Source organism: Janthinobacterium lividum, from assembly GCF_011601275.1.
Classification (GTDB): domain Bacteria; phylum Pseudomonadota; class Gammaproteobacteria; order Burkholderiales; family Burkholderiaceae_D; genus Janthinobacterium; species Janthinobacterium lividum_E.
Map to the genome: position 1 here is coordinate 1 of NZ_JAAOLY010000020.1, position 100,025 is coordinate 100,025.

At 62.2% G+C, this 100,025-nt stretch carries 84 protein-coding genes, 1 tRNA gene and 1 pseudogene; 56 read left to right on the top strand and 30 right to left on the bottom strand.

Going from position 1 to position 100,025, the window contains the following annotated elements; all coding sequences use genetic code 11:
• Positions 1–249: 249 nt before the first annotated feature.
• Positions 250–603, bottom strand: coding sequence for a hydroxyisourate hydrolase (uraH, locus tag GYK42_RS24340; RefSeq protein WP_086140153.1), 354 nt, complete (start codon positions 601–603; stop codon positions 250–252).
• Between the two features lie 121 nt (positions 604–724).
• Here uraH and puuE point away from each other — a divergent pair, with 121 nt between their 5' ends.
• From puuE to GYK42_RS24390, 10 genes are all read left to right on the top strand, one after another.
• On the top strand, positions 725–1,678 hold the full coding sequence (gene puuE, locus GYK42_RS24345) for an allantoinase PuuE (RefSeq protein WP_166449584.1): 954 nt from the start codon (positions 725–727) through the stop codon (positions 1,676–1,678).
• Positions 1,679–1,777: 99 nt separating this feature from the next.
• On the top strand, positions 1,778–3,244 hold the full coding sequence (xdhA, locus tag GYK42_RS24350; protein WP_166449585.1) for a xanthine dehydrogenase small subunit: 1,467 nt from the start codon (positions 1,778–1,780) through the stop codon (positions 3,242–3,244).
• Between the two features lie 10 nt (positions 3,245–3,254).
• Entirely contained in the window at positions 3,255–5,600 is a 2,346-nt protein-coding gene (xdhB, locus tag GYK42_RS24355) for a xanthine dehydrogenase molybdopterin binding subunit (protein ID WP_166449586.1), read from the top strand.
• Between the two features lie 9 nt (positions 5,601–5,609).
• Positions 5,610–6,677 carry a xanthine dehydrogenase accessory protein XdhC gene (gene xdhC, locus GYK42_RS24360; protein WP_166449587.1) on the top strand — a complete coding sequence of 356 codons (1,068 nt, stop codon included), beginning with the start codon at positions 5,610–5,612 and terminating at the stop codon, positions 6,675–6,677.
• 9 nt (positions 6,678–6,686) lie between these two features.
• Positions 6,687–8,003 (top strand): guanine deaminase, encoded by a 1,317-nt coding sequence (guaD, locus tag GYK42_RS24365; RefSeq protein ID WP_166449588.1) that lies wholly within the window; start codon positions 6,687–6,689, stop codon positions 8,001–8,003.
• 43 nt (positions 8,004–8,046) lie between these two features.
• A complete protein-coding gene (locus tag GYK42_RS24370) occupies positions 8,047–9,558 on the top strand; it encodes an adenosine deaminase family protein (protein ID WP_166449589.1) in 1,512 nt (503 codons plus the stop codon).
• A gap of 791 nt (positions 9,559–10,349) precedes the next feature.
• Positions 10,350–13,766, top strand: a complete 3,417-nt coding sequence (locus tag GYK42_RS24375; protein WP_166449590.1) for a TonB-dependent receptor — start codon at positions 10,350–10,352, stop codon at positions 13,764–13,766.
• A 114-nt stretch (positions 13,767–13,880) separates the two neighbouring features.
• Complete coding sequence (locus GYK42_RS24380) at positions 13,881–15,590, top strand: bifunctional metallophosphatase/5'-nucleotidase (protein ID WP_166449591.1); 1,710 nt, start codon at positions 13,881–13,883, stop codon at positions 15,588–15,590.
• A gap of 18 nt (positions 15,591–15,608) precedes the next feature.
• On the top strand, positions 15,609–16,838 hold the full coding sequence (locus GYK42_RS24385; RefSeq protein WP_166449592.1) for a phospholipase D-like domain-containing protein: 1,230 nt from the start codon (positions 15,609–15,611) through the stop codon (positions 16,836–16,838).
• A gap of 2 nt (positions 16,839–16,840) precedes the next feature.
• Entirely contained in the window at positions 16,841–17,911 is a 1,071-nt protein-coding gene (locus tag GYK42_RS24390) for a S1/P1 nuclease (protein WP_166449593.1), read from the top strand.
• Positions 17,912–17,947: 36 nt separating this feature from the next.
• Here the strand turns inward: GYK42_RS24390 and GYK42_RS24395 are convergent, their stop codons facing one another.
• Positions 17,948–18,712, bottom strand: coding sequence for a DeoR family transcriptional regulator (locus tag GYK42_RS24395; protein ID WP_166449594.1), 765 nt, complete (start codon positions 18,710–18,712; stop codon positions 17,948–17,950).
• Positions 18,713–18,787: 75 nt separating this feature from the next.
• Between GYK42_RS24395 and GYK42_RS29400 the strand changes: the two are divergent.
• A pseudogene (locus GYK42_RS29400) lies at positions 18,788–19,372 on the top strand (NUDIX domain-containing protein); the annotation flags it as partial.
• Positions 19,373–19,793: 421 nt separating this feature from the next.
• On the opposite strand, the gene GYK42_RS24405 reads toward GYK42_RS29400, so the two are convergent.
• From GYK42_RS24405 to GYK42_RS24435, 7 genes are all read right to left on the bottom strand, one after another.
• Positions 19,794–20,765 carry an ABC transporter permease gene (locus GYK42_RS24405; protein WP_166449596.1) on the bottom strand — a complete coding sequence of 324 codons (972 nt, stop codon included), beginning with the start codon at positions 20,763–20,765 and terminating at the stop codon, positions 19,794–19,796.
• A gap of 4 nt (positions 20,766–20,769) precedes the next feature.
• Positions 20,770–21,849 carry an ABC transporter permease gene (locus GYK42_RS24410; RefSeq protein WP_166449597.1) on the bottom strand — a complete coding sequence of 360 codons (1,080 nt, stop codon included), beginning with the start codon at positions 21,847–21,849 and terminating at the stop codon, positions 20,770–20,772.
• Complete coding sequence (locus tag GYK42_RS24415) at positions 21,846–23,375, bottom strand: ABC transporter ATP-binding protein (protein ID WP_166449598.1); 1,530 nt, start codon at positions 23,373–23,375, stop codon at positions 21,846–21,848. Before GYK42_RS24415 ends, GYK42_RS24410 begins: the two co-directional genes overlap by 4 nt.
• Positions 23,376–23,456: 81 nt before the next feature.
• Positions 23,457–24,452 (bottom strand): BMP family lipoprotein, encoded by a 996-nt coding sequence (locus GYK42_RS24420; protein ID WP_046685486.1) that lies wholly within the window; start codon positions 24,450–24,452, stop codon positions 23,457–23,459.
• Between the two features lie 396 nt (positions 24,453–24,848).
• Positions 24,849–25,751 (bottom strand): LysR family transcriptional regulator, encoded by a 903-nt coding sequence (locus tag GYK42_RS24425; protein ID WP_166449599.1) that lies wholly within the window; start codon positions 25,749–25,751, stop codon positions 24,849–24,851.
• Positions 25,752–25,836: 85 nt separating this feature from the next.
• The gene (locus tag GYK42_RS24430) at positions 25,837–26,766 is read right to left on the bottom strand and encodes a pseudouridine-5'-phosphate glycosidase (RefSeq protein ID WP_166449600.1); all 930 of its coding nucleotides are present in this window, start codon (positions 26,764–26,766) and stop codon (positions 25,837–25,839) included.
• Between the two features lie 3 nt (positions 26,767–26,769).
• Positions 26,770–27,927, bottom strand: a complete 1,158-nt coding sequence (locus GYK42_RS24435; protein ID WP_166449601.1) for a PfkB family carbohydrate kinase — start codon at positions 27,925–27,927, stop codon at positions 26,770–26,772.
• 365 nt (positions 27,928–28,292) lie between these two features.
• On the opposite strand from GYK42_RS24435, the gene xapA reads away from it, so the two are divergent.
• The 7 genes from xapA to GYK42_RS24470 all read left to right on the top strand — a co-directional run bounded on the left by xapA (position 28,293) and on the right by GYK42_RS24470 (position 37,035).
• Positions 28,293–29,132 (top strand): xanthosine phosphorylase, encoded by an 840-nt coding sequence (gene xapA, locus GYK42_RS24440; RefSeq protein ID WP_128140502.1) that lies wholly within the window; start codon positions 28,293–28,295, stop codon positions 29,130–29,132.
• 120 nt (positions 29,133–29,252) lie between these two features.
• The gene (locus tag GYK42_RS24445) at positions 29,253–30,446 is read left to right on the top strand and encodes a phosphopentomutase (protein ID WP_166449602.1); all 1,194 of its coding nucleotides are present in this window, start codon (positions 29,253–29,255) and stop codon (positions 30,444–30,446) included.
• Positions 30,443–31,402 (top strand): deoxyribose-phosphate aldolase, encoded by a 960-nt coding sequence (gene deoC, locus GYK42_RS24450; protein WP_166449603.1) that lies wholly within the window; start codon positions 30,443–30,445, stop codon positions 31,400–31,402. Before GYK42_RS24445 ends, deoC begins: the two co-directional genes overlap by 4 nt.
• Positions 31,403–31,414: 12 nt before the next feature.
• Positions 31,415–33,796 (top strand): aldehyde dehydrogenase family protein, encoded by a 2,382-nt coding sequence (locus GYK42_RS24455; RefSeq protein WP_431190185.1) that lies wholly within the window; start codon positions 31,415–31,417, stop codon positions 33,794–33,796.
• A gap of 170 nt (positions 33,797–33,966) precedes the next feature.
• Positions 33,967–35,289, top strand: coding sequence for a thymidine phosphorylase (gene deoA / locus GYK42_RS24460; RefSeq protein ID WP_166449604.1), 1,323 nt, complete (start codon positions 33,967–33,969; stop codon positions 35,287–35,289).
• 106 nt (positions 35,290–35,395) lie between these two features.
• Positions 35,396–35,803 (top strand): cytidine deaminase, encoded by a 408-nt coding sequence (locus GYK42_RS24465; protein ID WP_166449605.1) that lies wholly within the window; start codon positions 35,396–35,398, stop codon positions 35,801–35,803.
• A 14-nt stretch (positions 35,804–35,817) separates the two neighbouring features.
• Positions 35,818–37,035 (top strand): nucleoside deaminase, encoded by a 1,218-nt coding sequence (locus GYK42_RS24470; protein ID WP_166449647.1) that lies wholly within the window; start codon positions 35,818–35,820, stop codon positions 37,033–37,035.
• Here the strand turns inward: GYK42_RS24470 and GYK42_RS24475 are convergent.
• From GYK42_RS24475 to GYK42_RS24490, 4 genes are all read right to left on the bottom strand, one after another.
• On the bottom strand, positions 37,032–38,195 hold the full coding sequence (locus GYK42_RS24475; protein ID WP_166449606.1) for a dipeptidase: 1,164 nt from the start codon (positions 38,193–38,195) through the stop codon (positions 37,032–37,034). The two genes, GYK42_RS24470 and GYK42_RS24475, sit on opposite strands and share 4 nt — an antisense overlap.
• 11 nt (positions 38,196–38,206) lie before the next feature.
• A complete protein-coding gene (locus GYK42_RS24480) occupies positions 38,207–38,629 on the bottom strand; it encodes a VOC family protein (RefSeq protein ID WP_070260147.1) in 423 nt (140 codons plus the stop codon).
• Positions 38,630–38,789: 160 nt separating this feature from the next.
• A complete protein-coding gene (locus tag GYK42_RS24485) occupies positions 38,790–39,059 on the bottom strand; it encodes a hypothetical protein (RefSeq protein ID WP_166449607.1) in 270 nt (89 codons plus the stop codon).
• A gap of 142 nt (positions 39,060–39,201) precedes the next feature.
• Positions 39,202–39,684 carry a hypothetical protein gene (locus tag GYK42_RS24490; protein ID WP_046685476.1) on the bottom strand — a complete coding sequence of 161 codons (483 nt, stop codon included), beginning with the start codon at positions 39,682–39,684 and terminating at the stop codon, positions 39,202–39,204.
• Between the two features lie 310 nt (positions 39,685–39,994).
• Here GYK42_RS24490 and GYK42_RS24495 point away from each other — a divergent pair, with 310 nt between their 5' ends.
• Positions 39,995–40,930: a choice-of-anchor A family protein gene (locus GYK42_RS24495; RefSeq protein ID WP_166449608.1), complete on the top strand. Its 936-nt coding sequence runs from the start codon at positions 39,995–39,997 to the stop codon at positions 40,928–40,930.
• Positions 40,931–40,957: 27 nt separating this feature from the next.
• Here GYK42_RS24495 and GYK42_RS24500 read toward each other — a convergent pair whose 3' ends face one another.
• A complete protein-coding gene (locus GYK42_RS24500) occupies positions 40,958–41,641 on the bottom strand; it encodes a TetR/AcrR family transcriptional regulator (RefSeq protein WP_166449609.1) in 684 nt (227 codons plus the stop codon).
• 10 nt (positions 41,642–41,651) lie between these two features.
• Positions 41,652–43,109, bottom strand: a complete 1,458-nt coding sequence (locus GYK42_RS24505) for an aminotransferase class I/II-fold pyridoxal phosphate-dependent enzyme (RefSeq protein ID WP_166449610.1) — start codon at positions 43,107–43,109, stop codon at positions 41,652–41,654.
• Positions 43,110–43,308: 199 nt separating this feature from the next.
• Between GYK42_RS24505 and GYK42_RS24510 the strand changes: the two genes are divergently transcribed.
• The 7 genes from GYK42_RS24510 (at position 43,309) to GYK42_RS24540 (ending at position 53,092) form a co-directional block, all read left to right on the top strand.
• The gene (locus tag GYK42_RS24510) at positions 43,309–44,625 is read left to right on the top strand and encodes an aspartate aminotransferase family protein (RefSeq protein WP_166449611.1); all 1,317 of its coding nucleotides are present in this window, start codon (positions 43,309–43,311) and stop codon (positions 44,623–44,625) included.
• Positions 44,626–44,633: 8 nt separating this feature from the next.
• Positions 44,634–46,136 (top strand): CoA-acylating methylmalonate-semialdehyde dehydrogenase, encoded by a 1,503-nt coding sequence (locus GYK42_RS24515; protein WP_166449612.1) that lies wholly within the window; start codon positions 44,634–44,636, stop codon positions 46,134–46,136.
• Between the two features lie 46 nt (positions 46,137–46,182).
• The gene (locus GYK42_RS24520) at positions 46,183–47,550 is read left to right on the top strand and encodes an NAD(P)-dependent oxidoreductase (protein ID WP_166449613.1); all 1,368 of its coding nucleotides are present in this window, start codon (positions 46,183–46,185) and stop codon (positions 47,548–47,550) included.
• Positions 47,550–48,830: an NAD-dependent dihydropyrimidine dehydrogenase subunit PreA gene (gene preA, locus GYK42_RS24525; RefSeq protein WP_070303410.1), complete on the top strand. Its 1,281-nt coding sequence runs from the start codon at positions 47,550–47,552 to the stop codon at positions 48,828–48,830. The genes GYK42_RS24520 and preA overlap by 1 nt, the downstream gene beginning before the upstream one ends.
• A gap of 122 nt (positions 48,831–48,952) precedes the next feature.
• Entirely contained in the window at positions 48,953–50,437 is a 1,485-nt protein-coding gene (locus GYK42_RS24530) for an NCS1 family nucleobase:cation symporter-1 (protein ID WP_046685469.1), read from the top strand.
• Between the two features lie 17 nt (positions 50,438–50,454).
• Positions 50,455–51,846 carry a dihydropyrimidinase gene (gene hydA / locus GYK42_RS24535; RefSeq protein WP_166449614.1) on the top strand — a complete coding sequence of 464 codons (1,392 nt, stop codon included), beginning with the start codon at positions 50,455–50,457 and terminating at the stop codon, positions 51,844–51,846.
• Positions 51,847–51,856: 10 nt separating this feature from the next.
• Positions 51,857–53,092 carry a Zn-dependent hydrolase gene (locus GYK42_RS24540; RefSeq protein WP_166449615.1) on the top strand — a complete coding sequence of 412 codons (1,236 nt, stop codon included), beginning with the start codon at positions 51,857–51,859 and terminating at the stop codon, positions 53,090–53,092.
• Positions 53,093–53,094: 2 nt separating this feature from the next.
• Here GYK42_RS24540 and GYK42_RS24545 read toward each other — a convergent pair whose 3' ends face one another.
• On the bottom strand, positions 53,095–54,849 hold the full coding sequence (locus tag GYK42_RS24545) for an allantoate amidohydrolase (protein ID WP_166449616.1): 1,755 nt from the start codon (positions 54,847–54,849) through the stop codon (positions 53,095–53,097).
• 72 nt (positions 54,850–54,921) lie between these two features.
• Entirely contained in the window at positions 54,922–55,860 is a 939-nt protein-coding gene (locus tag GYK42_RS24550) for a LysR family transcriptional regulator (protein WP_166449617.1), read from the bottom strand.
• A gap of 131 nt (positions 55,861–55,991) precedes the next feature.
• On the opposite strand from GYK42_RS24550, the gene GYK42_RS24555 reads away from it, so the two are divergent.
• The 13 genes from GYK42_RS24555 to GYK42_RS24615 all read left to right on the top strand — a co-directional run bounded on the left by GYK42_RS24555 (position 55,992) and on the right by GYK42_RS24615 (position 71,419).
• The gene (locus GYK42_RS24555; RefSeq protein WP_166449618.1) at positions 55,992–57,224 is read left to right on the top strand and encodes a urate hydroxylase PuuD; all 1,233 of its coding nucleotides are present in this window, start codon (positions 55,992–55,994) and stop codon (positions 57,222–57,224) included.
• Positions 57,221–58,456: a M20/M25/M40 family metallo-hydrolase gene (locus GYK42_RS24560; protein ID WP_166449619.1), complete on the top strand. Its 1,236-nt coding sequence runs from the start codon at positions 57,221–57,223 to the stop codon at positions 58,454–58,456. Before GYK42_RS24555 ends, GYK42_RS24560 begins: the two co-directional genes overlap by 4 nt.
• Positions 58,457–58,530: 74 nt before the next feature.
• A complete protein-coding gene (locus GYK42_RS24565) occupies positions 58,531–59,448 on the top strand; it encodes a LysR family transcriptional regulator (RefSeq protein ID WP_166449620.1) in 918 nt (305 codons plus the stop codon).
• 190 nt (positions 59,449–59,638) lie between these two features.
• Positions 59,639–60,310, top strand: a complete 672-nt coding sequence (locus tag GYK42_RS24570) for a DUF4286 family protein (protein ID WP_166449621.1) — start codon at positions 59,639–59,641, stop codon at positions 60,308–60,310.
• 108 nt (positions 60,311–60,418) lie between these two features.
• Positions 60,419–61,747, top strand: a complete 1,329-nt coding sequence (locus GYK42_RS24575) for an MFS transporter (RefSeq protein WP_166449622.1) — start codon at positions 60,419–60,421, stop codon at positions 61,745–61,747.
• A 4-nt stretch (positions 61,748–61,751) separates the two neighbouring features.
• Positions 61,752–62,429, top strand: coding sequence for a DUF2848 domain-containing protein (locus tag GYK42_RS24580; RefSeq protein ID WP_166449623.1), 678 nt, complete (start codon positions 61,752–61,754; stop codon positions 62,427–62,429).
• A 3-nt stretch (positions 62,430–62,432) separates the two neighbouring features.
• On the top strand, positions 62,433–63,782 hold the full coding sequence (locus tag GYK42_RS24585) for an amidase (protein ID WP_166449624.1): 1,350 nt from the start codon (positions 62,433–62,435) through the stop codon (positions 63,780–63,782).
• Positions 63,783–63,910: 128 nt separating this feature from the next.
• Positions 63,911–65,203 carry a paraquat-inducible protein A gene (locus GYK42_RS24590; RefSeq protein ID WP_431190186.1) on the top strand — a complete coding sequence of 431 codons (1,293 nt, stop codon included), beginning with the start codon at positions 63,911–63,913 and terminating at the stop codon, positions 65,201–65,203.
• Positions 65,196–66,827, top strand: a complete 1,632-nt coding sequence (locus GYK42_RS24595; RefSeq protein ID WP_166449626.1) for an intermembrane transport protein PqiB — start codon at positions 65,196–65,198, stop codon at positions 66,825–66,827. Before GYK42_RS24590 ends, GYK42_RS24595 begins: the two co-directional genes overlap by 8 nt.
• Positions 66,824–67,420: a PqiC family protein gene (locus GYK42_RS24600; protein ID WP_240943794.1), complete on the top strand. Its 597-nt coding sequence runs from the start codon at positions 66,824–66,826 to the stop codon at positions 67,418–67,420. Before GYK42_RS24595 ends, GYK42_RS24600 begins: the two co-directional genes overlap by 4 nt.
• A 47-nt stretch (positions 67,421–67,467) precedes the next feature.
• Positions 67,468–67,875: a DUF2946 domain-containing protein gene (locus GYK42_RS24605; protein ID WP_240943796.1), complete on the top strand. Its 408-nt coding sequence runs from the start codon at positions 67,468–67,470 to the stop codon at positions 67,873–67,875.
• 77 nt (positions 67,876–67,952) lie between these two features.
• Positions 67,953–70,076 (top strand): TonB-dependent receptor family protein, encoded by a 2,124-nt coding sequence (locus GYK42_RS24610; RefSeq protein ID WP_240943798.1) that lies wholly within the window; start codon positions 67,953–67,955, stop codon positions 70,074–70,076.
• 8 nt (positions 70,077–70,084) lie between these two features.
• Complete coding sequence (locus GYK42_RS24615; RefSeq protein ID WP_166449627.1) at positions 70,085–71,419, top strand: PepSY-associated TM helix domain-containing protein; 1,335 nt, start codon at positions 70,085–70,087, stop codon at positions 71,417–71,419.
• Here the strand turns inward: GYK42_RS24615 and GYK42_RS24620 are convergent.
• Complete coding sequence (locus GYK42_RS24620) at positions 71,391–72,791, bottom strand: hypothetical protein (RefSeq protein WP_166449628.1); 1,401 nt, start codon at positions 72,789–72,791, stop codon at positions 71,391–71,393. The two genes, GYK42_RS24615 and GYK42_RS24620, sit on opposite strands and share 29 nt — an antisense overlap.
• On the bottom strand, positions 72,788–73,216 hold the full coding sequence (locus GYK42_RS24625) for a hypothetical protein (RefSeq protein WP_166449629.1): 429 nt from the start codon (positions 73,214–73,216) through the stop codon (positions 72,788–72,790). Before GYK42_RS24625 ends, GYK42_RS24620 begins: the two co-directional genes overlap by 4 nt.
• A 118-nt stretch (positions 73,217–73,334) precedes the next feature.
• Between GYK42_RS24625 and GYK42_RS24630 the strand changes: the two genes are divergently transcribed.
• On the top strand, positions 73,335–74,516 hold the full coding sequence (locus tag GYK42_RS24630) for a YncE family protein (RefSeq protein WP_166449630.1): 1,182 nt from the start codon (positions 73,335–73,337) through the stop codon (positions 74,514–74,516).
• Positions 74,517–74,590: 74 nt separating this feature from the next.
• A complete protein-coding gene (locus tag GYK42_RS24635) occupies positions 74,591–74,983 on the top strand; it encodes a hypothetical protein (protein ID WP_166449631.1) in 393 nt (130 codons plus the stop codon).
• A 3-nt stretch (positions 74,984–74,986) separates the two neighbouring features.
• Here the strand turns inward: GYK42_RS24635 and GYK42_RS24640 are convergent, their stop codons facing one another.
• The gene (locus GYK42_RS24640; protein ID WP_046685653.1) at positions 74,987–75,901 is read right to left on the bottom strand and encodes a LysR family transcriptional regulator; all 915 of its coding nucleotides are present in this window, start codon (positions 75,899–75,901) and stop codon (positions 74,987–74,989) included.
• A 102-nt stretch (positions 75,902–76,003) separates the two neighbouring features.
• On the opposite strand from GYK42_RS24640, the gene GYK42_RS24645 reads away from it, so the two are divergent.
• The 4 genes from GYK42_RS24645 to GYK42_RS24660 all read left to right on the top strand — a co-directional run bounded on the left by GYK42_RS24645 (position 76,004) and on the right by GYK42_RS24660 (position 79,773).
• Positions 76,004–77,113 (top strand): muconate/chloromuconate family cycloisomerase, encoded by a 1,110-nt coding sequence (locus GYK42_RS24645; RefSeq protein WP_166449632.1) that lies wholly within the window; start codon positions 76,004–76,006, stop codon positions 77,111–77,113.
• 19 nt (positions 77,114–77,132) lie between these two features.
• On the top strand, positions 77,133–77,423 hold the full coding sequence (gene catC, locus GYK42_RS24650) for a muconolactone Delta-isomerase (RefSeq protein WP_166449633.1): 291 nt from the start codon (positions 77,133–77,135) through the stop codon (positions 77,421–77,423).
• 11 nt (positions 77,424–77,434) lie between these two features.
• A complete protein-coding gene (pcaD, locus tag GYK42_RS24655) occupies positions 77,435–78,238 on the top strand; it encodes a 3-oxoadipate enol-lactonase (protein ID WP_166449634.1) in 804 nt (267 codons plus the stop codon).
• A gap of 131 nt (positions 78,239–78,369) precedes the next feature.
• Complete coding sequence (locus GYK42_RS24660) at positions 78,370–79,773, top strand: sodium:solute symporter family protein (RefSeq protein WP_166449635.1); 1,404 nt, start codon at positions 78,370–78,372, stop codon at positions 79,771–79,773.
• 1 nt (position 79,774) lies between these two features.
• On the opposite strand, the gene GYK42_RS24665 is transcribed toward GYK42_RS24660, so the two are convergent.
• From GYK42_RS24665 to GYK42_RS24675, 3 genes are all read right to left on the bottom strand, one after another.
• Positions 79,775–81,169: a GntP family permease gene (locus GYK42_RS24665; RefSeq protein ID WP_166449636.1), complete on the bottom strand. Its 1,395-nt coding sequence runs from the start codon at positions 81,167–81,169 to the stop codon at positions 79,775–79,777.
• Positions 81,170–81,296: 127 nt separating this feature from the next.
• Positions 81,297–81,373 (bottom strand) — tRNA-Pro (locus GYK42_RS24670).
• A gap of 54 nt (positions 81,374–81,427) precedes the next feature.
• Entirely contained in the window at positions 81,428–83,521 is a 2,094-nt protein-coding gene (locus GYK42_RS24675) for an AsmA family protein (RefSeq protein WP_166449637.1), read from the bottom strand.
• A 120-nt stretch (positions 83,522–83,641) separates the two neighbouring features.
• Here GYK42_RS24675 and GYK42_RS24680 point away from each other — a divergent pair, with 120 nt between their 5' ends.
• From GYK42_RS24680 to arsH, 3 genes are read left to right on the top strand one after another with little or no spacing between them, the layout of a single operon-like run.
• The gene (locus tag GYK42_RS24680; protein ID WP_205711537.1) at positions 83,642–83,992 is read left to right on the top strand and encodes an ArsR/SmtB family transcription factor; all 351 of its coding nucleotides are present in this window, start codon (positions 83,642–83,644) and stop codon (positions 83,990–83,992) included.
• 12 nt (positions 83,993–84,004) lie between these two features.
• Positions 84,005–84,427 carry an arsenate reductase (glutaredoxin) gene (gene arsC / locus GYK42_RS24685; RefSeq protein ID WP_166449638.1) on the top strand — a complete coding sequence of 141 codons (423 nt, stop codon included), beginning with the start codon at positions 84,005–84,007 and terminating at the stop codon, positions 84,425–84,427.
• 10 nt (positions 84,428–84,437) lie between these two features.
• Positions 84,438–85,169, top strand: a complete 732-nt coding sequence (arsH, locus tag GYK42_RS24690) for an arsenical resistance protein ArsH (protein WP_166449652.1) — start codon at positions 84,438–84,440, stop codon at positions 85,167–85,169.
• Between the two features lie 61 nt (positions 85,170–85,230).
• Here arsH and ispB read toward each other — a convergent pair whose 3' ends face one another.
• Positions 85,231–86,220, bottom strand: coding sequence for an octaprenyl diphosphate synthase (gene ispB, locus GYK42_RS24695; protein ID WP_034754644.1), 990 nt, complete (start codon positions 86,218–86,220; stop codon positions 85,231–85,233).
• A 304-nt stretch (positions 86,221–86,524) separates the two neighbouring features.
• Between ispB and rplU the strand changes: the two genes are divergently transcribed.
• The 5 genes from rplU (at position 86,525) to proB (ending at position 89,941) form a co-directional block, all read left to right on the top strand.
• Positions 86,525–86,836 carry a 50S ribosomal protein L21 gene (gene rplU, locus GYK42_RS24700; protein ID WP_034754730.1) on the top strand — a complete coding sequence of 104 codons (312 nt, stop codon included), beginning with the start codon at positions 86,525–86,527 and terminating at the stop codon, positions 86,834–86,836.
• 40 nt (positions 86,837–86,876) lie between these two features.
• Complete coding sequence (rpmA, locus tag GYK42_RS24705; protein ID WP_010395157.1) at positions 86,877–87,149, top strand: 50S ribosomal protein L27; 273 nt, start codon at positions 86,877–86,879, stop codon at positions 87,147–87,149.
• A 113-nt stretch (positions 87,150–87,262) separates the two neighbouring features.
• Entirely contained in the window at positions 87,263–88,372 is a 1,110-nt protein-coding gene (gene obgE / locus GYK42_RS24710) for a GTPase ObgE (RefSeq protein ID WP_034754647.1), read from the top strand.
• 12 nt (positions 88,373–88,384) lie between these two features.
• The gene (locus GYK42_RS24715; protein ID WP_046685446.1) at positions 88,385–88,795 is read left to right on the top strand and encodes a hypothetical protein; all 411 of its coding nucleotides are present in this window, start codon (positions 88,385–88,387) and stop codon (positions 88,793–88,795) included.
• A gap of 27 nt (positions 88,796–88,822) precedes the next feature.
• Positions 88,823–89,941, top strand: coding sequence for a glutamate 5-kinase (gene proB, locus GYK42_RS24720; RefSeq protein WP_166449639.1), 1,119 nt, complete (start codon positions 88,823–88,825; stop codon positions 89,939–89,941).
• Positions 89,942–90,059: 118 nt separating this feature from the next.
• On the opposite strand, the gene nth is transcribed toward proB, so the two are convergent.
• Both nth and rsxB read right to left on the bottom strand, forming a co-directional pair.
• Positions 90,060–90,707: an endonuclease III gene (nth, locus tag GYK42_RS24725; protein WP_035825095.1), complete on the bottom strand. Its 648-nt coding sequence runs from the start codon at positions 90,705–90,707 to the stop codon at positions 90,060–90,062.
• Entirely contained in the window at positions 90,704–91,435 is a 732-nt protein-coding gene (rsxB, locus tag GYK42_RS24730) for an electron transport complex subunit RsxB (protein ID WP_166449640.1), read from the bottom strand. Before rsxB ends, nth begins: the two co-directional genes overlap by 4 nt.
• 360 nt (positions 91,436–91,795) lie before the next feature.
• On the opposite strand from rsxB, the gene GYK42_RS24735 reads away from it, so the two are divergent.
• The 3 genes from GYK42_RS24735 to GYK42_RS24745 all read left to right on the top strand — a co-directional run bounded on the left by GYK42_RS24735 (position 91,796) and on the right by GYK42_RS24745 (position 95,934).
• On the top strand, positions 91,796–92,536 hold the full coding sequence (locus GYK42_RS24735) for a substrate-binding periplasmic protein (protein ID WP_166449641.1): 741 nt from the start codon (positions 91,796–91,798) through the stop codon (positions 92,534–92,536).
• A 126-nt stretch (positions 92,537–92,662) separates the two neighbouring features.
• On the top strand, positions 92,663–95,194 hold the full coding sequence (locus tag GYK42_RS24740; protein WP_166449642.1) for a TonB-dependent receptor plug domain-containing protein: 2,532 nt from the start codon (positions 92,663–92,665) through the stop codon (positions 95,192–95,194).
• 44 nt (positions 95,195–95,238) lie between these two features.
• Positions 95,239–95,934: a DOPA 4,5-dioxygenase family protein gene (locus GYK42_RS24745; RefSeq protein WP_166449643.1), complete on the top strand. Its 696-nt coding sequence runs from the start codon at positions 95,239–95,241 to the stop codon at positions 95,932–95,934.
• A gap of 65 nt (positions 95,935–95,999) precedes the next feature.
• On the opposite strand, the gene GYK42_RS24750 is transcribed toward GYK42_RS24745, so the two are convergent.
• The 4 genes from GYK42_RS24750 to GYK42_RS24765 all read right to left on the bottom strand — a co-directional run.
• Positions 96,000–97,220: a polyhydroxyalkanoate depolymerase gene (locus GYK42_RS24750; protein ID WP_046685439.1), complete on the bottom strand. Its 1,221-nt coding sequence runs from the start codon at positions 97,218–97,220 to the stop codon at positions 96,000–96,002.
• Positions 97,221–97,492: 272 nt separating this feature from the next.
• Entirely contained in the window at positions 97,493–97,816 is a 324-nt protein-coding gene (gene fdxA, locus GYK42_RS24755) for a ferredoxin FdxA (RefSeq protein WP_010395176.1), read from the bottom strand.
• A 340-nt stretch (positions 97,817–98,156) separates the two neighbouring features.
• The gene (locus GYK42_RS24760) at positions 98,157–98,444 is read right to left on the bottom strand and encodes a protealysin inhibitor emfourin (protein ID WP_166449644.1); all 288 of its coding nucleotides are present in this window, start codon (positions 98,442–98,444) and stop codon (positions 98,157–98,159) included.
• A 91-nt stretch (positions 98,445–98,535) separates the two neighbouring features.
• The coding region (locus GYK42_RS24765; RefSeq protein WP_346768161.1) for a hypothetical protein at positions 98,536–100,025 on the bottom strand (1,490 nt) is incomplete at its 5' end.

Genomic DNA, 100,025 nt, shown 5'->3' on the forward strand with positions numbered 1-100,025 from the left:
CGTGAAACAACTTTGCGCCGATGATAGTGCTGCAACCAGTGTGAAAGTAGGTTATCGTCAGGCTTGTTATTCGCAGTAGAGAAAAACCCCGCCAGCAATGGTGGGGTTTTTTTTCGTCTGGTGGTTTTGTCTGGCGCCGGTGGTGGCGTCGGCTTACGCGCGCAGCGCTAAGCCGACCTACGTTTATTGGATGGCGGTAGGTCGGATTAGCGTAGCGCGTAATCCGAGAACACTGTTGGCATCGCGGGATCAGCTACCGCGGTAAGTGGAATACGACCACGGCGATACCACTAGCGGCACGTGATAATTTTCATCCGTATGCGCGATGCCGAAGGACAGAGTGACCAGGTCGATGAAGCGGGGCGAGGGCAATTCCACCCCTTGGGCGGCGAAATAGTCGCCTGCGTTGAACACCAGTTCATATTGGCCCGCCTTCATGCTGTCGCCCTCAAGCAATGGCGTGCTGCAGCGGCCGTCGCTATTGGTCATATCCATCTTCAATAACACTTTGCCTTCCGGCGCGACTGAAAACAGGGCCACCTTGACGCCGGCTCCCGGCTTGCCGTGGGCGATATCGAGTACATGCGTGCTGAGTTTTCCCATTTGCTATCCTGTATATAGGGTGAGTGAATGTGCTTATCGTGCAAATCATATACCGGCGACTGCGCCTAGCTATATGATTGGGCATATAGCCAACATTGTCCTCCTATAGGCGCGCCTCCGCATGAACAATTACGAACATTATCCACGCGACTTGATCGGCTATGGCCGTACGCCCCCCCATCCGCAATGGCCGGGAAAGGCCCGCATCGCCCTGCAATTTGTCCTCAATTACGAGGAAGGGGCGGAAAACAGCGTATTGCATGGCGATCCCGCATCGGAAACGTTTTTATCGGAGATGATCGGCGCGGCCGCTTTTCCCGCGCGCCACCTGAGCATGGAGTCGATTTACGAATATGGTTCACGCGCCGGCTTATGGCGCTTGCTGCGCATGTTCGAGGAGCGGCTCCTGCCGTTGACGGTGTTTGGCGTATCGATGGCATTGAAACGCAATCCGGAAGCGGTGGCTGCATTCCAGCAACTGGGGCATGAAATCGCCTGCCATGGCTTGCGCTGGATTTCCTATCAAAACATGGATGAAGCAACGGAACGCGAACACATGCGCGAAGCCGTGCAGATCATCCGCGAATTGACGGGGTCCGCCCCGCAAGGCTGGTACACGGGGCGCGATTCGCCGAATACGCGCAAACTGGTGGTCGAACATGGCGGTTTCCGCTATGACGCCGATTATTATGGCGACGACCTGCCATTCTGGGACAAGGTCGCGTACACGGATGCCGCCGGCATGCCGGCGGTGCAGCCGCAACTGATCGTGCCTTACACCCTGGATACGAACGACATGCGCTTTGCCGCGATGCAGGGCTTTAATTCTGGCACGCAGTTTTTCGATTACCTGAAGGATGCCTTCGACGTGCTGTACGCGGAAGGCGATCCGGACGGCTTGAATCAGCCGAAGATGTTGTCCGTAGGCCTGCATTGCCGCCTGGTTGGACGGCCTGGCCGTGCGGCCGCACTGGCGCGCTTCCTCGACTATGTGCAGGGTCATGAGCAAGTGTGGATCACGCGCCGCATCGATATTGCCGAACATTGGCATGCGACGCATCCGTTCCAGGAGTGAGTTCTATTGAGATGGGATGATAAGTAAAATCAGTCTTTGCATATAGTTGTCCCGTATGCCGGTGTTAATCTCCTATACTGGGACTATACCGAGGCCAGCATGTCAGAACCGATCCGCTTTTACTACCGTGGTGCCGTACAGGAAGTACGCGACTCCGCCCCTACGCAGACTGTGTTGCAGCACCTGCGCGAGGATTTGCATTGCACGGGTACCAAGGAAGGTTGCGCCGAGGGCGATTGCGGCGCCTGCACGGTGGTCATCGGCAGCCTGGTCGACGGCCAGGTCGAGATGAAGGCCGTCAACGCTTGCATCCAGCTCACGCCCACCCTCGATGGCAAGGCCCTGTTTTCCGTGGAAGACTTACAGCAGCCCGATGGCGCCCTGCACCCGGTGCAGCAGGCGATGGTTGAATGCCACGGTTCCCAATGCGGTTTTTGCACGCCCGGATTTGTCATGTCCTTGTGGGGTATGTATCTGGAGAAAAACGGCGAGATGCCCACGCGCTGTGAAATCGACGACACGCTGTCGGGCAATCTGTGCCGCTGCACGGGCTACCGGCCCATCATCGATGCGGCCAGACGCATGGGCGAACTGCCACATGTGGCATTTGACCGCGATGCGTTGCGAGTGCAATTGCAGGCGCTGCAGCGCGGCAGCGTGACCACGTATGAACATGGCGGCCAGCACTTCCACGCGCCCCGCACTATTGAGGAACTGGTGGCGCTGCGCGCGAAAAAGCCGCAAGCGTGCATGCTGGCCGGCTCTACCGACGTGGGTTTGTGGGTGACCAAGCAACTGCGCGACCTGGGCGACATCATTTATCTGGGCAACGTGGCCGCACTGAAAAGCATCGCCGTGAACGATGGCAAGCTGCAGATTGGCGCCGGTGCCAGCCTCAACGATGCTTATGCTGCACTGTGCCAGCATTATCCCGATGAGCTGTCGGAACTGTGGCAGCGCTTTGCTTCCTTGCCAATCCGCAACGCGGGTACTTTGGGCGGCAATGTGGCCAATGGCTCACCGATCGGCGACTCGATGCCGTGGCTGATTGCGCTGGGCAGCGAGATCGTGCTGCGTGGACCTGCTGGCCAGCGCATTATGCCGCTGGAAAACTTCTATCTGGGTTACCAAAAGAAAGACCTGCAGCCCGGTGAATTCGTCGAAGCCTTACGCGTGCCCTTGCCGCGTGCCGACGTTCATTTCCGCACGTATAAACTGGCCAAGCGCTTCGACCAGGACATCTCGGCCGTGTGCGCCGCGTTTGCCTTTGAACTCGAGGGCGAGCGCATCATCGATGCGCGCATCGCCTTTGGCGGCATGGCAGCCACGCCGCAGCGCGCCGCGCAAACGGAAGCATTCTTGCGGGGACAGGCGTGGAATGAGGATAACCTCGTCATTGCCATGCGTTTGCTGGCCGACGATTACGCGCCCTTGTCTGATGTGCGCGCGTCGAACACGTATCGAATGACGACGGCACAGAACCTGCTGCACCGCTTCTGGCTGGAAACACGCCCTGGTGCGCCGCTGTTGCGCACTGCCGTCAACGCTTACGCTTGCCGCGCCTGAAAGGACCAGCATGAACCATCCTGCCACGCCCGAATTGCAAGAAGCCACCTGGGCCGCCGTGGGCAAGCCCAGCCCCCATGAATCGGCGCAATTGCATGTGCTGGGGCAAGCCACGTACACGGACGATATCGCAGAGCTGCAAGGCACCTTGCACGCGGCGCTGGGCTTGTCGCAAAAGCCCCACGCACGCATCACGGCCATGGACCTGTCCGCCGTGCGCGCTGCTGCCGGTGTTGTCGCCGTCTATACGGCACATGACATTCCCGGCACCAATGATTGCGGCCCCATCATCCATGACGACCCCATCTTGGCTGCGGAACTGGTGCAATACGTGGGCCAGCCTATCTTCATCGTGGTGGCTGATACGCATGACCATGCGCGCCGCGCCGCTCGCCTGGCGCAGGTGTCGTATGAGGAATTACCCGCGATCATGACGCCGCAAGCGGCCAAGGCCGCTCAATCGTACGTGCTGCCGCCGATGCAGCTGACACGTGGCAACTACCAGGCCGCGTTCGAGGGCGCGCCGCACGTGGTCAAGGGCCAGCTGTATGTGGGCGGGCAGGAACAGTTTTATCTGGAAGGACAGATTTCCTACGCCATCCCGAAAGAAGCGCAGGGTATGCTGGTGCTGTGTTCGACCCAGCATCCGAGCGAGATGCAGCACGTGGTGGCGCATGCGCTGGGCGTGCATTCGCACAACATTACCGTCGAATGCCGGCGCATGGGCGGCGGTTTTGGCGGCAAGGAATCGCAGTCGGCCCTGTGGGCGGCGGCCGCATCGATTGCGGCGGCGAAACTGAAGCGCCCCGTGAAACTTCGCGCCGACCGCGACGACGACATGCTGGTGACGGGCAAGCGCCACTGTTTTTATTATGAATACGAAGTGGGCTACGACGATGAAGGCCGTATCCTTGCCGCCAAGGTCGACATGACCACGCGCGCCGGATACTCGGCCGACTTGTCCGGCCCCGTCGCCACGCGCGCCGTCTGCCATTTCGACAACACCTATTACCTGCCCGACGTGGATATCCGCGCCGCCTGCGGCAAGACGAATACGCAGTCGAACACGGCTTTCCGCGGCTTCGGCGGGCCGCAGGGCGCCATTGCCATCGAGTACGTGATTGATGAAATCGCCCGCCATTTGCAACGCGATGCGCTCGATATTCGCCTGCTCAATTTCTACGGGCGCAACGATGTAGAAGGACGCAACGTCACGCCGTATGGCCAGAAAATCGTCGACAACGTCATTCATGAACTCGTCGCCGAACTGGAAGCGAGCAGCGACTACCGCGCGCGCCGCCGCGCCATCGATGCGTTCAACGAAGCCAGCCCCATCTTGAAGAAGGGCCTGGCGTTCACGCCGCTGAAATTCGGCATCGCCTTCAACGTCACGCATTTGAACCAGGCTGGTGCGCTAGTCCACGTGTACGTGGATGGCTCCGTGCTGGTCAACCATGGCGGCACGGAAATGGGGCAGGGCATCAATACCAAGGTCATGCAAGTGGTGGCGCACGAACTGGGCCTGGACCTGGACAAGGTGCGCGCCACGGCCACCGATACGAGCAAGGTGGCGAACACGTCGGCCACGGCGGCCTCCACAGGCGCCGACCTGAACGGCAAGGCGGCGCAGGATGCGGCGCGCCAGATCCGTGAACGCCTGGCCGAGTACGCGGTCAAACTGTACGGCAGCGAAATGGATGCTGTGCGCTTCTTCGACAACCATATCCACGTGAATGGTCACGCCGTGCCATTCCCCGAGCTGGTGCAGAAGGCGTATCTGGCCCGTGTGCAATTGTGGTCGGATGGTTTTTATGCCACGCCCGGTTTATCGTGGGATGCGAAGACGATGACAGGCCATCCGTTTTCCTACTATGCGTATGGCGCGGCCGTGGCCGAAGTGGTGGTCGATACCCTGACGGGCGAATGGAAATTGCTGCGCGCGGACGCCTTGTACGACGCTGGCCAATCGCTCAATCCCGCGATTGATCTGGGCCAGGTGGAAGGCGCATTTATCCAGGGCATGGGCTGGCTGACGACGGAGCAGCTGTGGTGGAATGCGGCGGGCAAGCTGATGACGCATGCTCCATCGACCTATAAAATTCCCGGCATTTCCGATTGCCCGGAAGACTTCCGTGTGAACCTGTTCCAGAACCGCAACGTGGAAGACAGCATCCACCGTTCCAAAGCCGTGGGCGAGCCGCCGCTGCTGTTGCCGTTTTCCGTCTTTTTTGCCATCCGCGACGCCATTTCCAGCGTGGGCCATCACACCGTGCAGCCACCGCTCAATGCGCCCGCCACCAGCGAGGAAATCCTCAAGGCGATCATGGCCGTGCAAGCGGCGCATGCCGGCGCATAGGAGCAGAAGATGAGCGAATGGCTGACAGCGATGGACGACGACACGCAGGCATCCGTGCTGGTGACGGTCGCCCTGGTCGAAGGTTCCGGTCCGCGCGAGGCGGGCGCGAAGATGCGCGTCAGTCTCGATGGCCAAGTCGATACCATCGGTGGTGGCCACCTGGAATTGCGCGCCGTGGAAATTGCCAAGACCATGCTGGCCACGAGCGATACCCATGCGCGGCTCGAGCGTTTCGCGCTGGGGCCCAGTCTCGGGCAATGCTGTGGTGGTGTCGTCCACCTGGCGTTCGAGTATATCGATGCCAGCCTGAATGCGTTACTGGCCGCCTTGCGCAAACGCCGCCAGCAAGACAGCTGGCGGTTGACGGCGCTCGACGGCGAACCTGCCTCGGCCCTGTTCGACGCTGCCGGTAGCTTGATCGCCGGCACTGGCGAACAGGCGCCTGACACGTTTTTGCGCGAGCGCGCAACCCATGTCGCTCAGGATAGCCAAGGGCGGCGCTGGCTGGTCGACCCTTGCCTGGCGCCGCGCGCGCACCTGACCTTGTTCGGCGCCGGCCACGTGGGCGCCGCCATCGTGCGTGCGCTGGCCCACTTGCCCTGCAATATCACCTGGGTCGATGAGCGCGAAGACATGTTTCCCGCGCAACTACCTGATAATGTACGCATCGCCGCCACCGATACGCCCGAGGAATTTGTCGCCATGGCGCCACCCAGTGGCAGTTTTCTCGTCATGACGCACAGCCATGCGCTCGATCAACGCTTGACGCAAGCCATCATGGAGCGCGAGGATGCGGGCTGGTTCGGGCTGATCGGTTCGCACACGAAACGCAAGCAGTTCGAGCACCGCCTGCAGGCGCGCGGCGTGCCGGACGAGCGCATTGCCGCCATGGTGTGCCCGATCGGCATGCCTGGTATCCGCAACAAGGCGCCGGCCGTGATCGCCGCGTCCGTTGCCTGTCAATTACTGATGGTGTGGGAAGAGGCGGCCGCTGCCGCCCTGGCCGCACCTCTGCGGCTGGCCTCTGCCAGCGCGCCACCGCGACGCCCAACACGCGCCGCCATTCACCCGTTATAGAAAGAAGTCATGCCGATTGTTCCTGCCACATTGCAAGCTTACCGAGCCAGCTTGCTGCACTTCCACGCCGATCCCGCCTTCAGCGAGGAGGCGCATGCCTGGCATGCGGATGGCTTGCTGATCGTGGCCGATGGCAAGGTCGTGGCAGCCGGCGATTACGCGCAACTGCAGGCGACCTTGCCGCCTGACACGCAGATTGTCGATTACCGCGGCAAGCTGATCGTGCCCGGTTTCATCGATACGCACTTGCACTTCCCGCAGACGGAAATGATCGCCTCGCCCGCGCCGGGTTTGCTGCCATGGCTGGAAACGTACACTTTTCCCGCCGAGCGCGCGTTTGAGAATCCCGAGCATGCGCGCAACGTGGCCGAGTTTTTCCTCGACGAACTGCTGCGCTGCGGCACCACTACGGCGATGGTGTATGGCAGCGTGCATCCGCAATCGGTCGATGCCTTCTTTGGTGCCAGCGAGGCGCGCGGCTTGCGCATGGTGGCGGGCAAGGTCATGATGGACCGCAATTGCCCTGAGTTCCTGCGCGATACGGCCGAGTCAGGCGCGCGCGAAAGCGAAGAGCTGATCCAGCGCTGGCACAAGCACGGCCGCTCGCTGTACGCGATCACACCGCGTTTCGTGCCGACGTCGACGAATGAACAGATGCATCTGGCGGGCGAGCTGGCGCGCGCCTACCCGGATACGTATCTGCAAACCCACGTGTCGGAAAACGAGGATGAATGCCGCTGGGTACGCGAACTGCATCCGCAGGCGCGCAGCTACCTCGATGTGTATGACCACTACGGCATGCTGCGCCCGCGCGCCATGTTCGGCCATTGCATCTGGCTCGATGAGCGCGACCGCGCGCGCATGGCGGAAACGTCGTCGGCGGCCGCCATTTGTCCTACGTCCAACCTGTTCCTCGGTAGCGGCTTGTTCGATTTCGAGCGGGCCGACGCGGCGAAAGTGCTGCTGTCGCTGGCCACCGATGTGGGCGGCGGCACCTCGTTCTCAATGTTGCAAACAATGAACGAAGCCTATAAAGTAGCACGCTTGAAAGGCAGCTATCTGCCCGCCTTGCGCATGTTTTACCTGGCGACTCTGGGCGCGGCGCGCGCCATGCAGCTGGAAGGCACTCTGGGCAATTTCACGGCAGGCACAGAAGCGGACTTCATCGTGCTCGACAAGCAATCGACGCCGCTCCTCGAGCGCCGCACGGCTGGCTGTCAAAGCCTGGAGGAATTGCTGTTTGCCTTTGCGCTGTTGGGCGACGACCGCGCCGTGGCCGCCACCTATTCGGGCGGGCAATGCGTGCATGTGCGGGGGCAGGGCTGACCTACCCGTTGTTCAACACGAATTATCCTGAGCGAGAACGCGAATGCACAAGAAACTCACTGGCCTGGCGCTTGGCGCCGCGCTGGCATTGACCGGAACGGCGCAGGCCGCCAAGGCCGTGCCCACCCCGTCTTCCAACGAAGCGGCTACCGCGCGCCATTTCGCCGCCCTGCTTGCTGGTGCGCAGCCGAAGACAGCCGAGTTGAGCCTGTTCTTTTCCATGATGCCCAAGGGCGGCGACTTGCATCATCATTACTCGGGCGCCATCTACGCCGAGCAATTCCTCGACTGGGTCGACAAGGAAAACTATTGCGTCAACAAGACAACCTACCGCATCGAAAGCAACAAGGACGTCGTGGCGGCTGAGCGCGCCAAACCGGCCGCGCAGCGTGGCTGCCTGTCGTCCACGGAAGTGTTTGCCGACGCGGGCCTGTATGCGGAATTGCTGCAGCGCTGGTCGACCAAGGATTTCTATAACCACAGCGCCATCCAGACGCCGCCGGACCGCACTTTTTTTGACACCTTCGGCTACTTCGGTCCCGTCGCGTCGAGCAACACGGCCGACGGCTTGAAAACCCTGAAGCAGCGCGCCATCGCGGAAAACCTCAGCTACATCGAGACGATCTTCGAACTGTCGCCATTCGTGCAAAACGCGCAGTTCGACCAGCAGGTGCTGGCGCCGGGCTTGCAGCCGGCAGCGTTGCAAGCCGTGCTGGTCAACTGGACGCAGAATCTGGAGCAGGATGCCAGCTTCCAGAAAAGCATCACCGCCTACAACGACAACGTCAACGCCAGCAGCGCCGGCATCGACGATGCGAACTTCACCATGCGTTACCAGGCGTATGTGCTGCGCTTCCTGTCGCCATCGCAAGTGTTCTCGTCCATGGTGGCCGCGTTCAAGGCCGCCAGCCTGAATCCGCTGCTGGTGGGCGTGAACATCGTGGGCCAGGAAAGCGTGAATGTGTCCATGCGCGACTACAGCCTGCACATGGAAATGTTCAAGTTCCTCAAGGCCAAATATCCGAACGTCAAGATCGCCCTGCACGCCGGCGAGCTGGCGCTGGGCATGGTACCGCCGGAAGGTATGGCATTCCATATCGCCGAAGCCGTCGATGTGGCGGGCGCCGACCGTATCGGTCACGGCATGGACATCGCGTACGAAAACAATGCGCTGTCGACCATGCAGAAGATGCGCGAACGGGACATCCCCGTGGAAGTGAATCTGACCAGCAATGATTACATACTCGGTATCAAGGGGCAGGCGCATCCGATTACCCTGTACCGCAAGTATGGCGTACCGTTCGTCATTTCCACCGATGACGCGGGCGTCTCGCGCAATACCTTGTCGAATGAATACGTGCTGTTTGCCAGCCAGTACAAGACCGATTATGCGGAAATCAAAAAGCTGTCGTATAACAGCCTGCGCTATTCCTTCCTGGCGGAAGCAGACAAGCAGCGTTTGCTGAAAGCGCTCGATGCCCGTTTTATCCGTTTTGAAGCGCAAATTGCCGCGGCTGACAAGGCAGGCAAGGGTGACAAGGGTGGCAAACCGTAAGTTGCGTGACGTTCGCAACTGATACTTTTAAATGGCCGGATTTTCCGGCCATTTTTTATTCTTCATCTTAAATACCATGCTGTTATTTTGTTAATTTTGTGGCGGCCATGCGACACAATTAACGGCAGATACACGACTTTATCCGATTTCATGGATGAATCAATTTCAAGTACATATTGCTCATTTATAATCACGCGCCATAAGCCCGGACGCTGTCATCACGATATCAATCCAGCTAGTTACCCTATGCTATTTATATTTTAAATATATAAATATGTAAAAAAAATCGTATTTGTCATCCATTTTTTGATGATGCATAGTGAGATGAAGATGATATTAAAAAGTCACAATTCATCTGGGCGATATCGTATGAAGATGGGTATTTGCAGTAAATAAAGGTGAGATGCAGAGTGAAACAAACAGTCGCGCAGCTAAATGACGACATTCTTCTGTATTTTGCCGCCGTGTCACAGTCTTGAAATATTTAACAATTACACTCGCGGCTTGCCATGTTAGCCGGGTAAGCATGTGGGATGAATGACACAGGTGCTAGCGCCCTGGGTCGTACGGATCGGTCGCAGTTTTCTTCCGCCGTAATTGTCTGGATAGGAATAGTTGTGATGTGTGGAGCGGCGTTTTGCGATGGTCTTGTCAGGACCGCAGCCAGTCCAGCCGGCGTAACAGTTGCAGCATCGTAAAGAGGAGATCTTGTGTTTGTGTTGCTGTGCGGCGCAGCCGGACGGTGGGCAATCCAGGATTTTCAAAAATAATAGTCTTTTCTGGGGTTAAAGATGATCAATCACAAACGACTTCGGCTGACGCAAATCGCGTTAAGCCTGTCTATTGCACTGGCGGCGGCACCATCGTTCGCACAGAACACTACCTCGGCCATCAGCGGACGTATCTCGTCCAATGACGGCAAGCCTGCAGCTGGCGCCCAGGTCAATATCGTTCACGTTGAATCTGGCTCCGCCAGCAACGTGACCACCGATGCAGAAGGCCGTTATGTTGCACGTGGCTTGCGCGCAGGCGGTCCTTACACGATCACCATCACCAAGAATGGCGAAGTGGAAAAACGCGAAGGCGTCTTCATCCAGTTGGCTGAAACGGCCAGCGTCGATGCGACCTTGGGCTCGCAGATGCAAGTGGTGAATGTGAGCACGAACGCCATCCGCAACCAAGTGTTTAACCGCAACAACATGGGTGCTGGCACCAATATCAGCCCGACCGAACTGGCAACCCAGGCGTCCATCTCGCGCAGCCTGCAAGATTACGCCCGCGCCGATCCGCGCCTCTCGCAAACCGACAAGGAACGCGGCGAAATTTCCGTGGCTGGCCAGAACTCGCGTTACAACTCGATGACGATTGACGGCGTTGCCGTGAATGACACCTTCGGCCTGGAAGCTTCCGGTACGGCTACTGGCAAACAACCGATCTCGATCGAAGCGATCCAGTCGGTGCAAGTGAACGTCGCCAACTATGACGTGACGCAAAAAGGTTACACGGGCGCCAACATCAACGCCGTGACCAAGTCTGGTACCAACAAGGTTAAGGGCAGTGTTTACTACGTGTTCCGCAATGACAGCACCGCTGGCGACCGTTACAACGACACCACCGGCGCTTACTACGCACCGCCAAAATCCAAAGATACCACCAAGGGCATCACCCTGGGCGGCCCGCTGATTGAAGACAAACTTTTCCTGTTTGCTAACTACGAAGAAACCAAGAGCTCGCGCGGCGCTCCAGCTTTCGGTCCGGTCGGCAGTGCGCAAACCAATGTGGCAGTTACCCAATCGGCCATTGACGGTGCCATCGCCATCGCCAAGGACAAGTATGGCATCCCTATCGGCAGTCTGGCGATCCCTGACGGTTCAGCATTTACGGCCAAGGAAAAGCTGCTGAAGCTGGACTGGAACTTAACCGATAGCCAGCGCATCATGTTGCGTTACGCTAAGACTGAGCAGGCTGAGCCTATTTACACGGGTTTCTCGCCGACGGGCCTGTCGTTGAGCTCTTACTGGTACAACCAGGAAAAGAACCTGGAAACCCTGGTTGGCCAATGGACAGCTGAATGGACCCCGACGTTCTCGACCGAAGTCAAAGTTTCGTCGCGCAAGTATGATAGCGTGCCGAAAAACAATGCTTACTTGCCAGCCATGGGCTTGCAGTTCTCGGGTGCGTTGCCGGATGGCGCGCCAGCCAGCTTGGCTACCGGTAACCGCTTCCTGAACTTTGGTACGGAACAAAGCCGCCAGATGAACGTGCTGGGTACCAAGACCAAAGATTTCTATGCGGCCGGTACCTGGGCGCTGGGCGATCACGAAGTCAAGTTCGGCACCGACTACAGCAAGAACGATGTCTACAATGCATTCTTGCAAAACGTTAACGGTAACTACACCTTTGGCTGTATCAACAGCAGCACCAAGGTCACGTATTCGTTCGGTGCTATCGATTGCGGCAACAAGGCCACGACTGCAGCACAGATTCAAGCTGCCGTACTGGAAAACTTCAGGCTGGGTCGACCAAGCTCGTACAGCTATCAGGTACCGCAGCCGGGTCGCACCTTGGCTGACGCCACTGCAACGTTCTCGTTGAAAAACCTCGGTTTGTTCGTGCAAGATACCTGGGACGTCAGCAAGCAACTGACCATCAGCGCCGGCTTGCGCGTCGATGGTACCCGCATCGGCGAAAAGCCCATCTACAATCCGACTGCGGCGCTGCCAACGGTCGCACGTACCAGCCAGTATGGCCGTCAAACGGGTGGTTTCGGTGTGGATAATACGCGTACCATCGACGGTGAAAACCTGTACCAGCCACGCGTCGGTTTCAACTACAAGTTTGACTCGGCACGTCCGACGCAGCTGCGCGGTGGCTTCGGCCTGTTCCAGGGCGCGGCAGCTAGTGTCTGGCTGGGCAATCCATACCAGAACACCGGCATGGCTACGCAAAACTACACATGCTCGTCTTCGGCCGGTACCTGCCTGGACACGCCTGGCTTCTTCAACCCAGATCCAACCAAGCAGCCTACCAATCTTGGTCCTGTGATCCCGGCGATGAAGGTGGACTTGCTGAGCACTGATTTGGCGCAACCTTCGGTGTGGAAAGCCAACTTGGCATTCGAACATGAATTGCCATGGATGGGTCTGATCGTAGGTGCAGAGTATCTGCGTCTGCAAACCAAGAACTCGATCTACTACCAAGAGCTGAATCTGGGGGCGCCAACGGCAACCGGTAGCGATGGCCGTCCTCTGTACTATGGCAAGAACGCGTATGACGCCACGTGCTGGAATGCTTCGGGCAGCTTGAAAGGTGGTGCATCTTGCAGCGCCTTGACCAAGGCGGGCTCCAATGAGAAATTCGGCCAAGTGCTGATGGCTACGAATACTGACAAGGGTGCATCGAACGTGTTGACGCTGTCGCTGCGTAGCCCGCTGCGCGAAGGCCTGTCGTGGGGTTCGTCGTACACATATAGCGATGCCACGGAAGTGTCGCCGCTGACGTCGTCGACGTCGAGCTCGAACTGGGGCGGCCGTGCCGTCTTCAATCCGAACGAGAATGTCGCGTCGAACTCGAACTACATGGTCAAGGATCGTTTCACTGCCAACGTCAACTGGCAAAAACGCTTCTTCGGTGAATACAAGACCACGTTCGGTCTGTTCTATGAAGGCCGTAGCGGCAAGCCATACAGCTGGACCATCAACAATGACTTGAACGGTGACGGTCTGGCCGGCAACGACCTGATGTACATTCCTAAAGCGCCAGGTTCGGGTGACGTCGTGTTTGCCGGCGCCACGCCAGCGGCACGTGCTGCCAACGAAGCAGCGTTCTGGAGCGTCGTCAATGCGAATGGCGACCTGCGTAAAGCCAAGGGCGGCGTGATTGGCCGTAACGAAAGCTTTGCACCATGGACTAACAGCTTCGACGTGCGTCTGAGCCAGGAAGTGCCAGGCCTCTTCAAGGGTCACAAAGGTATCTTTACTTTCGATATCTTGAACGTTGGTAACATGCTCAACCGTAAATGGGGCCGCATCAATGAGGTGGCCTTCCAGTCGGCCGGTGGTCAAGTACGCAGCTTCGTTGACTACGTGGGTATGGAAAACGGTAAGTACGTCTACAACACCCGCGCTGTGGTGGAGGACCTGGAAACGCGTCAAGCCAAAGGCGAATCGCAATGGGCACTGCAAGCAACGATCAAGTACGAGTTCTAATCTCGTCCTTGCCTCGTAGCTTGGCAAACTAAAAAACGGCTGGTGGCGACACCAGCCGTTTTTTTTATAGACAAGATGGTTTACTCTTTCCTTTTTTCAAGAAATATCGATTCCATGGCTCACTTCCTACGCACTCCGGTCGCTGCTGCGACCCTGATCCTCATCCTGTCCGGCTGCAGCAATTTCGCTTCCGCGCCACAGGCTGCGCCGAGCGGGCCGATTGAAGTGAACCTGGTCGCCCTGAACGACTTCCACGGCAACCTCGAGCGCAGCAAATTTACCTACACGAGCGCCGCCGATGCCGAGCGCAAGACGGTGCAGGCCGGCGGTATCGATACCTTGTCCGGTGCATTGACGGCGTGGCGCCGTGAAGACGCGCAGCTGATCTTTGTCGGCAATGGCGACCTGGTCGGCGCCAGCCCCGCCATGTCGGCGCTGTGGGCGGACGAACCGAGCATCGTGGCCATGAACATGCTGGGCATGAAGGCCAGTTCCGTCGGCAACCATGAATTTGACCAGGGCAAGGCGGAATTGCTGCGCCAGCAGCGCGGCGGCTGCGAGTCCTCGCGCGCCGACAAGGCGTGCAAGTTCACGCCTGACTTCAAGGGCGCCAGCTATACCTATATGGCGGCCAACGTGATCGACACGCAGACGGGCAAGTCCCTGCTGCCGGCCTACCGCATCGAAGAAGCGCATGGCGTCAAGGTGGGCCTGATCGGCGCCGTGCTGAAAGATACGCCGTCCGTGGTGACGGCCGCCGGCATTGCCGGCCTGCAGTTTGGCGATGAAGCCGACGCTATCAATGCGACCTTGCCGCAATTGCGCGCACAAGGCGTGGGCGTGTTCGTCGTGCTGCTGCACCAGGGCGGCGAGACGAAGGAAGCCGTCGACCAGCCCGATTGCAGCCACTTGAAGGGTGAAGTGGTCGACGTGGTGAAACGCCTCGACCCGGCCATTCAGCTCGTCATCAGCGGTCATTCGCACCAGGGCTATCTGTGCCGCGTCGATGGCCGGCTGGTGACCCAGGCGCAGATGGGCGGACACATGTTGACGCGCATCAAGCTCAAGGTCGATCCCGTCAAGAATGCGCTGATCGATGCCAGCGCGCAAAACGTCGTCATGCTGCCAGGCATGTATGAGCCGGACCCGGCAGTGGCAGCCTACCTGGAATCGGTCAAGCAGCGCAGTGCGGCGGAACTGTCGCGTCCCGTGGCCGTCATTGCCGTGCCGAACGTGAGCCGCAGCACCAAGGGCAGTGGCGCTTCTCCACTGGGCGACCTGGTGGCCGACAGCACCCTGTTCGGCACGCGCGCCGCCGGTGCACAAATCGGCCTGATGAATAATGGCGGCATCCGCAAGGACCTGGAAGCGGGCTCCGACCTGATGACGAACGTGGGCCAGAACCAGGCCGTGGTCCCGTTCGGCAATACCTTGATCGTCGTGAGTCTTTCCGGCGCTCAAATCCGTACCTTGCTCGAGCAGCAATGGCCGGGCGCCGAAGCGGAAGACAGCAACCTGCTGCAAGTGTCCGAAGGTTTTAGCTACCGCTGGGACAGCACGCAGCCGCAAGGCCAGCGCGTGCTGCCGGGCAGCATCATGCTCAATGGCATTCCTCTTGAAGACAATCAACAATACCGTGTCGCCGCCAACAGTTTCCTGGCCGGCGGCGGCGACCGATTTACCGTGCTGGCGGCCGGCACGCGCCGCCTGGACACGGGCGTGCGCGACATCGACGCCTTCAGCGACTATCTGATCTCCCGCGCGCGCGCCGGCAAGCCGGCAGGCAGCGCCACGGCGGCGGGCCGCATCGTGCGCGTCAAATAACATTTACCAGGAAAAACCATGCGTCGCTTATTTGTTTCTATAGTTCTGTCCAGCCTGTTCGCGGGTACGGCCCACGCCGATTTCACCATTCCCGGCTTTGAGCTGGTGCACACGTCGCCCGTGGAAACGAGCTTGACCAATCCCGACCTGCGCGAGCCTGTTGCCGTATGGAGCGAGCTGTTCGATGGTGCAAAGAAAGAGATCGTCATCGCCCAGTTCTACGCCGTCAGCAAACCGGGCACGGCTTTTGAAAAAGTGCTGGCCAGCCTGACGGCGGCCGGCCAGCGCGGCGTAAAAATCCGCTTCCTGCTGGACCAGAAGGGCGTGGGCCTGTCGGAAGCGGCCACCATCGCGCAGCTCAAGGCGATTCCCAACCTGGACTTGCGCCTGATCGATTTCAACAAGGTGACGGGCAACGGCATCGTGCACGCGAAATACCTGGCCGTCGATGGCCAGGTGGCGTACATCGGCAGCCAGAATTTCGACTGGCGCTCGTTCGAGCACATCCATGAGACGGGCTTGAAAATCACGGAAGCCGCCATGGTTGGCCAGGTGCAGGCGATTTTCGAACAGGATTGGCAAGCCCAGGCATTGACGTCGCAGGGCAGCCGCGCCACGGTTCTCAACGGCAAGGTGGTGCCCGCCAACTACGCGCAGAACGCTTTCTTGCTGGCCAGCCCGAATGCCTACAACCCGGCCGGCGTGGGCGACTCGGAAACGGGCTTGCCCGCCTTGCTGGCGCAAGCGCAAAACGAAGTGCGCATCCAGTTGCTCGACTACGCGCCGCTGTCGTACGGCCCGAACCGCACGCGGCCGTATTATGCCGTGATCGACAACGCCGTGCGCGCGGCTGCCCAGCGCGGCGTGAAGATCAAGCTGATGGTATCAAGCTGGAATACGGAAGCGCCGGCCATTGCCTACCTGAAAAGCCTGGCCCTGGTGCCGAACGTGGAAATTCGCATCGTCACCTTGCCGACGGCATCGACGGGCTTCATTCCGTTTGCGCGCGTGATCCACAGCAAGACCATGACCATCGACGGCAAGCTGGCCTGGGTCGGCACGAGCAACTGGGCGGGCGGCTATTTCGACTTGTCGCGCAACCTGGAAGTGGTGCTGCGCAATGAACAGATGGCGCAGCGTATTGCCGCGCTGCATGAGCAGACGTGGAGCTCGGCGTATGCGCAGCCGATCGATATCAACAAGCAGTATCCGAAGCCGGCCAAGGCTGCGCCACAAGCAAAGGAGTAAGCGTGAAAAAATTGATGACCGTGCTGGCGCTGGGTGCCGCTTTTGCTTCCGGCAATGTGCTGGCCTGGGGCAATGATGGCCACCGGGCCGTGGGCGCCATCGCCGATCAATTGCTCAAGGGTAGCGCGGCGCAGGCGCAAGTGGCGAAATTGCTGCTGCCGGGCGAAAGCCTGGAAAAGATCGCCAACTGGCCTGATTGCGTGAAGGGCACGTATTGCGGCCCGCAAACACCGGAAATGCTGAGCTATGTGGCGGCCAATCCCAAGCATGGCGAATACCATTACACGAACGTGCCGTTCCAGAACGCGCACTATCACGACCATGGCGTGGGCACGGCCGACGACGATATCGTGCAGACGCTCAAGCAGGCGATCCTGGTGTTGCAAGGCAAGGCTGATGCGGCCAGCAATCCGCACGGCTTCAGCCAGCGCGAAGCATTGATCCTGATCACGCACCTGGTGGGCGATATCCACCAGCCGCTGCATGTGGGTAATGCATTTGTTGGCAAGGATGGCCAGTTTTTCGCGCCCGTTACGCAGGCGCAGATCGACGACGTCACCATTTTCAATGCGCGCGGCGGCAACGACTTGCTGCTCGACGATGCGAAGATGACGGCGCTATCCGATGCCGTGATCCCTGCGCCGCTGCCGGCCGACGATGGCGCGGCCAAGCCGGTAAGTAGCTATCCGAAGTCTCCCACCAAGCCCCTGCATTCGTATTGGGATACGACCGTGGTCGATTACGCCATGCGCCGCCTGAGCACGCGCACGCCGCAGCAGTTCGCGCGCACCGTGATCGCCAGCCAGCCACAAGTGAGCAGCAACACCGGCGACCCTGCCACCTGGCCGTATCAGTGGGCCGATGCCTCGTTGGCGGCCTCAAAAATTGCTTTCACGGACGTGGTGGCCGGCCCGGCCACGCAGCATACGAGCCGCAAGGGCGAGGTCTACAACGTCTGGAGTTTGACTGTGCCAGATAATTATCCCGTGCCCAGCTCGGCGCTGGCCAAGCAGCAGCTGATCGAGTGCGGCTATCACCTGGCGGCCGTGTTGCAGGCGATCTGGCCGCAGTAACGATGTCATTCGAAAGCGGCCTGCGGGCCGCTTTTTTCATGCCAGGGTGACGGCAATTCCCATTTCGCGGTAGGGCGCCACCAGGGCGTCGTCCACGTCGCGGTGCACGATGATGTCGTTGACCTGGCTCAAGGGCGCGATCTGGAACGGCGAAGCTGTGTTGAATTTTTCCGGCGACGCCAGCACGACGGTACGGGCCGACGCGTCGCTGAGCGCGCGTTTTACGCACGCTTCTTCGTAATCCCCGGTGGTGATGCCAGCTTGCGGATGCAGGCTGGACACGCCCATGAAATACAGGTCGGCGCGGATGCGGCCGATGGCTTCCACGGTGGCCGCGCCGACGCCCACGATCGAGTGCTTGTACAGGCGCCCGCCCAGCATCAGCACCTCGATGCCTGGGTGATTCACCAGTTCAACGGCAATCGATGGACTGTGCGTGACGATGGTGGCGCGCAAGTCGCGCGGCAGCTGGCGCGCCAGTTGCACGGCGGTCGTGCCGCCATCGAGAAATGCCACTTGCCCCGTTTGTATCATGCCGCCTGCTGCGCGGCCGATGGCAGGCTTGGCTTCCGGCGAAAGCTGTTCGCGGGCCGCAAACGCTGCCAGCGCGGGCGAACGCGGCAGTAAGGGCAGGGCGCCGCCGTGCACGCGTTGCAATAGCCCTTCTTTCGCCAGCTCGCGCAGGTCGCGCCGTATCGTGTCTTCCGACAAGCCCAGACTATCGCTGACGGCCTTGGCGACGATCTGTCCTTCGCGCTGGAGCAAGTCCAGCAGGTATTGTTTGCGTTGATGTGTTAGCACGATTTTTCTTGGATTTTCTTGATATTGCACGAGTTTGCATGATAAAGTCTGAAAAGACAAGCACAAGGAGGCGACATGCACAAAGAAAATAGCAAACAGGAACGGGTGCGCATCCAGCAGGTGCAGACCCTGTCGCATGACTGGTATCTGCTGCAAAAGACCACGTTCGACTATCTGCGCCGCGATGGCCAGTGGCAGACGCAGACGCGGGAAACCTACGACCGCGGTGATGGGGCCACCATCCTGCTCTACAACAAAGTCAAACGCACGGTGATCCTGATCCGCCAGTTTCGCTTTCCCACCTATCGCGCAGGCCACGATGGTTTCCTCATCGAATCAGCGGCCGGCTTGCTGGAAGAGGCTAGCGCGGAGCAGCGCATCCGCGCCGAGGTGGAAGAGGAAACCGGTTACCGGGTGGGGCAGGTGCACAAGATATTCCAGGCCTTCATGAGTCCCGGCTCCGTGACGGAGCGCCTGCATTTCTTTGTTGCCGAATACGATCCCGCCAGCCGCATCGGCGATGGCGGCGGCCTGGCGCATGAAGGCGAAGATATCGAAGTGCTGGAATTGCCGCTGGCGCAGGCAATGCGGATGGTCGCCGATGGCCGCATCTGCGATGGCAAGACCATCATGCTGTTACAGCATGCGCAGCTGCAACTGATGCCGTTGAAGCGGGGCATGCAGATACTCGTTGCCGGCCCGTATCGCTCCGGCACGGGCGACGATCCCGCCCTGATGGCGGCGAATGTGGCGGCCATGGAAGCCGTCTGCATGCCGCTGTACGCCAAGGGGCACATGCCCGTGCTCGGTGAATGGCTGGCCTTGCCCATGCTGGCGCTGGCCGGTTCCACCCGGGTGGGCGATGCCGTGTATGAGGAATTGTTTCACGCGCATGCGACGAGATTGCTCAGTCATTGCGATGCCGTGCTGCGTCTCGGCGGCGCGTCCCAGGGGGCCGACCAGATGGTGGAAGTGGCGCGCAGCCTGGGTCTGGCCGTGTTTTTCTCGCTGGACGAGATTGCTCAGGCATAAAAAAAGCGAAGCCCGGGGGCTTCGCTTTTTTGTCAGCGCTCGCTGAAACTTAGCGCGATTTGACGAATGGAACGCCGATCGCCTTCGGCGCGATGGATTTCGCCATCAAGCCTGCCAGCACGATCACGGTGACCACGTACGGCACCATCTGGATCAGCGAGCCGGGGATACGGCCCACGACGGGCAAGTCCACGCCTTCGATCTGGATCTGGATGGCGGCGAAGAAGCCGAACATCAGACAGCCGAGGAATGTGTAGACGGGACGCCAGTTGCCGAACACCATGGCCGTCAGGGCCAGGTAGCCGGCGCCGGCCGACATGTCGCGCAGGAAGAAGCCGCTTTGCACGATGGCAAGATACGCGCCCGAGAACGAACACAGGATGCCGGCCACCAGCATGGCCAGGTAGCGCGTCGCTTCCACGCTCACGCCGGCGGAGTCGGCCGCATGCGGGTTTTCGCCGCAGGCGCGAAGGCGCAAGCCGAAGCGCGTGTGGTACAACAGCCAGTGCACGAGCGGGATCAACAGGAACGCCACGTAGACGAGGATGGAATGGCCGCCGATCAGGTGAGCGTAGACCCAGCCGATGAACGGGATGTGCTCCACGTACTGCGTGCCCGGCAAGACGACATCGAACAGACGCGCCGAACCGAGGTCGGGCGTGCGGCCGCCTTGCTGGAAGAAGAATTGCGCCAGCACGAACGTCAGTCCGCTCATGGCGATATTGATCGCCATGCCGGCCACCAGCTGGTTGCCCTTTTGCGTGATGCTGACGTAGGCCTGCAGCAAGGCCAGGGCCACGCACACGAGCATGCCGGCAGCCATGCCGTAGTACGGGTTTTGCGTCGTGTAGGCCACGGCGGCGGAAGCAAACGCGCTGGCCAGGATCTTGCCTTCCAGGCCGATGTCGATCATGCCGCTGCGTTCGGCAAACAGGCCGGCCATGGCGGCAAAGATCAGGACGGGCGCATTGCGCACGGTCGATACCAGGATGCTGGCGAATTGAAAGTCGTCGAGTGTCATGGTGTTAGCCTTTGGTGCGCTTGAGCAGGGCGGAAATGGCCGGTGCGTAGAAGTTTTCCATGGCGCCGCAGAACAGGATGATCAAGCCCTGGATGAAAATGAACGTTTCGGTCGGGATATTCGGTTTTTCCAGCGACAAGTCGAAGCCACCCTGGATCAGCGCGCCGAACAGCACGGCCGACAGGAAGATGCCGACCGGATGCTGGCGGCCCATCAGGGCGATGGCGATGCCGATGAAACCGGCGCCGCCAACGAAGTTCAGCGACAAATAATGCGTCGAACCCATGATGGAATTGACGGAACCCAAGCCCGCCAGCGCGCCCGAGATCAGCATGACGATGATGATCATCTTGCTGATCGACACGCCCGCATAGTGGGCCGCATGCTTGTTGAGACCCGTGGCGCGCAGCTTGAAGCCCCACGACGAGCGCCAGACCATCACGCCATAGATGACCAGCGCGGCGATCGCCAGGATAAAGCTGATGTTCAGCGGCGTGTCGCCCAGCGACGGGAACCAGGTGGACAGGCGCGGCATTTCGCCGCTTTCCGCAAACACGCGGCTGGCCGTGTTCTGCTCGCCCGGCGGAATCAGATACTTCACGATAATGAAGTTCATCAGGCTGGCGGCGATGAAGTTGAACATGATGGTGGTGACGACGATGTGGCTGCCGCGCTTGGCTTGCAGGTAGCCAGGCAGGAAGCCCCACAGCGCGCCGAACAGGGCCGCGCCGATCATGGCTGCCGGTATCAAAGCCCAAGCGGGCAGGGTCTGATCGAAGGCCAGCATGGCCACCGTCAAGCCCAGGCCGCCGATATACATCTGGCCTTCGGAACCGATATTGAACAGGCCGGCCTGCATCGCCACGGAGACCGACAGGCCCGTGAAAATGAAGGTGCTGGCGTAGAACAGGGTGTAGCTCAAGCCTTCCGGATTGAGGATGGCGCTGTGGACCAGGATGGACAGCGATTCGGCCGGGTCTTCACCGAGCATATAAATGACCAGGGCCGCGACCAGCAAGGCCGACAGCAGGTTTAACATGGGCATGACAAAGGCTGTCGCCCAGCGTGGCAAGTCGTTATTCATGATTTATGCATTCCCCCCATCAACAGACCGATGCGGGTGGTATCGAATTCTTCAATTTTCAGTTCGCCGGTGATGCGTCCGCCGCACATGACCAGAATGCGGTCGGCCAGCGCCCGCACTTCTTCCAGTTCGACGGACACCAGCAGGATCGCCACGCCTGCGTCGCGCAGGGCCAGCAATTGCGTATGGATGCTTTCGATGGTGCCGATGTCGACGCCGCGCGTGGGCTGGCCCACCAGCATCAGTTTCGGCTTGGCCAGCACTTCGCGCGCGATCACCACCTTTTGCTGGTTGCCGCCCGACAGCAAGCCGATGCGCAGGTCCGGATTGGCCGGACGCACGTCGAAGGTCTTCAGCAGTTCCGCGCAGCGGGCGCCGATGGCCTTGAAGTTGAACAGGCCCCAGCGGTTTTTCAGGTGGTCCTGGTAACCGAGGATGGTGTTTTGCATGACGGAAAAATTTTTCACCACGCCATCGCGCAAGCGGTCTTCCGGAATGTGGGCGATGCCCAGCTCGCGGAAGGCCAGCGGCAAGCCGTCGGCATCGTGGCGCTTGGCAAACGGCAAGTCTTTGTCGAGAAAACGCAGCTTGCCCGAGGTGGGCAGGCGCATGCCCGACAGAATTTCCAGCAGCTCGCTCTGGCCATTGCCGGATACCCCCGCGATGGCGACGATTTCGCCGGCGCGCAAGTTGAAACCTATGTCGGCCAGCAATTTGACTTGCTGATCGTCGGCCAGTTGCAAGCCGTCCACTTCCAGCACCATGGCGCCCGGATTGTACGGTGCACGCGGCAAATGGCTCTGGATGGGGCGGCCCACCATCATGTTGGCCAGTTCCTCTTTCGAGGTGCCGGCGGTCGCCACGGCGCCGACCACCGTGCCGCCGCGCATGACGGTGACGTTATCGGTGATTTCCAAGATCTCTTGCAGCTTGTGCGTGATCAGGATGATGGTCTTGCCTTGTTCCTTGAACAGGCGCAGGATTTCAAACAGCGAGGCTGTTTCCTGGGCCGTCAGCACGGCCGTCGGCTCGTCGAGGATCAGGATATTGGCGCTGCGGTAAATCTGCTTGAGGATTTCCACGCGCTGCTGCGCGCCGACGGACAGGTCTTCAATCTTCGCCAGCGGGTCGACGTCGAGGCGGTAGCGCGCGCAAATTTCGCGCAATTTCGCTTCCGCTTCCGTACGGTGGCTGGCCAGGCGAAAACCGCCTTCCGTGCCCAGCATGATATTGTCGAGGACGGTGAAGTTCTCGACCAGCATGAAATGCTGGTGCACCATGCCAATGCCGAGGTTGATCGCTTCCTGGCTGTTGCGGATAGGCTGTACTTTTCCGTCGAGCAGGATTTCTCCGCCGTCGGCACGGTAATACCCGTACAGGATGCTCATCAAGGTCGATTTGCCGGCGCCATTTTCCCCCACCAGGCCATGGATACTGCCCTTGGCGATGGAGAAGCTGACGTCGGCGTTCGCCTTCACATGTCCAAAATGCTTGGAAATGCTGCGAAATTCTACTGCTGGCTGCATAGGTTCATAACTGGATAGTTTCATGGAAACGCGCCGCGCGGAGACTGGCCCCGGCGGCGCGCTAAAAGATACGGAGAAAAATTAAACCGGGCAGCTGCTGCCTACGCGGTAATCGATCACTTTGATCTTGCCATCGATAATGTCCTTACGCGCACCCAACACGCGCTTTTCGATTTCCGGCGTAATCAGCTTGCGGTTGTTCTCATCGAGAGCCCAATCCACGCCGCCTTCTTTCAAGCCTTTATAGCTGACGCCGCCCTTCCAGGTGCCGTTCTTGACTTGCATGAAGCTGTCATAGACCGTGTTGTCGACGCGCTTGACCATCGAGGTCAGGATGCTGCCTGGATACAGATGATTCTGGTTCGAATCGACGCCGATGGCCAGCTTGCCTTTTTCCTTGGCCATTTGCAGGGTACCCATGCCGCTGCCGCCGGCGACGGCGAAGACGACATCGACGCCGCGCTCGAATTGCGAGCGGGCCAATTCGCCACCCTTGGCCGGGTCATTCCAGGCGCCGGACGTGGTGCCGACCATGTTTTGCGTGATTTCCGTCTTCGGATTGACGGCCTTCGCGCCTTGCGCGTAGCCGCAGGCGAAGTTGCGGATCAGGGGAATATCGATGCCGCCGATGAAGCCGACTTTCTTGCTCTTGCTGGCCATGGCCGCAGCCACGCCCACCAGGTAGGAGCCTTCTTCTTCCTTGAAGACGACGGAATTGACGTTGCTGCCGGCGGCCTGGCCATCGATCAGCACGAATTTCACGTTCGGGAATTCCTTGGCGACTTTTTGCACGGCTTGCGTTTGCGCAAAGCCGATGGCGGCGATCATGTCGAGTTTCTTGCGGGCCAGGCCGCGCATGACTTGCTCGGCTTGCGTATCGCTCGATGCCTGTACTTCGATGAAGGAAATGCCCGTGTCTTTTTTGAAGCGCGATGCGCCTTCGAAAGCGGATTGGTTGAACGACTTGTCGAACTTGCCGCCCGCGTCATACACGACACCCAGTTTTGGGGTAGCCGCGGACGCTTGAGCAGTCAGAAATACGGCTGCGATCGTCAAACTAAATTGTGTAAGTTTCATGAATTGGCTCCTGGAAGATCGATATTGTATATTTTTTATAGGTGAAACATATAATTTGGGGCCGATTTAGCCTGTTTTTGATGCACGAGGTGATAATTCCTTATCAACATTGCACTGTATTGCACAAGATCATTGCTGACCTCGTCTGCTTTCATATCGTCAGTGTGATGCTCATGCAACAGTCGCACCCCGTCTCTTTTATAGGTACAACATCGAATAGGGCTGCCGGAGCGGGCTGGGATGCGCCGTCAGTGGACGGGCAGGGCAAGCACGGGACCGGCGCCGCGATGGGCGTCCGAATCACTATGCATCATGCCAGATATGTATGACAAATACGTTTTTGTTTAACTATTTATATGAAAGCCATATAAATTGGCCACGTCAGGCCGGGTCGCGTCAGGCCGATGGGGGATTGAGAATGTTCAGGAAGGCCCGCACGACGGGTGCGTCGTCCAGCGTGGTGTAGCTGATGTACAGATTCGCCGACGGCGGATTGGTCTTGATGGGTAGAAAGACGACGCCGGGCCAGCCGATGCGGCTTGTCGTTTCCGGCACCAGGGTCACGCCCAGGCCCGCGCCCACCATGGCCAGCAGGGTTTGCGGCTCGCTCGCTTCCTGGAAAATCACGGGTTCGAAACCGGCGTTGATGCAGCATTGCACCAGGTAGCGGGGAAACGCGGATTTGTCGAGATTCAGGGTCAGCATCGGCTCTTCGGCGATGTCGATCAGTTCGATGGACGTGTTTTTCGCCAGCGGATGGTGTTCATTGACGGCCACGCAGACGTTTTCGCGGAAGCACAGTTCCTGACGTAGATTGTCGTGACGCAAGTCGTCGTCGTTGAGTTTGGGTTCGCGCCAGAAGCCCACGTCGATCTGCTTGGCGCGCAAGGCTTCGTATTGCACCGTGGGACCGAATTCATGGATGGTCCAGGTGACGCGGGGGAATTTGGTCTGGAATTCTTCCAGCAGGCTGGGGATAGGGCCCCACATGGCCGAGCCGACGATGCCCACGCGCAAGCGGCCCACTTCGCCGCGGTCGATCTGGCGGATGGTGTCGATGGTCATGCGCATCTTGGCCAGCAGGTCGGCTGCTTCGTTCATCAGCGCTTTGCCCGCCACGGTCAGCTCGAAGGTGCGCGTGGTGCGCGCAAACAGGCGCACGCCCAGTTCGCTTTCCAGTTTCATGATCTGCTGGCTCAGGGGCGGCTGCGAGATATGCAGGCGCTCGGCGGCGCGGCTGAAGCTTTTCTCCTCAGCAACGGCAAGAAAATACTTTAACTGTTTCAGATCGATGGACATGCTTTCCTTGGCGTTGCGTGTTGCTAGGCTATGGAACGGCGCGCAGACCCGTGAAGGTACGCGCGCTTTCTTTACAGCAGTCCTATTATCGTGCCACGACTGCCTGCATGGCAATGGCCAGCGCTGTGCCAACTTTGGCATTGTGCTTGACGAGGGCGATATTCGTCGCCAGGCTGCGGCCATCCGTCAGTTGCTTGATGCGCGACAGCAGGAAAGGCGTGACCTGCTTGCCTTTCACGCCGCCTGCATCCGCTTCCTGCAGCGCTTGCGCAGTGATGGCATCGATCTCTTCCTTCGGCATCGCTTGCGCGGCCGGCACGGGATTGCTGACGACCACGCCGCCTGTCAAGCCCAGCTGCCATTTGGTGCCGATGAAAGCGGCCTGTTCGGCAGCCGTATCGAGGCGGAAATCAGCCTTGAAGCCGCTTTCGCGCGTAAAGAAGGCGGGAAAACCTTCCTGGCCCACGCTGATGACGGGCACGCCATGCGTTTCCAGGTATTCCAGGGTGAGGCCGATGTCGAGGATGGATTTCACGCCCGCGCAGACGACGGCGACTGAGGTTTGCGCCAGTTCCTGCAAGTCGGCGGAAATGTCGAAGCTCGTTTCCGCGCCGCGGTGCACGCCGCCGATGCCGCCCGTGACGAACACGGCAATACCGGCCAGTTCCGCGCAGATCATGGTGGCGGCCACGGTGGTGGCGCCCAGCTTGCCTTGCGACAGGACGAACGGCAAGTCGCGGCGGCTGACCTTCATGGCGTCGGGCGAGGTGCCCAGCAGTTCCAGCTGCTCGGGCGACAGACCCACGCAGATTTTTCCATCGATGATGGCGATGGTGGCCGGTACGGCGCCGCCGTCACGGATGATCTGTTCCACTTCGCGCGCCATTTCCACGTTTTGCGGATACGGCATGCCGTGCGAAATGATGGTCGATTCCAGTGCCACGATGGCCTTGCCGGCGGCGCGCGCGGCTAGCACTTCTTGCGAGAACAAGAGGAAATTCTGTAATTGGGTCATGGTTCAGTCCTGTTGAAAGAGGGTAGGGGGAGGCGGCGCCAGGTCGGCGTCGTCGATATCGTCGAGCGCGCCGGCGGAAATCTGGGGGGAAACGGTGGCCGCCGATTCCAGGGTCATGGCGGCCAGCTTCAGGCCGCGCCGGCAGGCCAGTTTTAAATCGCTGCTGTCGTGGTACAGCGACCAGCAGACGGCGGCGGAAAAAGCGTCGCCGGCGCCCGTCACGTCGACGGCGTCCACTTCGCGCGCGGCCAGGTGGACGATAGGCGCATCAAGATTGTCACCCTCCGTGAAGTACACGCCTTCGCTACCGCAGGTGACGATCACCTGGCGCGCGCCCTGGCGTTGCACTTCGCGGCAGGCGGCGCGCAGGTCGGCTGCCGTGGGCAGGGCCCGCGCCACGCGCGTTTCCAGTTCGCCTCGGTTCAGTATCAGCAAATGCAAGCCCGTCAGGTCTTGCGGCAGGTGCGCCATCTTCGGCTGCGAGACGGCGACGATGACGAGCGGCGTCGCGTGGGCCGCGTCCTGGCGCGCATCGGCCAGCAGTGCCTGCACGCTGTCGTGGCCCAGGTTCAGGTCGCAGACGGTGAGGGCGGCGGCGGCGCGCTGCGGCTGGCGGCTGTGCAAAAAGGCCGGAGTCAACTGTTCGTACAGTTGCATGTTGGCCATCGCCAGCAGCATTTCGCCATGTTCGTCGAGCACGGCCGTGTAGGTGCCGCTGCTGGTGTTGCTCAGATGCAGGCTGCCGCGCATATCGATGCCCGCGTCTTCCGCGTGCGTCTGCAGGGCGTGGCCGGCCGCATCGTCGCCCAGCGCCGTCAGCAGGGCCACGGGGATCGACAGGCGGGCCAGGTTTTCCGCGATGTTGCGGCCCACGCCGCCAAATACTTCTTCCGAACGCACGGGATTCGAGGTGCCCATCTGCAAGGTGGCCAGGGTGCGCATCTTGCGGTCGAGGTTGGCTGCGCCTATGCACAGCACGGGGCGGCTGTCGGGCAGCACGTAGGCGCGTCCCAGCAGGCGGCGTTCGCGTATCAATCCGGCGATGTGGCCGGCGACGGCCGAGCGCGACAAGCCCAGCTCGCTCGCCAGGTCTTGCTGCGAGATGAAGGGGTTGTTGCGGATCAGCGTGTACAGCTGGTCTTTTTTATTGGTGTCGGTCACTAGGTTTTCGCTGAGGTTTAAACATTTGTCTGGAACTGTAAACATTTGTCTTGTTAGTGTCAAGCTCGTGTCAAGTGCCTGCGAAAAACCTTCGTATGGAGCTTGTATGCATGCATTTTCCGGGGATAGCGGGCCTGGGCTTGCCTCGACTATAATATCGGCCATTTATATTTGAATTGTATAAATGGGCAAGAAAAATGGTATTTGCCATACATATTCCGTTTGATGCATAGTGGCGGCAAATAGAGACAATACGCATTTCGATATACCTGTAACACCATACATACCCGATACCTGGGCCGCAGTTCTTCGCCGGACACGGCCGCGCAGGCAGCAACCAATCATCAATCAATCAGAGGATAACCATGTCGAACAACACCCCTTTCCACGCCGCCGAAATCATCCGTGCCCGCGCTCCTGAAAATTTCAAGCCGCGCGTGGCGATGATCCTCGGCTCCGGCCTGGGTGTGTTGGCCGAGCAGATGACGGACGCCGTCAGCATCAGCTTTGACGAATTGCCGGGCTTCCCGATCAGCACCGTGCATGGCCATGCGGGCGAACTGGTGATCGGCACCCTGTCGGGCGTCGCCGTCGTTTGCATGAAGGGCCGTGGCCACTTCTACGAAGGTTATGGCATGGGCGTGATGACGAGCGCCATCCGCACCTTGAAACTGCTGGGCTGCGAAATGCTGTTCGTCACCAACGCAGCCGGTTCCCTGCGCCCTGAAGTGGACGCCGGCAGCCTGGTGGCCATCAGCGACCATATCAACCTGCTGCCAGGCACGCCGATGGTCGGCCCGAACGACGACCGCTTCGGCCCGCGCTTCTTCAGCATGGCCAACGCCTATGATGCGGACCTGCGCAATCTGGTCAAGGACACGGCAGCTTCGAACGGCATCACGCTGCACGAAGGCGTGTTCGTCGCCTACCCTGGCCCGAACTTCGAGACGGCCGCCGAAATCCGCATGATGGCCCGCCTGGGCGCCGACACGGTCGGCATGTCCGTGGTGCCGGAAGTGGTGTCGGCCCGTCATTGCGACCTGAAAGTGGTGGGCGTATCCGTCATCACCAACCTGGCCGAAGGCATGTCGCCATTCGCCTTGTCGCACGAACAAACCCTGAAATACGCGGCCATCGGCGCGAAAGACCTGGTCAAGCTGATCCTGGCTTTCCTGGCCACCGTCGCCACCAAACCGCAAGCCTAAGCACTTTTCTTGACGCAGTAGCGGCGCGCCACTTAGCGGCGCTGCCGCGCGGCAGGCCGGGAAAATCCGGCCTACACTGTTTGCATCATCTTCGCATCACTCCATAAAGCGAGCCTTATCATGTCACGCGCATTTATCCTCCTGCTTGATTCCTTCGGCCTTGGCGCGACGCCAGACGCCGCCAAGTATGGCGACGCAGGTGCCAATACCTTTGGCCACATTGCCAGCACTGTCGCCAAAAGCGGCAAGACCTTGAAACTCCCGAACATGGAACGCCTGGGCCTGGGCGCCGCGGCGCACCTGGCCAGCGGCGAATGGGCCACGGGCTTCGACCAGCGCGACGGTTTCACCGGTGCCTACGGCGCGGCGCGCGAGCGCTCCACCGGCAAGGACACGCAGAGCGGCCACTGGGAAATCGCCGGCGTGCCCGTCGAATTCGACTGGGGATATTTTCCCCGCACCACGCCATCGTTCCCGGCCGACCTGACCGACAAGCTCAAGGCCATGTCGGGCGTGCCGGGTTTCCTTGGCGACTGCCATGCCTCGGGCACGGACATCATCAACAAGCATGGCGACGAGCACGTCGCCACCGGCAAGCTGATTATCTATACGTCGGGCGACTCGGTGATGCAGATCGCCGCGCACGAAGAATCGTTCGGCCTCGAACGCCTGTACGAAGTGTGCGAGATGGCCTTCAAGCTGGTCGAGCCGTACAATATCGGCCGCGTCATCGCCCGCCCGTTCACGGGCAGCAATGGCAACTACACGCGCACGTCCAACCGCCACGATTACGCCGTCGCGCCACCCGCGCCGACCCTGCTCGACCACGTCAAGAATGCGGGCGGCGAAGTCGTCGGCCTGGGCAAGATCAGCGACATTTTCGCCACCCAGGGCATCTCGCGCGTCGTCAAGGGCGTCGACAACATGGCGCTGTTCGAAGCGCTGTTGAAGACGGCCGATGAAGTGCAGGACAAGTCGCTCACCTTCGTGAACTTCGTCGATTTCGACCAGGCCTTCGGCCACCGCCGCAACGTTGAAGGCTATGCCGACGCGCTGCGCGAAATGGATGCGCGCCTGCCGGAATTCATGGCCAAGCTCAAGGAGGGCGACCTGGTCGTGATCACCGCCGACCATGGCTGCGACCCCACCTGGCACGGCTCCGACCACACCCGCGAACACATACCGATGATCTTCTTCGGCCCCGGCGTCGCTCCGCGCGCGCTGGGCATTTCCGAGACCTTCTCCGATATTGGCCAAACCCTCGCCACGCACCTTGGCGTACCACCACTTGCTAATGGAACCAGCTTGTTATGACACTCATGCACCCCGAATTCAAGCGTAACGAGGCCGTTGGCCTCGACCTGGGCTGGATCAACCAGATCCGCGTCAACCGCGCCGCGACAGACCGCCGCGCGGCCAGCCTGGCGAACCGCCGCACCGTGAAAAAGGAATACCAGGCCGCCTGGCTGGTGAAAGCCATCCAGATGATCGACTTGACCACCCTGGGCGGCGACGATACGCCGGGCAGAGTCGAACGCCTGTGCATGAAGGCCATGCGCCCGCTGCGCGCCGACCTGATGGACGCCCTGAGCCTGAAGGACCTGAGCACCGGCGCCGTGTGCGTGTACCACGAGATGATCCAGCCGGCCGTGAAAGTCATCCAGGGCCGTTTGCCCATCGCCGCCGTGTCGACGGGTTTCCCGGCCGGCCTGACGAGCATGGAAACGAAGCTGCGCGAGATCGAACTGTCGGTCGCCGCAGGTGCTTCCGAGATCGATATCGTCATCACGCGCCAGCACGTTTTGAACGGCAACTGGCAAGTGCTGTACGACGAAATGCTCGCTTACCGCAAGGCTTGCGGCGACGCGCACGTGAAGGCGATTCTTGCCACGGGCGACTTGCTGACCATGGAAAACGTGGCCAAGGCGTCGTGGGTCTGCATGATGGCCGGCGCCGATTTCATCAAGACCTCCACCGGTAAAGAGGGCGTGAACGCCACCATTCCCGTGGCCCTGACGATGGTGCGCACGATCCGCGAATACCACGAGCAGACGGGCTTCCAGGTGGGCTTCAAGCCGGCCGGCGGCGTCAGCTCGGCCAAGAGCGCGCTGCAATACCTGACCCTGATGAAGGAAGAACTGGGCAACGAATGGCTGCAGCCGCACCTGTTCCGCATCGGCGCTTCCAGCCTGCTGACCGACATCGAGCGCCAGCTCGAGCACTACGTCACCGGCAGCTACTCGGCCAATCATCGTCACGCACAACCTTAAAGAACAATCGTCATGCCAACAATTAACGAGATTCTCAATACTATGGACTACGGCCCTGCTCCCGAAAGTCAAAAAGAAGCGCAGGCGTGGCTCGATGGCCACCAGCGCACATTCGGTTTGTTCATCGATAATGCCTGGAGCGCGCCGGCGGAACTGTTCGCCTCGACCAATCCTGCCGACGGCACGCAATTGGCCGAGCTGACGCAAGCGACCGACGCCGACGTGGAACGCGCCGTCGAAGCGGCGCGCCGCGCGCTGCCCGTATGGCAGGGCATGGGCGGCCATGGCCGCGCGAAAGTCATGTACGCGCTGGCCCGTCTGCTGCAAAAGCACTCGCGCCTGTTCGCCGTGCTGGAAACCCTGGACAACGGCAAGACCATCCGCGAAACGCGCGATATCGACCTGCCGCTGGCCGCGCGCCATTTCTACCATCACGCCGGCTGGGCGCAGCTGCAGTCGGAAGAATTCGCCGACTACCGCGCCGTAGGCGTGGTGGGCCAGATCGTGCCCTGGAATTTCCCCCTGCTGATGCTGTCGTGGAAAATCGCCCCGGCCCTGGCCGCCGGTAACACGGTGGTCTTCAAGCCGGCCGAATTCACGTCGTTGACGGCCATGTTGTTCGCCGAACTGTGCCTGCAGGCGGGCGTGCCGGCCGGCGTGGTCAATATCGTCACCGGCGACGGCAAGGTCGGCTCGGCCATCGTCAACCACCCCGGCGTCGACAAGATCGCCTTTACGGGTTCGACCGAAGTGGGCCGCTTGATCCGCGAAGCGACGGCCGGCAGCGGCAAGAAGCTCTCCTTGGAGCTGGGCGGCAAGTCGCCATTCATCGTCTTCGAAGACGCGGACCTCGATGGCGCCGTGGAAGGCCTGGTCGATTCGATCTGGTTCAACCAGGGGCAAGTGTGCTGCGCCGGCTCGCGCCTGCTGGTGCAGGAATCGATCCAGGAGCGCTTCCTGAACAAGGTGCGCGCACGCATGGAAAACCTGCGTCTCGGTTCGCCTCTGGACAAATCGATGGACGTGGGCGCGCTGGTCGATCCGGTGCAGCGCCAGCGCATCGCCGCGCTGGTCGATTCGGCCCGTGCCGAAGGCTGCGACGTGTGGCAGCCGGCGTGCGAACTGCCGCTTGATGGCTCCTGGTTCCCGCCGACCCTGATCACGGGCGCGTCGACTTCGGCTGCCGTGGCACAGGCTGAAATCTTTGGCCCCGTGCTGGTGGCCATGAGCTTCCGCACGCCGCCCGAAGCGGTGCAGCTGGCGAACAACACGGTGTACGGCCTGGCCGCCAGCGTGTGGACAGAGTCGATCAGCCTGGCCCTCGATATCGCTCCCGCCATCAAGGCTGGCGTGGTATGGATCAACAGCGCCAACCAGTTCGATGCGGCGTGCGGCTTCGGCGGCTACCGCGAATCGGGCTTCGGCCGTGAAGGCGGCCGCGAAGGCATGCTGGAATACATGACGGCCCTGGCCGAAGATGCGCGTCCGGCCCTGCCGGTGGTGGAAGCGAAAGCCAAGGCCAATGTGAAGCCGGCGCCAGCCGATCCGTTCGCCATCGACCGCACGGCCAAGATGTACATCGGCGGCAAGCAGGCGCGCCCTGACAGCGCCTACAGCGCGCCCGTGTTCGGCGCGAACGGCGCCCTGCTGGCCGAAGTGGGCGTGGGCAGCCGCAAGGACATCCGCAACGCCGTCGAAGCGGCCCATAAAGCGTCCGGTTGGACCAGCGCCACGGCGCACAACCGCGCGCAAGTGCTGTACTACATCGCCGAAAATCTGGCAGCGCGCGCCGACGAATTCGCCGCCCGCATCGCCGCCATGACGGGCAGTAAAAACCCCGAGAAGGAAGTGCAGGCATCGATCGAACGCCTGTTCTACTACGCCGCCTGGGCCGACAAATACGACGGCCTGGCGCACCAGCCGCCAACCAAGGGCATCACCGTGGCGCTGAACGAAGCGGTCGGCGTGATCGGCATCGTCTGCCCGAATGAAGCGCCATTGCTCGGCTTCATTTCGCTCGTGGCGCCGGCCATCGCACTGGGCAACCGCGTGGTGGTGGTGCCTTCGGAAGCGCATCCGCTTTCCGCGCTGGATCTGTACCAGGTGTTCGATACGTCCGACTTGCCGGGCGGCGTCGTCAACATTATCAGCGGCAACGCCGATGAACTGGCCCGTACCCTGGCCACGCACGCCGACATCGACGCCGTCTGGCGCCATGACGGCTCCGCCGACGGTTGCGCGGAAGTCGAGCGCCTGTCGGCCGGCACCCTGAAGCGCACCTGGGTCGGCGGCGCGAAGGGCCGCGACTGGTACAGCGCCGCGCAAAGCGGTGGCCGTGCCGTGCTGGCGCATGCATCGCAAGTGAAAAACGTGTGGATTCCTTACGGCGTTTAAGGTTGTAGAGCAGGATAGTGGGGCCGGGTCTCCCGCGCAGCGATGCGTCGGGACTCCGGCCCCAAGTTGCTTTCACCAGCAAGCTGCGTAGGTCGGATTAGCCCGCAGGGCGTAATCCGACAAGGCCGCTGGATCGACATCAGAATTTGAATAGTACATCGGGAGCTATCATGTTTTTAACCCAGGAAATCATTCGCAAGAAGCGCGACAAGGGCGTATTGAGCGCCGAGGAAATCCAGTTTTTCGTGCGTGGCATCACTGACGGCAGCGTCAGTGAAGGCCAGATCGCGGCGCTGGGCATGGCCGTCTATTTCAACGACATGAATATGGACGAGCGCGTGGCGTTCACCCTGGCCATGCGCGATTCCGGCCACGTGCTGGACTGGCGTTCGCTGAACCTGCCGGGACCCATCGTCGACAAGCATTCGACGGGCGGCGTGGGCGACGTGGTCTCCCTGCTGCTGGGCCCCATGGTCGCCGCGTGCGGCGGCTACGTGCCGATGATCTCTGGCCGCGGCCTGGGCCACACGGGCGGCACCCTGGACAAGTTCGACGCCATTCCAGGCTATTGCACGGTGCCGGACAATGAACTGTTCCGCAAGGTGGTGCAGGATATCGGCGTGGCCATCATCGGCCAGACGGCGCAGCTGGCGCCGGCCGACAAGCGCTTCTACAGCATCCGCGACGTCACCGCCACGGTGGAATCGGTGGCCATGATCACCGGCTCCATCCTGTCGAAGAAACTGTCGGCCGGGCTGGACGCGCTGGTGATGGACGTGAAAGTGGGCACGGGCGCCTTCATGCCGACCTATGACAAATCGGTGGAGCTGGCCGAGAGCATCGTCGCCGTCGGCAATGGCGCGGGCATGCAGACGTCGGCCATTCTGACGGATATGAACGAGTCGCTGGCGCCGTACGCGGGCAATGCGCTGGAAGTGCGCGGCGCCATGGATTACCTGACGGGCCGTTCGCGTCCCGCGCGCCTGCACGAAGTTACTTTGGCGCTGTGCGCCGAGATGCTGGTGCTGGGCGGCCTGGCCGCCACCGAAGAGGCGGCGCGCGTGAAATTGATGGCGGCCCTCGATTCGGGCGAAGCTGCCGAGCGATTCTCGCGCATGGTGTCGGCCTTGGGCGGCCCGGCCGACCTGGTCGAACATCCGGACAAGCACCTGGAAACAGCGCCATTCATCGTGCCTGCGCCAGCGCTGTCGGCCGGTTTTGCCAACGTGCGCGATTGCCGCGCCATCGGCCTGGCCGTGGTGGCCCTGGGCGGTGGCCGCCGCCGTCCGACGGACAGCATCGATTTCGCCGTCGGCCTGACGGACCTGGTGGGCCTGGGCGAGCAAGTGGCCGTGGGCCAGCCGCTGGCCATGGTGCACGCGCGCACGGAAGCGGCGGCGCAGCAAGCCGTCAGGGAAATCCAGGAAGCGTATGACATCAGCGCGGTGGCGTTGACGGCCAATCCCGTGATTTACCGTACCATTCGTCCGTAGTTTACAACTGGGGTCAGACCCCCGTCTGCGATGGCGCTGAGCTATGCGTTGGCGGTGTTGAGGGTCTGACCCCGGCCTTAATGATTTCAAAGGTATGACAGAAAAAATGAACAACCAAGAACTGATCGCCGAAGCCAATGCCGGCCGTGAACTGGCCTACGCGCCATACTCGCGTTTCAAGGTAGGCGCGGCGCTGCTGTGCAAGGACGGCCGCGTCTTCCGTGGCTGTAACGTGGAAAACGCCGCATATGGCCTGTGCAACTGCGCCGAGCGCACGGCGTTTTTCAGCGCCATCGCGCATGGCTGCAAGCCGGGCGACTTCGCCAAGCTTGCCGTCACGGGCGACACGGCTGAACCGATCTCTCCATGCGGCGCTTGCCGCCAGGTGATCTTCGAGATGGGCGGCGCCGATTTGCCGGTGATCCTGGCGAACCTGAAAAACGATGTCATGGAAGTGACGGCGGGCTGGCTGCTGCCGCACGGCTTCGGCAATTCCGACCTGGACATGAAGTAACTTTAGGCAACGGCATCCGCTTGAACAAGACGATAGACATCCAGGCCGCCGTGGCGATTGCCGCGGCCGAAGCCATGGCGGCCAAGACGCAGGGCACGTTCGGCGTGGGCGGCGTGCTGCTCGACGGCGCCGGCAACGTGCTGCAATCGATGCACAACAACGTCGTGCGCCAGGGCCTGGTGTTCGACCCCACGGCGCATGGCGAGCGCCAGCTGGTGGACTGGTACTTCGCCGAGCGGGCCAAGGGCGTGCCCTTGCCGCCGCCGGGGGAACTGACCATCGTCACCTCGCTCGACCCCTGCTGCATGTGCACGGGGGCGATTCTGGCGGCCGGTTTCAACGTGGTGGTGGCCGCGGCCGATGTCAAGGCAGGCATCAATTACGATGGCAGCGCCACGTTCACGGCTTTACCGGCGCCGCTGCGGGCGCAGGCCGGCCGCAGCTTTTGCTACCCGGCCGTGCGCGGCGCAACCGAATATGCGCGCCTGCCTTCCGGCGCCGCACCCAAATCCTTTTTCATCGGCAAGAGCATACACGAGGCGACGCAGGCACTGTGTTCGCTCGTGTTCGAGTCGACATCGGCGCAGGTGATGCAGTTGCTGAACGCGGGCGACGACGTGCCCCTGCGCGATCCGGCCACCTTGCCGTCCGAGCATGCCGTGGTGCGCGCCCTGCGCCGCCGCTATCCGGACGCCCTGACTTACCGCTGCGCCCCGCATGCGCCCGATGCGGGTCTGGCGCCATTCCTGCAGGCGGCCATGGAGCAGGACGTGCGCGATGGCGGACAGGGCGACGCTGCCGCCTTGCTCGACTCCTTCGGCAACCTGCTGCTGTGCATGCCCGGAAAATTGTCGCAATCGGTCATCCGCACGCCGTTCATGGAATGCACGCGCCAGTACGCGCAATTGCGCTATGAATTGATGGCTGGTGCCCAGCCTGCGCTGCAGGAAGACATCAAGAGCTATCTGGGCCACCCCAAGCACGGCACCTTCGTGCTGGCCATCGGCCCGGATGACGGCGCCGCCAGTTTCATGACCCTGGGCGCCTACGGCTCCACGATGGAGGGAGCGCTGCCGGAGAATAATCCCGCGCAGTTCCAGTACGTGCGTCCGGCCATGGAGGAAGACGCGCTGCTGGCGCTGTGCGAGTCGATGCCGCCCCTGTACCGCAAGCTGATACGCATCCGGCCGTGCCAGGTGGCGAGCCAGGACTTGATCAGCGCCTTGGCTTAGGCGTCATCGTCCGGCAGGTTTTTCAGCAAGAAGTCGCGCACGTTTTCACCGGCCACGCGGCGGACCTGTGCTTCCGACAGGCCCGCGTCGAGCAGCGCTTGCGTCAAGCGCGGCAAGCCCGTCGCATCGATGGCCGTGGTGACGGCGCCGTCGAAGTCTGAACCATAGGCCACGTGTTCGGCGCCGATCAGTTTTACCGTGTAGTTGATGGCGCGCGCGATGGACGCCACGTCCTTGCCACAGACGGCCGTATTCCAGAAACCGATGCCCACCAGGCCACCCTGGGCCGCGATGCGTTTCAGTTGTCCGTCGCTGAGGTTGCGGCCGTTGGCGCACGTGCCGCGCACGCCTGTGTGCGACACCATCACGGGGCGTTTCGCCATCGTCAGCACGTCGTCGATGGTGGCCGGCGACGCGTGCGCCAGGTCGACGATCATCTTGCGCTGCTCCATGGCGCGCAGCCATTGCTTGCCCAGCGGCGTCAGGCCGCCTTTCTTCAAGCCGTGCTGGGAGCCGGAGATTTCCGTGTCGAAGAAATGCGTGGGCGCGGCCATGCGATAGCCGGCCCGGTACAAGGTATCGAGATTATCCAGCTTGCCTTCCAGCGCATGCGCGCCTTCCAGAGTCAGCCAGCCGGCCAGCAAGGCGGGGTCTTTTTCGCGCGCGGCGATGAAGCTGCGCAGCTGGGCGCGGCTGCCGATGACGCGGACCTTGCCATCGCTCTTGGCCGCTTGCTGGCGCAGTTCGTCGGCCTGGTAGGTGGCGCGCGCCAGCAGGCTGTTCCAGGTGGCGGGCGGCAAGCCTTGCGCCACCACGAGCGCCGTGATGTTGTCCGTGTCGCTGCCATTGCGTTCGATATTCATCTTGCGCGGCGTCTTGGTGACGACGGAAAACGCTTGCAGCGCCACGTTGGCCCGCTGCAGGCGGGAGAAGTCGACATGCCCGCGCTGGCTGTCGCGGTTCAGGTTGCGTTGCCACAGCAGGCTGTCCGCGTGCAGGTCGGCGATCCACAGGCTTTGATGCAGGGCCACAGTGGCTGCCGATGGCGCCTTGCCGGACGGGGGATGGATGCGGTTGAGGTGTTCGTCGACGAGGACGGGAGCGGACAGGAAACCGCCGATCAGCGCAAGGCTGGCGGCGGTGAGGGTGCTGATAATCATTGTTCTCCGTTTTACCATGGATCGTAGGTGCCCAGGCTCCAGATATGGCCTTCCGGGTCGCGGCAGGTAAAGCCCCGTCCGCCGTAATCTTCATCCTTGATGTCGAGCACGATCTCGGCGCCTGCTTCGCGCGCGCTGCGGTAGACGGCGTCGGCATCGCTGACGACCAGGTAGCAGCTTTGCGTGTTGGCGCCGCCGATGTCGCCAGGCAGTTTCATCAGGCGGCCATAGTCGCTGTCGAGGGCCGGTGCCACCATGACCATGCCATTGCCAAAGCTCAGTTGCGCATGGGCGACGCCACCGTTACCGTCAGGCACAATCAATTGTTTTTCAAAACCGAGCGCCTTGCATAGCCATTCGATAGCGGCGGGCGCGTCGCGGTAGCGCAGGCAGGGAATGGTCGTCGCTGCTGTCGCTTTTGCTGTCGTGGTCATCAGAAAACTCCTATGGCTGTGGGGGAGTAGCTTCGATCATGGATACTGCGTGGCGTTCCGTATTAAGACCATCCATTGGGATGGGTTTGATGCCCGTCAGTGCTGCTCCCGTCCATAGTGCCATAGAACAATCCTTGCACTCTTGCCACGATGCAAATTTTTATTGCGGCGACTGCTGCGAGCCCGGCGATTTTTCGTCTGCGCCGGCATCGTCGCTGTTGCTTGCCCATTTCAGCAGCATGACGAGGGCAAACAGCATGATGGCCAGCGGCAAGATAGTGATGACGAACGCCAGGCCCAGGCAGCATGCCAGCAGCATGGGCCAGGGCATAGCGCGCAAGGCAGCCATGCCCTGGCGCGTGTAAGCGCACAGCTCGTTCCAGAAAGCGCTGAAGGAAGTGCTGCCCGGTGCCGAATTGATGTCTTTCATGCCGTTCTCCTGTCGTGTGGTTGCCGCTGCCGTATGCATGCTGGCGATGAAGCCACTATAGGCAAAACGGTGCTGCCAGGTATCGCGTATGCGACGAATGGCAGGAATGACGGACCGAACGGCCATAGACAGGGACAAGCGGTTAGTCGAACACCTTGAGTTTCAGCTGGAAACTGAGGGCGCCATACAGGCGGTCCTTGTAGGACGGCACGATGGCGATGTTCACGCCCACGCGCTGGTATTCATAGCTGATGGTGGGGACCAGGGCCGGGAACCAGCCGCCATCGCGCATCTTCGGATAGCCGCTGAAGCCGCCAACGACGGCGCCGATGCGCAGCGGGCCCACCTTGATCGGCTGGTAGTACACGCCCAGGTAGTTCGAATAGGCGCGGTCGCTATTGTAGAAGCGGCCAGCCGTGACCGAGGCGACCGTGGAAAAGCGGTATTCGGCGCCCAGGCCCGGATTGCTGTCGTTCAGGTCCTTGTCGCGCTGAAAGTGATACGAATAAAAGCCCGCGTTGAGCCAGGTTTCGCTGAGGGGCTGGTTGTCGATCATGTTAAACACATCGGCGTGCGCGCCGCAGGCATATGCCAGCATCAGTGCGCCTAGGGACAATCGTTTCATGCGTGCTTCATCCTTATGATTTCGTACTCTGTGGGCCGGCCTGGTCTGGCGCTGCCGCGATCGTATCACCAAGTTGGCTGCGCTTCTAAGCAATATTGAAAGTGCAGAACAGACGGCTGTTTGCCCGTCAGTTCAAAGCGTCATCCGGATGGTTAGCGCGTTCCCCGGGCGGCGATAGAGGAATGATTTCAATTATGCAATTATGTTTTCATTATTGTTACAAAAGTTGTTGATTTGCGACATATCAAAGTCGGTGGATATGATATTCTGGCGTCAAGTTAATTTTCTTTTTGGAAATAAAATGTCAATCATGCCTAAATCATCATTCGTTCTCGTTCTGTCGGCCGTGTTCGCCGCCGGCGCCGCGCAAGCCGGTGTTGTCGATTTGGGCATCGGTGGCGCCAATTTGTATTCCTTGAGCAACTTCAGCGCGTCCGGCAGCGATGTCGAAGGCGGCGTGCTGGTGGCCGGTAATTTGACGGCATCGAACTATTCGGTCAATGACAAGAACAAGGACGCCTACGTCACGCACGGCAATACGGGCTATGCGCTGGTCGTTGGCGGCAACCTGAACTACAGCTCCGGTTCGATCAAGAACGGCAATTATTTTGTGGGCGGCAGCACGACGACGAGCAGCGTGGGCCTGAACACGGCGAACAAGACGACGGCGTCGCCCGTATCGTTTGCCTCCACCTCGGCCCAGCTGAAAAATACGTCGATCTCGTTGGCGAAAGTGGCGGCCACGGGCAGCAATTCCGTGGCTTACGGCGGCATGACCCTGAAGGGTGGCACTGGCAATGTGCAAGTGTTCGACCTGACATCCGCAGCCCTGGGCGGGGTGAACAACTTCAAGTTCAGCAACCTGCACACGAACGACACCCTGATCCTCAATATCAGCGGCACGAATGTGAACCTGTCCGGCGGCTATGGCGATTTCAGCAAATACAATGTGCTGTACAACTTCTATGAAGCGAAGACGATCACCTTGAACGGCGTGGGCCTGTACGGCAGCGTCCTGGCGCCGCTGGCGACCCTGGCCGGCGGCAATGGCCAGATCAATGGCAGCGTGGTGGTGGGTAACTGGGCCTCGAACATCCAGGTCAACGCCAACCATTATTTCAACGCCACCAACGTGGCCGGTTATGTGTCGGCCGTGCCGGAACCGGAAACCTATGCGATGCTGCTGGCCGGCCTGGGCCTGGTTGGCTTCATGGCGCGCCGCCGCAAGAGCAAGACGGCAGCGTAACGTTTGCGCTGTTCAGGAAACCGCCTTTCAAGGCGGTTTTTTTTCGCCTGCCGGCGGCATGGACACGGCCGCCAGCACCATGTGCGCGATCAGGATTTCCGCGTCCTCGTAATCCTTGCGCGTGAGCTGCTTGCGTTCCAGCACCAGCGCCATCTGCGCCGAAAAATCCGCATACGATTGCGTCATGGCCCAGATGGCGAACATCAGGTGCGTGGCGTTGACGGGTGCGATCCTGCCGGCCGCGATCCACGCTTCGAAGACGGCGATATCCTTGCGCAGCAGGGGCACGACTCTTTCCCGTATCTGCGCGCCGTACAGGGGCGCGCCATTGATCACTTCCAGCGCATACACGCGCGAAGCCCATGGCTGTTCGCGCGAAAAGCGCAGCTTGGCGCCGATATACGCGCGCAGCACGTCGCGCGGCTCGTCGTGTGCATTGGCCAGCATGTCCATGCGCGCCAGCCAGTCGTCGAGCACATCGTCGAGCACGCGCTGGTACAGCAGCTGCTTGGACGGGAAGTAATACATCAGGTTTTGCTTCGACAGGCCAGCCCGTTCGGCGATGGTGGCGATCGACGCGCCTTCATAGCCGCTTTCCGCGAACGCGCGCACGGCTTGCTCGAGGATGTCCGCTTCCAGGCGATCGCGGTTTTGCAGGCGCCGGCCGCCGGCGTTTTTCACGGAAAGGGCAGGGGATTTGTCGCTGGCCATGGCGGGTTCTTTAGCGTGGGCGGATCGATTGCAGGAATGCCTGCAGCACGGGGGTATCGGTGTAGGCCACGTTGAAGCGGAACCACACCGTCTCGGGCGAGCGCAGCATGAAAAATTCGTTCGGCGACAGCAGGATGCCCGCCTTCAAGGCCATGTCGGCGATGACCTTTCCATTCCATTCCGGCGTCTGCACGTCGGGCCAGCCGGCGCTGACGAACATGCCGCCACGCGGACGCGCCACGGGCGCCATGCCCGTCTGAGCCAGGCAGTCGATGCTGCGCTCGCGGGCCGCATCGAGCTGCGCCACCAGCCGTTCCACCATGCGCTTGTAGGGCCGCGCGGAGATGGCGTGGTAGACGGCGCGCTCGTTGATTTCCGACGTCGTCAGTCCCGCCAGCATTTTTACGCGCACCAGCTCCGCCACCAGCGACGGCGAGGCGCAGATCGACCCCACGCGCAGCACGGGCGACAGGGTCTTGGAAAAACTGCCCACGCGGATCACGCGGCGCAAGCCGTCCATGGCCGCCAGCGATGCGTCGCCGCGCACCGCCAGTTCGCGGTAGATATCGTCTTCCACCAGCCAGAAATCGAATTGCTCGGCCAGTGCCAGCAGGCGGTGCGTTTGCGCCTGGCTCAGAGATGTGCCGAGCGGATTTTGCAGCACAGTGTTGACGAACATAAGTTTGGGCAGCGTGCGCGCAGCCTCGCTGGCCAGTGCATCGAGATCGAGACCCGCCTCGCCGCGCGCAATGCCCACGGGGATGCAGCCATGGTGGCGTATCAGCGACTGCAGATTGCTGTAGCCGGGATCTTCCACCAGCACCGTGTCGCCCGGCTTGGTCAGGCTGCGCAGGATCAGATCGAAGGCATGCGTGGCGCCATGCGTCAGCAAGACCTGGTCCGGCTCCACCTGGAACAGCTCTTCCGACAAGGTGGCGGCCAGGTGCTGGCGCAGCGAGGGAAAACCGAGCGGGTGGCCATAGCCGCGCAATCGGCTGGCGGGTATGCGCATGGCCTGGCGCACGGCGTCGAGCACGGTCGCTTCGCCATACATTTCGGGCGGCAGCCAGCCCGCGCCCACGGGCAGAGCGTCGGACACGCCCGAATACAGGTCCGGCGTGAGGGCATCGATGGCGGTGGGACTCGCATGCACTGCCGCTTGCGGAGAGGCGGCGATATCGTGGCGCGCGACAAAATAGCCGGAACCGCGGCGCGACGACAGCAGGCCGAGGTTGACGAGGCGGTCATACGATTCGACGACGGTAAACGTCGACACGCCATTGCAGCGGGCGAACTGGCGCACGGACGGCATGCGCGTGCCGATGCGCAGGGCGCGGCTGCCCACCATGACGCTGATGGCGATGACGATCTGCTCGACCAGGCCGCCCTTTTTCTGGCGGTCGATGTCCAGCACGGGCCAGCCACTGGCGTTACCTTCGCCCTCGTCCTGCTTCACGTTGTGCGTCACCGGTGGCTCCTTTGCTGCCTTGCACAAAACTGTAGTGGTTTTTCGACCTGTACGGTTGGGATACTTTGCTGTTTGTGTATCTGTGCCATTGGGGATGGCCTGTCTATTATTACATCAGCTTTTTGCCAACTGGTAAATTATTTTACGCTTCGTCAAAAACGATCCTGGCCCCGCGCCAGCCCATCCCAAGGAGAAGGTCATGAACGAAACAAGGCCGGAATCGATGTCGGCATTCTGGATGCCGTTTACAAACAACCGTGATTTCAAGGCCAACCCGCGCTTGCTCGTATCCGCCGAAGGCATGTACTACAAGGACGTCGATGGCAACGCCATTCTCGACGGCACGGCCGGTCTGTGGTGCGTGCCGTGCGGCCATGCGCAGCCGAAAATCGTCGGCGCCATCCGCGAGATGGTGGGCCAGCTGGACTTCGCGCCCACCTTCCAGATGGGCCATCCGGCCGCCTTCGATCTGGCGGAAAAACTGATGGATTACACGGGGCATAAATTTGGCCACGTGTTCTATACGAACTCCGGTTCCGAAGCCGTCGACACGGCGTTGAAGATCGCGCTGGCCTATCACCGGGCGCGCGGCGAGGGCGCGCGCACGCGATTGATCGGCCGCGAACGCGGTTACCACGGCGTGGGCTTCGGCGGCATTTCCGTGGGCGGCATCGGCGGCAACCGCAAGACTTTCGGCCCCTTGCTGCCGGGCGTGGACCACCTGCCGCACACGCATAACCTGGACAAGAACGCCTATACGGTGGGCGAGCCCGAATACGGCACCCACCTGGCCGATGAACTGGAACGCATCGTCGCCCTGCACGACGCCTCGACGATTGCCGCCGTCATCGTCGAACCGGTGGCCGGTTCCACGGGCGTGCTGATCCCGCCGAAAGGCTACCTGAAACGCTTGCGCGAGCTGTGCACCAAGCACGGCATCCTCCTGATTTTCGATGAAGTGATTACGGGCTTCGGCCGTATGACGACACCGTTCGCGGCTGATTATTTCGACGTTGAACCGGACCTGATGACGACGGCCAAGGGCCTGACCAACGGCATGGTGCCGATGGGCGCCGTGTTCAGCAAAAAGTATATCCACGACGCCTTCATGGAGGCGCCGGCCGGCATCGAACTGTTCCACGGCTACACGTATTCCGGCCACCCGCTCGCTTGCGCCGCCTCGCTGGCGACCCTGCAAGTGTTCGAGGAACAGGACATCCTCGGTCACGCCAAAGCGATGCAGGCGTATTGGAGCGACGCCGTGCATTCGCTGAAAGGCATGCCGCACGTAATCGACCTGCGCAGCATCGGCCTGATCGCCGGCATCGAACTCGATCCCATCGCCGGCAAACCCGGCACGCGCGCCTTCAACGCCTTCAAGCAAGCCTTCGCCGACGGCGTGCTGATACGCACGACGGGCGACATCATCGCCCTGTCGCCGCCGCTGGTGCTGGAAAAACAGCATGTCGACGAGCTGTTTGGCAAGCTGGCCAAGGTACTCAAAAATCTCGACTAAGGAACACCATGAACGATCTCGACACCATTACCCACTACATCAACGGCGCCAAAGTCGACACCCAAAGTGGCCGTTATGGCGACGTCTACAACCCCGCCCTGGGTGAGCCTGTGGCCCGGGTGGCGCTGGGCACCGTGGAAGACGTCGACGCTGCCGTGCAGGCGGCGGCCGCCGCCTTTCCCTCGTGGTCGGCCACGCCGCCGCTGACGCGTGCGCGTGTCCTGTTCCGCTACCTGCAGCTGTGCCAGCAGCACACGGACGAATTTGCCGCCATGCTCACGCGCGAGCATGGCAAGACCTTTGCCGATGCGCAGGGCGAAGTGGCGCGCGGCATCGAAATGGTGGAATTTGCCGTCGGTATTCCGCAACTGCTGAAGGGCGAATTCACGGACCAGATTTCGCGCGGCATCGACGCCTGGTCCATGCGCCAGGCGCTCGGTGTGGTAGCCGGCATCACGCCATTCAATTTCCCCGTGATGGTGCCGATGTGGATGTTCCCCGTCGCCATCGCCTGCGGCAATACCTTTGTATTAAAACCGTCCGAGCGCGATCCGTCCGCGTCCCTGCTGCACGCGAAACTGCTGAAAGAAGCGGGCTTGCCCGACGGCGTCTTCAACGTGGTGCAGGGAGATAAAGTGACGGTCGACGCCCTGCTCGACCATCCTGTCGTGCAGGCGATCAGCTTTGTCGGTTCCACGCCGATTGCCGAATATATCTATGCGCGCGGCAGCGCCAGCGGCAAGCGCGTGCAAGCGCTGGGCGGCGCGAAAAATCATATGGTGGTGATGCCCGACGCGGATATGGACATGACGGTCGACGCGCTGATCGGCGCGGCCTACGGTTCGGCTGGCGAACGCTGCATGGCCATCTCCGTCGTGGTGGCAGTGGGCGATGCGGGCGACAAATTGATCGACGCACTGGCAACGCGCACGGCCGCACTGAAAGTGCGCGACGGCATGGAAGATGGTGCGGAAATGGGACCGGTCGTGTCCTTGGCCGCCAAGCAGCGCATCGAAAAACTCATCGCCTCAGGTGTGGAGCAGGGTGCGACTCTGGTCGTCGATGGCCGCAACCATGTGGTGCCGGGCCGCGAGAACGGCTTCTTTGTCGGCGGTACTTTGTTCGACCACGTCACGCGCGACATGAACATTTACAAGGAAGAAATTTTCGGCCCCGTGCTGTGCGTGCTGCGCTGTCCCGACGTGGTGCACGCTGTGGAACTGATCAACGCCAACGAGTATGGCAACGGCGTGGCCATCTACACGCGCGATGGCGGCGTGGCGCGCGAATTCGTGCGCCAGATCCAGGTCGGCATGGTGGGCGTCAATATCCCATTGCCCGTGCCGATGGCCTTCAACAGTTTCGGCGGCTGGAAGCGCAGCATGTTCGGCGACCACCACGCGTATGGGCCCGAAGGCGTGCGTTTCTACACGCGCCACAAGGCCGTGATGCAGCGCTGGCCGAACACGGCAAGCGCTGGTGTGGAATTTGCTTTTCCCCAGATGAAGTAAGGGTTTCAAATCACAAGCCGGCCGCACATAACAAGAGGAATACGCGATGATCGAGTCTTTGAACTATTTGCCCCATCCCGCCCTGCCCAACGAGGAACTGGCGGGCCACTTCACGGACCTGGCGCCTCCTTTGAGCGCGCGCCAGGCCGCCATCGAAAGCGCCCGATGCCTGTATTGCTACGACGCGCCGTGCAGCCGTATCTGCCCGTCCGAAATCGACGTGGCCAGCTTCATCCGCAACATCCACGACAAGAACATCAACGGCGCCGCCGCCGGCATCCTGAAACAGAACATCCTGGGCGGCAGCTGCGCCAGAGTCTGCCCGACGGAAATCCTGTGCGAAGACGTCTGCGTGCGCAACCACGACGCGGAAGGCCAGCCCGTCAAGATTGGCCTGCTGCAGCGCTACGCCGTCGACCACATGCATTTTGCACAGCACCCGTTCCAGCGGGCGGCGGCCACGGGCAAGACGGTTGCCATCGTCGGCGCAGGGCCGGCCGGTTTGTCGTGCGCGCACCGCCTGGCCATGCTGGGCCACGACGTGGTGATCTTCGAGAAGGAAGGCAAGGCGGGCGGCCTGAATGAATACGGTATCGCCAAGTACAAGCTGACGGACGACTTTGCGCAAAAGGAAATCGACTTTCTGCTGGACATCGGCGGCATCGAGATCCGATGTCGACACGCGCTGGGCGAGAACCTGCAGCTGCGCGATTTGCACATGCAGTACGACGCCGTGTTCCTGGGCCTGGGCCTGGGCGCCAGCCGCAGGCTGGGCCTGACGGGCGAGGATGCGCCAGGCTTGCTGGCCGCCGTGGACTATATCAGCGCGCTGCGCCAGGCGGCCGACCTGGCCGCGCTGCCCGTGCCGAAGCGGGCGATTGTGATTGGCGCCGGCAATACGGCCATCGACATGGCTGTGCAGATACAGCGCTTGGGCGCCGAGGAAGTCACCCTCGTCTACCGGCGCGGTTTCGACGCCATGACGGCCACCCACCATGAACAGGAGATCGCCAAAGCGAATCAGGTGCGCATGCTGACGTGGGCCCAGCCGCAGCAGGTACTGCTCGACGCTGGCGGCAAAGTGGCGGGCATGCGCTTCGAAAAAACCGCCATGCAGGGCACCCGCCTGGCGGGGACGGGTGAAACGTTCGATGTGGCGGCCGACGCCATCTTCAAGGCCATCGGCCAGAGCCTCGACACGGAAGTGCTGCATGATCCGATGGCGTCGCTGCTGAAACGCGAAGGCGACAAGATCGCCGTCGATAGGGGCTTTCGCACCGTGCTGCCGGGGATTTACGCGGGCGGCGATTGCGTGGCGCCGGGACAGGACTTGACGGTGCAAGCCGTCCAGCATGGCAAGCTGGCCGCACTGGCCATCCATTCCGATTTGTTCAATAAAGTGGAGGCTGCATAATGGCTGATCTCAGCATCGAATTTTGCGGCATCAAGGCGCCGAATCCCTTCTGGCTGGCATCCGCACCGCCGACCGACAAGGCCTATAACGTGGTGCGCGCCTTCGAGGCGGGGTGGGGCGGCGTCGTGTGGAAAACGCTCGGCGAAGACCCTGCCGCCGTCAACGTCTCGTCGCGTTATTCCGCCTTGTACGGCAAGAACCGCGAAGTGGTGGGTTTCAACAACATCGAACTGATCACCGACCGCTCTTTGGAAATCAACCTGCGCGAAATCACGCAGGTGAAAAAGGACTGGCCGGACCGCGCGATGATCGTTTCCCTGATGCTGCCGTGCGAAGAACACTACTGGGCCGATATCCTGCCCAAGGTCGAGGCGACAGGGGCGGATGGCATCGAACTCAATTTCGGCTGCCCGCACGGCATGCCGGAGCGGGGCATGGGCGCGGCCGTGGGCCAGGTGCCCGAGTACGTGCAGATGGTCACCGCCTGGTGCAAGAAGCACAGCCGCTTGCCCGTCATCGTCAAGCTCACGCCCAACATCACGGACGTGCGCATGCCGGCGCGCGCGGCCAAGGCGGGCGGCGCGGATGCCGTCTCGCTGATCAACACCATCAACTCGATCACCTCGCTGGACCTGGACCGCATGGTGGCCTTGCCCATCGTGGGCGGCGCCAGCACGCACGGCGGCTATTGCGGCTCGGCCGTCAAACCGATCGCGCTGAACATGGTGGCGGAAATCGCCCGCGATCCGCAGACGCGCGGCTTGCCCATTTCCGGCATCGGCGGCATCGGCAACTGGCGCGACGCGGCCGAATTCATCGCCCTGGGCGCTGGCTGCGTGCAGGTGTGCACGGCCGCCATGCTGCATGGTTTCCGCATCGTCGAAGAGATGAAGGATGGCCTGTCGCGGTGGATGGATGAAAAGGGTTATGAACGCATCAGCGACTTTTCCGGCAAGGCCGTGGCCAACACGACGGACTGGAAGTACCTGGACATGAATTACCAGGTCATCGCGCAGATCAACCAGGACGACTGCATCAAATGCGGCAAGTGCTACGTGGCTTGCGAAGACACCTCGCACCAGTCGATTGCGCAACTGATCGACGCGGCCGGCACGCGTACCTATGAGGTGATCAAGGACGAATGCGTGGGCTGCAACCTGTGCGAAATCACCTGTCCGGTGCAGGGCTGCATCACGATGGTGCCGCAGACAACGGGCAAGCCGTACATGAACTGGACGCAGGATCCGCGTAACCCTCGGGCATTGGCGGAGTCGGCATAGGGCACGGTTATTGCGTGCGTTTTATTTGTAAACAGCGGCCGGCCTTTGCGGTAAGCTAGATTGACTTAAAGGTCGCGTCGTTTCTATAAAACCGATCCCCTCCCAACCGATGGAGCATACCTGTGAACCACGACTATTCAGGCAACACGCAACTCTGGAATGAAGACCTGGCGCCCACCACGGCGGCGCAGCGCACCTGGCGCTGGTATCACTTCGCCGCGCTGTGGGTCGGCATGGTAATGTGCATTCCCGCCTACACCCTGTCGGCCAGCCTGATCGACAGCGGCATGTCCGGTTACCAGGCCGTGCTCACGGTATTTCTCGCCAACGCCATCGTGCTCTTGCCGATGCTGCTGATCGGCCATGCGGGCACCAAGTACGGCATCCCGTACGCGGTGCTGGCGCGCGCCTCGTTTGGCACCATGGGCGCGCGTCTGCCCGCCCTGATGCGCGCCATCGTTGCCTGCGGCTGGTACGGCATCCAGACCTGGTTCGGCGGGCAGATGATCTACACCCTGATGGGCGTGCTGGTGGGCCATGAACTGGGCGGCGAGAAGATCGCGGGCCTGGGCATCAACGGCAGCCAGTTGCTGTGCTTTTTGGCTTTCTGGGCCATCCAGTTCTATTACATCCTGCATGGCATGGAATCGATCCGCAAACTGGAAACCTATACGGCGCCGCTGAAAATCCTCATCTGCTTCGTGCTGCTGTACTGGGTGCACAGCAAGGCGGGCGGCGTGGCCAGCCTGCTGGACCAGCCATCGCAGTTCATCCCCGGCGGTAAAAAGGCGGGCCAGTTCTGGAGCGTCTTCTGGCCATCCTTGACGGCCATGGTGGGTTTCTGGGCCACCCTGGCATTGAACATCCCCGACTTCACGCGCTTTGCCAAGACGCAGCGCGACCAGGTGATCGGCCAGTCGATCGGCTTGCCCGTGCCCATGGGCCTCCTGGCCATGCTGGCCGTGATCGTCACGGCAGGTTCCGTCGTCATGTACGGCAAGGCCATCTGGGACCCCGTCGACCTGGCCAGCCGTATGACGGGCGCCGCGGTGCTGATCGCCCTGATCATCCTCTTGATCGATACGGTCAGCGTCAACCTGGCCGCTAACCTGGTGGGCCCGGCGTATGACTTTTCCTCGCTGGCGCCTAAGCAGATTTCGTACAAGATGGGCGGCTACATCACGGCCTTTATCGCCATCGTCATGATGCCGTGGAAGGTGCTCGAGTCGACGCAGGGCTATATCTTCACGTGGCTGATCGGCTATTCGGCCCTGCTGGGACCCATCGCCGGCATCCTCATCGTCGACTATTATTTTGTGCGCAAGACGCAGCTGGACGTCAAACAGCTGTACCGCGACGACGGCGTCTACTCGTATGGCAATGGCTGGAACATGGCGGCCCTGATCGCCTTTGTCATCGCCGTGCTGCCGAACATCCCCGGCTTTTTGAATGCGGCCTTTCCCGCGGCGTTTCCCGGCGTGGGCGAAGGCTTCAAAACCATCTACACCTACGCCTGGTTCGTGGGCGTGGCCATCGCCGCCGTCGTGTACGGCGTCATGATGAAGGGCAAGGCCGTGGCGCACGTGCAGCAGGCGCCGCAGTCGTAATCACTGAAGGAGACAAGATGACTACACTGATACGTGGCGGTACCGTCGTCAACGCCGACCGCGCGTTTCGCGCCGATGTGCTGATCGAGGGCGACATCATCGCCGCCGTCGGCGAGAACCTGGCCGTACCGGCAGGGGCTACCGTGATCGACGCGGGCGGCCTGTACGTGATGCCGGGCGGGATCGACACGCATACGCACATGAATCTGCCCTTCATGGGCACCGTGACGTCCGACGATTTTTTCACGGGCACGGCGGCGGGTCTGGCGGGCGGCACCACCACCATCATGGATTTCGTCATCCCCGCGCCGAAGCAATCCTTGATCGAGGCCTATCACCAGTGGCGCGCGTGGTCGGCCAAGGCGGCCGGCGACTACACCTTCCACGTGGCGATCACCTGGTGGAGCGAGCAGGTACATGAAGAGATGGGCACCCTCGTGCGCGAGCATGGCGTGAACAGCTTCAAGCATTTCATGGCCTATAAAAACGCCATCATGGCCGACGATGAAACCCTCGTGAAAAGCTTTACCCGTTCGCTGGAGCTGGGTGCGCTGCCCACCGTGCATGCGGAAAATGGCGAGCTGGTTTTTCAATTGCAGCAAGCCTTGCTCAAGAAGGGAATCACGGGACCGCAGGCCCATCCGCTGTCGCGCCCACCGGCCGTGGAAGCGGAGGCGGCCAACCGCGCCATCGCCATTGCCAACGTCCTCAATACTCCCGTGTACATCGTGCACGTCTCGTGCGCCGAGTCGCTCGACGCCATTACGCGGGCGCGCGCCAACGGGCAGCGCGTGTATGGCGAAGCGCTAGCGGGCCACCTGGTGATCGACGACAGCGTTTATCAGAGCGACGATTTCGATTACGTCGCGGGCCACGTCATGAGTCCGCCGTTCCGCGGCAAGCACCATCAATCGGCCCTGTGGCACGGCCTGCAAAGCGGCAACCTGCACACGACGGCCACCGATCACTGCACCTTCTGCGCCGAGCAGAAAGCGGCCGGCAAGGACGACTTTACGCGCATCCCGAACGGCTGCGGCGGCGTCGAGGAACGCATGGCCGTCGTATGGGATGCCGGCGTCAATTCCGGCATGCTCACGCCGTCCGAATTCGTCAAGGTCAGTTCCACCAATGCGGCGCAGATCTTCAATATGTATCCGCGCAAGGGCCTCATCGCCGTCGGCAGCGACGCCGACATCGTGCTGTGGGACCCGCAGGGCACGCGCACCATTTCCGCCGCCACGCAGTTTGCCAAGGGAGGCTTCAATGTCTTCGAAGGGCGCACCGTGCGCGGCATCCCCAGCACCACGATTGCCGCCGGCAAGGTGGTGTTCCACCAGGGTGAACTGATGGCCGTCGAAGGTGCAGGGCGCTATATCGAGCGGCCCGCCTTTTCCGCCACCACCGCATAAGGAGTTGACGATGGATGCATTGCGTATCAATGGCGAACGATTGTGGGCTGCCCTGATGGAACTGGCGCAGATCGGCGCGACAGCGAAGGGCGGCGTCAAGCGCCTGGCCCTGACGGACCTGGACAAGCAGGGACGCGACCTGGTGGTAGGTTGGGGACGCGAAGCTGGCATGAGCATCACCATCGACCAGATCGGCAATGTCTTCATGCGCCGCGACGGCGTGGATAATGCCTTGCCGCCCGTGATGACGGGCAGCCATATCGACACGCAGCCCACGGGCGGCAAGTTCGATGGCAACTACGGCGTGCTGGCGGGACTGGAGGTGGTGCGCACCCTGAACGATCTGAAGATCAAGACGCAGGCGCCCATCGAAGTGGCATTCTGGACCAACGAGGAAGGCTCGCGCTTCGTGCCCGTGATGATGGGTTCCGGCGTATTTTGCGGCGCCTTCTCGCTCGAAACGGCCTACGCGGCGAAAGACACGGAAGGGAAAACGGTGGGCGAGGAGCTGGCGCGCATCGGATACAAAGGCGAGCAGGTGCCCGGCGACCATCCGATTGGCGCCTACTTTGAAACACATATCGAACAGGGCCCCGTGCTGGAAGACGCGGACAAGGTGATTGGCGTGGTGCCTGCCGTGATGGGCTTGTCGTGGTACGACTGCGTGGTGACGGGCATGGAAGCGCATGCGGGCCCAACGCCCATGGGGCTGCGCAAGGATGCGCTGCAGGTGGCCACGACGATCATGCAGGAAGTGGTGGCGATCGCCAACCGCTACCCGCCGTACGGGCGCGGCACGGTGGGCATGGTGCAGGTCTTCCCGAACAGCCGCAACGTGATCCCCGGCGAAGTCAAATTCAGCATCGACCTGCGCAACGTGAACGACGCACTGCTCAACACCATGCATGGCGAGATCACGGCCTTCATCGACGCCACGCGTGAAAGGACTGGGCTGGGCATTTCACTGGAACGGGTTTCCTATTACCCGCCATGCCCGTTTCACCCCGACTGCGTGAACGCCGTGCGCAACGCCACGGAAAAACTCGGCTACTCGGTGATGGACGTGGTCTCCGGCGCCGGCCACGACGCCATCTACGCGGCCCGGCTGGCGCCGGCCGGCATGATCTTCGTGCCGTGCAAGGACGGCATCAGCCACAATGAAATCGAAGACGCCAAGCCCGAGCACCTGGAAGCGGGCTGCAACGTGCTGCTGCACGCGATGCTGGAGCGGGCCGTGGCGGTATAGCCTTACGGCTTCGGCTGGAAGCTGCCCAAGAACGCCAGCAGCGCGCGCGCCGCGATGTCGGCGTCGTCGGCCGTCATGGTTTCCAGCGGGTTGTGGCTGATGCCGCCATTGCCGCAGCGGGTAAACAGCATGGCCACGTCGGTGATGGCGGCCATGGCCATGGCGTCGTGGCCGGCGCCCGACAGCAGCGCATACGGTTCGATGCCGACCGATTCCACGGCCTGCGCCAGTTGCGCCATCAGCCATGGAGCGCACGGCGCCGCACGCGCCGACAGCAGCAGTTCCAGCTGGTAGTCGATCTGGCGCCGCGCGCAGATGGCGGCGATGCCATCGAGGATATCGTCGACTGCTGCCTGGCGCACCTTGTCGCTGGCCGCGCGGATATCGAGCGACAGGGTGCAGGCGCCGGCGATCACGTTGACGGAGCCGTTGGGCACGTGCAGCTGGCCCACGGTGCCCACCAGCGCCTCGCCCTGGTTGCAGCGCTGTTCCACCAGCAGGATGATTTCGGCGGCCGCGCTGGCGGCATCCTTGCGCATGCTCATGGGCGTGGTGCCCGCGTGGCTGGCCACGCCGCCAAGATTGACCAGGTAGCGCGAGCTGCCGGCAATCGCCGTGACGATCCCCAGCGGCAGGTCGCGCTCGAGCAGCACGGGTCCCTGCTCGATATGCACTTCCACATAGCCGAGCAAGCTGGCGGGATCGCGCGCGATGGCGCCGATATCTCCCGCATCGTGGCCGGCGTCGGCCAGCGCGTCGCGCATGCTCACGCCGTCCGCGTCCAGCTGTTCCAGCAGCGATACGTCGAACTTGCCCGTGACGGCCGTGCTGCCCAAGAACGTGCTCTTGAAGCGCACGCCTTCTTCCTCGGCGAAGCCGACGACCTCGAAGTGGAAGGGCAGCTTTTCGCCCCGTTCGTGCAGGTGGCGCACGACGGCGATCGGCAGCACGATGCCCAGCCGGCCGTCGTACTTGCCGCCGTTGCGCACCGTGTCGTAATGGGATCCCGTCATCAGGGTTTTTGCATCGGGTACATCGGATAGATAGCGGCCGACGACATTGCCGACGGCGTCGATGTGCACCTGCATGCCGGCGTCCCGCATCCAGTCGGCCAGCTGCGCCGCCGTTCTCCGGTGCGCCGGCGTCAGGTAGGCACAGGTCAGGTTGTAATCGCTGTCGCTCCAGCCGGCCAGGGTTTCGGCCTGCTGCATGATGGCCGGGCCGAAGTCCAGGCGCACGTCGAACAGGTCGTTCAGGCGCAGCTCGGCGATGCGCTTGATCTGCCGCAGTGATTCGGCCAGTTCATCGGCATGGCGGTTCTTCAGGCGGCGCGCAAACGTGGCGATGATGTCCTGGCGCGTCAAGCCTTCGCCCGTCGGGCCCTTGACTGCCAGGATGAAGGGAAAGCCGAACTTCGCGTTGTAGTCGCTATTGAGGCGCTGCAGGGTGGAAAATTCCTCGGCGCTGCACAGGTTCAGGCCGGATTTGGCCTGCTCGCGCGTCGATTCCGCCGTCAGCTGCCCCGCGATGGCGGCCTTGCCGGCCAGCTCCGGGTGGGCGCGTATCAGCCCCAGTTGCTCTTCGGGCGAGGCTTGCGCCAGCACGCGCTGCAGTTCCGTCTTGAGCGTCGTCAGGCTGGCAAACGGCCGGGCGGCGGCCGCGCGCTGGGCGATCCAGGGCGAATGTTCATAGATGCCGTGCAGCCGTGCGATAAAGTCTGCCGGGCTGCCGGCGTTCAGGTCTGAAAGGGTGGTCATGGTTTTCCGATCATGCAAGCGGTGATGATAGCGCCCCGTTCTGCGTCCATTATATGCGCGCGCTGATAGCGCCTATCGCTGCACCAGCGCCTTGGCCGCCGCGCTGACCTGGTCGCGCAGCCATTTGTGCTCGGGCGCCTGGTGCACGCGCTGGTGCCACAGCTGGTAAAAGCGCATGGGCGGGAATTTCAAGGGCACGGTATACGTTTTCAGCGGCAGCGTCTTTTCATAGAAGCGCATGAATTGCCGGCCCGTGGTGAGCACTAGGTCCGTCTGCGTCAGCATGTAGGGAATCAGGCCGAAATATGCCGATTCCACCACCACGTTGCGCTGCAGGTTTTGCCGTTCGAGGAAGGAGTCGATCACGCCGTGGTAGCCGGGCATCATCTGCGACGGCGCCACGTGGGGCAGGCTCAGATAGTCCTCGAGGGTCATCGCGTCGCTGGCCGTGCGCCGCGCATAGGCGTTTTCCGCATGCATGGCGCAGATGATGGGATCTTCGAACAGCTTCGAGATATGCAGGTGGGCGGGCGGCTCGTCCCAGTTGGCGATGACCAGGTCCAGGCCTCCATCTGACAGCTGGCGGATATGGTCGATGCCCGGCCCCAGACTATGCAGCACGACGCGGCTTTTCGGCGAGCCGCGGCGCAGCAGGGCCACGACGTTGGGCAGGAACTGGCTGTCCAGGTAGTCGGGCGCGGCGATATGGAAGGTGCGCGCCTCTTCCTGCGCCACGAACGGCGTCTTCTTGACGAACAGGCTTTCCGTCTGATCGAGGATGCGCTTGGCAGGATTGAGCAGGCTTTCGCCATGCTGGGTGGGCACCATGCCGCGCGCGCCGCGCACGAGCAGCGGGTCGCCCGTCAGTTCGCGCAGCTTGCGCAGGGAGGCGGAAATCGAGGGCTGCGGCTGATTGAGCTTCAATGCCACGCGCGAGACGTTCTTTTCCACCAGCAGCAGGTAAAGGATGCGGATCAGGTGCAGGTCGAGGTGTTGCGGCAGGCTGGACATGTGGCGGCGCCTCTGTTGTATATCGATTTGAATATGTCAAATATACGATATTTTTCATGTGATGGGCGGTAAATCCGTTTATCTTGTGTAGATTGGCACGAATATTGGTTCGGTCTGACTAGAGGAAATTTATGGAAGTATTTGCCTACCTGATCCCGTACGGCCTTGAGTGGCTGAACCTGATCGTCCGCTGGCTGCACGTCATCACGGGCATCGCCTGGATCGGTGCTTCCTTTTATTTCGTCTGGCTCGACAACTCGATCCGCCCGCCCGCGCCCGGCTCCGAGCTGGCGAAGAAGGGCGTGTCGGGAGAATTGTGGGCCGTGCATGGCGGCGGCTTCTACAATCCGCAGAAATACCTGGTGGCGCCCGCCGAACTGCCGAAGGAGCTGCACTGGTTCAAGTGGGAAGCGTATTCGACGTGGCTGTCCGGTTTTGCGCTGCTGACGATTGCCTACTATTTCAATGCGCAGGCCATGATGATCGACAAGGCCGTGGCCGATATCAGCAGCGGCCAAGCCGTCGGCATCGGCATCGCCACCCTCGTCATCGGCTGGACCGTGTACGACCTGCTGTGCCGTTCCCCACTGGCCAAACATGAACTGTGGTTCGGCGTGACGGTGTTCGCGCTGATCGTCGGTGCCGCATACGTGCTCACGCATTTGCTCAGTGGGCGTGCCGCCTACATCCACGTGGGCGCCATGATCGGCACCATCATGGTGGCCAATGTGCTGATGCTGATCATTCCCGGCCAGCGCAAGATGGTCGAGGCCATGGCGGCCGGGAAGCTGCCCGACCCCAAGCATGGCTTGAAAGCCAAGCAGCGCAGCGTGCATAACAATTATTTCACGTTGCCCGTGCTGTTCATTATGATCAGCAACCATTACGCGATGACTTACCGCAATGATCACGCGTGGCTGGTGCTGGCGCTGATCATGGCGGCCGGCGTATTCATTCGCCACTTCTTCAACCTGCGCCACAAGGGACGTGTCGAGTGGTGTTATCCTGCTCTCGGCGTGGCTTTGCTGCTGGCCGTTGCCGTGGCCATCGCACCGAAGGCGCCGGCGCCGGTAGCGACCGTGGCCGCGGTGGACCCGGCCGCGCAGTTCAAGGCCGTGCATGCCATCATCGCCCAGCGCTGCGCCACCTGCCATTCGGCCCAGCCCACGCAACCGGGTTTCGCCACGGCGCCAGCCGGCATGATGCTGGATAATGAAACGGAAATACGCCAGCACGCGGCGCAGATCTACAAGCAAGCCATCGAATTGAAGGCCATGCCGATCGGGAACCTGACGAATATGACGGAGGCCGAGCGCAGCGAATTGGGCGCCTGGCTGCAACAGACCATGCAAGGAGCAAAATGACAACGCAAGCAGAAAAAATCACGGCCTGGATCGACGAGCACTTCGACGAAGAGGTCGCATTTTTACAGCAGGTGGTGCGGCAGCCGACGGATACGCCGCCCGGCAACAATGCACCCCATGCGGACCTGGTGGCGCAGCTGCTGCAGGCGTATGGCTGGAACGCCGAAAAGCACGCCGTCCCAAAGGACCAAGTCGAGGCGTACGGCATGCAGAGCATCACCAACCTGATCGTGCGCCGGCCTTATGGCGCGGGCGGGCCGACAGTGGCCCTGAATGCGCATGGCGACGTGGTGCCGCCCGGCGACAACTGGACGTATCCGCCGTATGGCGGCCAGATCGACGGCGGCTATATGTATGGCCGCGCGACGGCCGTATCGAAAGGCGATTTCGCCACCTATGTATTTGCCGCGCGCGCGCTCGAGGCGCTGGGCATTCCGCTCAAAGGCCAGCTGGAACTGCACTTCACGTACGACGAGGAATTCGGCGGTTTGCTGGGGCCGGGCTGGCTGCTGGAACAGCAACTGACGAAACCCGATTTCGTCATCGCCGCCGGCTTCAGCTACGGCATCGTCACGGCGCACAACGCCTGTTTGCAGCTGGAAATCACCGTGCACGGCAAGTCGGGCCATGGCTCCATGCCGGAGACGGGACATGACGCGCTGCAGGCGGCCAACAAGATCCTCAATGCCATCTATGGCCAGTTGCCGGAGCTGAAAAAGATCAAATCCAAAGTGGCGGGCATCGACTCGCCCACCATGCTGGTGGGCCGCATCGATGGCGGCACGAACACCAACGTGGTGCCGGGCAAGGTGGTCATGAAGATGGACCGCCGCATGATTCCGGAAGAAGACCCGGTGGCGGTGGAAGCGCAGGTGCGTGCGCTGATCGAGGACGCCGTGCGCGGCGAGCCTGGCATCCGCCTTGAGATCCGCCGCCTGCTGCTGTCGCACGCGCTGCGGCCCTTGCCCGGTTCCGAGCAGCTGGTCGGCAGCTTGCAAAAGAATGCACAAGCGATTCTGGGCGAGACCATTCCCGCCGTCGGCACGCCGCTGTATGCGGATGCGCGCCTGTATGGCGAGCGTGGCATCCCGGCCGTGCTGTATGGCGCCGGCCCGCGCACGGTGCCCGAATCGAACGCGAAGAAGGCCGACGAACGCCTGGCGCTCGATGATTTGCGCAAGGCGAGCAAGATCGTCGCCCTGACCCTGCTCGACTTCCTGGGCGAGAAATAGGGCGGGTGCTTTGGCTTACAATGGGGCGAACATGCAAACTGTGAAGACGAGCCCCCATTGATTGAAGAGCCAAATTGAATACCCGTTTTCTCGAAGCGTTTGTCTGGGCTGCGCGGCTGGGCAGCTTTCGCACGGCGGCCGACAAGCTGCACATCACGCAGGCGGCCATCTCGAACCGCATCGCCTCGCTGGAGCAGGATTTCGGCACGCGTTTGTTCGACCGCGACGCGCGTGAAATCCGCCTGACCTTTGCCGGGCGCAACCTGCTCGTGTACGCCGAGCGCATGCTGGAATTGTGCCGCGACATGTATGCGGCCAATTCCTCGCCCGCGCTGATCACGGGCGAAGTGCGCATCGGCGTCATCGAAACCATCGTGCATACCTGGATGATCCCGTTCCTGCAGCGCGTGCAGGAGCGCTATCCGGGCATCGAGATTCAGTTGACGTCGGAATCGACGCGCCGCCTGCACGAACAGCTGCAGCAGGGCGAGCTCGATATCGCGCTGCAGACGGACATGCTGACGGGCGACCATATCCGCAGCACGGGCAGCGGCGCCATCGCCATGGGCTGGGCCGGCAGGGCCGCCGACTGGCCCGATACGGACGCGCCATACACGGTGGCGCAACTGGCGCAGCATCCGATCATCACCATGAACCGGGGCTCGCAGCCGCATTCCGCATTGAAGGCGCTGTGCCAGGACGAGGGCGTGCAGCTGGGACGGGTCCATTGCGTCAGCTCGATTTCCGCCATCGTGCGCCTGGTGAAAGCGGGTTTCGGCATCGCCGTGCTGCCGCTGGCGCCCCTGCGCGAGGAAATCGAGCAGGGCAACATCGCCCTGATCCCCTGCACCAGCAGCCTCGCGCCGCAGCGCATCGTCATCAGCTACAGCGAAGACATCACCACGGAAGCGATCCAGCTGGTGGCCATGCTGGCGTGCGAAGAGGCGGCCCGATTCACCCTGGGATTGGGCGCGGAGTATGGGGCAGGGTGACGTCGGCTTACGCTGACCGCGTAGGTCGGATTAGTGCCATGCGCGTAATCCGACAACATTGTTGGCCCGTCCCCCGCGCCACCCACAAGAAAAACTTATCAGTCGCGTTCAGAATAACCCGTTTGCCAAGTGATGGCGTGCCACCTATTCTGGGTTGGCACTCCACTTACAACGCAAAAACGGAACCATCATGACGACGTCCCCCACCTTGCCAGGCATCCTGTTTGTCTGGACCAGCGCCGACCCCGAACACGAACGCGATTTCAACCGCTGGTACGACCGCGAACACGTGGAAGAGCGCGTGCGCATTCCCGGCTTCGTCAGCGGCACGCGCTACCAGAGCGTGCGCGGTCCCCGCAAATATCTGGGCCTGTACCGCACCGATTCGCTGGGCGCGTTCCAGACTCCCGATTACTTCAAGGCCTTCGGCCAGCAGACGCCATGGTCGCTGACGAACCTGCAGCGCATGGTCGACCCCATGCGCAGAGTTTGCGCCATTGAGGCGGAAACGGGCATGGGCACGGGCGCCTGGCTGGCCGTGCTGCGCCTGGGAGCGCCGGCCATCGGCCAGGACGCGCAAGCCGTGGACGCCATGGCCACACTGGGAACGAAGCTGCTGCAGATCGACGGCGTCATTGCCACGCGTCTGCTGACACCGGACGCGAACCTGTCCGGCCCCCTGCCGGCGGAGCGAAAGGAAGGCCGCGTGCTCGATCCGATTTTCCTGATCGATGCGTCTTCCGAAAGCGCCGCCATGGCGGCCGCCAATGCCGCCAGCGCGGCGCTGGAACTGGATGCGGAACAGGCAGCCATCCTGCAACTGTCCTGGCAACTGCGCGAGGCGGACCTGCACGCCGCCTGACACGGCCGCGCGCATCTTGCCGGCACCGATAACACGAGACACGGGCCACGGCGCAGGGCAAAGCATCCTGCGCCGGGCTTGCAATAAAACTGACGAGAGAGGTAGGCTATGACCACATATACGAACGCTGCGCATCCTGCGGCCCAGGCACCGGACGGGAAGTCCACGACGGCCAAGACCGGCCGCCTGGCCACGGCCAGCATGGTCGGCACGACCCTGGAATGGTATGACTTCACCGTCTACAACACCATGGCCGCGCTGATCTTCAACCACCTGTTCTTTCCCTCGTTCGACCCGCTGACGGGCACCATCCTGGCCTTTTCCACGTATGCGGTCGGCTACATCTCGCGCCCGATCGGCGGCGTGATCTTCGGCCACCTGGGCGACAAGCTGGGACGCCGCTGGGTGCTGGTGGTGACCCTGATGCTGATGGGCGTGACGACGGGCCTGATGGGTCTCTTGCCCACGTATGCGACGGCCGGCATCTGGAGCCCGGTGCTGTTGGTGGCGCTGCGCTTTGTCCAGGGCATCGCCTTGGGGGGCGAATGGGCGGGCGCCGTGCTGATCTCCGTCGAACACGGGGCGCCGGACAAGCGGGGCCGCAACGCATCGTGGACGCAGGTGGGGCCGTCGTTCGGCACCTTGCTGGCCACAGGCTGCATCGGCCTGATCACGTATCTGCTGCCGCATGAAGCGTTCATGGACTGGGGCTGGCGCATGCCGTTCATCGCCAGCCTGCTGCTGGTGGCCTTCGGCATGTGGATACGCAGCGGCATCGAGGAAACCCCGCTGTTCAAGGAACTCGACCAGAAGGATGCGAAGGCGGAAGCGCCGATCGGCGACGTGCTGCGCCTCTACTGGCGCCGTCTGCTGATCGCCGGCGGCGTGCGCATCGGCTCGGACGTGCTGTATGCGCTGGTGGTGGTGTTCACCCTGACGTACGTGACGACGGTGCTGCACCTGTCGTCGACCCTGGCGCTGACCGCCATCATGATCGGCACGGCGTGCAATGCGCTGTCGGTGCCCGTGTTCGGCGCGCTGTCGGACAAGATCGGCCGCCGCCCCGTGTATGCGCTGGGCACTGTGCTGGGCCTCGTGTGGGCGTTTGCCTTCTTTACCTTGTTAGACACGGCCAGCCCTGCCGCCATCGTCACGGCCGTCGTCGTGGGCCTGGTCATCCACGCCATCATGTACGGCCCGCAAGCGGCCTTCGTCATCGAGCAATTTCCCACCAAGGTGCGCTATGCGGGTTCCTCGCTGGCCTACACCCTGGCCGGCGTCATCGGCGGCGGTTTCGCCCCGCTCGTCATCGCCAGCCTGTACCGCTCATATAACAGCACCATGGCCGTCTCGCTGTACGTGGCGGCGGCCTTGCTGATCACCGGCGCCGCCGTTTTTGCGGCACGCGAAACGGGCCGCGGCCCTCTTGAGGAATAACATCATGACGACATTGCATTTTCAATTGGCAGGCCACGGCCCCGTCACCTTCGACATCGATCACCTGATCATCGCCGGCTGGACGGGCCGCGACATGGCCATGGTGGAACACCATATCGCCGAACTGGAAGCCATCGGCGTGGCGCGCCCGAAAAGCGTGCCGACCTTTTACCGCGTGGCGGCGGCATTGCTGTCGAGCGACGCGGCCATCGAAGTGCCGGGCGGCGATTCGTCGGGCGAGGCCGAATTCGTGCTGTTTTCCACCGAATACGGCCTGCTGGTGGGCATCGGTTCCGACCACACGGACCGCAAGGTGGAAAGCTATGGCGTGACGGTGTCGAAGCAGATGTGCGGCAAGCCCGTGGGCGATACCTTGTGGCGCTATGCGGACGTGGCCGGCCACTGGGACCAGCTGCAGATGCGCTCCTGGCGCGAGCGCGCCGGCGTGCCGGCCCTGTACCAGGATGGCCCCGTGACGCGCATGCTGTCGCCGGAAGACCTGATTCAGCGCTACACGGGGCAAACGACTCTGTCCGTGGGCAGCGCCATGTTTTGCGGCACGCAACCGATCATCGGCGAGATGGGCCATGGCGACGCCTTCGCGCTGGAGCTGTATGATCCAGCCTTGCAGCGCCGCCTGCAGCACCGCTATGCCGTACAAACCCTGCCCGTGGAAGGATAAACAATGACCAAGACCATCCGTGAACTGGCGGCCGACCTGGCCGCCGGCCGCACCACCAGCGTGGCACTGACACAGCAGATGCTGGCGCGCGCCGAGGCGCACCGGGCGCAGGGCGGCCATGCCTATGTCAGCCTCGATGGCGAACAGGCGCTGATGGAAGCGCGGGCCAGCGATGCGGCGCGCGCCGCCGGCATCGTTGCCTCGCCGCTGGCCGGCGTACCCATCTCGATCAAGGACCTGTTCGACGTCAAAGGGCAAACCAGCAGGGCCGCCTCGCTGGCGCTGGCCGATGCCCCGCTCGCCGTGGCCGATGCGGGCGCCGTGGCGCGCCTGCGCGCGGCCGGCGCCGTCCTGCTGGGCCGCACCAACATGAGCGAATTCGCGTTTTCCGGCCTCGGCCTGAATCCCCATTACGGCACGCCGCGCAATCCGCTGGACCGCGCGCGCGTGGCGGGCGGCTCCACCTCGGGCGGCGCCGTGACGGTGGCGCTGGACATGGCGGCCGGCGCCTTGGGCACGGATACGGGCGGTTCGATCCGCATCCCGTCCGCCTTTTGCGGCCTGACGGGCTTCAAGCCAACGGCGGCGTCCGTGTCGCTGGCCGGCACGGTGCCCTTGTCGCGCTCCCTCGATTCGGCCGGCCCCATTGCGCGCAGCGTCGACTGCTGCGCCATTCTGTACGCGGCGCTGTCGGGCCATGACATCGGCGCGCAGGCGCCAGCATTGAAAGGCTTGCGCTTCGGTTTTACCCTTGATTACGTCGGTACGCACGTGGAGCCGCAGGTGCGGCAGGCTTTCGATGCGGCGCTGGACCAGCTGCGGCAAGCGGGCGCACAGGTGGAACAGTTCGATTTCCCCGAATTGCTGGAGCTGCCGGGTATCAATGGCGGTGGCGGCCTGGTGGCGGCGGAAGCCTGGCACTGGCACAGGGCGCTGCTGGAAGAGAAGGGCGCGCAGTACGACCAGCGCGTGGCGGCGCGCATCCGCCGCGGCCAGCAGCAGGGCGCGTTTGATTACATCGATTTGCTCGATGCGCGTGCGCGCCTGATCGCCATCGCGAAGCAGCGTCTGGCGCCATTCGACGCCTGGCTGATGCCCAGCGTGGCCATACTCGCGCCGGAAGTCGCGCCGCTGGAAGCGGATGACGCCACCTTCTTTGCCACGAATGGGCTGGTGCTGCGCAACGCCAGCGTGATCAACTTCCTCGATGGCTGCGCGCTGTCCTTGCCATGCCATGCCGAGGGCGAGCTGCCCGTGGGACTGGGCATTTGCGGCCTGGCCGGCGCCGACGATACAGTGTTGCAAATCGGCCGCGCCATGGAGGCGCTGCTACGGGGGAGTGCAAAAGAATAATGCTGTAGTGCAGGAAAATGCCAACTCTGTCATGATGGCTGGCATTAACATGGGAAAGTCGCGCTTCGGGCGCCGGCAAACTTCACACTGTGCACCGATACGACCTGATTAGCTGTCATGACTGCGGCGTGTTGTACCGCAAACGTCCGCTGCGTCCACGCGAAAAGGCGCGCTGCATCCGTTGCCGCTCGGTGTTGTATCGCGGCGCCCACGCGCGGGGAGCATCGGCCGAATTGAGCAAGGTGGTGGCGCTTACCCTGGGCGCCGCCTTCGTCTTCCTGATCGCCCAGTTTTTCCCCATCGTCGAACTCGACGTCAATGGCCTGACCTCCAGCGCCACCTTGCTCGGTTCCATCCGCGTGCTGTGGTCCGAGCAGATGCACATCGTGGCGACGATGGTCTTCCTGTTTACCATACTCTTTCCCGCCATCGAACTCGGTTCGCTGCTGTATGTGGCGCTGGGCTTGCGCCGCAGCGTCAAGGTGCCGGGCTTTAACCGCGTACTGCGCGCCGTGCAGACGGCGCGCGAATGGGGCATGACGGAGGTGCTGATGATCGGCATCCTGATCACCGTCGTCAAGATGACCAGCCTGGCCACGGTGCTGCCGCAACCGGGCTTGTTCGCGTTTGGCGCGCTGACTCTGATGCTGGCCATCGTCGTCTCGTTCGACCCCAAGGCCCTGTGGAACCTGGGCGACGACCTGACCCGCCAGGCGCTGCCCGGCCTGCGTTACAAGGCCTTCGCTCCGGGCGAGAAGGTGGTTCCCTGCCATGCCTGCGGCCTGGTGGCGCCGCCCCTGGGCAAGGGCAAGCACCTGGCGTGCGTGCGCTGCGGCACGGCGCTGCACGTGCGCAAACCGGACAGCATCAACCGCACCTGGGCCTTGCTGATCGCCGCCATGATCCTCTACATTCCCGCCAACCTGCTGCCCGTGATGGTGACGCAATCGCTGTTCGGCGCGCAAGACGACACCATCATGAGCGGCGTGGTGCTGTTCTGGAGCAGCGGCTCGAAAGGCCTGGCCATCATCATTTTCATTGCCAGCGTGGTCGTGCCCATGCTCAAGCTGGGCGTGCTGGCGCTGCTGGCGTTCACGGCGCAGCGGCGTTCGCGCTGGCGGCCGCGCCAGCGCACCATTTTGTACCGCATGGTTGAATTCATCGGCCGCTGGTCCATGCTCGACATCTTTGTCGTCACCCTGACGGTGGCGCTGGTGCGCTTCAAGTCGCTGGCCGTGATCACGGCCGGACCCGGCGCCCTGGCCTTTGGCGCCGTGGTGGTGCTGACGATGCTGGCGGCGATGCAGTTCGACCCGCGCCTGATCTGGGACCCCGTCGACGACAAGGCGGCCGAGGATGAAAAACGCAGCAGTACAGAAAATACCGGAAACAATACAGTGATTGGAGAACAGCATGGCTGACAAAGAAACGGGCGACCTTGCCGAAACCGGCGCACGGCCTCTGCCCGAACCCGATGTGGACCCGGCCAGCCGATGGCTGCCGTCGCTGGTGTGGCTCATTCCGCTGCTGGCCGCGCTGATCGGCGCCGGCCTGGCCGCCAAGTCCATCCTCGACCAGGGACCCACGGTGACGGTCAGCTTCAAGAGCGCCGAAGGCCTGGAGCCGGGCAAGACCAAGGTCAAATACAAGGATGTCGATATCGGCCAGGTGCGCGCCATCACCCTGGGCGACGACTTGAGCAAGGTGCTCGTGACGATCGACATGAGCAAGGAAGCGCGCCGCTTCGCCACCGCCGATTCGCGCTTCTGGGTGGTGCGCCCGCAGATCGGCGCCAGCGGCGTGACGGGCCTGGGCACCTTGCTGTCGGGCGCCTACATCGGTGTCGACACGGGCAAGTCGGAAGCCAAAAAAGAGAATTTCGTCGGCATGGAGAGCCCGCCCGCCGTGGCGGGAGACCAGAAGGGCAAGCTGTACACCTTGCATGCGGACAGCCTCGGCTCCGTCGACGTGGGCTCGCCCCTGTTCTTCCACCGCCTGCGCGTGGGCAAGGTGGTCAGCTTCGCGCTGGACAAGGACGGCAACGGCATCACCATGTCGGTCTTCGTGAACGCACCGTACGACCAGTTTGTCGGCAAGGATGCGCGCTGGTGGCATGCCAGCGGCGTCGACGTGCGTCTCGATTCGAACGGTTTCAAATTGAATACGCAATCGCTGGCGGCCATGCTGGTGGGCGGCATCGCCTTCGAGGCGGAACATGGCCGCAAACCCGTGGAACCGGCGCCGGCCGGCACCAACTACCGCCTGGCGGCCGACGAGGCCAGCGCCATGCGCGAGCCCGATGGCGAGGCGATTACCACCGTGTTCTATTTCGACCAGTCCCTGCGCGGCTTGCAGCCTGGCGCCACGGTGGACTTCCGCGGCATCGTGCTGGGCGAGGTGCGCTCGGTGGGCATCGAATTTGACCCCGTGAAGAAGAACTTCCGCATGCCCGTCACCGTCAACCTGTACCCGGCCCGCCTGGGCATGCGCTTCAAGGCCGCCGTCGACGATGAGGAAGGCTCGGCCGGCCACCAGCTGCTCGAACGCATGGTCAGCCGTGGCTTGCGCGCCCAGCTACGCACGGGCAACCTGCTGACCAGCCAGTTGTACATCGCGCTCGACTTCTTCCCGAAAGCGCCGAAGGTGGCGCTCGATCCGAACAGGTATCCGATGGAAGTGCCGACCGTGCCCAATACCCTCGATGAATTGCAGACGCAGATCGCCAGCATTGCCCGCAAGCTCGATCAGGTGCCGTACGCGGAGATCGGCAACAACCTGAACGCCACCATCAAGCAGGCCAATACCCTGTTCAAGCAGCTCGATGGCCAGGTGGTGCCGGAAATGCGCGATACCCTGACGGCGGCGAAACAGACCTTTGGCACGGCCGAACAGGTGCTGCAAAAAGATTCCCCGCTGCAGTCGGACGTGCGCCAGGCCTTGCAGCAGCTGACGCAAACCCTGCAATCGCTCAATGCCCTGTCGGATTATCTGGAGCGTCATCCCGAGTCCCTGATCCGCGGTAAAAAAGGAGATGAAAAAAAATGATGAAACCGATTTTTTCCGCGCTGCTGGCGGCCAGCCTGCTGGGCGCCTGCTCCACGCCCCAGCCCGAGCATTTCTATACGCTCAGCGGCGGCGCCGACGCGCAGCCGGCCAAGCCCGTCAAATACTATGTCGAGGTGCTGGCCGTCAGCGTGCCGCAGCAGGTGAGCCGCAACCAGTTTGTTGTAACAGCGCCTTCGGGCCGCATCGAATTGCTGGAGCAGCAGCGCTGGGCGGGGCCGCTGGCCGGTGAAATCGGCCAGGCCCTGTCGACGGCCGTGACGAACGACCTGGGCGCCATCGATGTATTTCGCACGCCATACCCGGACAAGCTGCCCGTGTACCGCATCAGCACCAATGTGCAGCGTTTCGAGTCGGTGATGGGCCAGTATGCGCTGATCGACGCCGTCTGGAGCGTGCGCCAGCTGGCCAGCAACAAGGTGGTCACTTGCCGCACGGTCGCCAATGAAAAGGTGGGCGCCGGCTACGACGAACTGGTGCTCGGTCACCGCCGCGCAGTGAACCGCATCGCCGCCGATACGGCAAGTGTCGTGCGCGCTTTTGACAACGGCAACGCAGCCTGCCCGGCCGGCTGAGCCGCTTTCCGCTACCCAGTCCCGGCGGCCGCTGGTAAAATGCGGCCATGGGAATGACCTTGTTCACGCGCCGCTTTGCCGCCTGGATCGCCTGTTTCGCGATCCTGCTGGCGGCGCTCGCGCCATCGATTTCCCAAGCCGTCGCCAACGCCAAGCAGGAGTCCGGCTCCGGCTGGGCGGAAATCTGCTCCGTGGCCGGTATCCGTTTTGTCCAGCTTGCCCAATCCGATGGCGGCGCCGCCGATGAAAAGTCCGGCGGCAAGGCCATGCAGATGGAGCATTGCGCCTTCTGTTCCACGCATGCGGGCTCCGTCGGCCTGCCGCCGACCAGCCCCGTGCTGCCGCTGCTTGTGGCCAGCGGCACGGCCATTTTCCCATCCCTGTACTACCAGTCACCCGCACCACTGTTCATCTGGTCCACGGCGCAATCGCGCGCGCCGCCCGCTCTCGTCTGAGTTTTTGCATTTTCAATGCTGGCGTTGTCCACCTTGCGGTGTGACGCGCCGCATCCGCACACTTATACGAGAATCACATGAACAAGAAATTATTGGTGCTGGCCGTCGCCATCACCGTGGCCTACCCGTGCGCACAAGCGCAGCAACCTGACCAAGCCGACCACGCCATCGACACGGTCGTCGTTTCCGGCTCGCGCGCGCAATCGTGGCTGTCCGAGACGCCGCAAGCGATCGGCGTCGTCAATGCCAAAACCCTGGAACGCGACAAGCCCAAGACCATGGGCGATATCCTCAACCGCATCGCCGGCGTGTACTGGAACGACCTGGGCAACGAGCAGCACAGCATGAGCATCCGCCAGCCCATCGGCACGAATGCCGTCTACCAGTACCTGGAAGACGGCATTCCCATCCGCCCGCTGGGCGTCTTCAACCATAACTCGCTCAACGAAATGAACATGGGGGGCGCCAGCGGCGTGGAAGTGGTGAAGGGCGCCGCCTCCTCGCTGTACGGCAGCAATGCCGTCGGCGGCGCCGTCAATTTCCTCACGGCCGGCGCCAGCGTGACGCCGACGGCAAGCGTGGGCGTGCGGCGCGACAACGTGGGCGGATTCACTCGTTACGACACGGCCGCCAGCGATACCTGGGGCCCGCTGGGATTGCGCTTTTCCCACTACAGTTCGCGCCGTTCGCGCGACAACTGGCAAGAGTACAGCTATGGCGACAAGGATTCGTTCTCGCTGCGCGCCGACTATGCGCTCAGCCCCACGTCCCAGCTGCGCGCCACCATCGTCCACACGGATCTCGATGCGGCCATGACGGGCAGCCTGTTCGAGAACGATTACCGCAATAATCCCGGCAAGAGCCTGAACACGTTTAGCTACCGCAAGGACAAGACCACGCGCATGAACCTGGCGTGGGAGGGTGCGACGACGGCCAATGGCACGAGCACCGTCACCGTGTTTACGCGCAAGAACGACCATGGGCAGCTTCCCGCGTACTCCATCGGCAGCTGCGCGGGACTGTTGTGCAAGGGCGTCATCAACAACAACCACGTCTATTCGCTGGGGCTGGACGTGAAGCACCAGCAGGAATTCGCGTGGCTGCGCTCGCGCCTGGTCGCCGGCGTCTACGTGGACCAGAGCGACAATCCCTTTGTCAGCGATAACCTGTCCATCGTGCGCGATGCGGCCACGGGCCGCTATCTGCGCTATACCCTGGCCAATGCGTCCAATCCGCAGGGCGTGCGCGACTACCAGACGGATATCCTCAACACGGCCGTCTTCGCGCAGTGGGAATTTACGCCGCTGGCCGGCACGCGCGTGGTGCTGGGCGGCCGCTCGGACGCCATCCGCTACGACTACCATAACAAGCTGGCGCCGGGCGGCAGCGTCAATTACGGCGCGCCCGACGAGTCGCGCAGCTTTTCGCATGTGAGCCCGAAGCTGGGCGCCACCTACGCCATCGGCCATGCGGGCAGCGCGTATGCGAACGTCAGCCAGGGTTTCACGCCGCCCGAAGTGAGCCAGCTGTATGGCAAGACGGGCATCGCCGACTTGCAGCCGTCCGTCTACAACAACTATGAACTGGGCTTGCGCTGGGCCTTTTTGCAGGGCCGCTTGAAACTCGATACTGCCCTGTACCGGCTCGACGGGCGCGACACCATCGTCAGCTACACGCTTTCGCCGGGGAATAGCGAAAACCGCAATGCGGGGCGCACGCGCAGCGAAGGGCTGGAGCTGGGCCTGAACTACGACAGCGGCCAGTTCGACGCCCGCTTCGCCACGGCCATCGCGCGCCACCGCTACCTGCGCTACCAGGTGTCCTCCACTCTCGATTACAGCGGCCGCAGCATGCCGCAGGCGCCGCGCGACATCACCTCGTTCGAGATCGGCTACAAGCCCGTGGCCGGCTCGCGTATCGCGCTCGAAGCCGTGCACCAGGGCCGCTACTGGATGAACAATGCCAACACGGTGGAGTACAAGGGCCATGCGCTGCTGAATGTGCGCGCCAGCTATCAGCTCGCGCGCGGGCTGGAAGCGTGGGCGCAGGTGCGCAACCTCGCCGACAAACGCTATGCCGATTCGGCCAGCAGCAGTTACTCGGGCACGGGCAGTTACGCGGCCAATACGCAGAACCAGTACACGCCAGGTGCGCCGCGCAGCGTGATGCTGGGCCTGTCCTATACCTATACCGCACTGTGAGGATGGCCATGGACGATTTCACCTTTCTCATCGCGCGGCGCAAAAGCCTGTACTGGCGCATCCACTTCTGGGCCGCGCTGATCGCCTCGCCATTCGCGCTGGTGGCCACCCTGACGGGCATGTTGTATGTGTTCACGCCGCAGATCGAGGCAAGGCTGTACCAGCACCTCGACCATGTGGCGCCGCAGGCGTCCATGCTGCCGCTGGACACCGCCGTGGCGGCAGCGGAGCGGGCGGCGCCGCGTGGCTGGACGGTGCAGCACGTGGTGCCGCCGTTTCAGCAGGACGATGCGGTGCAGGTGGCGTTCGCGCCGCCCGGCGGCGCGCAGGATGAACATGCGGGTCATGGCGGACATGCTGCGCCGGCCAAGCCGAAATTCGGCCTGCCCGCGCAAGCCATCGTCGTCTACGTGAACCCTTACGATGCGCGCGTGCTGGGCAGCCTGGCCAGCAGCGAGCGCTTTGGCAACTGGGCGAAAAAGCTGCATTCGCGCCTGCTGCAAAATGATGGCTGGCGCTGGATGATCGAGCTGGCCGCCAGCTGGCTGATGGTGATGCTGGTGACGGGCGTGGTGCTGTGGTGGCCGCGCGGCGCGCAATCGGGCTTGCCGAAGCGGGGCGCGCGCGGTCGCAATGGCTGGCGCCAGTGGCATGCTTTTCTTGGCGTGGCGCTTGGCATCGTCAGCGTCGTGATCCTGACGACGGGGCTGACGTGGAGCCAGCAGGCGGGCGGGCGCATCCGCGCGCTGCGCGACGTCAGCGGCCAGGCGCCGCCGCCCGTGCCGCGCAGCCTGCATTCGCGCGAGGAGGGCGCGCCGCTCGACTGGCAGGATGCGTGGCAGGTGGCGCGCAGCCATGCGCCCGCCATCGCCGTGCAGCTGACGGCGCCGGCCAACCAGGACGATGTGTGGCGCGCCACGATGGCCGACCGCAGCCAGCCCACCTTGCGCTTCGACCTGCAGTTCGACGCTTACAGCGGCAAGCCTTTGTACTATGCGGGGTGGGAAGCGCAGACGGCGTTCGGCAAAGCCACGGCCATCGGCATCCCGTTTCATCGCGGCGAGTTCGGCTGGTGGAACCAGGCCTTGCTGCTGGTGTTTGGCGCCAGCATGCTGTTCTCGCTGGTGTCGGGCTGGGTGATGTTTTTCAAGCGGCGTTTGCCAGGCTCGCTGGGCTTGCCCAAGCTGCTGCCGGGCGCCTGGAGTTCGCCGTCCGCGCTGGCCTGGCTGGCGGCGGTGCTCATGTGCGCGCTGATGCCGCTGCTGCTCGTTTCCGGCGGCATGTTGCTGCTGCTGGAGCTGGTCCTTGCACGGGCTAGCCGCCGACGATGGGCTGCGCGATGATCCAGAGACTGAGCAAAGTGTAGGCGATCATCAGCGCCAGCATCGGATACTGGCTGCGCAGGGCCTCGCGGCGGCTGGCGTACAGGCGCAGCGCGCAGACGTGGGCCAGCCAGACGGCCGCCACGTGGCCGGCGACGATGGCGAAGAGCGATACGTACCACACCACCTTGGCGTCGACGATGCCAAGGCGGATGAAGTACAGCTTCGTGCCGAACAGGTCCCAGCCCAGGCCCAGAGGGTCCGACGCCAGCGGAATCAGATACTGGCCTGCCATCGCCAGGAAGGAAAGGTAATGGGCGAAATGGTAGGCGATGGCGATCGGCACCAGGGTCAGCACGAAGTGGCCAGCCACGCGCAGCAGGGGCAGGGCCGGCTGGCCATCGCTGGTGCCGCAGCGGGCGATCAGCACGCAAAACAGCAGGAACACCAGCAGGAACAGGGCCGGCATCAGCAGCAGGGCGGCCGTGGTGATCCAGGCCAGCGCGCCCGGCGCCACGGCGAGGACGGCGTCGACGATGTCATACCACGTTTGCGTTTCCAACATGCCGTCGAAACTGACGGACGCCAGCATCAGGACCACCAGCACCAGGCAGGCGGGTCGCACGGGTTCCGCCGTCAGCAATCCCGCCGCGTATGGGCGCACGTAGCAGGCGCCGTCGCGGAATGCCACGGGCGCAAAGCGCGCCAGCAGGCCGAAGACGACGCTGAACACTTCCACATGGCGCAGCCAGGCGGCGCGGCCGAACAGCGCCATGCCCACCCATGTGCAAGCCGAATACAGCAGCATGCTCCACGCGAGCCTGGCCGGCTGTTCGCTGCCTTCCCAGTTCAGCTCCATCCAGATAAAGCAGAAAAACAGGATGGCGGCCGGCCATCTGTCGAGCCAGCGGGGCCAGCTGAGCGGCGCGCGCCAGCGGGGAAACAGCTGCTGCGCCGCGCGCGCCACGCTGTCGAGCGGATTGACCAGTGCCCACAGGTCACCCACCAGTGCCGAGACATACGCCATGCCTACCCACCAGATGGCCCACACCATGGCGGGCGCGATATTTTTCACGGGATTCTGCACGCCCACCAGCCCCGCCACGATCACCAGGACATACAGGGCCAGTACCAGCAGGCGCAGCGCGAAGGCGATGACGTCCGCGCCGGGAATGCGCCGCAGGAGCAGGCGCGCATAGTCGCCCCGGTACCGCGCGCCGGCATCATCGCGGCGCCACAGGGCCAGGAAGGCAAACGACAGCGCCACTGTCAACGCCGCGCCGGTGAGATAGAGCCATAGCGGCAAGGGCAGGTCGTAGCGCTGGCCAAAGCCGTGCGCATGGGCGATGCCTGGAGCGGCCAACAGGCCGGCAGCGGCGGCGCGCCCCATCATCGCGGCAGCACTTCCAGGTACATCAGGGGCGCCTCGCGGTGGTGCTTGTGCTGCTTGTCCTTGCCCTCCGTTTGCGCGCCATAGCCGTGCGCGGACACGGGGAAGCGTCCCGGCACCGCAGCGTCGATACGCATGGCTTTTGTTTCGCCCGGCTTGACCGTCAGCAGCTGGTCGTAGCCATGCAAGTGGATATTGACTATTTCGTCGGTAGTCCAATCGAGCGTGATTGTATCGTGTTGTTTGACCCTTATCGTCGGCGGTTTGGCGGCGATTTTGCGCTGCGCGATGGCCAGCGCCGCACGCTGTTGCGGCAACTGCCGGCTGGCCGCCAGACCGCTCTGCGACTGGCTTTGCGCCGACATGCACAGCAGGAAAATGGCCAGGCCCAGGCCGGCAAGGGAAGGGCGGAGCGAATATTTTTTCATGCTTAAATTCTAGGAAAGATTTCCAGTATTGGCCATTTGAAAAAAAGCGCCAGTTTCAAAAAGTGCGGACGTAGAATGATCGGCGCGGATCCGACGACACCTGGAAAAGGCGGGGGAGATGATGACAAATAAAAAAGCGATGTTGGCATTGGCCGTGACATGCATGGCGGCGTTGCCCGCGACGGCCGAAATCCTCGCCATGGTCAATTACGAGAGCAAGGCGCCCGAGTCATTGAAGTCGCTGAAAAGCCCCGTCGCGCCGCCGTCGCGCAAGGAAGGCATCGCCATCATCGATGTCGATCCTGAGTCGAAAAACTTCGGCAAGATCGTGCGCGACATTCCCCTGCCGCCGGACCTGGTGGCGCACCATATTTTTTATAACCACGACATGAGCAAGGCCTACATCACGGCGCTGGGCAAGACGCAGCTGCGCGTGATGGACATGCGCCACAAGGACTTGCCGATCAAGGTGATCGAGGTGCCGACTTGCCAGGTGGGCGAGGACATCGTCTTTTCGGATGACCGCAAGCGCTGGTACTTGAGCTGCATGGGTTCGCAGGCGATGCTGGAAGGCGACGCCGTGCACGACAAGCCGGGGCGCACCGTCAAGCTGCCGGCGCCATATCCGCATGGCCTGGCCGTCCACGACGGCATCGACCGCACCCTGCTGACGAGCACCATCCGCCCCACGGACCTGGGCGACGCGGGTGAAGTGATCAGCGTGGTGGAAACGAGCACGGGCAAGGTGCTGGGCACGCACAAACTGTCGAAAAAGCCGTCGCCGTCGGGCGAAGCGCCGGTGGAAGTGCTGTTCGTCCCAGGCAGCAATCCGCCCGTCGCCTACGTCGCCAATATGTACGGCGGCACCGTGTGGACGGCCACGTGGAATCCGACGACAAAGGATTTCGACACGGCCCAGGTGCATGACTTTGCGGAGCAAAAGGCGGGCGTGCCGCTGGAACTGTATTTCAACAAGGGCGCTACGCGCCTGTACCTGACGACGGCCAAGCCGGGCCACCTGCATATCTTCGACCTGACGGGCGGCATCGGCAAGCCACGGCTGGTGAAATCGATTCCCGCAGCCGAAGGCGCGCACCACGTGGCGTTCAACAGAGATGGCCGCTATGCCTTCGTGCAGAATGCGCTGCTCAACCTGCCGGGCATGAGCGATGGCAGCATCACCGTCATCGACATGAAAAAGGAGGCGGTGGCGGGCAGTGTCGATACCCTGAAAAACAAGGGTCTCAATCCGAACAGCATCGTGCTGCTGCCGAAGTGGAATGACTTCATGGGACATTGAAAGACGCATTCGGCTAGAATGAAAGGGCGCGGCCAGGCTCGTTGCCACAGGCCGCACCTTTGCAATGGCTGAACATGATATTCATCGACTTCCCCGCCTTGTCCGTGCTGGCCGCCGCTTCGGCCACGATCACAAAAAAATGCAGCTGCTGCGCCGTTCCGCTCGACGCCTGGCAGCGCCTGCCCACTTCGCTGGAGCTGGACCGCTTCGAAGAAATCGGCACCCTGCGCGAAGATCCGTACGAGGAACCGACGTTCGCCGAGTTCCACCCGCAGGGCACGCGCTACGACAGCGTCGATGCGCCCATCGCGCCGCGCTTTTATCCCGCGAACCTGAGCCAGGTGGCCCGCTGCCTGAACTGCGGCCGCCACTACCTGCGCTACAACGAGGCGGGCGGCTATTTCACGGAGCTGCGCATCCGCGCGCTGCGCCCGGAATTGCTGGCCGACGCGCCGCTGTCAAAGTGAGGGCTACAGGCTTTCCTTGACGTGCGCGATGCCGTGTTCATCGTAGATCGAGTACACGGCGGCGAGGATGTTTTCCAGCTCGGGCGAGCGGTCCCTATGCCGCATGCTGAATAAGATGGGCGAGAACGCATGCTTGTCGTCCAGCTTGCGGTACACGACGTTCCGGTGATGCATGGCCTGCACGCTTTCCGGCACGATGGAGATGCCCTGGCCGGCCGCCACCAGTCCCATGGAAATCTGCAGCTCGCGCACTTCCGTCACGGGGCCGGGCGTGACGTTGCCTTCGCTGAACATGGCCAGCACCTGGTCGGCAAAGCTGGGGCGGGGCGCTTTCGGATACACGAGCAGGGTTTCATGAATCAGGTCAGTCAGGCGCAATCCGCCTTCTCCCTTGGCCAGCCGGTGGCCGGGCGGCAGGGCCACCACCAGCCGCTCCTCGCGCAGCAGGATGCGGCGGATGCTGGGGTCTTCGCTTTTCAATCGCCCGAAGCCCACGTCGATGCGGCCTTCCTTCAGGGCCTTCAACTGCTGCACCGTCGTCATTTCATGCAAGGTCACGTCGACCTCGGGATGGCGCTCGCAAAAGCGGTGCACGATGTCGGGCAATTCGCCATACAGGGTCGAGGCGACAAAGCCGATCGACAGCGTGCGTTCCAGCTTGCCCACGCGCTGCGTCATCGCCTGCAAGTCGCGCACCTGGTCGAGCAGGGGCCGCGCATGGGCGAGGAAAAACTCGCCCGCTTCCGTCAGCCGCAAGGGGCGCGAACCTTTTTCGATCAGCGCCACGCCCAGCGTTTCTTCCAGCTGCTGCATCTGGCGGCTCAGCGGCGGCTGCGCGATGTGCAGGCGAGCGGCGGCCCGCGTGAAGTTCCTTTCTTCTGCGACCGCTACAAAGTAGCGCAAGTGCCGTAATTCCATCTTCATACCTTTCAGGTATAGGTTTGATACCAACTCGGTGTTGGACGTGGCGAGATTCGGGGAATATCGTGTCACCACTCCACAGAATTATACGGAATAAATATGATTCAAAATATCGAGACCTACCTGGTCGATGTGCCTACTATCCGCCCGCACCGCATGTCGGTCGCCACCATGAATACGCAAACCCTGGTGCTGGTGCGCCTGCGCTGCGCCGACGGCATCACCGGCTGGGGCGAGGCGACCACCATCGGCGGCTTGGGCTACGGTGGCGAAAGCCCGGAAAGCATCAAGACGAATATCGATACCTATATCGCGCCGCTGCTGGTCGGTATGGAAGCGAGCGCAGTGGCCAAGGCGATGGCCAAGGTGCGCAAGCTTATCCAAGGCAACCGCTTTGCCAAGTGCGCGATCGAAACAGCCCTGCTGGACGCGCAGGCGCGCCGCCTGGGCGTGCCGCTGTCGGAATTACTGGGCGGCCGCGTGCGCGATGCGCTGCCCGTGGCCTGGGTGCTGGCCAGCGGCGACACGGCGCGCGATATCGCTGAAGGCGAAAAAATGCTGGAACTGCGTCGCCACCGCATCTTCAAGCTGAAGATCGGCCTGCGCGACGTGATGGATGACGTGGCCCACGTGCTGGAGATCAAACGGGCGCTGGGCGAACGGGCCAGCGTGCGCGTCGACGTCAACCAGGCCTGGAGCGAGATGGACGCCGTGCGCGGCATCGCCGCGCTGGAAGCGGGCGGCGTCGACCTGATCGAGCAACCCGTCAAGGCGGGCAACCGCGCCGCGCTGGCGCGCCTGAAGCAGCGCTTCGACGTGGCCATCATGGCCGACGAAGCCTTGCATGGCCCCGCCGATGCGCTGGCCTTGGCGCAAGCCGATGCGGCCGACGTGTATGCCGTAAAAATCACCCAGTCGGGCGGCTTGCTGCCCGCGCTGGAAGTGGCCACCGTGGCGCGTCTGGCCGGCGTGGGCCTGTACGGCGGCACCATGCTCGAAGGCGGCGTCGGCACGGCCGCCACGGCCCACGTGTGTTCCACGTTTGCGGAGCTGGCCTGGGGCACGGAGCTGTTCGGGCCACTGCTGCTGACGCAGGAAGTCTTGCGCGAGCCGCTCGTCTACCGCGACTTCATGCTGCAAGTGCCGACGGGCCCGGGCCTGGGCGTCGAGATCGATATGGACAAGCTGCGCTCCATGCAGCGCGCATAAGTAACTACAAGGAGAAACCATGTTATTCCATGTACGCATGAACGTGAACCTGCCACCGAGCATGCCCGCCGAGCAGGCGGCGCAACTGAAACAGACGGAAAAGGAACTGGCGCAGCGCCTGCAGCACGAGGGCAAGTGGCGCCACCTGTGGCGCATCGCCGGCCAGTACGCCAACGTCAGCGTCTTCGACGTGGACAGCGTGGACGAGCTGCATAATTTGCTGACCTCCTTGCCGCTATTTCCCTACATGCAGATCGACGTGATGCCGCTGTGCCGCCATCCCTCGTCGGTGCGCGACGACGATTCCTGAGGAGACATGCCATGACGCAGATAGGCAACGACACTGTCGGGAAAACGTGCAAGGTGGACGGTATCGGCCTGCATTACCGCACGGATGGCAAGCGCGGCAAGCCTTGCCTGGTCCTGTCGAATTCCCTCGGCACGGATCTGTCCATGTGGGATGCGCAGGCAGCCGCGCTGGCCGGCGACTTTTTTGTCGTGCGCTACGACACGCGCGGCCATGGGAGGTCGGCCAGCGGCGGCGCGCCGTTCGGCATCGAGCGGCTGGGGCTGGACGTGGTGGCGCTGCTCGACCACCTCGATGTGGAGGGCGCCGCCTTCTGCGGCATTTCCATGGGCGGCTTGACGGGCCAGTGGCTGGGCATACACCAGCCGCGGCGTTTGACGCACCTCGTGCTGGCGAATACGGCGGCGCGCATCGGCGGCGCCGCGCCGTGGCAGCTGCGGTCGGAGCAAGTGCGCCGTGACGGCATGGCCGCGGTGGCCGACAGCGCCGCGGCGCGCTGGTTCACGCCGCAGTTCATCGAACGCGAAGCGGACACGGTGGCGCGCCTGACCGGCATTTTGCGGGGCCAGGATGCCGGCGGTTATGCGGCCTGTTGCGACGTGCTGGCCCAGACGGACTTGCACGACGCCGTGGGCACGATAACCATGCCAACCCTGATCATCGCGGGCGAGCACGATCCCGTGACCACCATCGACGACGGGCGCTGGCTGCAGCAGCAAATCGCGGGTTCCCGCCTGGCAAGCCTGCCCGCCTCGCATATCTCGAACATCGAGGCGGCGGATTTGTTTACAGCGCAGTTGCGGAATTTTTTATTGTGAGGCTTGCTGTACCGTATCGGTACGGCGGGAATGTGGTTTTCCCCTGAGCACCGCCGCCGGCTGGTCCGGCATGCGGCAGGGAAAGCTTTCTTGAAAAATAATAATAAGAAAAGCAGACTTGGAGTAGACGGATGGAAAACAGATTGATCATTATCGCTGCGGTCACGGTGGGCTATTTCGCCCTCATGTCGTACATTACGTATAGCGTGCGCAAGCATGCCAACAGCGCCGAAGGCATGACGGCGGGCGGGCGCAATTATCCCGCCTTCCTGATCGGGGCTCTCTTATTGTCCGAATTCATCGGCAGTTCCGTCAGCATCGGCACGGCCCAGAAGGGCTATGAACTGGGTATTTCCGCCGCGTGGAATCTGGTGGCGCTGTCGCTGGGCTTTTTCCTGCTGGCCATCGTACTGGTCAAAAAATACAAGGAAAGCGGGCAGTCGACGATTTCCGGCATCCTCGCGCAAACGTATGGCGAGCCCGTGCGTTATGCGGCGTCCATCCTCACCATCGTTGCGCTGAGCATCGTTGCCGTGGCCCTGTACGCGAGCGGCGGCGCCGTGCTGGCGGCCGTGCTGCACATCAACAAGACGGTGGCCATTTTGCTCGTGGGCGCCATCACCGTGATCTACGTCAGCCTGGGCGGCATGCGCTCGGTCGTGTATACCAATTTTGCCCACTCCATCGTCAAATACCTGGGCGTGATCCTGGCGCTGGCGTATGCGCTGGAAGCAACGGGCGGTATCGGCGCTCTGCAGGCGCAGCTGCCGGCCAAGATGTTCAACTGGGTCGAGATCGGCTGGGGCCAGATCATCGCCTGGATGATCGGCGGCATCGGTTCCATCTTTGCCACGCAATACGTGATCCAGGCCCTGGTCAGCACGGACAACCCGGCCGTGGCCAAGCGCGCCTGCTATTACGTGTCGTCGCTGATGATCCCGTTCGGCCTGATGGCGGCCCTGATCGGCATGTGCAGCGCCGTGCTGTATCCGGGCATGAAGTCGATCGACGCCTTCCCCACCATGATTGCCCACATGCCGGCCTTTTCCGCCAGCATCATGATCGTCGGCCTGGCCGGCGCCCTGTTTGGCGGTATTTCCGCCACCACCCTGGCATCGGCCACCCTGGCCATGAAGGATTTTTATGATCCCTGGTACAACAAGGCGAAGAACGACGCGAAATCGCTGATGTTCCTGCGCATCGCCATCGTCGTGGCGGGCCTGCTGCCGCTGGTGCTGGCGCTGTACGCTGAAAAACTGCTGATGATTGCCTTCCTCGGCAAGGCCCTGCGCGCCACCCTCGCCGTGCTGGTGCTGATGGCCTTCTATGCGCCTAAATTCGGCACGCCGCGCGGCGCCTTTGTCGGCGTGATCGTCTCCGTGATCGCCACCATCGGCTGGTTCCTGGCGGGCAATCCGTATGGCGTGGACAGTTCCTACCTGGCGCTGGCCGGCCCGCTGCTGACCATGGGCATCAGCCATGTGTTCAAGCCGGCGCAAGCGTTGGCGAAGCCTACATCGTCGTCGCAGCGCTAGGTCAGACCAGTCCCGTCATGTAATAGATGGCAATGACGAGGAACACGGCCACCGTCTTGATGACGGTGATGCCGAAAATGTCGCGGTAGGACTGGCGGTGCGTGAGGCCCGTGACGGCCAGCAGGGTGATCACGGCGCCATTGTGCGGCAAGGTATCCATGCCGCCGCTGGCCATGGCCACCACGCGGTGCATGACTTCGAGCGGGATGTGCGCCTGCTGCGCGGCCTGGATAAAGCTGTCCGACATGGCTGCCAGCGCGATGCTCATGCCGCCCGAGGCCGATCCCGTGATGCCGGCCAGGGTTGTCACGGACACGGCTGCGTTGACGAGCGGATCGGGCACGCTGCGCAAGGTGTTGCTGACGGCAAGAAAACCGGGCAGGGCGGCGATGACGCCGCCAAAGCCGTATTCGGACGCCGTATTCATGGCCGCCAGCAAGGCGCCGCCCACGGCCGCCTTGGTGCCTTCGGCAAAGGCGGCACGGATGCGCCCGAAGGCCGTCATGCAGACGAGCAAAATTCCCAGCAACAAGGCGCCTTCCACGGCCCAGATACCGGTCACGGCGCCGATCGACGTCGACACGGGCGCATGCAAGCCGGGCAGGGCCTCGGCGGTGAGCACGTAACTGGTGCCGTACCAGTGGGGAATCATCTTGGTCAGCGCAAAGTTGGCCACGCCGACGAGCACCAGAGGCGCCACCGACAGCAGCGGATGGGGCAGGTCGCCCACATCGGCCGTGGCCTTGTCGGCCTCGGCCCCATAGCCTTCGCCCGTCGCCATGACGGAGCGGCGGCGCCATTCCAGGAAGGCCAGTCCCATGAACACCGTCAGCACGGCGCCGATGGTGCCCAGCCAAGGCGCGGCCCAGCCGGTCGTATTGAAGAAGGTGGTGGGAATGATGTTCTGGATTTGCGGCGTGCCCGGCAAGGTATCCATGGTGAACGAGAACGCGCCCAGGGCGATGGCGCCCGGCATCAGCCGCTTGGGAATATTGCTCTGGCGGTACAGCTCGGCCGCGAACGGATACACGGCGAACACCACGACGAACAGCGACACGCCGCCGTACGTGAGCGCCGCGCATACGGCAACGATGACGGCATTCGCGCGCGAGCTGCCGATATAGCGAATGGCGGCCACGACGATGGACTGGGAAAAACCGGACAGCTCGATCAGCTTGCCGAACACGGCGCCAAGCAAAAAGACGGGGAAGTACAACTTGATAAAGCCCACCATCTTTTCCATGAAGATGCCGCTGAAGACGGCCGGCACGGCGGACGGATCGGTCAGCAGCACGGCGCCGAGCGCGGCGACGGGCGCAAACAGGATCACGCTGTAGCCGCGGTAGGCGGCCAGCATGAGGAAGGCCAGTGCGGCCAGAACTATCAGGAAAGACATCGGTCAGGCCCCTGCGCGAGAAGTAGTTGGGATATTAATAATGAAATTAATAACATACTTCCCGACAAGCCGCCAACGCGCAGGTCAAGGTGCAAGCAGTTCAAGCTGGCGCAGTGAGGGAAGAGGCTGGTCGGGGTGAGAGGATTCGAACCTCCGGCCTCTGCGTCCCGAACGCAGCGCTCTACCAGGCTGAGCCACACCCCGCTTTTCTTCATTACAGCAGATGGCGGAACGGCTTTCAAGCGGCTGCATCAATCTCTATTTCTTTTCCTGCTGCGCCTTCTTGATTTCCGCTTCGCTGACTTTTTTCGCTGGCGCATTCGTCGCCGGCGAGGTCGGGGCCTTGCGGGTGGCGTTCGCTTGCGCCATGACGGCGGCACAGTCCGTGTCGGGGGCTTTGTCGACGTTGACCAGCGGCAGCAGGGCGGCCAGCGGCGTGACGACGGTGGCCAGGGCCACGGCGGCGCCGGCTTTCAGTGCCAGCGGGCCTTTTTGCGGGCCCACGTCCGGGTTCTTGAACGTGCCTTTCGCGTACAGCGGCGTGCGCAGGGTGATGATGCGGGCGCCCTTGGTACGCGGGCGCACATCGAGGTCCAGGGTTTCGGTGGCCAGGTTGACGTTGCCCGTGACATTCACGACGGCCGTGTCCGTATCGAGCACGAAGCGGCGTACGTCGGCCTGGCCATTCGTGACGGCGAAATCGCTGGCCAGGCAGTTCAGGTGCACTTGCTTGTCGCCAAAGATTTTCACGAAGACGGCGTTGGCCAGGTTCAGGCCCGCCAGTTCCAGCATGAACTGGCTGACGGAACCTTCGCTGACGGTGGCCGCCAGCTCGCCATTCGCGCTGGCCAGCATGGCCGAGACGGAATTGCCGTGGCCCGTGAGTGCCGCGTCGCCATACACTTCGCCGAAACTCGCTTGCATCGATTGCAGCTTGGGAAACAGTTCGCGTATCTTGAGGTGGCGCGCCGCCACCTTGGCTTGCGCGGCGATGGTTTTTTGACGGCCGTCGAGCGTGATATTCGAGGTGATGTTGCCGCCGGCCATGCCGAAATTGAGCGGCGTCAAACTCAGCACCTTGTCTTTCATGCGGATGTTGGCAACGATATCGTTGAGCGGGATATCGTGCGTGCGCACCAGTTTCTTGCCCGTGAACTTCACGTCGGCGTCGAGCGCATCCCATTTGGCCGTATTGAACTGTTCCACGGGCAAGGCTTTATTCTCGGGTTGCACGGGCGCCTTGCCGCGGGCCTGTTTCCGCGCATTGCTGTCGGCGCCGATAGTGGGACCCAGGTCTTCCAGGCGCAGCTGCTGCGACGTCACTTCGCCGCGCAGCAAGGGACGCGGCTGGCGCGGCAAATATTGCAGGGTGCCGGCCAGGTCGCTTTCGCCCACCGTGCCCTTGAAGTTTTGATAGGTCCAGTTCCAGCTGGCGCCGTCCTTCTTGCCCAGCAGGCGTCCCTTGGTGGCGTAGTCCGGTGTTTCCGGCAGCAGCACGCCCGTCAGCGGATACAGGTCGGCCATGCTGGCGCCGGCCAGGCTCAGCTGCAAGTCGATACCGGACAGCGAGCGCGGGTCCGTCAAGGTGCCATCGATGCTGGCCTTGTTTTTGCCCAGCACGGCATGCGCCTGCACGGGATATACGGTGTTGTTGTCGGTCAATGACAGCACGGCGCCCGCCTTGCCGCCGCCCGTCACGGGCGCCTTGCGGTAGGTGCCGCCCAGGGTGAAGGCGATGCCGTATTTTTGTACGGGAACATTGCCTGGCGCGTCGCCCGGCGTGGCGTCGGGCGCCGTCGAGCTGACCTTGGCGTGCACGTCGAGGGCGATGCCCTCGTCCAGATAGCGGATGACGCCGTCGCCGAAGGCCATGCGCTGGATTTCCACGTCCCAGGCTGAAGGGCCGTTGTCCTTCAGGGTCCAGCTGTTGCTGCCGTCGGCGCGCCGCTGCAGGGCAATGTTGGGAGAGGTCAGCGCCAGGTCCGTCAGCACCACTCTGTGCTGCAACAGGGGCAGCGGGTGAATGGCCACGTCGATGCGTTTCGCGCTGGCCAGTTGCGGGCCGGCCGTCGCCCAGTCCGGGTTGCTCATGCTCACGTCTTGCGCGCTGATGACGGGGCGCGGCACGTAGCGGCGCCAGCCCGGTTCGGTCTTCAGCCCTTGCTGCCATTTCACCTGCAAATCGCCGCCGATGACGAAGCTGCGGCCCGTGCTTTCCGACACCTTTTCGTTGATGTAGGGACGGGCGCGGTTCCAGTCGAAGGTCAGCACGAAGATGACGACGATGGCGATGAGGGCGAGCAGGGCGGCCAGGCTCCAGCCGAGGATTTTGAGCGGGGTTGAGCGTGTCATGGTAAGCCGATCGCAATGATTTTTTCATCAAGGTAGACCGATAGGCCATGACAGTCGGTGCGCTGGGTTACGTAAGACACCTCGCTTGAAATGATTCAATAATTCGACTATTATTGAAATATGGAAAATGAAAACTCAATCGCGGCGCAAGCCGAGCCACTGACAAGCACGGCAGCCATCGCAGCGCTGGCTGCGCTGGCGCAGGAATCGCGGCTGGCTGTGTTCCGCCTGCTGGTGCAAGCGGGGCAGGAAGGCATGGCCGCGACGAAAATCGCCGAAGCGCTGGCGATTGCGCCATCGTCGCTGTCGTTTCACCTGAAAGAACTGGCGCACGCCAATCTGGTGACAGCGAGCAAGGCGGGCCGCTCCATCATCTACGCCGCCAATTATGCGGGCATGAACGGCTTGCTGGCCTTCCTGACCGAAAACTGCTGTGCCGGCGCACCTTGCTGCGTCAGCGAACCTCATTAAGGACACCAAGACATGACGATCACGATTTATCACAACACGGCGTGCGGCACGTCGCGCAATACCCTGGCCCTGATCCGCAATACGGGCGTCGAGCCCGTCATCATCGATTACGTCAAGCATCCGCCTTCGCGCGAGGAACTGGCCGACCTGATCGCGCGCGCGGGCCTGTCCGTGCGCGCCGCCATGCGCGACAAGGGCGTCCTGTACGACGAGTTGGGCCTGGCCAATCCGGACTTGCCCGATGCGGCCCTGCTGGACGCCATGCAAGCCCATCCTATTTTGATCAACCGCCCCATCGTCGTCACGGAACTGGGTGTGCGCCTGTGCCGACCGTCGGAAAAAGTGCTGGAGATTCTGCCGCTGCCGCAACAAGGGGCATTTGCCAAGGAAGATGGCCAGGCCGTGGTCGGCGCCGACGGCAAGCCGGTGGCCTGACATGGACGAGCTGTTCAATGAGCTGCCCAACATCAGCGCCGCGCACCTGGACCTGCCCAGCCTGGACAAGCTGGCGCCGGCGCACATGTCCACGCACGCGCCGCGCATCCTGCTGTTGTACGGCTCCTTGCGCGAACGCTCGTACAGCAAGCTGCTGACCCTGGAAGCGGAGCGCATCCTGCGCCACTTTGGCGCCGAAACACGCGTGTTCGACCCGCACGGCTTGCCCATGGTCGACAGCGTGCCGCCCGATCATCCCAAAGTGCAGGAGTTGCGCGAATTGTCGCTATGGTCGGAAGGGCAGGTGTGGTGCAGTCCGGAACGACATGGTGCCGTCACGGGCGTGTTCAAGTCGCAGATAGACTGGTTGCCGCTGGAAACGGGCAGCGTGCGTCCCACGCAGGGGCGAACGCTTGCGGTGATGCAAGTGTCGGGCGGTTCGCAATCGTTCAATGCCGTCAACGGCTTGCGCGTGCTGGGGCGCTGGATGCGCATGGTGACGATTCCAAACCAGTCCTCGGTGGCCAAGGCTTACCAGGAATTCGACGACGCGGGCCGTATGAAGCCCTCGCCATATTACGAACGCCTAGTCGACGTGATGGAAGAGCTGTATAAATTTACTCTGCTGGTGCGCGACCGCCGCGACTACCTGGGCAGCCGCTACAGCGAGCGGTTGGAAGCGGAGCCTGCCATCGTGCAGGAATTGGCGGGCGCGGCCATGGAGCATGAGCGCAGCGAATAAGCGGCGCATAAGAAAAACGGCGCCAGTGGCGCCGTTATGTATTGCTGCTAATGCAATGCGATCAGTGATTGCGGTCCACGGCAAACGAGCACAGTTGCAGCATCGATTGCTTGTAGACGCTGTCCGGCCAGCCGGCGATGGCGTCGGCGGCGCGCTGGCCGGCGATTTCCGCCTGCTTGCGCGTGTAGTCGAGGGCGCCGCTGCTGGTGATGGCCGTCAGGACGGTATCGAAATGCTGTTCGTCGCCTTGCTCGATGCAGCTGCGCACGAGTTCGCGCTGTTCCGGCGTACCGTTTTCCATCAGCCAGATTAGCGGCATCGTCGGTTTGCCTTCGCGCAAGTCGTCGCCCACGTTCTTGCCGATTTCGGCGGCGTCGCCTGCATAGTCGAGCACGTCGTCGATCAGCTGGAAGGCCGTGCCCAGCGAGCGGCCGTATTCGGCAGCCGCTTCGATATCGTCTTCGCTGGCGCCGGCGATCAGGGCGCCCAGTTGCGCCGACGCTTCGAACAGCTTGGCTGTCTTCGAGCGGATGACGTTCAGATAGCTCTCTTGCGTCACGTCCGGATCGTGCATGTTCAGCAGCTGCAGCACTTCGCCTTCGGCGATCACGTTGGTGGCGTCCGAGAGGATTTGCATGACGCGCATATTATTGAGCGACACCATCAGCTGGAACGAACGCGAGTGCAGGAAGTCGCCCACCAGCACCGACGCGGCATTGCCGAACAGGGCATTGGCCGTCTGGCGTCCGCGGCGCATCGACGATTCGTCGACGACGTCGTCGTGCAGCAGGGTGGCGGTGTGGATGAATTCGACCACGGCTGCCAGTTCATGATGCGCCGTGCCGCGATAGGCGTGGGCATTGGCCACCAGCAAAATCAGCACGGGACGGATGCGTTTGCCACCTGCGCTGATGATGTATTCAGCGATCTGGTTGATCAGAATCACATCGGAGTGCAACTTTTGGCGGATCACCGTATTGACTGCGTCCATATCGGCGGCAATCGTTTGCACGATGGTGTTTTGGTTAACGTGTTTGTTAGCGTCAGACAAGGCGAACCTGCATTAGATTGTGGGTGCCGCGATTATACGACAAGGCTTGCGCGTGCGTGACGTTTGCCTATGACTGTAGGGCAATTGATTGATCTTGTTGGCACTGGCGCGCGTTTTGCTGTCCGCCTGGCGCAAGCCTGACATGATGGTCAGGTTGTCGACATACCACGATCGTCAAGCTTTGTGAATACTTTTTGACGCAATTTATCAGTCCGTGTATAATCGCTGGTTCCCCCTGTTGTGCATGGCTTGCTTTTCATGGCAGTGGGACAAATTCTTTCAACATTTGATGAGGTTTCAAATCATGTACGCGGTCATAAAAACCGGTGGCAAACAATACAAAGTTGTCGCTGGCGAAAAACTTAAAGTAGAACAGATACCGGCAGACATTGGTTCCGAAATCACCATCGATCAAGTTCTCGCAGTAGGCGCGGGCGACAGCATCAAGTTTGGTGCTCCATTGGTCGAAGGTGCAACGGTACTGGTTACGGTTGTGGCGCATGGTCGCCATGATAAGGTCAAAATTTTCAAGATGCGTCGTCGTAAGCACTACCAAAAGCATCAAGGCCATCGCCAGAATTTTACCGAAATCCAAATCGTTTCGATCAACGGCTAATCGCCGCTGTTTGAATTAATCAGCTATCAAGGAGTCTTAAATGGCACATAAAAAAGGCGGCGGCACAACGCGAAACGGCCGTGATTCAGAATCAAAACGTCTGGGCGTTAAAGTCTACGGCGGCCAAGCTATCAATGCTGGCGGCATCATCATTCGTCAACGCGGCACCCCAGTGCGCGCCGGCGAAGGCGTAGGCATGGGCAAGGACCACACGTTGTTCGCGCTGATCGCGGGCAAAGTGAAGTTCGTTGTCAAAGGTGCTGGCTCGAAGCAATTCGTGACCGTTGTACCTAACGCAGCAGTACCAGCGTAATTCACTGCGGAGCGCCAGTTCGCTCCGCAATGATCGCATGATGTAAGGCGCAAGCCTTCAATCGAAAGGCTCTGCCCAAGGTAGAGCCTTTTTAGTTTTATGGCGGCAAAATTATGAAGTTTATCGACGAAGCAAAAATCGAAGTCATCGCGGGCGATGGCGGCAACGGCTGCGCCTCTTTCTGTCGTGAAAAATTCCGGCCTTTCGGCGGTCCCGATGGCGGCGATGGCGGCAAGGGCGGCACCATTTGGGCAGTCGCCGACCGCAATATCAACACGCTCGTCGATTTCCGCTTCTCCAAAATGCACAAGGCTCGCAATGGCGAGCCTGGCCGTGGCGCAGATTGCTATGGCAAGGGCGCCGATGACATCCACCTGCGCATGCCGGTCGGCACCTTGATCATCGACAACGCGAGCGGCGAAATCCTGGCCGATCTGACCGAACACGGCCAGACCGAAATGCTGGCCAAGGGCGGCGAAGGCGGCTGGGGCAATATCCACTTCAAGTCCTCGACCAACCGCGCACCGCGCCAAAAAGGCGAGGGCAAGGAAGGCGAACGCCGCGAACTGCGCCTGGAATTGAAAGTGCTGGCCGACGTTGGCCTGCTGGGCATGCCGAACGCCGGCAAGTCGACGTTCATTTCGGCCGTCTCGAACGCGCGTCCGAAAATTGCCGATTACCCATTTACCACCCTGCACCCGAACTTGGGCGTGGTGCGCGTGTCGCACGAGAAAAGCTTTGTGATCGCCGACATTCCCGGCTTGATCGAAGGCGCTTCCGAAGGCGCGGGCCTGGGCCATCAATTCCTGCGTCACTTGCAGCGCACGGGTCTGCTGTTGCACATCGTCGACCTGGCGCCGTTTGAAACCAACGTCGATCCTGTCAAGGAAGCCAAGGCGCTGGTCAAGGAATTGAAAAAGTACGACGAGTCGCTGGTCGACAAGCCGCGCTGGCTGGTGTTGAACAAGCTCGACATGGTGCCGGAAGAAGAGCGCAAGAAGATCGTCAAGGACTTCCTCAAGCGTTTCGCCTGGAAAGGTCCTGTTTTCGAGATCTCCGCGCTGAACCATCAAGGCTGCCCGGAACTGGTGAATGCGATTTACCAGCATCTGGAAGAGAAGAAACACAGCGAAAGCCGTGCCGAAGAAACGCAGATGACCGAAGAAGCACGCGGTATCTCGTCGATCGACCCGGATGATCCGCGTTTCAAGATCCTCGACTAAGGCTTTATCCTGATGTCGGTACAGATGGTCGCTGCCGCGCCCGCGCGCAAGCAAGCGTGGCAGCGCCGTGTATTGCATCTGATCGCGTATGCTTACGGGCTGAGCGCGGTCGCCTGTCTGCTGTTCGCCGATGACATGGCGGCCGGCATGGGCATCTTCCTCAATGGCGTCAATGGCTACAGCCAGTTCTACGCTACTCATGTCGGTGTCTGGGGTGCTACCGCGCTCCTGGCGCTGTTCGCGGCACGGCAGGGCGAACCGCCTGTCCTCGGCGATATCACAGCAATGTTGGTCCTGGCGCAGCCCGCCGGCCGTCTGTTTGCGGCCATCAGCTTCGGCTTGCCCCAGGGTTTTGTGTTGTTCATGTGCGCAATGGAGCTGACGGCGGGGCTGGCCTTGCTGCTGCTGCGTCCTGCGCGCTGACGTCTATTAAGTGAAGAGCGCCGCCCCATGGATTCCGTGATTCAAAAAGCTACCCGCATCATCATCAAAGTCGGCTCCTCGCTGGTCACCAACGATGGCCGCGGACTCGACCATGCCGCCATCGCACGCTGGGCCGCGCAGATTTCCGGCTTGCGCGCCCTGGGCAAGGAAGTCGTGCTGGTGAGCTCCGGCGCCATTGCCGAAGGCATGCTGCGTCTCGGTTTCGAGCAGCGCCCCACCGATATCCACGAATTGCAGGCGTGCGCCGCCGTCGGCCAGATGGGCCTGGCGCAAATCTACGAAAGCAGTTTCCGCGCCCATAGCCTGGGCACGGCGCAAGTGCTGCTCACGCACGCCGACCTGGCTGACCGCGAACGCTACCTCAATGCCCGCTCCACCCTGACGACCCTGCTGCGCCTGGGCGTGGTGCCGATCATCAATGAAAACGACACCGTCGTCACCGATGAAATCAAGTTCGGCGACAACGATACCCTGGGAGCCCTGGTGGCCAACCTGATCGAAGCCGATGCGCTGGTCATCCTGACCGACCAGCATGGCCTGTTTTCGGCCGATCCGCGCAAGGACCCGAACGCTTATCTGATCACGCAAGGCATCGCTGGCGACCCTTCCCTGGAAGCGATGGCCGGCGGCGCCGGCAGCAGCCTGGGGCGTGGCGGCATGCTGACGAAAATCCTCGCCGCCAAGCGCGCCGCCAAGTCCGGCGCGCACACGATCATCGCCTGGGGCCGCGACAGCGACGTGCTCAGCCGCTTGGCCCAGGGCGAAGCGATCGGCACGGAGCTGCGGGCGCAAACGGGGCAGTTGACGGCGCGCAAGCAGTGGATGGCCGATCATCTGCATACGGCTGGCGCCGTCGTGCTCGATGCGGGCGCCGTGCAAAAGCTGCGCCAGGAAGGCAAATCATTGTTGCCGATCGGCGTGACGGGCGTGAATGGCGAGTTCGGCCGCGGCGCCGTCATCACCTGCGTCGACGCGGACGGCACGCCCGTGGCTCGCGGCCTGTCCAACTACACGAGCGGCGAAGCGCGCCGCATCATGCGCAAGCCTTCCACCGAGATCGAGGCGATTCTCGGCTACATGGAAGGCCACGAGCTGATCCACCGCGACAATATGGTGTTGCTGTAGGTCGGATTAGCGGAGCGTAATCCGACAACATTGTTGCCGCGTCCTGTCGGATTACGCGCGTAGCGCTAATCCGACCTACCACGCAACGACATCGGCCCATTCGGGCCGTTTTTTTTGTTTACACCACGGCCGGCATCGGCGACTTGTCCTTGTAGTCGCACAGGTCGGCGATCATGCAGTTCCAGCATTGCGGCTTGCGCGCCGTGCACGTGTAGCGGCCGTGCAGGATCAGCCAGTGGTGGGCGTCGTGCAGGAATTCCTTGGGCACGAATTTGAGCAGCTTTTGCTCGACGATATCGACATTCTTGCCTGGCGCGATGCCGGTGCGATTCGAGACGCGGAAGATATGCGTGTCGACGGCCATCGTTGGTTCGCCAAACGCCGTGTTCATGACCACGTTTGCCGTCTTGCGGCCCACGCCGGGCAAGGCTTCCAGCGAGGCGCGGTCGCGCGGCACTTCGCCGCCGTGCTGCTCGAGCAGGATCTGGCAAGTGGCAATGACGTTCTTCGCCTTGGTGCGGAACAGGCCGATGGTGCGGATGTAGCTGGCCAGCTCGTCGACGCCGAGCGCCAGTATCTTGGCAGGCGTATTGGCGACCGGATACAGCAAGCGGGTCGCCTTGTTGACGGACACGTCGGTTGCCTGCGCCGACAGCAGCACGGCGATCAGCAGCTCGAACGGCGTCGTGTATTCGAGTTCCGTTTTCGGGGATGGATTGGCGGCGCGGAAGCGCGTAAAGATTTCCAGGCGTTTGGCGGCGTTCATGCGTCTTTTTTGGGCGTGTTGGGGGCTGGCGGGGCGGTGTCCGGGCTGGCGGCAGCGGCCTTGGCGCGCGCGCGCTCCATGGCGGCGGCGATGATGGCGCGCTTGCGCTCCTTCTCTGCCTGCTCATCTGGCGTGGCGGGCACTTCCTGCGTTACTTCCTGCATCTTGGCGACGGCCTTGGCGGCCAGGCGCGCGTCGTTGGCCTCGGCTTCGCGGCGCAGACGCTGCGTGCGGAAATCGTGGCGCGCGCGCGCATCGTCGGCATCCATCTGGCTCCAGGCATCCCAGCCCGTGGCGTCGCCGCTGACGGGGTACATGACGATGCAGTCGACGGGGCAGGGCGCCACGCACAGGTCGCAGCCCGTGCACAGGCTGGTGACCACCGTATGCATCTGCTTGGCGGCGCCGACGATGGCGTCCACGGGACAGGCCTGGATGCACAGGGTACAGCCGATACACAGCGATTCGTCGATATAGGCGATAGATCGCGGACGTTCGAGGCCGTTGACGGGATTGAGTGGAATGACTTTTTTGCCCAGCAAGCCGGCCAGGCGCGCGATGCCTTGCGCGCCGCCCGGTGGGCACTGGTTGATGTCGGCGCTGCCGGCGGCTATCGCGTCCGCATACGGGCGGCAGCCGTTGTAGCCGCATTTCGTGCATTGCGTTTGCGGCAGCAAGTCTTCGATCTGGTCGGCAAGTGAGGGAGAGGCGGGATGCGGCACGGTCATCTTCGATACGGTAAAACGCCATTATCGGCCATCTGGGGCGCGCACAAGTAAAAACCTGTTTTGCAAGAGGGGATAAGGTGCGCCAAGGCGGGCTGTTGCAGGCGCGCCGCAATCGTATTTATTTCCAATGGGAATGTCAAAGTGCAAATAAACAACTTTGCAATTTCTTTTTTTTGTGGGAGCATGATTTTATCAAGTTAGTTATCAAAAGCCGACCGCCAGTCCTGTTGCCGCACCTGCATTGCAATGCGCGCCAGGCCATAGGAGCCAAACATGCGTTTCCTCCGGACAGTTGGTTTGCCCTTCTGTTTGTTCATGCACTCTGCGTTTGCCCTCGGGCACGGGCAGACGGCTACTCCCATGGCGGCGCCGGGCGCTGCCAGCTCGCGCACCGTCCGCTTCGCGGCGGAAGACTGGCCACCCTTCATTACCCGCAGCCTGCCTGCCGACGGCATGTCGGGCGCCATGGTCAGCGCCGTCTTCGAGCGCCTCGGCTATACGGTCAAGTATGAATATTTCCCCTGGAAGCGCGCCATGCAATTCGGCCTGGGCAGTCCCCGCTACGCCGGGTTGCTGGCCGTCTGGCGCACGCCGGAACGGGAAAAACTCTGCCACTTTTCTGTCCCGGTTGGCAATACGCAGGGTGTGCTGGCCTACCTGAAGGAGGATGGCGCGCCCGGCGCGACCCTGGCCGATCTGGGCAAGTTGCGCATCGGTACCGTGGCTGGCTATTCGAATGGGGAACAATTCGATGGCATGGTGGCGCGCGGCGAGCTGAAGACGGAAGAGGGCTTGAACGATGCAACGAATCTGAAGAAACTGCTGATCAAGCGTTACCGCGTGATCGTCATCGAGCGCCATGTCCTGCAGCACTTACTGATGGGACGCAACTTCAGCAAGGCCGAACGGGAACGCATCGGCATCATCGATACCGTCTTCAAGGAGCGTCCCGTCTACGTGTGCTTCCAGCGCGATGCCGAAGGTGCGGTACGGCAAAAGCGCTTCAACGAGGCGGCGCGCGATATCGACACGGCCCGGCTGGAACGCGATTACTGGAAGCGGCTCGACCAGAGCCTGGCGACCGGCCCGGTCCATCCCTGACACGGCGCGCCGCTGTTGTTCGTTGCCAAAACGAAATATCTAAATACGAAACCATTCGTTCTTGTTTGTTTGTCCATCCTTTAGTCTGCAACCACTGTGTTGACGACTTTGAAAGGATGTTTTCGTATGCCGGAATTGATTGACAAGCAAGACCCTGCCCCCCGTTTGCGGCAGCTGGCGCGCGCCGTCTCGGCGGCCGTGCTCGTGCTGGGAGCGCCTTGCGTGGCGCATGCACAAGCTCCGCTCGACACCGTCATCGTCACGGGTGCGCGCGGCACGGGCCGCACGGTGGCCAACAGCGCCGCGCCGGTCGACGTGATCAGTGCGCAGCAATTGCAGGCGACGGGCAAATTGAACTTGCTCGATGCGCTGGACACGGCTTTGCCGTCGTTCAACTTGCCGGCCCGCGTGCAGCCCGACCTGGGCAGCATCGTGCGCGCCGGGCAGCTGCGCAACCTCGATCCCTCGCATACCCTGGTGCTGGTCAATGGCAAGCGCCGGCATACGACGGCCATCGTCAATGAAGATGGTTTTCCCGGCTCCGTTGCCACCGACCTGGCCCTGATCCCCACGGGCGCCATTGCCCGCGTGGAAATCCTGCGCGATGGCGCTTCGGCCATCTACGGCTCCGACGCCATCGCCGGCGTCATCAACATCATCCTGAAGGCGGATGACAAGGGCAGCTTCAGCACGCAGCTCGGCTCCACCTACGACGGTGACGGCACGAACGGTTCCGCGCGCATCGATGGCGGCACGCGATTGGGCGAGCACGGCTTTGCGCACTTTGGCGCCGAAGTCCAGCGCCAGGGTATCGCCGTGCGCAATTTCGGCTTGAATCCCGCATATCTGTCGTATCCGGCCGTGCGCAACAGCGATGGCCAGCTGGTGAAATTGGGACCGAACAACAGCTTGCCGGCCGGCGCTTCACCGAACCCGGCCGAAGCGACGCGCAACAGTAATCCATGGCGCAATACAGGCGTGCCGCAAAGCACGACCGCCTCGCTTAGCGCCAACCTCGGCTATGACGTGTCGAACGAGGTGCAACTGTACGGCTTTGGCACGTATGCGCACCGCAATGCCCGCTCGGCGCAAAATTTCCGCCTGCCCAATACCATTTTCAATAACAACAAAGGCTTGCTGGCCGTGTATCCCGATGGATTCACGCCGTATGAAACGACGAGCGAAAACGATTTTTCGCTGACGGGCGGCGTCAAGGGCGAAACGGCGGGCTGGTCCTGGGACCTGAGCACGACGTATGGCCGCGACGATATCGACGTGGGCGTGGAGAATTCGGCCAATTACTCGTTGACCTATCCGGGTGGCAAGACGGATTTTACGATCGGCAATCAGCGCTACAGCCGCTCGACCACCAACGCCGACGCGCGCCGGCCCGTGCAGCTGGGCTTGAACGAACCAGCCGACCTGAGCCTGGGCCTCGAGTATTCGCATGAAACGCAGCAGCGCAGTCCTGGAGAACCCGCTTCCTGGCAGGGCAGCGGCTCGTCGGCGCTGGCCGGCTACCTGCCCGTCGATGCATCCGATACGGCGCGCCACAGCTACGCGGCGTATATCGGCCTGGGCGCCAAATTGACGCCGCAATGGCTGCTCGACACGGCCCTGCGCGCCGAGAAATATTCCGATTTCGGCAGCAAGACCACGGGGCGTCTGTCCGCCCGTTATGACGTCACGCCCGCCGTCGCCGTGCGCGGCACTGTCAGCAACGGTTTTCATGCGCCCAGCCTGGTGACGCAATCGTATTCGAACACGTCCGACCATGCGGGCGTGCCCTATACCCTGGCACAGCCCAATTCGCTTGCCGCGCGGGCCTTGGGCGCGCAAGCATTAAAACCGGAAAAATCGACGAATCTGTCGGCCGGGCTGACCTTCAACCCCACGCCCACCCTGCGCCTGGCCGTTGACGCGTATCAAATCAAGGTCAGCGACCGCCTGGGCGTGTCGTCGAACATCGGCATCGACCGCAGCTCGGGCGTGGCGCTCGACGGCAGCGGCAGGCCGTTGACGGCGGCGCAAGCGAGCGTCATTGAAAACCTGCTGCGTTCGGCGGGCTTGACGGTGGGTAATGGCCTGGTGGCGCATTATTTTGCCAACGTGGGCGACACGCGCACGCGCGGCATCGATTTCACGGCCGAAGATGACTTGCGCGTGGCCGATGGCAAGCTGCGCTGGACGGCGGCCGCCAATTTCAACCACACGAGCCTGGTGGGCAAGGCGGCGCTGCCGGCTGTGTTGCAAGGTTTGCCGAACATCGGCACCCTGAGCAAGTCGGCCGAGTATGACTTGCTGTACCGGGCGCCGCGCGACAAGGAGATCGTCACCCTGGCGTATGAAAAGGCCGGCTGGACATTCAAGCTGCGAGAGACGCGTTACGGCAAGCTCAAGCGCCTGAATACCATCACGGGTGGCGATTACCAGCTGAAAGCCGCCTTCATGACGGACGTGAGTGTGGGTTATGACATCAGCAAGCGTATCAACGTGACGGTGGGCGCCAACAATGTCTTCGACCAGAAACCGAACCAGGTGCCGCGCGAGGCGCGTAGCGCCGCGAATCTGGCGCAGTACACGGGCGCCTACGATAACTCAGGACCGCTTGGCGTGCTTGGCGGTTATTACTACGCCCGCGCCACCGTTCACTTTTGATCTGCCTTCTCTCTTCATACCTATCATCAAGAACAGGAATTGACATGTCTGACAACACTCAACACGCGGCCATCGATCTGGAATGGGCCAACCTCCTCTCGCCGCAGCGCCGTACGGTCTTGCGCGGCGGCGGCTTGGTGGCGGCGCTGGCCGCTTCGGGGCTGGCGGGGACGGCACTGGCGCAGGATGGCGCCGTCAAGCGCGTCAAACAAGTAAAACCAGCTGCGCCCGGCAAGAGCCCGTGGGGCGAGCATACGGACACGGCGCCCACGCCGCGCCCCGTCAGCGTGCGGCCCGGCGAGGAAACCTTGCCGTCGACACCGCGCGCCTACACGGATATCGAGAGCTATCACGCGCATATCTATTTTGACGAAGACAGTTACCAGAAGGCGGCGCTGATACGCAAGTGGGCGGCCGAACGCTTCCAGATCGAACTGGGCGACTGGAACCTGGAGCCGCGCGGTCCGCACGTGACGCCGTCGTTTTACTTTGGCTTCACGAATGACTTGCTGCACGTGATCGTGCCGTGGCTGCAGCTCAACAGCCTGGGCCTGACCATACTGATCCATCCGAACACGGAAGATCCGCGCGCCGACCACCTGTATTACGCGCTGTGGGTGAACCGTTCGCAACCCGTGAATGGCTATGCGATGAAGAAGCCGGGGCCGGGCGAGCCGAGAGTCGAGCAGATCTTTGTCAATACGCGGCCGACGGTGAAAATCGAAACGTCGCGCGCATGAGCTGGGCATAAAAAAACGCCACGCCGGTGTGAACTGGCGTGGCGTTCCGGGTGGTGCTATCCGGATCAGGAATGCTTCTGGATGAATTCGCCGATTTTCGGGCAAATGATCTCGCGCCAGCGGCGGCCCGAGAAGATGCCGTAGTGGCCGCATTTCGGCGCCACGAAGTCTTGCTGCATCTCGGCAGGGATGCCGGAACACAGGTCGTGGGCCGCCTGCGTCTGGCCGGCGCCGGAAATGTCGTCCAGTTCGCCTTCTACGGTGAACAGCGCCACGTTCGTGATGTCTTGCGGACGCACCAGCTGGCCGCCCACTTTCCACGTGCCCATCGGCAGGCTGAATTCCTGGAAAACCGTTTTAATGGTTTCCAGGTAGTACTCGGCCGGCATGTCCAGCACGGCGTTGTACTCGTTGTAGAACTGGCGATGGCCTTCCGCCGGCTCGTCGTCGCCCGTCACCAGGTGCATGTAGAACTCGCGGTGGCTTTGCGCGTGGCGGCCCGGGTTCATGGCGATGAAGCCGGCGTGCTGCAGGAAGCCTGGATAGACCTTGCGGCCAAAGCCCGGATAGTTCGGCGGCACCGCGTAGATCACGGTGTTTTCAAACCACGAGAATTTCTTTTCCGTCGCCAGGTTGTTCACTTGCGTAGGCGAGCGGCGCGGGTCGATCGGACCGCCCATCATCGTCATGGTTTTCGGCATGTGCGGATCTTTTGCCGTCGCCATCAGCGAGATGGCGGCCAGCACGGGCACGGTCGGCTGACAGACAGAAATCACGTGCAGATCAGGCGCCAGCAGGCGGATGAATTCCTGCACATAATAAATGTAGTCGTCCAGGTGGAACGGGCCTTCCGTCAGCGGTACCATGCGCGCGTCCGTCCAGTCGGTGATGTAAACATCGTGCTCGGCCAGCAAGCCGCGCACGGTGTCGCGCAGCAGGGTCGAGTGGTGACCGGACAGGGGGGCAACCAGCAAAACTTTGGGCTGTTGCAAACCAGTGGTTTCTTTTTTGAAGTGGATCAGGCGGCAAAACGGTTTTGTCACGACAACGTGTTCGCGGATGTCGACGCTCTCGCCTTTGACGAGAACGGATTGAATGTCGAATTGCGGTTTTTCGTAGTCTTTGCCAAGGCGGTACATCAGCTCGTAGCCGGCTGCGATGCGTTGCGAAAACGGGGTGTGGGCCAGTGGAGAAACCGGGTTGGTAAATAACTTGGAGGACATGTCTGCCCATTGCATCACCGGAGTGAGGAAAGAGCGTTGCAGTTCGTGCAGTTGGTAAAGCATATAGAGTCCTTGTTTAATTCCAAGCGCCAATATCGGCTCAAATATCATAATCCAATTTTACGATATTTGTTGAGGACAAAATGTGCTTTACCGCGCATAGATCCACAGTTTGCGCATAGTTGTGACAGCGCGCCACACTTGCATGGATAGACCTGCAACCATGCTTTAAAAGCAAAAAAAGCAGCGTTTCCGCTGCTTTTTGTCTGTTTTTGCCGCCACGCTCCTGCGGGAAAGAGTCTCCCGGCAGGAACGGCCGCCGTGCTGACGTGCGCTTAGCGCACCAGCATGTCGAGCTTGTCCTTGACGTCCTTGTATTGCTCGGCTTCCGGCAAGGCTGCCTTCGTCTTGGTGATCGAAGGCCAGTTGCGGGCCAGATCGACGTTGATCTTGATGAAGGCTTGCTGGTCGCCCGGCACGTCTTCTTCCGCGAAAATCGCGTTCACCGGGCACTCTGCCACGCAGACGGCGCAGTCAATACATTCGTCCGGATCGATCGCCAGGAAGTTCGGGCCTTCCCGGAAACAATCTACCGGGCAGACATCGACGCAGTCGGTATAGCGACAGGCGATGCAGGATTCGGTGACAACGTGGGTCATAACAGTCCTATCAATTTGGGGGAGGTGCTGTAGCGCCTGCAGGAACGTCGGCGGCGCATACTAAAGCAAAGCATTGTATTTTAAGGCAATTCGCTATTTCTCACAAATCCCGCTTATATACAATACATATAAGCAAATTCATTTTTTGGCATTGCCTTTGCCGCGCAGAGTGGGCAATTCAGCGACTATCCGGGACGTTGCCATGAAGAACGCGGCAAGAAAGCGACAGTCGCCCGATGCGGCAGGGGGCAGGGCGGGTCGCATGCTGGCTTGCCGTGTGGTGTTTTTGTTTTACTCAAATCAAGATCGGTAAAAATAAGTGTCACAAGTGCCGGAATAATCAGGCGCTGGCGCGTATTTGCGTCAGCAATTGCTGCCAACGTGCATTTTCGGCACTGCCATCCTCGGCAAACGTGATGGTGCGGCGCGCGGTGGGTGCGTCGACGGTGATCTGCCACCGGGGAATATCGGCGCCCACCTGCTCGGCCGTGGCCTGCGGCTGCGTGAAGAATCCGCTGCTGGCCAGTGCCGCTTCCAGACCGGGGCCAGCCGGATGGGCTTGCGTATCGATCTCATACTGTTCGCTCAGGCCGGCAAAGCCGCCGCTGCTGCGGGCTGAAATTTTCATGCTGCTCCTTGCTGTGGGTGGTGGTGGGACGCGCCACAGCCCGCCGCTGTTCCGGCTGGCTTGACGCGGGCGCGCTGGTGCGCAGTGCTATTTATCGGGGACCGTAATCGCGGCACCAGGCGGCCAGCGCTTCACGCTCCGCTTCGAGCAATTGATCCGACTCGCTGTATTCCGCATGGTTCATGGTACCGCAGCAGGCGCGCCTGTCTTGCACGGCGTTGTCGTCATCGACGATATCGGGGGCGAACGTCATTTGCCCATCCTCCGTCATGGCATTGGCCTTGAGCACTTCGCGCACGGTAAAGCTGTTGCGGATGAAGTCCAGGTAGGCGCCGTTGCCATCGGTCTGGGCGATCGTCAGCATGTGGCCGGCCACGTCGGCATAGGTGGCCGCCTGGTCGGGCGAGGCCACCAGGGCGCGCAGGACCAGGCTGCGCAGGTAGTCGCCGCAGCGGTGCAGTACGGCCGCGTCGTCCTCCAACTGGGGCTGGCGTTCGTGGGCAAAGATGTCGGCCAGGATGTCGTAGATGGCGCCTGTAAACACTTGCGAGATGGCGTGCACTTCCGTGCCCGCTTCCGACAATTTGATGTCGTTGTCGGCATTGCGCAAGCCGTTGGGACGGCCAAGAGCCAGGCCGAACTGCTCGGCAAGGTCGGCCAGAAACGTTTTATCGTGCAGGTCGGATTTCGTTTGGGCGATCACCGCTTCCACCTGGTCCAGTTGCGACAGGGCCAGGAAGATGGCCGTCAGGTCGCCGAACGATTCGTGCAGACCGCCCGTTTGCGGCGGGTTGTTGCTGAGCAGCCAATTCGGCTTCAGGCCATCGAGCACGGCGTGCCCCGTTTCGTGCGAGACGATGTCGAGCGAGCGGCAGGTGTAGACGCGCTCGGTGGCGCCGCTAGGGATGAAGTCGCCGAACTTGAGCGCCTTGTCGCTGCGGCTGTAATAGGCATTCATGACATTGGGCAAGCCGTGCGGGAACACGCGCAGCGGGGCCGTATTGCTGGCGCTATTCCACTGCCAGGGCAGGGGCGGCGCCGTGTCGTTGCTGGCCAGCGCGCGCTGGTACATGGTCAATGTCATGCGCACGATGGCAAACGTGTGCACGGCGTCGAACTGGTCCGTGTTGGGCGAAACGATGAAGTCGCCGAAGGCATTTGGGCTGACCTGCGCGATGCCCGGTTCGCCAAACGTGATGCGCGCGTCGCGCGGGCCTTGCAGGATCAGGCCGGGCAGGAAGCTCTTGCGCGTGCCCAGTTCGCTGACGGACGGGTCTTGCTTCCAGATCAGCACGCGCGAGCCGACGGGTACGGCGGCCACGTTGCGCACCGTGGCCTCGGTCAGGCGGGGCGGACCCGGCTGCAGAGTCAGTTGCGCATTCTTGCGGTGCAAACGGTACGGCGCCGAGGGAGTGGGGACATAGCCGACGGGCAGGGACACGCATTTGGTCAGTACGGCTTCGACCGGCACGATGACTTTCTGGTCCATGGTGGTTCTCCAAGACGCGCAGCTGGAACTGGGATAGTCGTCCCGCTTCGGCGTGCCCGGTTTGATCTGGCGCAAGCGATGGGCGGGAAGGG

Excerpts from the sequence above, each read along its gene's own strand:
- uraH (WP_086140153.1), bottom strand. The coding sequence starts at position 603 with ATGGGAAAACTCAGCACGCATGTACTCGATATCGCCCACGGCAAGCCG.
- puuE (WP_166449584.1), top strand. The coding sequence starts at position 725 with ATGAACAATTACGAACATTATCCACGCGACTTGATCGGCTATGGCCGT.
- xdhA (WP_166449585.1), top strand. The coding sequence starts at position 1,778 with ATGTCAGAACCGATCCGCTTTTACTACCGTGGTGCCGTACAGGAAGTA.
- xdhB (WP_166449586.1), top strand. The coding sequence starts at position 3,255 with ATGAACCATCCTGCCACGCCCGAATTGCAAGAAGCCACCTGGGCCGCC.
- xdhC (WP_166449587.1), top strand. The coding sequence starts at position 5,610 with ATGAGCGAATGGCTGACAGCGATGGACGACGACACGCAGGCATCCGTG.
- guaD (WP_166449588.1), top strand. The coding sequence starts at position 6,687 with ATGCCGATTGTTCCTGCCACATTGCAAGCTTACCGAGCCAGCTTGCTG.
- GYK42_RS24370 (WP_166449589.1), top strand. The coding sequence starts at position 8,047 with ATGCACAAGAAACTCACTGGCCTGGCGCTTGGCGCCGCGCTGGCATTG.
- GYK42_RS24375 (WP_166449590.1), top strand. The coding sequence starts at position 10,350 with ATGATCAATCACAAACGACTTCGGCTGACGCAAATCGCGTTAAGCCTG.
- GYK42_RS24380 (WP_166449591.1), top strand. The coding sequence starts at position 13,881 with ATGGCTCACTTCCTACGCACTCCGGTCGCTGCTGCGACCCTGATCCTC.
- GYK42_RS24385 (WP_166449592.1), top strand. The coding sequence starts at position 15,609 with ATGCGTCGCTTATTTGTTTCTATAGTTCTGTCCAGCCTGTTCGCGGGT.
- GYK42_RS24405 (WP_166449596.1), bottom strand. The coding sequence starts at position 20,765 with ATGACACTCGACGACTTTCAATTCGCCAGCATCCTGGTATCGACCGTG.
- GYK42_RS24410 (WP_166449597.1), bottom strand. The coding sequence starts at position 21,849 with ATGAATAACGACTTGCCACGCTGGGCGACAGCCTTTGTCATGCCCATG.
- GYK42_RS24415 (WP_166449598.1), bottom strand. The coding sequence starts at position 23,375 with ATGCAGCCAGCAGTAGAATTTCGCAGCATTTCCAAGCATTTTGGACAT.
- GYK42_RS24420 (WP_046685486.1), bottom strand. The coding sequence starts at position 24,452 with ATGAAACTTACACAATTTAGTTTGACGATCGCAGCCGTATTTCTGACT.
- GYK42_RS24425 (WP_166449599.1), bottom strand. The coding sequence starts at position 25,751 with ATGTCCATCGATCTGAAACAGTTAAAGTATTTTCTTGCCGTTGCTGAG.
- GYK42_RS24430 (WP_166449600.1), bottom strand. The coding sequence starts at position 26,766 with ATGACCCAATTACAGAATTTCCTCTTGTTCTCGCAAGAAGTGCTAGCC.
- xapA (WP_128140502.1), top strand. The coding sequence starts at position 28,293 with ATGTCGAACAACACCCCTTTCCACGCCGCCGAAATCATCCGTGCCCGC.
- GYK42_RS24445 (WP_166449602.1), top strand. The coding sequence starts at position 29,253 with ATGTCACGCGCATTTATCCTCCTGCTTGATTCCTTCGGCCTTGGCGCG.
- deoC (WP_166449603.1), top strand. The coding sequence starts at position 30,443 with ATGACACTCATGCACCCCGAATTCAAGCGTAACGAGGCCGTTGGCCTC.
- GYK42_RS24455 (WP_431190185.1), top strand. The coding sequence starts at position 31,415 with ATGCCAACAATTAACGAGATTCTCAATACTATGGACTACGGCCCTGCT.
- deoA (WP_166449604.1), top strand. The coding sequence starts at position 33,967 with ATGTTTTTAACCCAGGAAATCATTCGCAAGAAGCGCGACAAGGGCGTA.
- GYK42_RS24465 (WP_166449605.1), top strand. The coding sequence starts at position 35,396 with ATGAACAACCAAGAACTGATCGCCGAAGCCAATGCCGGCCGTGAACTG.
- GYK42_RS24475 (WP_166449606.1), bottom strand. The coding sequence starts at position 38,195 with ATGATTATCAGCACCCTCACCGCCGCCAGCCTTGCGCTGATCGGCGGT.
- GYK42_RS24480 (WP_070260147.1), bottom strand. The coding sequence starts at position 38,629 with ATGACCACGACAGCAAAAGCGACAGCAGCGACGACCATTCCCTGCCTG.
- GYK42_RS24485 (WP_166449607.1), bottom strand. The coding sequence starts at position 39,059 with ATGAAAGACATCAATTCGGCACCGGGCAGCACTTCCTTCAGCGCTTTC.
- GYK42_RS24490 (WP_046685476.1), bottom strand. The coding sequence starts at position 39,684 with ATGAAACGATTGTCCCTAGGCGCACTGATGCTGGCATATGCCTGCGGC.
- GYK42_RS24495 (WP_166449608.1), top strand. The coding sequence starts at position 39,995 with ATGCCTAAATCATCATTCGTTCTCGTTCTGTCGGCCGTGTTCGCCGCC.
- GYK42_RS24500 (WP_166449609.1), bottom strand. The coding sequence starts at position 41,641 with ATGGCCAGCGACAAATCCCCTGCCCTTTCCGTGAAAAACGCCGGCGGC.
- GYK42_RS24510 (WP_166449611.1), top strand. The coding sequence starts at position 43,309 with ATGAACGAAACAAGGCCGGAATCGATGTCGGCATTCTGGATGCCGTTT.
- GYK42_RS24515 (WP_166449612.1), top strand. The coding sequence starts at position 44,634 with ATGAACGATCTCGACACCATTACCCACTACATCAACGGCGCCAAAGTC.
- GYK42_RS24520 (WP_166449613.1), top strand. The coding sequence starts at position 46,183 with ATGATCGAGTCTTTGAACTATTTGCCCCATCCCGCCCTGCCCAACGAG.
- preA (WP_070303410.1), top strand. The coding sequence starts at position 47,550 with ATGGCTGATCTCAGCATCGAATTTTGCGGCATCAAGGCGCCGAATCCC.
- hydA (WP_166449614.1), top strand. The coding sequence starts at position 50,455 with ATGACTACACTGATACGTGGCGGTACCGTCGTCAACGCCGACCGCGCG.
- GYK42_RS24540 (WP_166449615.1), top strand. The coding sequence starts at position 51,857 with ATGGATGCATTGCGTATCAATGGCGAACGATTGTGGGCTGCCCTGATG.
- GYK42_RS24545 (WP_166449616.1), bottom strand. The coding sequence starts at position 54,849 with ATGACCACCCTTTCAGACCTGAACGCCGGCAGCCCGGCAGACTTTATC.
- GYK42_RS24550 (WP_166449617.1), bottom strand. The coding sequence starts at position 55,860 with ATGTCCAGCCTGCCGCAACACCTCGACCTGCACCTGATCCGCATCCTT.
- GYK42_RS24555 (WP_166449618.1), top strand. The coding sequence starts at position 55,992 with ATGGAAGTATTTGCCTACCTGATCCCGTACGGCCTTGAGTGGCTGAAC.
- GYK42_RS24560 (WP_166449619.1), top strand. The coding sequence starts at position 57,221 with ATGACAACGCAAGCAGAAAAAATCACGGCCTGGATCGACGAGCACTTC.
- GYK42_RS24570 (WP_166449621.1), top strand. The coding sequence starts at position 59,639 with ATGACGACGTCCCCCACCTTGCCAGGCATCCTGTTTGTCTGGACCAGC.
- GYK42_RS24575 (WP_166449622.1), top strand. The coding sequence starts at position 60,419 with ATGACCACATATACGAACGCTGCGCATCCTGCGGCCCAGGCACCGGAC.
- GYK42_RS24580 (WP_166449623.1), top strand. The coding sequence starts at position 61,752 with ATGACGACATTGCATTTTCAATTGGCAGGCCACGGCCCCGTCACCTTC.
- GYK42_RS24585 (WP_166449624.1), top strand. The coding sequence starts at position 62,433 with ATGACCAAGACCATCCGTGAACTGGCGGCCGACCTGGCCGCCGGCCGC.
- GYK42_RS24595 (WP_166449626.1), top strand. The coding sequence starts at position 65,196 with ATGGCTGACAAAGAAACGGGCGACCTTGCCGAAACCGGCGCACGGCCT.
- GYK42_RS24600 (WP_240943794.1), top strand. The coding sequence starts at position 66,824 with ATGATGAAACCGATTTTTTCCGCGCTGCTGGCGGCCAGCCTGCTGGGC.
- GYK42_RS24605 (WP_240943796.1), top strand. The coding sequence starts at position 67,468 with ATGGGAATGACCTTGTTCACGCGCCGCTTTGCCGCCTGGATCGCCTGT.
- GYK42_RS24610 (WP_240943798.1), top strand. The coding sequence starts at position 67,953 with ATGAACAAGAAATTATTGGTGCTGGCCGTCGCCATCACCGTGGCCTAC.
- GYK42_RS24615 (WP_166449627.1), top strand. The coding sequence starts at position 70,085 with ATGGACGATTTCACCTTTCTCATCGCGCGGCGCAAAAGCCTGTACTGG.
- GYK42_RS24620 (WP_166449628.1), bottom strand. The coding sequence starts at position 72,791 with ATGATGGGGCGCGCCGCCGCTGCCGGCCTGTTGGCCGCTCCAGGCATC.
- GYK42_RS24625 (WP_166449629.1), bottom strand. The coding sequence starts at position 73,216 with ATGAAAAAATATTCGCTCCGCCCTTCCCTTGCCGGCCTGGGCCTGGCC.
- GYK42_RS24630 (WP_166449630.1), top strand. The coding sequence starts at position 73,335 with ATGATGACAAATAAAAAAGCGATGTTGGCATTGGCCGTGACATGCATG.
- GYK42_RS24635 (WP_166449631.1), top strand. The coding sequence starts at position 74,591 with ATGATATTCATCGACTTCCCCGCCTTGTCCGTGCTGGCCGCCGCTTCG.
- GYK42_RS24640 (WP_046685653.1), bottom strand. The coding sequence starts at position 75,901 with ATGGAATTACGGCACTTGCGCTACTTTGTAGCGGTCGCAGAAGAAAGG.
- GYK42_RS24645 (WP_166449632.1), top strand. The coding sequence starts at position 76,004 with ATGATTCAAAATATCGAGACCTACCTGGTCGATGTGCCTACTATCCGC.
- catC (WP_166449633.1), top strand. The coding sequence starts at position 77,133 with ATGTTATTCCATGTACGCATGAACGTGAACCTGCCACCGAGCATGCCC.
- pcaD (WP_166449634.1), top strand. The coding sequence starts at position 77,435 with ATGACGCAGATAGGCAACGACACTGTCGGGAAAACGTGCAAGGTGGAC.
- GYK42_RS24660 (WP_166449635.1), top strand. The coding sequence starts at position 78,370 with ATGGAAAACAGATTGATCATTATCGCTGCGGTCACGGTGGGCTATTTC.
- GYK42_RS24665 (WP_166449636.1), bottom strand. The coding sequence starts at position 81,169 with ATGTCTTTCCTGATAGTTCTGGCCGCACTGGCCTTCCTCATGCTGGCC.
- GYK42_RS24675 (WP_166449637.1), bottom strand. The coding sequence starts at position 83,521 with ATGACACGCTCAACCCCGCTCAAAATCCTCGGCTGGAGCCTGGCCGCC.
- GYK42_RS24680 (WP_205711537.1), top strand. The coding sequence starts at position 83,642 with ATGGAAAATGAAAACTCAATCGCGGCGCAAGCCGAGCCACTGACAAGC.
- arsC (WP_166449638.1), top strand. The coding sequence starts at position 84,005 with ATGACGATCACGATTTATCACAACACGGCGTGCGGCACGTCGCGCAAT.
- rplU (WP_034754730.1), top strand. The coding sequence starts at position 86,525 with ATGTACGCGGTCATAAAAACCGGTGGCAAACAATACAAAGTTGTCGCT.
- rpmA (WP_010395157.1), top strand. The coding sequence starts at position 86,877 with ATGGCACATAAAAAAGGCGGCGGCACAACGCGAAACGGCCGTGATTCA.
- obgE (WP_034754647.1), top strand. The coding sequence starts at position 87,263 with ATGAAGTTTATCGACGAAGCAAAAATCGAAGTCATCGCGGGCGATGGC.
- GYK42_RS24715 (WP_046685446.1), top strand. The coding sequence starts at position 88,385 with ATGTCGGTACAGATGGTCGCTGCCGCGCCCGCGCGCAAGCAAGCGTGG.
- proB (WP_166449639.1), top strand. The coding sequence starts at position 88,823 with ATGGATTCCGTGATTCAAAAAGCTACCCGCATCATCATCAAAGTCGGC.
- nth (WP_035825095.1), bottom strand. The coding sequence starts at position 90,707 with ATGAACGCCGCCAAACGCCTGGAAATCTTTACGCGCTTCCGCGCCGCC.
- rsxB (WP_166449640.1), bottom strand. The coding sequence starts at position 91,435 with ATGACCGTGCCGCATCCCGCCTCTCCCTCACTTGCCGACCAGATCGAA.
- GYK42_RS24735 (WP_166449641.1), top strand. The coding sequence starts at position 91,796 with ATGGCGGCGCCGGGCGCTGCCAGCTCGCGCACCGTCCGCTTCGCGGCG.
- GYK42_RS24740 (WP_166449642.1), top strand. The coding sequence starts at position 92,663 with ATGCCGGAATTGATTGACAAGCAAGACCCTGCCCCCCGTTTGCGGCAG.
- GYK42_RS24745 (WP_166449643.1), top strand. The coding sequence starts at position 95,239 with ATGTCTGACAACACTCAACACGCGGCCATCGATCTGGAATGGGCCAAC.
- GYK42_RS24750 (WP_046685439.1), bottom strand. The coding sequence starts at position 97,220 with ATGCTTTACCAACTGCACGAACTGCAACGCTCTTTCCTCACTCCGGTG.
- fdxA (WP_010395176.1), bottom strand. The coding sequence starts at position 97,816 with ATGACCCACGTTGTCACCGAATCCTGCATCGCCTGTCGCTATACCGAC.
- GYK42_RS24760 (WP_166449644.1), bottom strand. The coding sequence starts at position 98,444 with ATGAAAATTTCAGCCCGCAGCAGCGGCGGCTTTGCCGGCCTGAGCGAA.